Annotated in this window: 106 protein-coding genes and 1 tRNA gene (2 of these 107 only partly in view); 88 read left to right on the forward strand and 19 right to left on the reverse strand. The window is 66.9% G+C overall.

Annotation, left to right across the window (positions count from 1 at the left end):
• The 47 genes from IIE29_RS08450 to IIE29_RS08680 all read left to right on the forward strand — a co-directional run.
• Positions 1 to 580 carry the final stretch of a replication-associated recombination protein A gene (locus IIE29_RS08450; RefSeq protein WP_209324794.1) on the forward strand. Its footprint begins 872 nt before the window's first position, so only the last 580 of its 1,452 coding nucleotides appear in the window; its start codon lies off the left edge, out of view; it ends in the stop codon at positions 578 to 580.
• Positions 581 to 890: 310 nt separating this feature from the next.
• The gene (rpsD, locus tag IIE29_RS08455; protein WP_209324931.1) at positions 891 to 1,490 is read left to right on the forward strand and encodes a 30S ribosomal protein S4; all 600 of its coding nucleotides are present in this window, start codon (positions 891 to 893) and stop codon (positions 1,488 to 1,490) included.
• A gap of 248 nt (positions 1,491 to 1,738) precedes the next feature.
• Complete coding sequence (gene alaS / locus IIE29_RS08460) at positions 1,739 to 4,393, forward strand: alanine--tRNA ligase (protein WP_209324795.1); 2,655 nt, start codon at positions 1,739 to 1,741, stop codon at positions 4,391 to 4,393.
• Complete coding sequence (gene ruvX / locus IIE29_RS08465; protein ID WP_209324796.1) at positions 4,390 to 4,866, forward strand: Holliday junction resolvase RuvX; 477 nt, start codon at positions 4,390 to 4,392, stop codon at positions 4,864 to 4,866. Before alaS ends, ruvX begins: the two co-directional genes overlap by 4 nt.
• Positions 4,863 to 6,005 carry an endolytic transglycosylase MltG gene (gene mltG, locus IIE29_RS08470; RefSeq protein WP_209324797.1) on the forward strand — a complete coding sequence of 381 codons (1,143 nt, stop codon included), beginning with the start codon at positions 4,863 to 4,865 and terminating at the stop codon, positions 6,003 to 6,005. Before ruvX ends, mltG begins: the two co-directional genes overlap by 4 nt.
• On the forward strand, positions 6,002 to 6,931 hold the full coding sequence (locus IIE29_RS08475; protein ID WP_209324798.1) for a shikimate dehydrogenase family protein: 930 nt from the start codon (positions 6,002 to 6,004) through the stop codon (positions 6,929 to 6,931). Before mltG ends, IIE29_RS08475 begins: the two co-directional genes overlap by 4 nt.
• 15 nt (positions 6,932 to 6,946) lie before the next feature.
• Entirely contained in the window at positions 6,947 to 7,717 is a 771-nt protein-coding gene (locus IIE29_RS08480; protein ID WP_209324799.1) for an A24 family peptidase, read from the forward strand.
• Positions 7,718 to 7,727: 10 nt separating this feature from the next.
• Entirely contained in the window at positions 7,728 to 8,927 is a 1,200-nt protein-coding gene (gene aroC, locus IIE29_RS08485) for a chorismate synthase (RefSeq protein ID WP_209324800.1), read from the forward strand.
• Positions 8,924 to 9,562 (forward strand): shikimate kinase, encoded by a 639-nt coding sequence (locus IIE29_RS08490; protein WP_209324801.1) that lies wholly within the window; start codon positions 8,924 to 8,926, stop codon positions 9,560 to 9,562. The genes aroC and IIE29_RS08490 overlap by 4 nt, the downstream gene beginning before the upstream one ends.
• Before the next feature lie 161 nt (positions 9,563 to 9,723).
• Positions 9,724 to 10,839 (forward strand): 3-dehydroquinate synthase, encoded by a 1,116-nt coding sequence (aroB, locus tag IIE29_RS08495; RefSeq protein ID WP_209324802.1) that lies wholly within the window; start codon positions 9,724 to 9,726, stop codon positions 10,837 to 10,839.
• Positions 10,840 to 11,059: 220 nt separating this feature from the next.
• Positions 11,060 to 11,620 (forward strand): elongation factor P, encoded by a 561-nt coding sequence (efp, locus tag IIE29_RS08500; RefSeq protein ID WP_209324803.1) that lies wholly within the window; start codon positions 11,060 to 11,062, stop codon positions 11,618 to 11,620.
• The gene (nusB, locus tag IIE29_RS08505) at positions 11,621 to 12,031 is read left to right on the forward strand and encodes a transcription antitermination factor NusB (RefSeq protein WP_209324804.1); all 411 of its coding nucleotides are present in this window, start codon (positions 11,621 to 11,623) and stop codon (positions 12,029 to 12,031) included.
• Positions 12,032 to 12,141: 110 nt separating this feature from the next.
• Entirely contained in the window at positions 12,142 to 12,693 is a 552-nt protein-coding gene (pyrR, locus tag IIE29_RS08510; protein WP_209324805.1) for a bifunctional pyr operon transcriptional regulator/uracil phosphoribosyltransferase PyrR, read from the forward strand.
• A complete protein-coding gene (locus IIE29_RS08515) occupies positions 12,690 to 13,670 on the forward strand; it encodes an aspartate carbamoyltransferase catalytic subunit (RefSeq protein WP_209324806.1) in 981 nt (326 codons plus the stop codon). The genes pyrR and IIE29_RS08515 overlap by 4 nt, the downstream gene beginning before the upstream one ends.
• The gene (locus IIE29_RS08520) at positions 13,663 to 14,976 is read left to right on the forward strand and encodes a dihydroorotase (RefSeq protein ID WP_209324807.1); all 1,314 of its coding nucleotides are present in this window, start codon (positions 13,663 to 13,665) and stop codon (positions 14,974 to 14,976) included. Before IIE29_RS08515 ends, IIE29_RS08520 begins: the two co-directional genes overlap by 8 nt.
• Positions 14,961 to 15,455, forward strand: coding sequence for a PH-like domain-containing protein (locus IIE29_RS08525; protein ID WP_209324808.1), 495 nt, complete (start codon positions 14,961 to 14,963; stop codon positions 15,453 to 15,455). Before IIE29_RS08520 ends, IIE29_RS08525 begins: the two co-directional genes overlap by 16 nt.
• Positions 15,452 to 16,612: a glutamine-hydrolyzing carbamoyl-phosphate synthase small subunit gene (gene carA, locus IIE29_RS08530; protein WP_209324809.1), complete on the forward strand. Its 1,161-nt coding sequence runs from the start codon at positions 15,452 to 15,454 to the stop codon at positions 16,610 to 16,612. Before IIE29_RS08525 ends, carA begins: the two co-directional genes overlap by 4 nt.
• 11 nt (positions 16,613 to 16,623) lie before the next feature.
• On the forward strand, positions 16,624 to 19,899 hold the full coding sequence (carB, locus tag IIE29_RS08535) for a carbamoyl-phosphate synthase large subunit (RefSeq protein ID WP_209324810.1): 3,276 nt from the start codon (positions 16,624 to 16,626) through the stop codon (positions 19,897 to 19,899).
• Positions 19,896 to 20,753 carry an orotidine-5'-phosphate decarboxylase gene (gene pyrF, locus IIE29_RS08540; protein WP_246475830.1) on the forward strand — a complete coding sequence of 286 codons (858 nt, stop codon included), beginning with the start codon at positions 19,896 to 19,898 and terminating at the stop codon, positions 20,751 to 20,753. Before carB ends, pyrF begins: the two co-directional genes overlap by 4 nt.
• A 206-nt stretch (positions 20,754 to 20,959) precedes the next feature.
• Entirely contained in the window at positions 20,960 to 21,271 is a 312-nt protein-coding gene (gene mihF / locus IIE29_RS08545) for an integration host factor, actinobacterial type (RefSeq protein ID WP_209324811.1), read from the forward strand.
• Between the two features lie 19 nt (positions 21,272 to 21,290).
• Positions 21,291 to 21,854 (forward strand): guanylate kinase, encoded by a 564-nt coding sequence (gmk, locus tag IIE29_RS08550; RefSeq protein ID WP_209324812.1) that lies wholly within the window; start codon positions 21,291 to 21,293, stop codon positions 21,852 to 21,854.
• Positions 21,855 to 22,202, forward strand: a complete 348-nt coding sequence (gene rpoZ / locus IIE29_RS08555; protein ID WP_209324813.1) for a DNA-directed RNA polymerase subunit omega — start codon at positions 21,855 to 21,857, stop codon at positions 22,200 to 22,202.
• Complete coding sequence (coaBC, locus tag IIE29_RS08560) at positions 22,199 to 23,473, forward strand: bifunctional phosphopantothenoylcysteine decarboxylase/phosphopantothenate--cysteine ligase CoaBC (protein ID WP_209324814.1); 1,275 nt, start codon at positions 22,199 to 22,201, stop codon at positions 23,471 to 23,473. Before rpoZ ends, coaBC begins: the two co-directional genes overlap by 4 nt.
• Positions 23,470 to 24,675 carry a methionine adenosyltransferase gene (gene metK, locus IIE29_RS08565; RefSeq protein WP_209324815.1) on the forward strand — a complete coding sequence of 402 codons (1,206 nt, stop codon included), beginning with the start codon at positions 23,470 to 23,472 and terminating at the stop codon, positions 24,673 to 24,675. The genes coaBC and metK overlap by 4 nt, the downstream gene beginning before the upstream one ends.
• Positions 24,676 to 24,689: 14 nt before the next feature.
• On the forward strand, positions 24,690 to 26,774 hold the full coding sequence (locus IIE29_RS08570) for a primosomal protein N' family DNA-binding protein (RefSeq protein WP_209324816.1): 2,085 nt from the start codon (positions 24,690 to 24,692) through the stop codon (positions 26,772 to 26,774).
• Positions 26,775 to 26,803: 29 nt separating this feature from the next.
• The gene (locus IIE29_RS17140; RefSeq protein ID WP_209324817.1) at positions 26,804 to 27,736 is read left to right on the forward strand and encodes a methionyl-tRNA formyltransferase; all 933 of its coding nucleotides are present in this window, start codon (positions 26,804 to 26,806) and stop codon (positions 27,734 to 27,736) included.
• 5 nt (positions 27,737 to 27,741) lie between these two features.
• Positions 27,742 to 29,199 carry an RsmB/NOP family class I SAM-dependent RNA methyltransferase gene (locus tag IIE29_RS08580; protein WP_209324818.1) on the forward strand — a complete coding sequence of 486 codons (1,458 nt, stop codon included), beginning with the start codon at positions 27,742 to 27,744 and terminating at the stop codon, positions 29,197 to 29,199.
• 3 nt (positions 29,200 to 29,202) lie between these two features.
• Entirely contained in the window at positions 29,203 to 29,865 is a 663-nt protein-coding gene (rpe, locus tag IIE29_RS08585) for a ribulose-phosphate 3-epimerase (RefSeq protein ID WP_209324819.1), read from the forward strand.
• A 47-nt stretch (positions 29,866 to 29,912) separates the two neighbouring features.
• Positions 29,913 to 30,578: a nicotinamide mononucleotide transporter family protein gene (locus IIE29_RS08590; protein WP_209324820.1), complete on the forward strand. Its 666-nt coding sequence runs from the start codon at positions 29,913 to 29,915 to the stop codon at positions 30,576 to 30,578.
• Between the two features lie 75 nt (positions 30,579 to 30,653).
• Entirely contained in the window at positions 30,654 to 30,917 is a 264-nt protein-coding gene (locus IIE29_RS08595) for a phosphoribosyl-ATP diphosphatase (RefSeq protein ID WP_209324821.1), read from the forward strand.
• 51 nt (positions 30,918 to 30,968) lie between these two features.
• Positions 30,969 to 31,808, forward strand: coding sequence for an ATP phosphoribosyltransferase (gene hisG, locus IIE29_RS08600; protein ID WP_209324822.1), 840 nt, complete (start codon positions 30,969 to 30,971; stop codon positions 31,806 to 31,808).
• Complete coding sequence (locus IIE29_RS08605) at positions 31,789 to 32,250, forward strand: PH domain-containing protein (RefSeq protein WP_209324823.1); 462 nt, start codon at positions 31,789 to 31,791, stop codon at positions 32,248 to 32,250. The genes hisG and IIE29_RS08605 overlap by 20 nt, the downstream gene beginning before the upstream one ends.
• 2 nt (positions 32,251 to 32,252) lie before the next feature.
• Positions 32,253 to 33,458 carry a CaiB/BaiF CoA transferase family protein gene (locus tag IIE29_RS08610; protein ID WP_209324824.1) on the forward strand — a complete coding sequence of 402 codons (1,206 nt, stop codon included), beginning with the start codon at positions 32,253 to 32,255 and terminating at the stop codon, positions 33,456 to 33,458.
• Positions 33,459 to 33,466: 8 nt separating this feature from the next.
• Positions 33,467 to 34,969: a carboxyl transferase domain-containing protein gene (locus tag IIE29_RS08615; RefSeq protein ID WP_209324825.1), complete on the forward strand. Its 1,503-nt coding sequence runs from the start codon at positions 33,467 to 33,469 to the stop codon at positions 34,967 to 34,969.
• Positions 34,970 to 34,978: 9 nt separating this feature from the next.
• Positions 34,979 to 35,743 (forward strand): imidazole glycerol phosphate synthase subunit HisF, encoded by a 765-nt coding sequence (hisF, locus tag IIE29_RS08620; RefSeq protein ID WP_209324826.1) that lies wholly within the window; start codon positions 34,979 to 34,981, stop codon positions 35,741 to 35,743.
• A complete protein-coding gene (gene hisI, locus IIE29_RS08625) occupies positions 35,740 to 36,102 on the forward strand; it encodes a phosphoribosyl-AMP cyclohydrolase (protein ID WP_209324827.1) in 363 nt (120 codons plus the stop codon). Before hisF ends, hisI begins: the two co-directional genes overlap by 4 nt.
• Positions 36,011 to 37,672, forward strand: coding sequence for an anthranilate synthase component I (trpE, locus tag IIE29_RS08630; RefSeq protein ID WP_209324828.1), 1,662 nt, complete (start codon positions 36,011 to 36,013; stop codon positions 37,670 to 37,672). The genes hisI and trpE overlap by 92 nt, the downstream gene beginning before the upstream one ends.
• Positions 37,673 to 37,678: 6 nt before the next feature.
• Positions 37,679 to 38,287 carry a Trp biosynthesis-associated membrane protein gene (locus tag IIE29_RS08635; RefSeq protein ID WP_209324829.1) on the forward strand — a complete coding sequence of 203 codons (609 nt, stop codon included), beginning with the start codon at positions 37,679 to 37,681 and terminating at the stop codon, positions 38,285 to 38,287.
• 97 nt (positions 38,288 to 38,384) lie between these two features.
• Entirely contained in the window at positions 38,385 to 38,654 is a 270-nt protein-coding gene (locus IIE29_RS08640; RefSeq protein WP_209324830.1) for an HGxxPAAW family protein, read from the forward strand.
• Complete coding sequence (trpC, locus tag IIE29_RS08645; RefSeq protein WP_209324831.1) at positions 38,651 to 39,448, forward strand: indole-3-glycerol phosphate synthase TrpC; 798 nt, start codon at positions 38,651 to 38,653, stop codon at positions 39,446 to 39,448. Before IIE29_RS08640 ends, trpC begins: the two co-directional genes overlap by 4 nt.
• A 120-nt stretch (positions 39,449 to 39,568) precedes the next feature.
• Positions 39,569 to 40,783, forward strand: coding sequence for a tryptophan synthase subunit beta (gene trpB, locus IIE29_RS08650; RefSeq protein ID WP_209324832.1), 1,215 nt, complete (start codon positions 39,569 to 39,571; stop codon positions 40,781 to 40,783).
• Positions 40,780 to 41,571, forward strand: a complete 792-nt coding sequence (gene trpA / locus IIE29_RS08655; RefSeq protein WP_209324833.1) for a tryptophan synthase subunit alpha — start codon at positions 40,780 to 40,782, stop codon at positions 41,569 to 41,571. The genes trpB and trpA overlap by 4 nt, the downstream gene beginning before the upstream one ends.
• Entirely contained in the window at positions 41,568 to 42,674 is a 1,107-nt protein-coding gene (locus IIE29_RS08660; protein WP_209324834.1) for a prolipoprotein diacylglyceryl transferase, read from the forward strand. The genes trpA and IIE29_RS08660 overlap by 4 nt, the downstream gene beginning before the upstream one ends.
• 182 nt (positions 42,675 to 42,856) lie before the next feature.
• Positions 42,857 to 47,557 carry a glutamate synthase large subunit gene (gene gltB / locus IIE29_RS08665; RefSeq protein WP_209324835.1) on the forward strand — a complete coding sequence of 1,567 codons (4,701 nt, stop codon included), beginning with the start codon at positions 42,857 to 42,859 and terminating at the stop codon, positions 47,555 to 47,557.
• Positions 47,550 to 48,992 carry a glutamate synthase subunit beta gene (locus IIE29_RS08670; protein WP_209324836.1) on the forward strand — a complete coding sequence of 481 codons (1,443 nt, stop codon included), beginning with the start codon at positions 47,550 to 47,552 and terminating at the stop codon, positions 48,990 to 48,992. The genes gltB and IIE29_RS08670 overlap by 8 nt, the downstream gene beginning before the upstream one ends.
• A gap of 115 nt (positions 48,993 to 49,107) precedes the next feature.
• A complete protein-coding gene (gene pyk, locus IIE29_RS08675) occupies positions 49,108 to 50,655 on the forward strand; it encodes a pyruvate kinase (RefSeq protein WP_209324837.1) in 1,548 nt (515 codons plus the stop codon).
• Between the two features lie 179 nt (positions 50,656 to 50,834).
• Entirely contained in the window at positions 50,835 to 52,244 is a 1,410-nt protein-coding gene (locus IIE29_RS08680) for a dicarboxylate/amino acid:cation symporter (RefSeq protein ID WP_209324838.1), read from the forward strand.
• 407 nt (positions 52,245 to 52,651) lie between these two features.
• Here IIE29_RS08680 and IIE29_RS08685 read toward each other — a convergent pair.
• Positions 52,652 to 52,733, reverse strand: a tRNA-Leu gene (locus IIE29_RS08685).
• A 189-nt stretch (positions 52,734 to 52,922) separates the two neighbouring features.
• Between IIE29_RS08685 and IIE29_RS08690 the strand changes: the two genes are divergently transcribed.
• Complete coding sequence (locus tag IIE29_RS08690; protein ID WP_425491447.1) at positions 52,923 to 53,543, forward strand: ANTAR domain-containing response regulator; 621 nt, start codon at positions 52,923 to 52,925, stop codon at positions 53,541 to 53,543.
• 154 nt (positions 53,544 to 53,697) lie between these two features.
• Here IIE29_RS08690 and IIE29_RS08695 read toward each other — a convergent pair whose 3' ends face one another.
• Positions 53,698 to 54,156: a PaaI family thioesterase gene (locus IIE29_RS08695; protein WP_209324839.1), complete on the reverse strand. Its 459-nt coding sequence runs from the start codon at positions 54,154 to 54,156 to the stop codon at positions 53,698 to 53,700.
• 42 nt (positions 54,157 to 54,198) lie between these two features.
• On the opposite strand from IIE29_RS08695, the gene polA reads away from it, so the two are divergent.
• Positions 54,199 to 56,859 (forward strand): DNA polymerase I, encoded by a 2,661-nt coding sequence (gene polA, locus IIE29_RS08700; protein ID WP_209324840.1) that lies wholly within the window; start codon positions 54,199 to 54,201, stop codon positions 56,857 to 56,859.
• 19 nt (positions 56,860 to 56,878) lie between these two features.
• Here the strand turns inward: polA and IIE29_RS08705 are convergent, their stop codons facing one another.
• Positions 56,879 to 57,718, reverse strand: a complete 840-nt coding sequence (locus IIE29_RS08705; protein WP_209324841.1) for a class I SAM-dependent methyltransferase — start codon at positions 57,716 to 57,718, stop codon at positions 56,879 to 56,881.
• A 207-nt stretch (positions 57,719 to 57,925) separates the two neighbouring features.
• Between IIE29_RS08705 and rpsA the strand changes: the two genes are divergently transcribed.
• The 5 genes from rpsA (at position 57,926) to IIE29_RS08730 (ending at position 66,052) form a co-directional block, all read left to right on the forward strand.
• Entirely contained in the window at positions 57,926 to 59,410 is a 1,485-nt protein-coding gene (gene rpsA / locus IIE29_RS08710) for a 30S ribosomal protein S1 (RefSeq protein WP_209324842.1), read from the forward strand.
• 46 nt (positions 59,411 to 59,456) lie between these two features.
• Positions 59,457 to 61,355 carry a hypothetical protein gene (locus IIE29_RS08715; RefSeq protein WP_343071852.1) on the forward strand — a complete coding sequence of 633 codons (1,899 nt, stop codon included), beginning with the start codon at positions 59,457 to 59,459 and terminating at the stop codon, positions 61,353 to 61,355.
• A gap of 9 nt (positions 61,356 to 61,364) precedes the next feature.
• The gene (gene coaE / locus IIE29_RS08720; protein WP_209324843.1) at positions 61,365 to 62,540 is read left to right on the forward strand and encodes a dephospho-CoA kinase; all 1,176 of its coding nucleotides are present in this window, start codon (positions 61,365 to 61,367) and stop codon (positions 62,538 to 62,540) included.
• A gap of 55 nt (positions 62,541 to 62,595) precedes the next feature.
• Positions 62,596 to 64,728 carry an excinuclease ABC subunit UvrB gene (gene uvrB / locus IIE29_RS08725; RefSeq protein WP_246475831.1) on the forward strand — a complete coding sequence of 711 codons (2,133 nt, stop codon included), beginning with the start codon at positions 62,596 to 62,598 and terminating at the stop codon, positions 64,726 to 64,728.
• 211 nt (positions 64,729 to 64,939) lie between these two features.
• A complete protein-coding gene (locus IIE29_RS08730; protein WP_209324844.1) occupies positions 64,940 to 66,052 on the forward strand; it encodes a TerC family protein in 1,113 nt (370 codons plus the stop codon).
• A 67-nt stretch (positions 66,053 to 66,119) separates the two neighbouring features.
• Here IIE29_RS08730 and IIE29_RS08735 read toward each other — a convergent pair whose 3' ends face one another.
• Positions 66,120 to 66,410 carry a YciI family protein gene (locus tag IIE29_RS08735; protein ID WP_209324845.1) on the reverse strand — a complete coding sequence of 97 codons (291 nt, stop codon included), beginning with the start codon at positions 66,408 to 66,410 and terminating at the stop codon, positions 66,120 to 66,122.
• A gap of 65 nt (positions 66,411 to 66,475) precedes the next feature.
• Here IIE29_RS08735 and IIE29_RS08740 point away from each other — a divergent pair, with 65 nt between their 5' ends.
• The 10 genes from IIE29_RS08740 to secG all read left to right on the forward strand — a co-directional run bounded on the left by IIE29_RS08740 (position 66,476) and on the right by secG (position 80,094).
• Positions 66,476 to 68,980 carry a DEAD/DEAH box helicase gene (locus IIE29_RS08740; protein ID WP_209324846.1) on the forward strand — a complete coding sequence of 835 codons (2,505 nt, stop codon included), beginning with the start codon at positions 66,476 to 66,478 and terminating at the stop codon, positions 68,978 to 68,980.
• An 81-nt stretch (positions 68,981 to 69,061) separates the two neighbouring features.
• The gene (gene uvrA, locus IIE29_RS08745) at positions 69,062 to 71,932 is read left to right on the forward strand and encodes an excinuclease ABC subunit UvrA (protein WP_209324936.1); all 2,871 of its coding nucleotides are present in this window, start codon (positions 69,062 to 69,064) and stop codon (positions 71,930 to 71,932) included.
• Positions 71,933 to 71,937: 5 nt separating this feature from the next.
• Complete coding sequence (gene uvrC, locus IIE29_RS08750; RefSeq protein ID WP_209324847.1) at positions 71,938 to 73,797, forward strand: excinuclease ABC subunit UvrC; 1,860 nt, start codon at positions 71,938 to 71,940, stop codon at positions 73,795 to 73,797.
• Positions 73,798 to 73,874: 77 nt separating this feature from the next.
• A complete protein-coding gene (gene rapZ / locus IIE29_RS08755) occupies positions 73,875 to 74,771 on the forward strand; it encodes an RNase adapter RapZ (RefSeq protein WP_209324848.1) in 897 nt (298 codons plus the stop codon).
• 1 nt (position 74,772) lies between these two features.
• Entirely contained in the window at positions 74,773 to 75,768 is a 996-nt protein-coding gene (locus tag IIE29_RS08760) for a gluconeogenesis factor YvcK family protein (RefSeq protein ID WP_209324849.1), read from the forward strand.
• A gap of 25 nt (positions 75,769 to 75,793) precedes the next feature.
• On the forward strand, positions 75,794 to 76,777 hold the full coding sequence (gene whiA, locus IIE29_RS08765) for a DNA-binding protein WhiA (protein ID WP_209324850.1): 984 nt from the start codon (positions 75,794 to 75,796) through the stop codon (positions 76,775 to 76,777).
• A 9-nt stretch (positions 76,778 to 76,786) separates the two neighbouring features.
• Positions 76,787 to 77,788, forward strand: a complete 1,002-nt coding sequence (gene gap / locus IIE29_RS08770) for a type I glyceraldehyde-3-phosphate dehydrogenase (protein WP_209324851.1) — start codon at positions 76,787 to 76,789, stop codon at positions 77,786 to 77,788.
• The gene (locus tag IIE29_RS08775) at positions 77,785 to 79,005 is read left to right on the forward strand and encodes a phosphoglycerate kinase (RefSeq protein WP_209324852.1); all 1,221 of its coding nucleotides are present in this window, start codon (positions 77,785 to 77,787) and stop codon (positions 79,003 to 79,005) included. Before gap ends, IIE29_RS08775 begins: the two co-directional genes overlap by 4 nt.
• A 14-nt stretch (positions 79,006 to 79,019) precedes the next feature.
• Entirely contained in the window at positions 79,020 to 79,805 is a 786-nt protein-coding gene (gene tpiA / locus IIE29_RS08780; RefSeq protein WP_209324853.1) for a triose-phosphate isomerase, read from the forward strand.
• 43 nt (positions 79,806 to 79,848) lie between these two features.
• Positions 79,849 to 80,094: a preprotein translocase subunit SecG gene (gene secG / locus IIE29_RS08785; protein ID WP_209324854.1), complete on the forward strand. Its 246-nt coding sequence runs from the start codon at positions 79,849 to 79,851 to the stop codon at positions 80,092 to 80,094.
• A 102-nt stretch (positions 80,095 to 80,196) separates the two neighbouring features.
• Here secG and IIE29_RS08790 read toward each other — a convergent pair whose 3' ends face one another.
• From IIE29_RS08790 to tkt, 3 genes are read right to left on the reverse strand one after another with little or no spacing between them, the layout of a single operon-like run.
• The gene (locus IIE29_RS08790; protein ID WP_209324855.1) at positions 80,197 to 81,828 is read right to left on the reverse strand and encodes a glucose-6-phosphate isomerase; all 1,632 of its coding nucleotides are present in this window, start codon (positions 81,826 to 81,828) and stop codon (positions 80,197 to 80,199) included.
• Positions 81,825 to 82,928 (reverse strand): transaldolase, encoded by a 1,104-nt coding sequence (gene tal / locus IIE29_RS08795; protein WP_209324856.1) that lies wholly within the window; start codon positions 82,926 to 82,928, stop codon positions 81,825 to 81,827. The genes IIE29_RS08790 and tal overlap by 4 nt, the downstream gene beginning before the upstream one ends.
• Positions 82,925 to 85,006 (reverse strand): transketolase, encoded by a 2,082-nt coding sequence (tkt, locus tag IIE29_RS08800; protein WP_209324857.1) that lies wholly within the window; start codon positions 85,004 to 85,006, stop codon positions 82,925 to 82,927. Before tkt ends, tal begins: the two co-directional genes overlap by 4 nt.
• 226 nt (positions 85,007 to 85,232) lie before the next feature.
• On the opposite strand from tkt, the gene IIE29_RS08805 reads away from it, so the two are divergent.
• A complete protein-coding gene (locus IIE29_RS08805) occupies positions 85,233 to 85,760 on the forward strand; it encodes a hypothetical protein (protein WP_209324858.1) in 528 nt (175 codons plus the stop codon).
• Between the two features lie 95 nt (positions 85,761 to 85,855).
• The gene (locus tag IIE29_RS08810; protein WP_209324859.1) at positions 85,856 to 86,842 is read left to right on the forward strand and encodes a heme o synthase; all 987 of its coding nucleotides are present in this window, start codon (positions 85,856 to 85,858) and stop codon (positions 86,840 to 86,842) included.
• 441 nt (positions 86,843 to 87,283) lie between these two features.
• Here IIE29_RS08810 and IIE29_RS08815 read toward each other — a convergent pair whose 3' ends face one another.
• The 3 genes from IIE29_RS08815 to IIE29_RS08825 are packed head-to-tail and all read right to left on the reverse strand — an operon-like array spanning position 87,284 to position 89,840.
• Positions 87,284 to 88,186, reverse strand: a complete 903-nt coding sequence (locus IIE29_RS08815) for a COX15/CtaA family protein (protein ID WP_209324860.1) — start codon at positions 88,184 to 88,186, stop codon at positions 87,284 to 87,286.
• Positions 88,187 to 88,194: 8 nt separating this feature from the next.
• A complete protein-coding gene (locus IIE29_RS08820; RefSeq protein ID WP_209324861.1) occupies positions 88,195 to 88,926 on the reverse strand; it encodes an ABC transporter permease in 732 nt (243 codons plus the stop codon).
• Entirely contained in the window at positions 88,923 to 89,840 is a 918-nt protein-coding gene (locus IIE29_RS08825; RefSeq protein ID WP_209324862.1) for an ABC transporter ATP-binding protein, read from the reverse strand. The genes IIE29_RS08820 and IIE29_RS08825 overlap by 4 nt, the downstream gene beginning before the upstream one ends.
• Before the next feature lie 103 nt (positions 89,841 to 89,943).
• Between IIE29_RS08825 and IIE29_RS08830 the strand changes: the two genes are divergently transcribed.
• The 10 genes from IIE29_RS08830 to IIE29_RS08875 all read left to right on the forward strand — a co-directional run bounded on the left by IIE29_RS08830 (position 89,944) and on the right by IIE29_RS08875 (position 99,006).
• The gene (locus IIE29_RS08830) at positions 89,944 to 90,663 is read left to right on the forward strand and encodes a helix-turn-helix transcriptional regulator (RefSeq protein ID WP_209324863.1); all 720 of its coding nucleotides are present in this window, start codon (positions 89,944 to 89,946) and stop codon (positions 90,661 to 90,663) included.
• Positions 90,660 to 92,090: a Fe-S cluster assembly protein SufB gene (gene sufB / locus IIE29_RS08835; RefSeq protein ID WP_209324864.1), complete on the forward strand. Its 1,431-nt coding sequence runs from the start codon at positions 90,660 to 90,662 to the stop codon at positions 92,088 to 92,090. The genes IIE29_RS08830 and sufB overlap by 4 nt, the downstream gene beginning before the upstream one ends.
• Before the next feature lie 43 nt (positions 92,091 to 92,133).
• Positions 92,134 to 93,309, forward strand: a complete 1,176-nt coding sequence (gene sufD, locus IIE29_RS08840; protein ID WP_209324865.1) for a Fe-S cluster assembly protein SufD — start codon at positions 92,134 to 92,136, stop codon at positions 93,307 to 93,309.
• Positions 93,306 to 93,629, forward strand: coding sequence for a non-heme iron oxygenase ferredoxin subunit (locus tag IIE29_RS08845; protein WP_209324866.1), 324 nt, complete (start codon positions 93,306 to 93,308; stop codon positions 93,627 to 93,629). The genes sufD and IIE29_RS08845 overlap by 4 nt, the downstream gene beginning before the upstream one ends.
• A 27-nt stretch (positions 93,630 to 93,656) precedes the next feature.
• The gene (gene sufC / locus IIE29_RS08850; RefSeq protein ID WP_209324867.1) at positions 93,657 to 94,415 is read left to right on the forward strand and encodes a Fe-S cluster assembly ATPase SufC; all 759 of its coding nucleotides are present in this window, start codon (positions 93,657 to 93,659) and stop codon (positions 94,413 to 94,415) included.
• Positions 94,415 to 95,665: a SufS family cysteine desulfurase gene (locus IIE29_RS08855; RefSeq protein WP_209324868.1), complete on the forward strand. Its 1,251-nt coding sequence runs from the start codon at positions 94,415 to 94,417 to the stop codon at positions 95,663 to 95,665. Before sufC ends, IIE29_RS08855 begins: the two co-directional genes overlap by 1 nt.
• Positions 95,666 to 95,681: 16 nt before the next feature.
• Positions 95,682 to 96,161, forward strand: a complete 480-nt coding sequence (sufU, locus tag IIE29_RS08860) for a Fe-S cluster assembly sulfur transfer protein SufU (RefSeq protein ID WP_209324869.1) — start codon at positions 95,682 to 95,684, stop codon at positions 96,159 to 96,161.
• On the forward strand, positions 96,154 to 96,489 hold the full coding sequence (locus tag IIE29_RS08865) for a metal-sulfur cluster assembly factor (protein WP_209324870.1): 336 nt from the start codon (positions 96,154 to 96,156) through the stop codon (positions 96,487 to 96,489). Before sufU ends, IIE29_RS08865 begins: the two co-directional genes overlap by 8 nt.
• A gap of 229 nt (positions 96,490 to 96,718) precedes the next feature.
• Positions 96,719 to 97,411 carry an RNase H family protein gene (locus IIE29_RS17225; protein ID WP_209324871.1) on the forward strand — a complete coding sequence of 231 codons (693 nt, stop codon included), beginning with the start codon at positions 96,719 to 96,721 and terminating at the stop codon, positions 97,409 to 97,411.
• Entirely contained in the window at positions 97,408 to 99,006 is a 1,599-nt protein-coding gene (locus tag IIE29_RS08875; protein ID WP_209324872.1) for an ABC-F family ATP-binding cassette domain-containing protein, read from the forward strand. Before IIE29_RS17225 ends, IIE29_RS08875 begins: the two co-directional genes overlap by 4 nt.
• Positions 99,007 to 99,022: 16 nt before the next feature.
• On the opposite strand, the gene IIE29_RS08880 is transcribed toward IIE29_RS08875, so the two are convergent.
• From IIE29_RS08880 to IIE29_RS08890, 3 genes are read right to left on the reverse strand one after another with little or no spacing between them, the layout of a single operon-like run.
• Entirely contained in the window at positions 99,023 to 99,925 is a 903-nt protein-coding gene (locus IIE29_RS08880) for an SURF1 family cytochrome oxidase biogenesis protein (protein ID WP_209324873.1), read from the reverse strand.
• Positions 99,922 to 100,134 (reverse strand): hypothetical protein, encoded by a 213-nt coding sequence (locus IIE29_RS08885; RefSeq protein ID WP_209324874.1) that lies wholly within the window; start codon positions 100,132 to 100,134, stop codon positions 99,922 to 99,924. The genes IIE29_RS08880 and IIE29_RS08885 overlap by 4 nt, the downstream gene beginning before the upstream one ends.
• The gene (locus IIE29_RS08890) at positions 100,131 to 100,574 is read right to left on the reverse strand and encodes a DUF3099 domain-containing protein (protein WP_343071853.1); all 444 of its coding nucleotides are present in this window, start codon (positions 100,572 to 100,574) and stop codon (positions 100,131 to 100,133) included. Before IIE29_RS08890 ends, IIE29_RS08885 begins: the two co-directional genes overlap by 4 nt.
• A 99-nt stretch (positions 100,575 to 100,673) precedes the next feature.
• Here IIE29_RS08890 and IIE29_RS08895 point away from each other — a divergent pair, with 99 nt between their 5' ends.
• The 3 genes from IIE29_RS08895 to IIE29_RS08905 all read left to right on the forward strand — a co-directional run bounded on the left by IIE29_RS08895 (position 100,674) and on the right by IIE29_RS08905 (position 102,797).
• Entirely contained in the window at positions 100,674 to 101,384 is a 711-nt protein-coding gene (locus IIE29_RS08895; RefSeq protein WP_209324875.1) for a beta-ketoacyl-ACP reductase, read from the forward strand.
• A 140-nt stretch (positions 101,385 to 101,524) separates the two neighbouring features.
• Complete coding sequence (gene fabI, locus IIE29_RS08900; protein WP_209324876.1) at positions 101,525 to 102,283, forward strand: enoyl-ACP reductase FabI; 759 nt, start codon at positions 101,525 to 101,527, stop codon at positions 102,281 to 102,283.
• Between the two features lie 7 nt (positions 102,284 to 102,290).
• Entirely contained in the window at positions 102,291 to 102,797 is a 507-nt protein-coding gene (locus IIE29_RS08905) for a SixA phosphatase family protein (protein WP_209324877.1), read from the forward strand.
• Positions 102,798 to 102,925: 128 nt separating this feature from the next.
• Here the strand turns inward: IIE29_RS08905 and serB are convergent, their stop codons facing one another.
• The gene (gene serB, locus IIE29_RS08910) at positions 102,926 to 103,612 is read right to left on the reverse strand and encodes a phosphoserine phosphatase SerB (protein ID WP_209324878.1); all 687 of its coding nucleotides are present in this window, start codon (positions 103,610 to 103,612) and stop codon (positions 102,926 to 102,928) included.
• The gene (locus IIE29_RS08915; RefSeq protein ID WP_209324879.1) at positions 103,609 to 104,343 is read right to left on the reverse strand and encodes a hypothetical protein; all 735 of its coding nucleotides are present in this window, start codon (positions 104,341 to 104,343) and stop codon (positions 103,609 to 103,611) included. The genes serB and IIE29_RS08915 overlap by 4 nt, the downstream gene beginning before the upstream one ends.
• A 44-nt stretch (positions 104,344 to 104,387) precedes the next feature.
• Between IIE29_RS08915 and IIE29_RS08920 the strand changes: the two genes are divergently transcribed.
• From IIE29_RS08920 to IIE29_RS08935, 4 genes are all read left to right on the forward strand, one after another.
• The gene (locus IIE29_RS08920; RefSeq protein ID WP_209324880.1) at positions 104,388 to 105,173 is read left to right on the forward strand and encodes an ABC transporter ATP-binding protein; all 786 of its coding nucleotides are present in this window, start codon (positions 104,388 to 104,390) and stop codon (positions 105,171 to 105,173) included.
• A gap of 2 nt (positions 105,174 to 105,175) precedes the next feature.
• Positions 105,176 to 106,012: a sulfite exporter TauE/SafE family protein gene (locus IIE29_RS08925; RefSeq protein ID WP_209324881.1), complete on the forward strand. Its 837-nt coding sequence runs from the start codon at positions 105,176 to 105,178 to the stop codon at positions 106,010 to 106,012.
• Positions 106,009 to 106,923, forward strand: a complete 915-nt coding sequence (locus IIE29_RS08930; RefSeq protein WP_209324882.1) for a TrmH family RNA methyltransferase — start codon at positions 106,009 to 106,011, stop codon at positions 106,921 to 106,923. The genes IIE29_RS08925 and IIE29_RS08930 overlap by 4 nt, the downstream gene beginning before the upstream one ends.
• A 71-nt stretch (positions 106,924 to 106,994) precedes the next feature.
• Complete coding sequence (locus tag IIE29_RS08935; protein WP_343071854.1) at positions 106,995 to 107,765, forward strand: phosphatase; 771 nt, start codon at positions 106,995 to 106,997, stop codon at positions 107,763 to 107,765.
• A 34-nt stretch (positions 107,766 to 107,799) separates the two neighbouring features.
• Here the strand turns inward: IIE29_RS08935 and IIE29_RS08940 are convergent, their stop codons facing one another.
• A complete protein-coding gene (locus IIE29_RS08940) occupies positions 107,800 to 108,351 on the reverse strand; it encodes a YbaK/EbsC family protein (protein ID WP_209324884.1) in 552 nt (183 codons plus the stop codon).
• Between the two features lie 176 nt (positions 108,352 to 108,527).
• Between IIE29_RS08940 and IIE29_RS08945 the strand changes: the two genes are divergently transcribed.
• Positions 108,528 to 108,782, forward strand: coding sequence for a type B 50S ribosomal protein L31 (locus IIE29_RS08945; RefSeq protein WP_209324885.1), 255 nt, complete (start codon positions 108,528 to 108,530; stop codon positions 108,780 to 108,782).
• A gap of 132 nt (positions 108,783 to 108,914) precedes the next feature.
• Here the strand turns inward: IIE29_RS08945 and IIE29_RS08950 are convergent, their stop codons facing one another.
• The 3 genes from IIE29_RS08950 to IIE29_RS08960 all read right to left on the reverse strand — a co-directional run bounded on the left by IIE29_RS08950 (position 108,915) and on the right by IIE29_RS08960 (position 111,038).
• A complete protein-coding gene (locus IIE29_RS08950) occupies positions 108,915 to 109,739 on the reverse strand; it encodes a PfkB family carbohydrate kinase (RefSeq protein WP_209324886.1) in 825 nt (274 codons plus the stop codon).
• Between the two features lie 43 nt (positions 109,740 to 109,782).
• Positions 109,783 to 110,247: a tRNA (cytidine(34)-2'-O)-methyltransferase gene (locus IIE29_RS08955; RefSeq protein WP_209324887.1), complete on the reverse strand. Its 465-nt coding sequence runs from the start codon at positions 110,245 to 110,247 to the stop codon at positions 109,783 to 109,785.
• A gap of 92 nt (positions 110,248 to 110,339) precedes the next feature.
• Entirely contained in the window at positions 110,340 to 111,038 is a 699-nt protein-coding gene (locus IIE29_RS08960) for a class I SAM-dependent methyltransferase (RefSeq protein ID WP_209324888.1), read from the reverse strand.
• Between the two features lie 234 nt (positions 111,039 to 111,272).
• Between IIE29_RS08960 and IIE29_RS08965 the strand changes: the two genes are divergently transcribed.
• The 4 genes in view from IIE29_RS08965 to IIE29_RS08980 are tightly spaced (at most 40 nt apart) and all read left to right on the forward strand, a layout consistent with a single transcriptional unit that may run on beyond the window.
• The gene (locus IIE29_RS08965; RefSeq protein ID WP_209324889.1) at positions 111,273 to 112,769 is read left to right on the forward strand and encodes an HNH endonuclease signature motif containing protein; all 1,497 of its coding nucleotides are present in this window, start codon (positions 111,273 to 111,275) and stop codon (positions 112,767 to 112,769) included.
• A gap of 8 nt (positions 112,770 to 112,777) precedes the next feature.
• Positions 112,778 to 113,530, forward strand: coding sequence for a porin (locus IIE29_RS08970; protein ID WP_246475833.1), 753 nt, complete (start codon positions 112,778 to 112,780; stop codon positions 113,528 to 113,530).
• Positions 113,520 to 115,157 carry a DNA polymerase Y family protein gene (locus IIE29_RS08975; RefSeq protein ID WP_209324890.1) on the forward strand — a complete coding sequence of 546 codons (1,638 nt, stop codon included), beginning with the start codon at positions 113,520 to 113,522 and terminating at the stop codon, positions 115,155 to 115,157. The genes IIE29_RS08970 and IIE29_RS08975 overlap by 11 nt, the downstream gene beginning before the upstream one ends.
• Positions 115,158 to 115,197: 40 nt before the next feature.
• A protein-coding gene (locus tag IIE29_RS08980) for an error-prone DNA polymerase (RefSeq protein ID WP_209324891.1) crosses the window boundary here: on the forward strand, positions 115,198 to 115,343 show its 5' portion. It continues 3,223 nt past the right edge of the window; the window shows 146 of its 3,369 coding nt (coding positions 1-146); it begins with the start codon at positions 115,198 to 115,200; its stop codon lies off the right edge, out of view.

Below are 115,343 nucleotides of genomic sequence, written 5' to 3' on the forward strand. Positions count from 1 at the left end.
CTACGACCGCAACGGCGATCAGCACTACGACGTCGTCTCCGCGTTCATCAAATCCATCCGCGGCTCCGACGTCGACGCGGCGCTGCACTATCTGGCGCGGATGATCGTCGCGGGTGAGGATCCGCGCTTCATCGCCCGCCGGGTCGTCATCTCCGCCGCTGAGGACATCGGCATGGCCGACCCGCAGGCGCTGCCCATCGCCGTCGCGGCATCCACCGCCGTACAGAACATCGGCATGCCCGAAGGTCGGATCCCGCTCGCCGAGGCCGTCACCTACCTGGCTCTGGCACCGAAGTCGAACGCCAGCTACCGCGCACTCGACGCCGCCATCGCCGACGTGAAGAACGGCCTGGCAGGGCAGGTGCCGACCCACCTGCGCGACGCCCATTATCCGGGTGCCAAGGAACTCGGCCACGGTCACGGATACAAGTACTCACACGACTACCCGCACGGGGTGGCCGATCAGGAGTATCTGCCCGAGACGCTGCGGGGCAGGCGCTACTACACGCCGAGCACGAACGGCATGGAACGGTCGATGGCCGAACGGCTGGAGAACCTCAACCGCCTCCTGCGACCCTGACCTTCGAAGACGCCGCCGTCGAAAGCCACGATGGGTGACAGGCCGACCGCTTCGAGTGGGCGGGGAGTCGGGAAGATCACAGTCGCGGACGCGCCGATCGGCTTTGCGGCGGACCGCGCGCACCCGCTAGGATTGACAGCTGTTGTGCCTGCACCCTAAAGGCGGTCGGTGCGAGCGGATCTCGACGCTCAATCCCTCTTTCCCATCCGGGGAAACAACGGTTGCGATCAGGGCGAGAACCTCAGGCCGGTCGTGACGAACCATATTGATGAAAGGTAATACAGTGCCAGCACCAGCACGCAACCGCCGCATGACGCGCCTCTCGCGCGCCCTCGGCATTGCTCTGACACCCAAGGCCGAGAAGTACTTCGAGCGTCGTCCTTACCCTCCGGGCGAGCACGGCCGCGCCCGTCGTCGCAATGACAGCGACTACTCGGTCCGCCTCAAGGAGAAGCAGCGTCTGCGCGCGCAGTACGGCGTCCGTGAGGCTCAGATGCTCAAGACCTACAAAGAAGCCAGCCGCCTCCCCGGTCTGACCGGTGAGACCATGGTCGAGCTCCTCGAATCGCGTCTCGACGCCCTCGTCCTGCGCGCCGGCTTCGCCCGCACCATGGCCCAGGCCCGCCAGTTCGTCGTGCACCGTCACATCACGGTCGACGGACAGCGCGTGGACCGTCCCTCCTTCCGCGTGAAGGAAGGCCAGACCATCCAGGTGCACGAGCGTTCGGCATCGATGGATCCGTTCCAGGTCGCTGCCGCCGGCGGCCACAAGGACGTCCTGCCCGCAGTCCCGGGCTACCTCAACGTCAACCTCGAGGGCCTGCAGGCCACCCTGCTGCGCACCCCGAAGCGCGAAGAGGTGCCGGTCACCTGCGACGTGCAGCTCGTCGTCGAGTTCTACTCGCGCTGATCGGCTGAGCGAAACGCAGAGCGTCACCACGACTGCCCGGGACCGCTGGTTCCGGGCAGTCGTGCATTCACCGCAAGAGCGGCCGCTGGGCCGGAGCACGGTTCACGACGGGCCGGGCACGGCGGGTCGGCGTCGGCACGCCGCGCGGCCTCGCATATTGTGGTTGAGCCATTAAACTAGTCCCTGGTAAGTGCGGGTACGCATGAGTGAGTGCCGGTACGCACGGGCAATTCGTGAAAGGTCTTGGATTGAAGACGGCAGAGATCAAACAACGCTGGTTGGACTACTTCGAAGCGAACGGGCACACCGTGGTCCCCTCAGCGTCGGTGATCAGCTCCGATCCGTCCATCCTGTTCAACATCGCAGGAATGGTTCAGTTCATCCCCTACCTCACCGGCCGTGAACCCGCTCCGTTCAACCGTGCCACGAGCGTGCAGAAGTGCGTGCGCACCGCCGATATCGAAGAGGTCGGAAAGACGACGCGCCACGGCACCTTCTTCCAGATGAACGGCAACTTCTCCTTCGGCGACTACTTCAAACGCGAGGCCATCCGGTTCGCCTGGGGACTGCTGACGAACCCCATCGCCGAGGGCGGACTCGGGTTCGACCCTGAGCTCCTGTGGGCGACCGTGCACGAGGACGATTCGGAGACGATCGACTTGTGGCTCGAGGAGACCTCGATCCCACGCCATCGGATCCAGCTGCGCGACAGCGAGGACAACTTCTGGCACACCGGCCAGCCCGGCCCCGGCGGGTACTGCTCGGAGATCTACTTCGACCGCGGACCCGACTACGGAGTCGAAGGCGGCCCCGTGGCCGACGAAGACCGCTACATCGAGATCTGGAACCTCGTGTTCATGGAGTTCGAGCTCAGCGAGGTCCGCTCGAAGGTCGACTTCGACATCGCAGGCGAGCTGCCGGCGAAGAACATCGACACCGGCATGGGTCTCGAGCGCGTGGCCTTCCTGCTGCAGGGTGTGGAGAACATGTACGAGATCGACGAGGTGTTCCCCGTCATCGAAGCCGCCAGCCGTCTGTCCGGCCGAGCCTACGGCACCGATGAGCAAGCGGACGTGCAGATGCGCGTCGTCGCCGACCACGTCCGCTCGGCGCTGATCATCATCGGCGACGGAGTCCGCCCGGGCAATGAAGGACGCGGCTACATCCTCCGCCGACTGCTCCGCCGTGCTGTGCGCGCAATGCGCCTGCTCGGAGTCAAGGACGAAGTCCTGCCCGAACTGCTGCCCGTGTCGATGCAGGCGATGAAGCTGTCGTACCCGGAACTCGAAACGGAGTTCGACCGGATCTCACGCGTGGCCTATGCCGAGGAGAAGGCGTTCCTGCGCACCCTCGAATCCGGCACCCAGCTGTTCGCGAACGCGGCGGAGTCCCTCGCCGGATCCGAGAAGACCATCAGCGGCGACATCGCCTTCGCCCTCCATGACACGCACGGATTCCCCATCGATCTGACCCTCGAGATGGCCGCCGAGGCCGGACTGAGCGTCGACGAGGCCGGTTTCCGAGAGCTCATGAGCCAGCAGCGCACTCGCGCCAAGGCCGACGCGAAGGCCAAGAAGGGCGGCGGGCACACCGACCTGTCGGCCTATTCGGCCCTCCTCGACGAAGGAACGAGCGAGTTCGTCGGCTACGACCGGCTCGAAACCGACACACGCGTCCGCGGAATCGTCGTCGACGGCGCGGCCGCCGAGGTGCTCACGACCGGGCAGAGCGGCGATGTCGTCCTCGATCTCACCCCCTTCTACGCGGAGTCCGGCGGCCAGCGGGCCGATATCGGCCTGATCTCCGGCCATGGGTTCACCGCCCGCGTCACCGACGTGCAGAACCCGGTCAAGGGCCTGCCCGCCCACCGCGTGGAGATCATCGACGGAGAGCTGCACACCGGCGACGAGGTGCTTGCCGCCGTCGACCACGACCACCGTTTCCAGGGCGCCCAGGCGCACACCGCGACCCACCTCGTCCACGCGGCGCTGCGTGAAATCCTCGGCAACCACGCCGTGCAGGCGGGCTCGCTCAACCAGCCCGGCTATATGCGCTTCGACTACTCGTTCCCCGAAGCCCCGAGCACCCAGATGCGCGCCGAGATCGAAGAGGTCGCCAACCTCGCGGTGCGCTCGAACTACGAGGTCGGCACCGAGTACATGCCCTTCGACGAGGCCCGGAAGTCCGGAGCCATGGCACTGTTCGGCGAGAAGTACCCGAACATCGTGCGCGTCGTCGACATCGGCGGTCCCTTCTCCCGCGAACTGTGCGGCGGCACCCACGTCGGCGCGTCTGCCCAGGTCGGGCCGATCTCCGTGCTCTCCGAAGCCTCCGTCGGCTCCGGCGTGCGGCGCATCGAAGCAGCCGTGGGCATGGACGCCTTCCGGTCCCTGGCCGCGGAGCGGACCATCGTGTCCTCGCTCTCGGAGATGCTCAAGGTCCCCGGCACCGACGTGCCCGGCCGCGTCTCCGATCTGATGAGCCGCCTCAAGGACGCGGAGAAGGAGATCTCGCGCCTGAACTCCCAGCAGCTGCTGGCCTCGGCCGGGAAGTTCCTCGACGACGCCCAGACCGTGGGCGCGACGCTCTTCGTCGTCGCCGATCTCGGTGAGGTCGCAAGCGGCGGAGACGTCCGCACCGTCGTCACCGATCTCCGCGCACGGGTGAGCGACCGTCAGGCCGTGGTGCTGGGACTCGGTGTGAGCAGCGGCAAACCCGTCGTGGTCATCGCGACCACCGAGGCGGCCCGCACAGTCGGACTGCAGGCCGGTCGGCTCGTGTCCCAGGCCTGCGGCGAGCTCGGCGGCGGAGGCGGCGGCAAACCCGACCTCGCCCAGGGCGGCGGCAGCGACCCGGCAGCGATCCCGGCCGCCATCGCGGCCGTCAAGGCGGCCATCCAGTGAGTTTCCGCCGAGGTCGCCGTCTGGGCCTCGACATCGGTGCGGTGCGGATCGGGGTCGCAGCCAGCGACCCCGACGGCATCCTCGCGACCCCGCTGACCGTGGTGCGGCGCAAAGACGAACCGACGGCACTGAAGCAGCTGCGCGAGATCGTCGCGGAGTACGAACCCATCGAGATCCTCGTGGGGGACCCGAAGTCCCTCGACGGGGCCGCCCGGGCCGCGGCCGCCTCGGCGCTGAGTTTCGCGCGCGCGATCGCCGAGGCGACCGGCGCCCCCATCCGACTGATCGACGAACGCTTCACGACCGTCGAAGCCCACCACGCCCTGGCCGCGGCCGGGAAAACGTCGCGCCAGCGCCGAGAGATCGTCGACGCCCAGGCGGCCGTGATCATCCTGCAGAACGCCCTCGAGTTCGAACACAACACCGGTGCCCCCGCCGGACGCGAGATGCCCGACGAGGAGAGTGAGCAATGAGCCCGTTCCCAGGTGAGTTCTCGGCAGACGAGGGCCTGACCCGGTCGGAGATCCGAGAGAAGAAGCGGCGTCGGATGATGCGCAGGCGACGCACCACGACGATCGTGGTCATCTGCGTCCTCGTCTTCGGCATCGGGGGATTCTTCGGTGTCAGGGCCGCCGGCGGCGTGTTCGACGACCTCTTCGGCCCGAAAGGCGACTACGAGGGGAAGGGCACCGATGAGGTGTCGATCGAGATCGCCCCCGGGTCCTCCGCACGCACCGTGGCCAACCAGCTGGTCGAAGAGGGCGTGATCATGAACTCCGAACCCTTCCTCGACGAAGTCGAACGCCGTGACGCGACCATCCAAGCGGGAACCTGGACGATGCGGGAGAAGATGAGCTCGGAGGCCGCGGTCGAAGCGCTCATCAACCCGATCGCGCCGCCGAAGATCACCATCGCCGAGGGCAAACAGGTCGAAGAGATCAAATCGATCATGATCGAATCGGGAATGAACGCCGACGAGGTCGACAAGGCCATCGACGACAAGACGCCGAAGGACTACGGACTCGAGATCGAGGCACCGAGCCTCGAGGGCTATCTCTACCCGGCGACCTACGACCTCGACAAGACGAAGACCGCCGAGCAAGTCGTCCAGGAGATGGTCGACAAGACCGCGAGCGAACTCGACGAGAAGGGCATCGAGGACAAGGACGCCAATCGTGTTCTCACCCTGGCCAGCCTCGTGGAGAAAGAGTCCCCAGGGGACGAAGAGGTGCGCAAGAAGGTCGCCCGGGTCTTCCTCAACCGGATCTCCGACCATTCGAAGACCGGCGGACTGCTGCAGTCCGATGCCACCGTGGCCTATATCCACGGAGCCCGTTCGGATCTGACGACGACGAAGAAAGAACGTCAGTCGGATTCTCCGTACAACACGTACAAGAAGAAGGGACTGCCTCCCGGCCCGATCAACGCCCCGAGCTCCGGTGCCGTGGACGCCGCGCTCGACCCGACGAAGGGCGACTGGCAGTTCTTCGTGGCCACGAACCCCGACACGGGTGAGACGAAGTTCGCGGACACGTACGCCGAGCACAAGAAGAACGTCGAGATCTACCGCAGATGGCTCAAGGAGCACAGCGAGGACAGTGGTGAGGGATGAGGATCCTCGCCGCAGTGCTCGGGCGGCCGATCGCCCATTCGAAGTCACCGCTCCTGCACCGCTGCGCGTTCGCGGCCCTCGGCCTGGACACGAGCGAATACTCCCGCGTCGACCTCGGGGCCGATGAGCTCGAGACCTTCCTCGACGACCACCCCGCACACACCGGTTTCTCGCTGACCATGCCACTGAAGGAACGGTTGGTCGACCTCGCCGACGCACGCGGCTGGACGATCGAGGACACGGCGGAGCTCACCGGCGCCGGCAACACGCTCGTGCGCACGGGGGAGCAGGTGCAGGTCGCGAACACGGACGTGCGCGGGATCGTGCGCGCGATCGCCCCGCACCTGGCGGCCCGCGCTCCCGGAGAGCCGGCGAGTCTGCAGGCCTCACGGGCGACGATCCTCGGCGCCGGAGCCACTGCCGCCTCGGCGCTCGTGGCCTGCCGCGAACTCGGCATCGGCCACGTCGACTTCCTCGTCCGCAGCCCCGACCGTGCCCGTCGGGTCCTCGAACTCGCCGACCGGCTCGGCATCACTGCATCGACGGCACCGCTGGAGAGGATCCCTGAGTCGGCACTCGTCATCTCCACCCTGCCCGCCGGAGCGGCTCCCGAGCTGCGCTGGGACGATTCCTCCACCGCGGGCGACGCCCCCGTCCGGGTCGCCCTCGACGTCGCCTATGCGCAGGACTCGGCGTTCCTCGCCGCAGCCGCCGCGCACGGTCTGCGTCCGGTCGAGGGCACGGCGATGCTCGTCGAGCAGGCCGTCGCCCAATTCGAGATGTTCCTGACCGCCGCGCGGGCAGCGACGGGTTCCCCGAACTCGGAGATGCCGCCTGAGACGATGAGCGGCGATGAGCTGCGCGAGCGGATCAGCACGGCCATGTACGCCGCCCTCGACCACCCCGGCTCCGAGTCCGGCGACTGATCGCAGGACGCGGTGGTGACGGGGATGCTGCACGGGATGGTCATCGTCCTGACGGTGCTCATCGCCCTGGCCACGGGACTCGTCCTCTCCCGCACGTCCCGGACCTGGATCGCCGACGACGGGCAGGCCGCCGCATTCGCTCGCGCATACGCAGCCGGCACAGTCCGGCCCGTGGTCACCGGCATCGTCATCGCCGCGGCGGCGGGACTGCTCTTCCCGGTCGGCACCGTCGGTCCGACCGGCCCGGCGCCGACGGCGTCTCCGGCCGCGGTCGGCATCGTCTCCGGCTCGAGCGGCCCGGTCGACCACATCGGCCTCGCGCTCGTCCTCGGAACGGTCGCCGGAGCGACGCCGTTCCTCATCCGGGCCGATGTGCTTCTGCGCCGGCTGCCCGATCGGATCGTCTGGCCGCTCATCGGAGTCTGCTTCGGCGTCGCAGCTCTCGCCTCCGTCCTCGGCCGCTGGCCCGGCTGGTCCCTTGCGCTCATCGCCGGTACGATCGCTGCCCTCGCTTTCGCCGGGCTGCATCTGCTCGGTCGCGTGCTGGGAGCCCGGACGATGGGCCTCGGCGACGTCAAACTCGCCTTCGTCGTCTTCTCCACGGCTGCGCTCTTCCACCCCTGGGCCGCAGCGCCGGTCCTCGTGGCGATGATGCTCGTCTCCTGCGTATGGGCGCTCATCGAAGCGATCCGGGCCCGTCGCCTGCGCGGGGTGACGATCGCCTTCGGACCGGCGATGCTATCCGGAATGTGGCTCGGGTCCGTGCTCGCCCCATTCGTTTTGTAGAATCGGTGGAATGTTGAGATGGCTGACTGCAGGCGAATCCCACGGCGAGGCGCTGACCGGGATCATTGAGGGGCTTCCCGCCCATGTACCGATCACCAGGGACGACATTCGAGCGAGCCTGGCTCGCCGCCGACTCGGCTACGGGCGTGGGTCGCGGATGAAGTTCGAAGCCGACGAGGTGAGGCTCCTCGGCGGAGTCCGCCACGGCGAGACCCTGGGCTCACCCGTGGCCATCGAGGTCGGCAACACCGAATGGCCGAAATGGGAATCCGTGATGAGCGCGGACCCCGTCGACGAAGGCGAACTCGAGGGCCTGGCGCGCAACGCCCCGCTGACCCGGCCCCGCCCGGGACATGCGGACATCGTCGGCATGCAGAAGTACGGCTTCGACGAGGCCCGGCCCGTGCTCGAACGCGCCTCGGCGCGCGAGACCGCGATGCGCGTGGCTCTGGGCACCGTGGCGGCGAAGTTCCTCGGTGAACTCGGCATTTCGCTCGTCTCTCACACCGTCGCGATCGGCACGGCCGAGCACGGCAGCGAGGCCGAGCCCGAACTGCCCACTGCCGCCGACGTGGCGGCACTCGACGCCGACCCCGTCCGCTGCTTCGACACGGAGCTGTCGGCGGCCATGGTCGCCGAGATCGACACCGCGAAGAAGGCGGGCGACACCCTCGGCGGCGTCGTCGAAGTCCTCGCCTACGGCCTTCCGCCCGGACTCGGCTCGCATGTGCACTGGGACCGTCGCCTAGACTCCCGCCTCGCCGGAGCCCTCATGGGCATCCAGGCGATCAAGGGCGTCGAGGTCGGCGACGGCTTCCTCACCACGAAGCGACCGGGATCCAGAGCCCATGACGAACTCGAAGTCGGGCCCGACGGGTTCCGGCGCACGAGCAATCGCGCCGGCGGCACCGAGGGCGGCATGAGCACCGGGGGACCGCTGCGTGTGCGGGCCGGCATGAAGCCGATCGCCACGGTCCCGCGCGCTCTGTCGACCGTCGATGTGAGCACCGGGGAGTCCGCGAAGGCGAACCACCAGCGCTCCGACGTCTGCGCGGTCCCGGCCGCCGGTGTCGTCGCCGAGGCGATGGTCGGACTCGTCCTCGCCGAGGCCGTGGTCGAGAAGTTCGGCGGTGACTCGGTCGCCGAGACGAAACGGAACCTGGACGCCTATGTCGCGGCCATTCCGGAGAATCTCCGCATCGGACGATGAACCAGCCCCCGATCCCGAAACCGGTTCCGCCACTGGAACCGGTCCCCGCCGCGCTCTCGCGCATCGTGCTGTCCGGCCCGCCTGCGGCCGGGAAGTCGACGATCGGGCGGCTGCTGGCCGACCGCCTCGGGCTGCCGCTGATCGACACCGATGCCAATATCGTGGACCAGTACGGAGTCATCGCCGAGATCTTCGTCGAACGCGGTGAGGACCACTTCCGACGCCTCGAACGCGAAGTCGTGCGCAAGGCGCTGCGGCGCCTCCTCGACCGCCCGGGCATCGTGTCCCTGGGCGGGGGAGCGATCCTCAACCCCGGCACCCGAGCTCAGCTGCGACACCCGGCGATCAAGGTCGTGCACATCGACATCGACGTCGACACCGTCGCCCAGCGGCTCAATGCCCCGCACCGTCCGCTCCTGCGCGGCGCCGGCACCGCGGTGGAGAACTGGCAGGCTCTGGTCCGCGAACGCGAACCGCTCTACCAGCAGGTCGCGACCTTCCGCGTGCAGGCCTCGAATTCGCCGCCGTCGACGGTGGTCAACCGGGTCGTCGACGTCCTCACCGGCCTGCAGCGGGCCGAGGAGTATGCGAAGTACGCCCATCTCGACGAGGACGGCACCGATGGCGGACGGTGAGACGCTCCTGCCCACAGCAGCAGCCGTGTGGCCGCCGCGGACCACTGAGGGCTAGGCTGGGTCGGGGCCGGTGCCGCCTCGGCACCCGCGCCCGGACGGTGCAGCGCCGAGGAGGCTTGCACCGTGCCGATAGGACGATGGACGATCAGGAAGACGGACGAATGAGCTTCACACGCATCAATGTCGACGCCGGCGGGACCTACCCGGTCCTCGTCGGCCAGGGGCTGATGGGCGAACTGCCCGAGCTCCTCGGAAACCGCGTCGAGAAGGTGCTCGTGATCCACCCGCGTGCCCTGCGGACCACCGGCGAAACGGTCCGCGACGACCTCTCGGCGGCGGGGCTCGAGGCTGTTGCCGCCGAGATCCCCGACGCCGAAGAGGCCAAGCACGTCCAGGTGGCCGCCTTCTGCTGGCAGGTCCTCGGCCAGTCCGATTTCACCCGCACCGATGCCATCGTGACTGTGGGCGGAGGCGCCGTGAGCGACCTCGGCGGATTCGTCGCCGCCACCTGGCTGCGCGGCATCCGGGTCATCCACATCCCCACCACCGTCCTCGGCATGGTCGACGCGGCCGTCGGCGGCAAGACCGGCATCAACACCGCCGAAGGCAAGAACCTCGTCGGCTCCTTCCACGCCCCCGCAGGAGTGCTCGTCGATCTCGACACTCTCGCCACCCTGCCGCAGAACGAACTCTTCACCGGCCTCGCCGAGGTGGTCAAGACCGGTTTCATCGCCGATCGCGGCATCCTCGACCTCGTGGCCGCCCATACCAAGGACGAGATCGGAGACGTCCAGGGGCCCGTGCTCCGGGAGCTGATCGAGCGCTCCATCCGGGTCAAGGCCGAAGTCGTTTCCGAGGACTTCGAGGAGTCCGGGCGGCGCGAGATCCTCAACTACGGGCACACGCTGGCCCATGCGATCGAACACAAGGAGCGCTACCAGTGGCGGCATGGAGCCGCGGTCTCCGTGGGCATGGTCTTCGCGGCAGAGGTGGCCTCCATGATCAAGAACCTGCCGTTCGAGACCGTCGACCTGCATCGGGAGCTGCTGAGCAAGCTCGGTCTGCCCACCGGATACCGTTCGGACGTGTGGCCGCAGCTGCTGGAGACGATGAAGCGGGACAAGAAGGCCCGCGGGTCGATGCTGCGGATGGTGCTGCTGTCCGATATCGGCGAACCGTCCACCGTCGAGATCCCCGATGCCTCGATCCTGCACACCGCTTATCAGGAGATCGGTGAGACCTCGCCGACGGTCGCGCTGCGCACCGACCTCGGCTGAGAGCCCATCGGCGAGGTCCGGCCTCGGCTGAGTCCTCGCCGCCGCGCTTCGACCTCGGCTGCGCCCGCCTGCGCGTGACCTCGGATGGAAGCGGAGGTCCGGGCTTGCTAGAATTGCTCAGTGGCGCATTCGTCGACCCATCAGCATGGGTGCCCGGATCGCGCCTGCCGACTGCGATCACCGGTCGGTGCTCAGGACTGAAGCGAAGAAGGACGAATTAGTGGCGACAACCAACGACCTGAAGAACGGCCTCGTGCTCAACCTCGACAACCAGCTGTGGCAGGTGCTGGAGTTCCAGCACGTCAAGCCCGGCAAGGGTCCGGCGTTCGTCCGCACCAAGCTCAAGAGCGTGACCTCCGGCAAGATCATCGACAAGACCTTCAACGCCGGAACCAAGGTCGAGACCGCCAACGTCGATCGTCGCGATATGCAGTACCTCTACCATGACGGCACCGACTACGTCTTCATGGACTCCGAGGACTACGACCAGGTCAACATCTCCGCAGCGCTCGTCGGCGATGCCGCGAACTACATGCTCGAGAACCAGCAGCTGCAGGTCTCCTTCCATGAGGGCACTCCGCTGTCCGTGGAGCTGCCGCCCTCGGTCGAGCTGACCATCGCCCAGACCGATCCCGGCCTCCAAGGCGATCGTTCGACCGGCGGCTCGAAGCCGGCGACGCTCGAGACCGGCTATGAGATCCAGGTTCCCCTGTTCCTCGAAGAGGGCACCAAGGTCAAGGTCGACACTCGCAGCGGCGACTACCTCGGCCGCGTCAAGTAAGTGGCATCCGCACGCACCCGAGCCCGCCGCAGGGCTCTCGAGCTGCTCTTCGAAGCCGGGCAGCGCCGACTCGCGATGGACGAACTCGTCACCATGCGATCGAACGATCCCGACTATCCGATGAAGGAATACGCGGTCGAGATCGTCGAAGGCATCACTCCGAGGCAGGCGGAGATCGACGAGATCATCTCCACCTATGCGCAGGGCTGGACTCTCGATCGGATGCCGGCGGTCGACCGGTCGCTGCTCGAGATCGGCACCTGGGAGATCCTGTTCAACGAGGACGTCCCCGACAAGGTCGCCATCGACGAGGCCGTCTCCCTGGCCCGCAAGTTCTCCACCGACGACTCACCCGGTTTCGTCTCGGGTCTGCTCTCCCGCATCCTCGACGTCAAGCCGACGCTCATCTGAATCGACGGGTCCGCAGTTCGGACCCGTCGACCGGCGCCGTCGACGCCGGGTCTACAATCGAATCGAACCACTCCTTTAACCACCGTCCGGAGAGGCGGAGAAGGGGAAACATGACACAGCGAACAGTGCTGGACGCCCCCGATATCTCGAGGGCGATCACCCGCATCGCGCACGAGATCATCGAATCCAACAAGGGCAGCGAGGATCTCGTTCTGCTCGGCATCCCGCGCCGCGGGGTCCCGCTGGCCCACCGACTCGCCGAGGCGATCGCCGCGATCGAAGGCCGACCCGAGGCAGCGAGCGAACTCGCCGGCAGCCTCGACATCACCATGTACCGCGATGACCTGCGCGGCGGCTCCTATCGGGCACCCGAACCGACGAGCATCCCGTCCTCGGGCATCGATGCGAAGACCGTCGTCCTCGTCGACGATGTGCTCTTCTCCGGCCGCACCATCCGCGCCGGGCTCGACGCCCTGGCAGATTTCGGCCGTCCGGCGAGGGTGCGGCTGGCCGTCCTCGTCGACCGCGGCCACCGCGATCTGCCGATCCGCGCCGATCATGTGGGCAAGAACCTTCCGACCTCGAGCAGCGAACGCGTCAACGTCTCCCTGGCCGAGATCGACGGCAGCGATGCGGTCACCATCTCGGGAGGCCGCGAATGAAGCACCTGCTCGACACCGCATCCCTGAGCCGGAACGACGCCATCGCCATCCTCGACATCGCCGAGGAGATGGCCCTCGTGTCCGAACGCGAGGTCAAGAAGCTCCCGGTGCTGCGCGGCCGCACCGTGGTCAATCTGTTCTTCGAGGACTCCACACGCACACGCCTGTCGTTCGAAGCCGCCGCCAAACGGCTCTCGGCCGATGTGCTCAACTTCTCTGCGAAGGGATCCTCGGTGTCGAAGGGCGAGAGCCTGCAGGACACCATTCAGACGATCTCCGCGATGGGCGCCGATGCGATCGTCGTCCGTCATTCCGGCGCCGGCACCGCGCACCGGCTCGCCCACACCGGCTGGATCGACGTCCCCGTCGTCAATGCCGGCGACGGCACCCACGAACATCCCACCCAGGCGCTTCTCGACGCTTTCACTCTGCGCCGGGCACTCGCCGGGGTGCCCGCCTCGGGGCCGGTGGCCGGCGGCCCGCGCGGGCAGGGACTGGACAAGGCGAAGGTCGCCATCGTCGGAGACGTCCTGCACTCCAGAGTGGCTCGCTCGAATGTGCACCTGCTCTCCGGCCTCGGCGCGGACGTCCACCTCATCGCACCGGCCACCCTGCTGCCCTGGGGAGTGGAGGATTGGCCGGTCACCGTCCATTACGACTTCGACGCCGCACTGAGCGCCGAGGACTTCGCAGCCGTGATGATGCTGCGCGTCCAGCACGAGCGCATGCACGAATCGTTCTTCCCCAACGCCCGCGAATACGCCCGCCTGTGGGGACTGAGCGCCGCACGGCTGGAGAAGCTGCCGGCCGAGACGTTCATCATGCACCCGGGACCCATGAATCGCGGATTCGAGATCTCCGCCGCCGCGGCGGACTCACCCCGCGCCCTCGTCCTCGACCAGGTCGAGAACGGTGTGAGCGTGCGCATGGCGGTCCTCTACCGTCTGCTGACAGGTCAGGAGGAGACCAATGACTGATTACCTCATCCGCGGAGCCGATGTGCTCGGACGCGGTGCCGCCGACATCGCCGTCCGCGACGGGCGCATCGTCGAACCCGAGCTCCTCGACCCCGATGCGACCGAGATCGTCGACGCCGCAGGGCTCGTGGCTCTCCCGGGACTCGTCGACATGCACACCCATCTGCGCGAACCGGGCAAGGAAGATGCAGAGACGGTCCTCACCGGTTCCCGCTCGGCCGCGGCCGGGGGCTTCACCTGCGTGCACGCCATGGCGAACACCGCTCCCGTGGCCGACACCGCCGGAGTCGTCGAACAGGTTCACCGGCTGGGCCGCTCAGCCGGCTTCACCGAGGTCGTGCCCGTCGGTGCGGTCACCATCGGCCTCGAAGGCAGGCAGCTGGCCGAGCTCGGGGCGATGGCCCGGTCGGCGGCACGGGTGCGGATGTTCTCCGACGACGGCATCTGCGTCTCGGATCCCCTGCTCATGCGCCGAGCGCTCGAATACGTCAAGACCTTCGACGGCATCATCGCCCAGCACGCACAGGAACCGCGTCTGACCGAAGGCGCGCAGATGAACGAGAGCGCGGTCTCGGCCGAACTCGGACTGCCCGGTTGGCCGGCGGTGGCCGAGGAGTCGATCATCGCCCGCGACGTGCTGCTGGCCGAACACGTCGGCTCCCGGCTGCACATCTGCCATGTGTCCACGGCCGGCAGCGTCGACCTCATCCGCTGGGCGAAGGCCAGGGGAGTGGCCGTGACCGCCGAGGTGACCCCCCACCACCTCATGCTCACCGACGAACTCGTGCGCACCTTCGACCCCGTGTACAAGGTCAACCCGCCCCTGCGCACCGATGCCGATGTCACCGCCCTGCGCGAGGCACTGGCCGACGGCACGATCGACGTCGTCGGCACCGACCACGCCCCCCACACCGCCGAACACAAGTGCAGCGAGTGGACCGCGGCGGCCATGGGCATGGTCGGCATGGAATCGGCGCTGTCCATCGTCGTCGCAGCGATGGCCGACTACGACTTCGGCTTCGGTGACGTGGCACGGGTGATGTCGACCGCTCCGGCTCGGATCACCGGTGCCTCAGGCCACGGAAGCCTCGAGATCGGAGCGAGCGCGAACATCGTCCTCGTCGATCCCTCGGCTGCGCACACCATCGATCCCGCCGCACACGCCACGAAGGGACGCAACAACCCCTTCGCCGGCGTCGAGGTGACCGCCCAGGTCACCGACACCTTCTTCTACGGCCACCGGGTATTGGCCGCAGGGGCACTGACAACACCCCACCCGGCAGGAGCAACATGGACAGATCACTAGGCACACTCATCGTCGCAGTCGTCATCATCCTCGTGATTCTGGCGATCGCCTGGGGATGGAGCCGACGCAAACGAGACCAAGCGCAAGTCGTCGTCCCTCCGAAGCCGCATCTCGGGATCACCCCCGTGGCCGATCCCGTCGAAGGCTCGTACGTGTCGACGACGAAGGCCGGACATCCGCTCGAACGCGTGGCCGTGCACGGCCTGGGCATCCGCACCACCGCCGAACTCGTCATCACCGACGGCGGAGTGATCATGGACCTGGCCGGACGCGAGGACTTCCTCATCCCGCGCCGGGACATCGTGTCCGTGGACACCACGTCCGGGATGATCGGCAAATTCGTCGAACGCGGCGGCATCGTTCGCATCACCTGGCGCCTGGGAGACACCCTCGTCGACACCGGCTTCCGCGCCCGCTACGCAGCGTCCACCGCTCCCACCGTCGACCGCATCCGCGCAATGATCGAAGAGGCACAATGAGTTTTTCCACCACCCCCGCCGTCCTCGTCCTCGAAGACGGCCGCACCTTCCACGGCTCCGCCTACGGAGCGATCGGCGAGACCACGGGCGAAGCCGTCTTCGTCACCGCGATGTCCGGTTACCAGGAGACGCTGACCGACCCGTCCTACCATCGCCAGATCGTCATCCAGGCCGCGCCGCACATCGGCAACACCGGGATCAACCGCACCGATGACGAATCGGCCCGTATCTGGGCCGCAGGGTACGTCGTCCGCGACGCCTCCCGGATCTCGTCGAGCTGGCGCTCCGAGGGCGACCTCGCCGATTGGCTCGCAGACTCCGGCATCGTCGGCATCAGCGACGTCGACACCCGCGCGCTGACCCGGCATCTGCGCGACAAGGGCGCCATGCGCGTGGGCATCTTCTCCGGACCGTCCGCCGAGATCGCCGAGGCAGAGCTCTTGGCCCGAGTGCAGGCCTCCCCGCAGATGGCCGGGGCCAACCTCGTCGACGAGGTCTCGATCACCGAACCGAAGCTCATCCCGGCCCGCGGCGAGAAGAGGTTCAGCGTCGCCGCCGTCGACCTCGGCATCAAGTCGATGACCCCCGAACGCCTGACCGAACGCGGCATCGACGTCCACCTCGTGCCGTCGTCGGCCACCTTCGACCAGATTCGAGCGCTGAACGTCGACGGAGTGTTCTTCTCCAACGGCCCCGGCGACCCCGCCACTGCCGATGACCAAGTCGAACTGCTCCGGTCCGTCCTCGACGCCGGGATCCCCTTCTTCGGCATCTGCTTCGGCAATCAGCTGCTCGGCCGGGCGCTGGGCTTCGGCACCTATAAGCTGCCCTTCGGCCACCGCGGCATCAACGTGCCCGTGATGGATCGGACGACGAGCAGAGTCGAGATCACTTCGCAGAATCACGGCTTCGCCGTCGACGCCCCGCTCGAGGGTGAGACGACCGCCCCGCACAAGGCCGACTACGGGCGCGTCATCGTCTCGCACGTGTGCCTCAACGACGATGTCGTCGAGGGCTTGGCCTGCCTCGACATCCCTGCCTTCTCCGTCCAGTTCCACCCCGAGGCCGCGGCCGGACCGCACGATTCGAGCTATCTGTTCGATCGCTTCATCGACCTCATGTCCGCTTCCCAGGCCGATACGGCTGCCCAGGCCTAAGGAGACCACCCATGCCACTGAGACAAGACCTCAACTCCGTCCTCGTCATCGGTTCCGGGCCGATCGTCATCGGCCAGGCCTGCGAATTCGACTACTCGGGCACCCAGGCCTGCCGTGTCCTGCGGTCCGAGGGCCTGCGCGTCATCCTCATCAACTCGAACCCGGCGACGATCATGACCGATCCCGACATCGCCGATGCCACCTATGTCGAACCGATCGACGCGCAGGTGATCGAGACGATCATCGAGAAGGAGCGCCCTGATGCGCTCCTGCCCACGCTCGGAGGGCAGACCGCCCTCAACGCCGCGATCGCCCTCTACGAGTCGGGTGTGCTCGAGAAGTACGGCGTCGAACTCATCGGCGCGGATGTCGATGCCATCCAGCGCGGCGAGGACCGGCAGAAGTTCAAGGACATCGCCGTCGAATGCGGCGCCGAAGTGGCTCGTTCGGCCATCTGCCACAGTCTCGACGAGGCCATCGCCGCGGCCGAGGAACTCAACTACCCCGTCGTCGTCCGCCCCTCCTTCACCATGGGCGGTCTCGGCTCGGGCATGGCCTACGACGAATCGGATCTGCGCCGGATCGCCGGAGCCGGACTCGCCGACTCCATCACCCATGAGGTGCTGCTCGAGGAGTCCATCCTCGGGTGGAAGGAGTATGAGCTCGAGCTCATGCGCGACAACAAGGACAACGTCGTCGTGGTGTGCTCGATCGAGAACGTCGACCCCGTGGGCGTGCACACCGGTGATTCGATCACGGTCGCGCCGGCCCTGACGCTGACCGACCGGGAATACCAGGAGATGCGCGATATCGGCATCGCCATCATCCGTGCCGTGGGCGTGGACACCGGCGGATGCAATATCCAGTTCGCCGTCGACCCCAAGACCGGTCGCATCGTCACCATCGAGATGAACCCGCGCGTCTCCCGGTCCTCGGCGCTGGCGTCGAAGGCGACGGGCTTCCCGATCGCGAAGATGGCCGCCAAACTCGCCGTCGGCTATTCGCTCGACGAGATCCCCAACGACATCACGAAGGTCACCCCGGCCAGCTTCGAACCGACCCTGGACTACGTGGTCGTCAAGATCCCGCGCTTCACGTTCGAGAAGTTCCCGGCCGCCGACCCGACCCTGACGACGACCATGAAGTCCGTCGGCGAGGTCATGGCCCTGGGACGCAACTTCACCACCGCCCTGCAGAAGGCTATGCGCTCACTCGAGCAGAAGGACGCCTCCTTCGGCTGGGACGAGCTGCCCGATGTCTCCGACGACGAGGTCCGCGAATCGGTCCTTGAGGCGATCTCGCACGCCACCGCCGACCGCATCCACTCCGTCCAGCGGGGGCTCGCCGCCGGGCTGAGTGCCGCCGAGGTCTTCGACGCCTGTGAGATCGACCCCTGGTACCTCGACCAGATCCAGCTCATCAATGAAGTCGCCGCGCATATCCGCGATGCCGAAGAACTCGATGAGGCGGTGCTGCGGATTGCGAAGAACCACGGGTTCTCCGATGAGCAGATCGCCAGTCTGCGGAGCCTGCAGACCGATGTGGTGACCGGGATCCGCCACGCTCTGCGCGTGCGTCCGGTGTTCAAGACCGTCGACACCTGTGCCGGCGAGTTCGAAGCGCACACTCCGTACCACTACTCGAGCTACGATGCCGAGACCGAGGTCGCACCCCGTGAGCGCTCCGCCGTGATCATCCTCGGCTCGGGACCGAACCGGATCGGGCAGGGCATCGAATTCGACTACTCGTGCGTGCACGCGACCATGGCGATCGCCTCGGCCGGCTACGAGACGATCATGGTCAACTGCAATCCGGAGACCGTGTCGACCGACTACGACACTGCCGATCGCCTCTACTTCGAACCCCTGACCTTCGAAGACGTCATGGAGGTCTACCACGCAGAACTCGCCGCCGGGCCAGTCCTCGGCGTCGTGTGCACCCTCGGCGGACAGACGCCGCTGGGTCTGGCCGATCAGCTCAAAGCCGCAGGCGTGCCCGTGCTCGGCACCCAGCCCGAGGCGATCGACCTGGCCGAGGACCGCGGCGAATTCGGTGCCGTCCTCGACCGGGCGGGGCTGACCGCGCCGAAGCACGGTACGGCCGTGACGTACAAGGAAGCCGCCGACATCGCCGAGGAGATCGGCTACCCGGTGCTCGTGCGCCCCTCCTACGTCCTCGGCGGCCGCGGCATGCAGATCGTCTACGATCGCACCCAGCTGCTCGACTACATGGCCACGGCAACGGAGATCTCCGTCGACCGACCGGTGCTCGTCGACCGCTTCCTCGAAGACGCCATCGAGATCGACGTCGATGCACTCTACGACGGTGAGGAGGTCTTCATCGGCGGCATCATGGAGCACATCGAGGAAGCCGGGATCCACTCGGGGGACTCGGCCTGCGTCCTGCCCTCGCTGACCCTGGGCGATGATGTGCTCGAGCGCGTCCGTCAGGGGACGAAGGCGATCGCCGAGGGAGTCAGCGTGCGCGGACTGCTCAACATCCAGTTCGCCATCGCCGCCGACGTCCTCCACGTCATCGAGGCCAATCCGCGCGCCTCCCGCACGGTGCCCTTCGTCTCGAAGGCGACGTCGACCCAGCTGGCCAAGGCCGCAGCGCTCATCGCGGTGGGCCGAACCATCGACGATATGCGCGGAGGGCTGCTGCCGTCGACCGGCGACGGTTCGAGCCTGCCGTTGGATCACCCGATCGCGGTGAAGGAAGCGGTTCTGCCCTTCCGTCGGTTCCGCACGGTCGAGGGCAAGGTCGTCGATTCGATCCTCGGGCCCGAGATGCGTTCGACGGGTGAGGTCATGGGCATCGACCACGACTTCCCGACCGCCTTCGCCAAAGGCCTGCTCGGAGCGTCGGTGAAGCTGCCGACCTCGGGCACCGTGTTCGTGTCCGTGGCCGATCGGGACAAGCGGGCCATGGTGCTGCCGGTCAAGGAGCTCGTCGACATGGGATTCGACGTCGTCGCCACCACCGGCACAGCCGCCGTCCTCTCGCGCTACGGAATCCGGACCACGCAGGTGCACAAGCACTTCGAGGCCGATGCCGAGGACCGCACGGTGCTCGACTACCTCGCCGCGGGCACCATCGACATGGTCATCAATGTACCCTCCGGCAGGCAGGAGCGCGCCGACGGCTACGAGATCCGCGCCGCAGCGACCGCGAACTCCGTGCCTCTGATCACCACGCTGGCGGAATTCGCAGCGGCCGTGACCTCCCTCGAAGTCGTCCGCGACTCGACTTTCCAGGTGCGCAGCCTGCAGGACTGGAGCGCATGATGTTCGGCACCCGGCTGGCCGCCGCGACGGCCGAGCACGGTCCGCTGTGCGTGGGCATCGACCCGCACGAGCATCTGCTGCAGTCCTGGGGTCTGCCGCTCAGCGCCGAGGGCGTGCGCGAGTTCGCCCTGCGCACGGTCGCCGAGCTCAAGGGCACGGTGGCTGCGGTGAAACCCCAGTCGGCGTTCTTCGAGCAGTACGGTTCGGCCGGTGTCGCCGCCCTCGAAGAGACGCTGGCCGCGGCCGGCGAGGCCGGCATCCTCAGCGTCCTGGACGTCAAGCGCGGCGACATCGGCTCGACCATGGCTGCGTACGCGAGAGCCTATCTCGACCCCGCCTCGGCGTTGGCCGCCGATTCGATCACGGTGTCGCCCTACCTCGGATTCGAGGCGCTGGAGCCGGCGTTCGAACTGGCCGCCGCCCACGGCAAGGGCGTGTTCGTGCTCGCCCTGACCTCGAATCCCGAAGGCGCGCAGGTCCAGCACGCGCAGGGCACAGAGGGCTCGGTGGCCGGCTCCATCGTCGCCCGAGTCGCCGAACGCAACAGCCTCGCCCTCGCCGAGGCTGGGGAACGGGAAGGGCTCGGACCCTTCGGTCTCGTCGTCGGCGCCACCATCGGCACCGCCGCCCACGACCTCGGTGTCGACCCCAGCGGCTGCGGAGGCCCGATCCTGGCACCCGGGGTCGGCGCGCAGGGCGCCGGCATCGCCGAACTGCGCACGGTCTTCGGCGATCGGGCACTGACCTCCGGACAGGTCCTGGCCACCGCCTCGCGAGCGGTGCTGGGAGCAGGTCCGCAGGGTCTGGCCGATGCCGCTCGCCGCCTCAACGCAGCGCTGACCGAGCTCCGCTGACCATCGGTCGCCGCTGAGCCGGGGAGTCCCGGTCCGAGCATCGGACTTCGGTCAGGGGGCTCTGCCCGATGCCAGGAGCGATCGGAAAGGGGCGAAATCGGACTCGTGAGGACTTTTCTTCGGCTCATTGCGCCTCTGCGCAGGGAATGTGTCTTAGACTGAGACAACTTCCCTACCTGCCCGTTCATGGTGACAGAGGAGATAATGTGGCACTCGAACCGTTGACCCCGCAACAGCGTTCCGCTGCTCTGGACAAGGCGTTCAAGGCGCGTCAGGCGCGGGCCGAAGTCAAGTCGGCGCTGAAGAACGGTGAAACCGATCTCGCCGCCGTGCTCAAGAAGGCCGCAGACGACGAGGCACTCGCGAAGATGCGCGTGCTCGATCTGCTGCGGGCACTGCCCGGTGTCGGAGACCGCCGGGCAGAGGCAGCCATGGAAGAGGTCGGCATCGCGACCTCCCGCCGGATCAAGGGACTGGGCGTGCACCAGAAGTCCGCCCTGTTGGAGAAATACTCCTGAGTGTGACAACCTCGGATCTGTGAACACTCGACTCACCGTCCTCGCGGGTCCGACTGCCGTCGGAAAAGGCACCGTCAGCACCTACATCCGGCAGAATCATCCCGAGGTCTGGTTCTCCGTTTCCGCCACCACGCGGCCGAGGCGACCGGGCGAGGTCGATGGTGTCCATTATCACTTCCTGTCCGATGACGACTTCGACGCGCTCATCGCCGACGGACAGCTGCTCGAATACGCCGTGGTCCATGGACGTCACCGCTACGGCACTCCGGCGGCGCCGGTGCGCGAGAGACTCGAGCAGGGCGTCCCGGCCCTGCTCGAGATCGATCTGCAGGGCGCCCGCCAGGTCAAGGAGAAGATGCCCGACGCCCGATTCGTCTTCCTCGCCCCGCCCAGCTGGGACGAGCTCGTCTCCCGGCTGACCGGCCGGGGAACCGAATCGGCCGAGGAGCAGCAGCGGCGTCTGGCCACTGCGAAGCGCGAAATGGCCGCCGAAGCCGAGTTCGACGTGACCATCGTCAACGACCACGTTCGCACTGCGGCCGAAGAACTCCTATCATTGATGGGTATATCCACCTCCGATTAGATGGGAACCCCCTTGCCCGCACAGCCCGAAGGCATCACCAATCCTCCGATCGACGATCTGCTGAGCGTCACCGGTTCGAAGTACGAACTGGTCTCCATCGCGGCCAAGCGCGCCCGTCAGATCAACTCCTACTACGCCCAGCTGCAGGAGGGACTCCTCGAGAACGTCGGTCCGCTCGTCACCCCCGGCACGAACGAGAAGCCGCTGTCGATCGCTCTGCGCGAAGTCAACGAGTCGAAGATCGTCGCCCGTGAGGTCTCCGAGGCCGACTTCCTCCAGACCGCTGCCGAGCCGCAGCAGCCCGCTCCCGTGAGCAACGACGGCGCGATCGACTTCAGCGACCAGTGAGGACCGTACTCGGCGTCGCCGGTGGGATCGCCGCCTACAAGGCCGCGCACATCGTCCGGCGACTCCGGGAACTCGAGCACAGCGTCAAGGTCGTCCCGACGGCCAATGCGCTGAATTTCATCGGTGCCCCCACGTTCGAGGCACTCTCCGGACAGTCCGTGACGACCGACGTCTTCGCCGAGGTCGAAGACGTCAACCATGTCCGCATCGGACAGGAAGCCGAACTCGTCATCATCGCCCCGGCGACGGCGAACCTCATCGCGAAGATCGCCGCCGGAATCGCCGACGACCTGCTCACAGCCACCGTGCTGACCACCACGGCAGAGGTGGTCGTGGCGCCGGCTATGCACACGGAGATGTGGCACAACCCGGCGACCGTGGCCAATATCGCGACCCTGCGCTCCCGCGGCGTCCACGTGCTCGAACCGGCCGTCGGACGACTCACCGGACCTGATTCGGGACCGGGCAGACTGCCCGAACCCGAGGACATCGTCGCCTTCGCCCTGTCCGCGAAGGAAGGCGCACGCGGAGCCGTTGCCGCCGGAGGCGAGGAACCGCCGCCGACAGCCGGGGGACTGGCCGGCCGGCGCATCGTCATCAGCGCCGGTGGGACCCGGGAGGCACTGGACCCGGTGCGCTTCCTCGGCAACCGGTCCTCGGGCAAACAGGGCATCGCCCTGGCCAGAGCCGCCCGGGCCGCCGGCTCGCAGGTCGAACTCGTCGCAGCCAATATCGATTCGGGCCTGCTCAGGACCCTGCCTGCCGACATCGACGTGCAGCACGTCGAATCCACCCTCGAGCTGCAGGCGGCGATGCGCGCGGCCCAGTCGGACGCCGATGCCCTCATCATGGCGGCCGCCGTCGCCGACTACCGACCCGCCGCGACCGCCGAGTCGAAGATGAAGAAATCCGGCGACGACGGGCTGACGCTGCGTCTGGTGCAGAACCCGGACATCCTGCGCGGGCTCGTCGACGATCGGCCCGAGGGACAGATCATCGTCGGCTTCGCCGCCGAGACCGGTGACCCGGACACTGCCGCCGTCGACTACGCGCGGGCGAAGTTCCTGCGCAAGGGCGTGGATCTGCTCGTGTTCAACGACGTCTCCTCCGACCGCGCATTCGGTCACGATCACACGGCAGTGCAGATCATCGGCTCCAGAGCCGGAGAGACCTTCGTCGGTGAGGAATTCCACGGCACCAAGGACGATGTTTCGCAAAAGGTCATCGAGGCAGTGATCGACCAGCTCACCCACGTAGAATCGACAACGTGACTCATTCAAATCTCCGTTTCTTCTCATCCGAGTCCGTCACCGAGGGACACCCCGACAAGATCTGCGACCAGATCAGTGATGCCGTGCTCGACGATCTGCTGCGACAGGACCCCAACGCGAAGGTCGCTGTCGAGACCATGGTCACCACCGGGCTCGTGCACGTGGCCGGTGAGGTCAATACCGCGGCCTATGCCGATGTCGCCGGCATCGTCCGCAGCCTCATCACCGGCATCGGCTACGACTCCTCGGACACCGGATTCGACGGGCATTCCTGCGGAGTCTCCGTCTCGATCGGCAGCCAGTCCACGAACATCCACTCCGGAGTGACGAATCCCCTGGACTTCCGTGAGGCCGTCGCCTCCGACGACCACGGCACCAGCCTCGGTGCCGGTGACCAGGGACTGATGTTCGGCTATGCCGACAATTCGACCGATGTGCTCATGCCGCTGCCGATCCATCTGGCCTCCCGGATGGCCGAGAGGCTGTCCGAAGTCCGCAAGACCGGTCGGCTCGACTATCTGCGCCCTGATGGGAAGACCCAGCTGACGCTCGGCTACGACGGCGACGAAGCCGTGTCCATCGAGAACATCGTCGTCTCCACCCAGCACTCCGCCGATGTCAGCCAGTACCAGCTGCACGCGGAGATCCAGGAAGAGGTCATCGAACCGGTGATCGCCGACTCCGGTCTCGACACCTCCGGAGCGAACATCCACATCAACCCCGCCGGGCCGTTCGTCACCGGCGGTCCCATGGGAGACGCCGGACTGACCGGACGCAAGATCATCGTCGACACCTACGGCGGCTTCTCCCGCCACGGCGGCGGGGCGTTCTCCGGCAAGGATCCCTCGAAGGTCGATCGCTCCGCGGCCTACGCCATGCGCTGGGTGGCGAAGAACGTCGTCGCCGCCGGGCTGGCCGATCGCGCCGAGGTCCAGGTGTCCTACGCGATCGGGCGCGTGGATCCGATGGGCCTCTACGTCGAGACGTTCGGCACCGAGAAGGTCGACCCGAACGCGATCTCGGCAGCCATCCGGGAGGTCTTCGATCTCCGCCCGGCGATGATCATCGCCGAACTCGACCTGCTGCGCCCCATCTACTCACAGACCTCGACCTACGGTCACTTCGGTCGTGAGCTGCCCGATTTCACCTGGGAGGTCACGGACCGCGCCGAGGACCTGCTGCGCGCCGTGTCCACCCACTGAGCCTGCTTCGCGGCGTGGACGAACCCCTCCCGATCGACACCGGCACCTCGGCCGAAGGCCAGGTGCCGTTGGCCTCCGACGATCCGGTCGCCAGAGTGCTCATCGACCACCCGGTACCCCATCTCGCGCGAGTCTTCGACTACGCCGTGCCCGCCAAGCTCGCCGAGGCGGCCCTGCCCGGGGTGCGGGTGCGCGTGAAGTTCGCCGGGAAGCTCCGTGACGGATATCTGCTGGAGCGCGTGAGCTCCTCGGAGCACCTCGGCCCGCTGGCGACGCTCCAGCGCCTGAGCGGGCCCGTGCAGGTGCTCGGCCCGGAGCTCCTGGCTCTGTGTGAGGCCACCGCGAGACGGTACGGCGGCACTCTCGCCGATGTGCTCCGACTGGCCATCCCACCCCGCCATGCCCGCGGCGAGAAGGCCGTGCTCAGAGCCGAGAAGGCGCGCACCGAAGACGCCGACCGCGGCACCCCTGCCCAGCAGGGAGCGGCGACCGACGACACCGGGACGCAAGCGGCGCTGGCGGCCGCGGGGATCGGGGAGCCCGAAGCACAGCTGCTTCGTCGCCTCGCCGGATGGCTCCTCGAGGCGGTGCCCGAGACGACGGCCCCTGACGACGGTCCCGTGCCTCGGCGACGGACGCTGGCCTGCACCCCAGGTCCCACGCCCGGACTGAGCTGGATCCGAGCCGGACTCGCCGCGGCACGGCGGACACTGGCGGCCGGCCGATCAGTGCTGTGGCTCGTCCCCGACCATCGTGAGCTCACAGTCCTGCATACCAGCCTCGTCGCCGCAGGCATCGAGGACGTCTCCGTGCTCAGCGCCGACCAGCCGCCCGAACAGCGCTGGCAGTCATGGCTGCGCGGACTGCTCGGACACACGCGGGTGACGATCGGCACTCGGGCCGCGGCCTTCGCTCCGATGACCGAACTCGGCCTCATCATCTGCACCGATGACGCGAACCGCAACTACCTCGACCAGCACGCTCCCTATCCCCATGCCCGGGAGGTCAGCCTCCTGCGATCGACGATCGAGGACACCGAGCTCCTCTTCGTCTCCACCGAACGCAGCGCCGAGGTGCAGCGGCTCGCCGAGATCGGCTGGCTCGCCGACATCACTCCCACGGGGCCCGCACGCCGGAACGCGGCGCCCGTCGTCCACGTCCCCGACGAAGACCGGGACCCCTTCGCCTGGCAGCGGATCCCCAGTCGCGCCTGGCAGATCATGCGCACCGCTCTGCGGCCGCGGCCCCGTGACGGAGGCGTCCCCGGTCCCGTCCTCGTCCAGGTGCCCCGCTCCGGGTACTATCCAGTCTTCGCCTGCGCCCGGTGCCAGGAGGTCGCTCGCTGTCCCCGCTGCGAAGCCACGCTGACCACTCAGTCCGAGGTGGGCCCCTTCGCCTGCCGCGCCTGCGGGTATCACTCCGAGGAATTCACCTGTTCCCGCTGCCGCTCACATCAGGTGCGCGCCGTCGTGCGGGGGCGAGCGCGGACAGTCGAGGAGCTGCGCCGGGCGATGCCGGACGTCGAGATCATCGAATCCGGCGGCGAGCACATCGTGACCGTCCTCGACGAAGCGCCGCGGCTGATCGTGGCCACCACCGGAGCCGAACCCTATGTGCTCGGCGGCTACTCCGCGGCGATCCTGCTCGACTCCCTCTGGCCGGGGCCGTGGATGCGTTCGATCGACGAGGCCGTGTCCCGCCGCCTCCGCGCGGCCGCGCTCGTGCGCTCACGCGACCAGGGCGGAGTCGTCTACCTCGGCGACGAGGACGAACTGATCAGGAAGACGCTGACCGGGTTCGACCCCATCACGTTCATGTCCCGGCAGCTGGCCGACCGGAAGGCGCTCGGGTTTCCTCCCTACCGGCGGATCCTCGAGCTCACCGGCGCCGGCTCCGACATCGACGCCGTGCTCAGCGAGCTCGGGGAGGTCGACGAGCTGCTGCGTGACGAGGCCGAGGACGGTCAGCGGAGTGTCTTGGCCTACCCGATCTCCGCCGGAGACCGGGTCGGGACCCGAGTGGCGGAGTTGACCGCCTCCCGCTCGGCGAAGAAGCAGCCGCAGGTCCGGGTGCGCATCGACGATCCCCGGTCGCTGTGACCGGCCGGAGAACCAGTAGAATCCATGACGTGGATATCGTCTTCGCCGGAACTCCGGATGTCGCAGTGCCCGCCCTCGAGGCCCTCGCCGAATCCGAGCACCGCATCCGTGCGGTCCTCACCCGCCCCGACGCCCCCGTCGGGCGCAGGCGCGTCCTCACCCCCTCGCCGGTCAAGACCCGCGCCCTCGAACTCGGCCTCGACGTGATCGAGGCCGATCGGCTGCGCGGAGAGGTCATCGCCAGGCTGCGGGAGCTGCAGGTCGACGCCGTCGCCGTCGTCGCATACGGCGCCATCGCCGGGCCCGCCGCACTGGCCACCGCCCGGCTCGGCTGGTTCAACCTCCACTTCTCCCTTCTTCCCGCCTACAGAGGCGCGGCACCCGTGCAGCGGGCCCTCATCGACGGCCTCGACCGCAGCGGAGTGAGTGTCTTCAGAATCGATACGGGCATGGACACCGGCCCCGTGCTGCGTCGGCGCGAACTCGACCTCGGCCACCCCGACGTCAGCTCCGCCTTGGAGGACTACGCACGACGCGGAGCTCACGAACTCGTGGCCGCCTTCGACGACCTCGCCGCGGGCACCGCCCACGAGACCCCGCAGACCGGATCGTCCTCCCATGCGGAGAAGATCACCGCCGCCGACGCCCGGCTCGATCTCACAGCCCCTGTCGGTCGCGTCATCGACCGGGTCCGCGGCACCAGCCCCAGTCCCGGCCCCTGGGTCGAACTCGACGGGAAGCGGACGAAGCTCTTCGGCCTCAGCCGGGCACCGGAGGTGACTGCGAGCGCCGAAGCCGGAACGCTGACGAGCTGGAACGGTGCTCCCGTACTGCGCTGCGGAGACGGCTGGGTCCATATCGCCGAGATCCAGCCCTTCGGCAAACCGCGGATGGCGGCCGCTGACTTCCTCCACGGTCACGGCGACATCCGCTTCGACCACCACACCGACCAGGGAGCATGAGAGCAATGGCCGAATCAGAGCGACGTCGCGGGCAGCGCCGTCGGGGCGCGGCGGGACCGCGACGCAGCGGAGGCGGCGCGTCTCCTCGCCCAGGTGCGGGTGTGAACCTGCCCCGGCGCATCGCCTGGGAGGTCCTCCTCGATGTGGCGACGAAGGACTCCTATGCGAACCTGCTGCTGCCGGCGAAGCTCACCCGCACCCGCATGAACGCTCAGGACGCCGCATTCGCCACCGAATTGACCTACGGGGCCCTGCGCCGACAGAAGTTCTACGACGCCGTCATCGAATCAGCAGCTCGCCGCCGGATCGACGCGATCGACGCAGAGCCCCTGGCGGCGATGCGCCTCGGCGCCCACCAGCTGCTGGCCATGCGCGTGCCCGACCACGCCGCCCTGTCCGAAACCGTCGCCGTGGTCAAACGGAATGCTGCGAAGACCGCCGGCTTCGTCAATGCGGTGCTCCGCCGCATCTCCGAGGCCGACAGCCGGGAATGGCTCGAGCGAGTCACCGCGGGGACCTCGGAGACGACGCGCTTGGCCATCGAACACTCCCATCCGGAATGGATCGTGCGGGCCCTGACCCAAGCGCTCAAGGGCCACGAACGCGATGCCGGGGAGCTCGAGGCGCTGCTGGCGGCCGACAACGCGCCCGCGAAGGTCGGCGTCAGCGCCCTGCCCGGCCTGCTCGACCGTTCCGAACTGCCCGGAGAGGCGACCCCGCTGTCGCCGATCGGAGCGACCCTGGACACGGCGGTGCCGCGCGAGGTCCGAGCCGTCGCCGACGGTCGCGCCCGCGTCCAGGATGAGGGATCGGCGCTCGTCGCACTCGCCCTGGCCGAGGTCGACGCCCCCGCCGGCACGTGGGCCGATCTGTGTGCCGGGCCCGGCGGCAAGGCCGCTGTGCTCGGCGCCGCAGCCGCCCAGCGGGGAGAGGCCCTGGCCGCCTTCGACTCGAGCGAGCACCGGGTAGAGCTCGTCCGCGACTCGACCCAGGCTCTGCACAATGTCACCGCAGAGGTCCGGGACGGACGCGAAGCGAGCGGGCCCTACGTCAGGGTCCTCGTCGACGTGCCCTGCTCCGGGCTCGGAGCCCTGCGTCGGCGTCCCGAAGCCCGCTACCGCAGACAGCCGGAAGACATCACCGCACTGACCGGACTGCAGCGCGAACTCCTCGGCGCCGCCCTCGACGCCTGCGCCCCCGGGGGAGTGGTCGCCTATTCGACCTGCTCGCCGCACTACGCCGAAACCGTGCTCATCGTCGACGAAGTGCTGCGGACCCGCGCACAGAACGGGCACGAGGACGTCGAGGTCCTCGACGCTCCGTCCGTACTCGCGGCGATCACCGGTGCGGCCGCCGACGACTTCGCCTCGGTCTCACGAGGCGAAGGACGCTGCGCTCAGCTGTGGCCCCACCTGCACAACAGTGACGGAATGTTCCTGACACTCCTGCGAAAGGCGGAATGAGACATGGCCATCGACATCAACCCGAGCATCCTGTCCTCGGACTTCTCCGATCTGCGGGGCGAACTCGCGAAGATCGACACCGCCGATATGGCGCATATCGACGTGATGGACAATCACTTCGTCCCCAACCTCACCTTCGGCCCGCCCGTGGTCGAGAGGATCCAAGCGATCTCGCCGATCCCGCTCGACGCGCACCTGATGATCGCGGACGCCGACCGCCACGCCCCGGTGTATGCGGAGATCGGCTGCGCCTCGGTGACCTTCCACGCCGAAGCGGCAGCAGCACCGGTGCGCTTGGCCCGCGAACTCCGCCGACTCGGCGCGAAGGCCAGTCTCGCGCTCAAACCCGCCACCCCCATCGAGCCCTTCGTCGACCTCCTCGGCGAGTTCGACCAGATCCTCATCATGACCGTCGAACCCGGATTCGGCGGACAGAAGTTCCTCGACGTGTGTCTGCCGAAGATCCGCCGCACCCGCGAAGCGATCTCCGCGACCGGTCTCGAGATCCGCCTGCAGGTCGACGGGGGAGTCTCGGCGGCGACGATCGACCGCGTCGTCGACGCCGGTGCCGACGTGCTCGTCGCCGGCTCCGCCGTCTACGGCGCCGCTGACGCCGCTGCGGCGATCAGCGAGCTGCGTTCCCTGGCCGCTGCCCACACCCACTGACCGATCCGGGCCGGCACGACCGACCCACCGTCCGAAGAGAGCCACCGATGGAACTGTTCGACTGGTTGAACACCCCGGCATTCGAGCTGCTGGGTCGACCTGTGCCCTATTCCGACCTGTTCGGCAATATCTGCGCCCTGGCCACGGTCGTCCTCGCTCTGCGACGCAGCATCCTGTCCTGGCCGGTGCAGATCCTCGGCTCGATCCTCCTGTTCTCCGCGAGCGTCTCAGCCGGCCTCGGCGGCAACGCCTCGCGGCAGGTCGTCATCATCGTCGCCGCCGTCTGGGGCTGGTCCCAGTGGAAGAAGTCGAAGGAGGTCTCCGGCGAGGTCATCGTCCGGTGGGCGAGCTGGAAGGAACGCGGTCTGCTGCTGGCGGCCCTGCTCATCGGGACCGCGGCCTTCGGCTGGGTCCTCGCCTTCGGCGGCTGGTCGTGGAACCCGTACCCGGACGCCTATATCTTCATCGGATCGGTCGTGGCCATGTACGCCCAGGGGCGTGCCATCGTCGAATTCTGGTTCGTCTGGCTGGCCGTCGACCTCGTCGGCATCCCGCTGGCCGTGGCCGGCGGGCTGGTATTCTCCGGAGCCGTCTACCTCATCTTCCTCGTCATGGTCGTCCTCGGGCTCATCGACTGGTCGAAGCGCTCGAAGCAGACGATCTCGGCACCGCACCGCTCGGCCACCGATGTCGGCCGCGACCCGGATGACTGAGCCCCACGGGCCGGACCCGCTCGGAACATGAGACCCGTGGTGCTTCGTCCGGAGACGATGCATTAGGCTGGTCGGGTGAAGACCTTTGACTCTCTCTACGCCGAACTCCTGCAGAAATCCCACGATCGGCCGGACGGTTCGAAGACCGTGGCCGAACTCGACGCCGGAGTCCATGCGATCGGCAAGAAGGTCGTCGAAGAGGCCGCCGAGGTGTGGATGGCCGCCGAATACGAAACCAAGGAGGAGCTCGCCGAGGAGATCTCGCAGCTGCTCTACCACGTGCAGGTGATGATGATCGCCAAGGGAGTGACCCTCGACGAGGTCAACACCCACCTCTGAGACCCTCACGAATCCCACCGACCCGATGCCATCGAACTCATAAGGGACCTCATGCTGCGTGTAGCCGTGCCCAACAAGGGCGCACTGTCCGAAGCCGCCTCCGAGATGCTCGGCGAAGCCGGATACTCCACTCGACGCGGAGCCAAGACGCTCGTCCATCAGGACGAGGTGAACGGGGTCGAGTTCTTCTACCTGCGCCCCCGCGACATCGCCATCTACGTCGGTTCGGGCATCCTCGATGCCGGGATCACCGGGCGTGACCTGCTGCTCGAGTCGCAGGCCGAAGCGCAGGAGGTGCTCGGACTCGGATTCGGCGCCTCCCGCTTCTTCTACGCCGGCACCGCCGGATCCTTCACCTCGCCGGAGGAGCTCGCCGGAGCCCGCATCGCGACGAGCTTCCCGAACCTCGTCGCCGCCGACCTCGACGCCCGCGGCATCGACGCGACCACCGTGCAGCTCGACGGCGCCATCGAGGTCTCGATCCAGCTCGGCGTCGCCGAGGCCATCGCCGACGTCGTCGAGACCGGGTCGACCCTGCGAGCCGCGGGGCTGGAGACCTTCGGCGAGCCGCTGCTCGAATCCGAGGGCGTGCTGATCCAGCGCGCCGGAGCCGAAGAGCGCATCGGCGTGCTCAAACGCCGCCTCGAATCCGTCATGGTCGCCCGCCAGTACGTGCTCGTCGACTACAACATCGAACAGCGACTCGTGCCGGAGGCGATCGCGCTCACCCCGGGTCTGGAATCCCCGACCGTCTCGCCCCTGCAGGAGACCGGATGGGTCGCCGTGCGCGTGATGGTCGAGGCGAAAGAGGTCAACAACGTGATGGACCGGCTCTACGGCGCCGGTGCCCGAGCGATCCTGGTGACGAACATTGGCGCCTGCCGAATCTGATCTGCGCATCTTCCGGCCCCGACAGGTGCGAATCATCGGCATCGTCGGCGCCATCGCCGTGACCCTGGGCTTCGCGATCCTGTCCGTGGCTCTGCTCATCGTGGACTGGGAACCATGGACCGTTCTGGACATGGTATGGATGAACCTGCTGGGCATCCTCTTCGGAGCCGCCCTGCTGCGCATCGCCGACATCCAGGCCCGACCGACCGAGACGGGCCTGGTGGTCAAGAACATGGTGCGCACCCGGCGCTTCGAATGGGGGCAGATCCTCGGAGTGTCGTTCTCACCCGAGGGCGACGACCCCTGGCCGCTGCTCGACCTCACTGACGGCACCACATGTGCTGTGATGGCCATCCAGCATGCCGACGGTCCCCGCGCCCATGCGGACGTCGCACGATTGCGTATGCTCATCAGCAGACGCACCCACTTCAAGGAGGATTAGGAATGGCGAACGAGACTCACGAGGCGGGCACGGGACCGCTGACCGGCTACACCGTCGTCGATCTCTCCCGCGCACTCGCCGGTCCCCACGCGGGGATGATGCTCGGCGACCTCGGTGCCCGTGTGATCAAGGTCGAGAACCCCGGCAGGGGCGATGACTCGCGTTCCTGGGGGCCTCCGTTCGTCGGACCCGAGGACGACCCGCAGGCCACGTACTTCTTCTCCTGCAACCGCAACAAGGAATCCATCGCCCTCGATCTCAAGTCGGAGACGGGCAAGGACACGCTGACAGGGCTCATCGCACGGGCCGATGTGCTCGTCGAGAACTTCCGCTCCGGGGTCCTCGACCGGCTCGGCTTCTCCACCGCCAGGTGCATGGAGATCAACCCTCGTCTGGTCATCCTCTCGATCACCGGGTTCGGTCACGACGGCCCTGAGGCCTCTCGCGCCGGCTACGACCAGATCGCCCAGGGCGAGGCCGGGCTGATGTCCCTGACCGGTTCGGGACCCGATGACATGCAGCGCGTGGGTGTGCCGATCGCCGATCTCCTGGCCGGCATCTACGGCTCGTACGGCGTGCTCGCCGCCCTGCTCGAACGCGAACGCACCGGCAGGGGAAAGGTCGTGCGCACCTCTCTCATCGCCGGAATGGTCGGTGTGCACGCCTTCCAGGGGACACGGGCGACCGTGGCCGGACAGGAACCGCAGCCCGGCGGCAACCACCACCCCTCCCTGTCGCCCTACGGACTCTTCGCCTGCCGCGACGGTGCCGTGCAGATCTCCGTGGGCAATGAGAACCTGTGGCAGAAGTTCTGCGCCGCCTTCGATATCGATCCCGCCGCCGCGGGACTGGCCGACAACGCCTCCCGCGTGGCGAACCGGCCGGCGCTCATCGAACTCATCGAGGACCGGTTCTCGGCCTACGACTCCGCCGAGCTGCTGACCAAACTCACCGAGGCGGGCATCCCGTCGGGCACGGTGCGCACCCTGCCCGAGGTCTACCAGTGGGAGCAGGCGCTCAGCCAGGGACTCAAGGTCTCCGTCGACCACCCGGTGCTCGGCGACATCGACCTGCCCGGACCGCCGCTGCGCTTCTTCGACGCCTCCGGAGACGGCGAGGTCGAGACCACCCGCACCGCCCATGACGCCCCGCCGCTGCTCGACGAGGACGCCGAATCGATCGTGGCCTGGCTGGCCGACGGGAACTGAGCGCCGTCATGCCGCGTCTGAACGCACACGAACTCGTCGACATCGTCCTCGACGAGGGCTCCTTCCGGTCCTGGGACACCGCGCCCATCCAGCCGGCCGGCGGGGTCTCCGAGGACTACGCAGCCGAGCTCGCCGCCGCAGCCGAGAAATCCGGGGTCGACGAGGCCATCATCACCGGTGAGGGAACCATCTCCGGACGTCGCGTAGCCGTGGTCGTCGGCGAGTTCCGGTTCCTCGCCGGCTCGATCGGCGTCGCCGCAGCCGAACGCCTCGTCGACGCCATCGAAAGGGCGACGCTCGAGGGGCTGCCGCTGCTGGCCGGGCCCGCCTCGGGGGGAACGCGGATGCAGGAGGGCACGATCGCCTTCCTGTCGATGGTGAAGATCACGAATGCCGTCGTCGCCCACCGCCGGGCCGGCCTGCCCTACCTCGTCTACCTGCGGCATCCCACCACCGGGGGAGTGTTCGCCTCCTGGGGATCCCTGGGACACGTGACCGTGGCCGAACCCGGCTCACTCATCGGCTTCCTCGGCCCCCGGGTCTTCGAGGCCATCTACGGGGAGAAGTTCCCGGACAACGTCCAGACCGGGGAGAACCTGCACAAGAACGGCATCATCGACGCCGTCATCGGCCCCGAACGGATCACGGCCACCGTCTCCCGCGTCCTCGACGTGCTCATGGGAGCCAAAGAGGTGCCCGGCCGCGTTCCCGACCCGGACACGGCTCCCGCCGAGACCGACCCGGCCTCCGACGCCTGGGCGGCGATCACGAGCTCGCGCCGCCCCGAACGTCCAGGGGTCAGAGATCTGCTGCGCACCGCGGCCAACACCGTGCTGCCGCTCAACGGCACCGGCGAAGGTGAGAAAGACCCCGGTCTGCTCCTGGCACTGGCGAAATTCGGCTCCGCCCCCTGCATCGTCCTCGGACAGGACCGGTTCCGCCAGGACTCCCGTGCCCCACTGGGCCCGGCGGCCCTGCGCGAGGCCCGCCGGGGCATGCGCCTGGCGGCCGAACTGCACCTGCCTCTCGTCACCGTCATCGACACGCCCGGAGCGGCCCTGTCTCAGTCCGCGGAGGAGGGCGGGATCGCCGGAGAGATCGCCCGCAGCCTCGCCGAGCTGGCCAACCTCGACGCGCCGTCCGTCTCGCTCATCCTCGGCGAAGGCTCCGGCGGAGGGGCTCTGGCGCTCATCCCGACCGACCGCGTGCTCAGCGCCGAACACGGCTGGCTCTCACCGCTGCCGCCCGAGGGCGCCTCGGCGATCGTCCACCGCACCACCGCTAGGGCCCCGGAGATGGCCCAGAGCCAGGGGGTGCACGCCCCGATGCTCCAAGCCACGGGAGTCGTCGACCGGATCATCGCCGAACACCCCGACGCCAGCGACGAACCTCTCGACTTCGTCGCCCGCGTGGGAGCGACACTCGAATTCGAACTCATCTCGCTCATGCGCGAACCATCGGCCAGACGACTGGCCCGCCGAATGGATCGCTACCGGGGCCTGGGCATCTAGGAGAACTGCATGGTAGCTGTGAGAATCATCCCCTGTCTCGACGTCGACGGCGGACGCGTCGTCAAGGGAGTGAAGTTCGCCGACCTCAAGGACGCCGGCGACCCCGTCGAACTCGCGAAGCGGTACGGAGAGTCCGGCGCCGACGAACTCACCTTCCTCGACGTCACCGCCAGCAGCGGGGACCGCGAGACCGTCCACGATGTCGTCCGCTCCTGCGCCGAACAGGTCTTCATTCCGCTGACGGTCGGCGGCGGCGTGCGCAGCCTCGCCGATGTCGACCGGCTGCTGCGCGACGGGGCCGACAAGGTCTCTGTGAACACCTCGGCGGTGGCCGATCCGGGGCTGATCAGTGAGATCTCCCGGCACTTCGGCAATCAGGTCCTCGTCCTCTCCCTCGACGCCCGCCGGGTGCAGTCGACGGCGACGCCCTCCGGCTTCGAAGTCACCACCCGCGGCGGTCGCGAGGGCACGGGCCGCTGCGCGATCGAGTGGATCCGGGAGGCGGCCGAGCGGGGAGTCGGAGAGATCCTGCTCAACTCCATCGACGCCGACGGCACCCGGGAGGGATTCGACCTCGAACTCATCTCCGCCGCCCGCGCGGCCGTCGACGTGCCGCTCATCGCCTCGGGTGGGGCCGGGAAAGTCGAGCACTTCGCACCGGCCGTGGCCGCCGGAGCCGACGCTCTGCTGGCCGCCAGCGTCTTCCACTTCGGCACGCTGAGCATCGCCGAGGTCAAATCCGCGCTGCGAGCCGAGGGGGTCGGGGTCCGATGAGCGGGGACACCGCGCTCGACGCGACGCCGGAGAACTGGCGCGAACTCATCCGGCCGAACTCCGACGGGCTCGTCCCGGTCATCGTCCAGGAGACGACGAGCCGCGAGGTCCTGATGCTCGCCTGGATGGACATCGAAGCCGTGGAGCGCACTCTGGACACCCGCCGCGCCACCTATTGGTCGCGCTCACGACGGGAATACTGGGTGAAGGGCGAGACCTCGGGGCATGTCCAGCACGTGCGCTCTCTCAGCCTCGACTGCGACGCTGATGCTCTGCTCCTCCTCGTCGACCAGACCGGTCCCGCCTGCCACACGAACACACCGACCTGCTTCACCGGAAGGACCATCAGTGCCGACTGACTCAGCGGCGAACCCGAGCGACCTGCCGATCCGTCCCAGCCTCGAGGAGTTCCGCTCGCTCGGGGCCGAGCACAGGCTCGTGCCCGTCCACACTCAGGTCCTCGCCGACTCCGAGACCCCGTTGAGCCTCTACCGCAAACTCACCGACGGCGGTCCGGGCAGCTTCCTCTTCGAGTCCGCCGTCGCCGGCTCCTGGGCCCGGTACTCCTTCATCGGCTCGGCGCCCGTGGCCACCCTCGTCTCGACGGCGGACGGCTTCCGGTGGTCGGGGACCCCGCCCGTGGGCATCCCCACCGACGGGGACGTCCTCGACGCGATCACCGCCGCACTCGACCTGCTCGCCGTGGACGCAGGCGAGTCGGTTCTGCCGCCGATGGTCTCGAGCCTCGTCGGCTACTTCGGCTGGGACATCATCCGCCGCTTCGAGCGCCTCGGCCCACCCCTGCCCGATGAACACCACCTGCCCACCGTGCAGCTGATGATCCCCGGCGACATCGCCGTCTACGACCACTATTCGGGCACGGTCACCCTCGTGGCCAACGTATTCAACGTCAACGGGGCCGACACCGGGATCGACGAAGCCCACGCCGCGGGAGTCGAGCGCATCACCGCCATGCTCGAACGCCTCCGGCGGCCCAGTCCGTCCGACATCCTGCGCGTGCAGAGGACCGACCCCGAGGTGGCCACCCGGACCCCCTCGCAGATCTACCTCGACGGCGTCCGGCAGGCGAAGCAGGAGATCATCGACGGGGAGATCTTCCAGGTCGTCCTCGGACAGCGCTTCGACACCCCGTGCGCGGCGGACGCGCTGAGCGTCTATCGGATGCTGCGGCACTCGAACCCGAGCCCTTTCATGTATCTGCTCAACCTCCATGACGACGCAGGAGAGCCGGCAAGCATCATCGGCTCCTCGCCCGAGGCCCTCGTCACCGTCCGCTCCGGCGACGTCGTGACCCATCCGATCGCCGGTTCTCGTCCCCGCGGGGCGACCCCGGAGGCCGATGACACCCTGGCCAGGGAGCTGCTGGCCGATGAGAAGGAGCGGGCCGAACACCTCATGCTCGTCGACCTGGCCCGCAACGATCTCGCGAAGGTGTGCTCTGCCGGAACCATCGACGTCAGCGAATTCATGGACATCGTCCGCTACAGCCACATCATGCACATCACCTCGACCGTCCGCGGCGAACTCGAACCGGGAACCACCGCCATCGACGTCCTGCGCGCGACGTTCCCCGCCGGAACGCTGTCCGGTGCGCCCAAACCACGCGCCCTGCAGATCATCGACGAACTCGAACCGATCGGTCGGGGCATCTACGGGGGAGTCGTCGGCTATATGTCCTTCACCGGTGACCTCGACCTGGCCATCGCCATACGCACCGGCGTGCTGCGCCGGGGCACCATGAGCGTGTATGCCGGCGGAGGCATCGTGGCCGATTCGGTCCCGGAGACCGAGTACCAGGAATCCGAGAACAAGGCCGCCGCCGTGCTGCGCGCCGCTGCCGCAGCGAACACCCTGTCTGCGGAGTCATCGGCGCAGGGCCGGCACACGACGGACGGAAGTCAGGAGTGATCTGAGATGTCGAAGTCACGCGGAGTCCTCATCGTCCTCGTCATCGCCGCCGGCCTGTGGGCGCTGACGATCTCGTCCTGGCAGGCCGGTGCCGTGGGAGACACCCTCGGGCCCAGCGGTGTGGCCACCGTCGCCGAGGACCCGAGCTCGCAGGCCTCTCCCGTCGCCACCGCCTGCGTGGCCATCATCGCGGTGACCGGCCTGCTGGCCGCAATGCTCGGCCGGGCCGGACGCTTCGTCGTGCTCGGACTCGCGGGGATCGCAGCCGTCGGCTACGGCATCACCGCGCTCTTCGCCGCCTCGGCCCCCGGAGCGACCGCCTGGCCGATCATCGCGGCCGTCGCCGCAGGCATCGGAACCATCGGAATCGTCTGGGTCGCGACCGCCTCGGCGGGGTGGACGAACTCGAACCGGTACGCTCGCAGCGCCGAAGCCGCCGAAGGAGAGTTCGATTCGGCTGCGACCTGGGACGCGCTCTCCCGCGGCGAGGAGATCGCCGACGGTCCCGGCTCTGAGACGGAGACCGGCCATGTGACGGGGTCCGGCGGACAGTCGCACGTCGACGCGGACGACGCCGAGACCGGCATCGATGCGGACGACCCGGATTCGAAATGACCTTGTGACCGGGTCGGTGTCCGGTCAGCCCACGAAGCGTGACACAATGGAGGAAAGTTTCCACACGCGTGCCACGCCTGTCACTCTAAGGAGCGCCATGTCGCAGTCCCTCGCCCGCAACGGGGCCACAGATCTCGACAAATCCACGATCGACTACGCAGCGATCGCCGATCCCGGCCACGGCAACTCGGTGGCGGGGTGGACCGGTGTCATCATCATGCTCATCGGCGTCTCCGTCGGCTGTGTCGGCTTCACGATCCACAATGCGATGATCACCTACATCTCCATCGGCATCGTCGCTCTCGGCGTCGTCGTCGGCCTCATCCTGCGCGCAGTCGGACTGGGCAACAAGCCGAAGACCAAATGACGGTACTGGCCGAGATCATCTCCGGCGTGCGTGAGGATCTGCAGGCACGCCGGAGGGACCTTCCGCTCCCGGAGATCATCGCCCGAGCCGAGGCGGCCGAACCCGTCCGCCCCTTCGCTCTCCACGCCGACTTCGGAGTCATCGCCGAGGTCAAACGGAAGTCGCCGTCTCGCGGCGACCTTGCCCACATCCCCGATCCGGGCACACTGGCCGGCCTCTACGCCGCCGGCGGTGCTCACGCCATCAGCGTCCTCACCGAGTCCCGCCGCTTCTCCGGCAGCCTCGACGACTTCGATGCGGTCCGGGCCGCCGTCGACGTCCCGGTCCTGCGCAAGGACTTCATGGTCGACGAATACCAGTTCCATGAGGCTCGTGCCCACGGCGCCGACATCGTCCTGCTCATCGTGGCCGCCCTCGATCCCGTGCAGCTGGGTGAGTTCCACGCTCTGGCGAAGGAACTGGGCATGACCGCGCTCGTCGAGACCCACAGCCGTGAAGAGCTGGAGATCGCCGCCGACCTCGGCGCCGAACTCATCGGAGTCAACACGCGCAATCTCAAGGACCTCAGCGTCGACACCGACCGATTCGCGCCGCTGGCCGATCTGGCCCCGCAGGGATGCACCCTCGTCGCCGAATCGGGCGTCGCCGGTGCGGCGGAGGTCGCGAAGTACGCGGATGCCGGAGCCGACCTCGTGCTGGTCGGCGAGGCCCTCGTCACCGGGGGCCGACCGCGGGCCGCGGTCGAGGAATACACGGCCATCGGCCGGGAGCGCCGCCGGCTGTCCGCATCCTGAACCCTGACCCCGCCCCTCGCCCGAGGTGACCGACCATGGGCGAGGAGTGCACCCATCCGGCCGTCTGACGGGAGCGAGGTCGCACCTCACCCGACGACGATGAGATCGAGAAGGACCGCAATGAACGATGTGAGCCAGGAGACCGGGCCGTACTTCGGCGAGTTCGGAGGCAGATTCATCCCCGAAGCGCTGATCCCGGCGCTCGACGAGATCGAGGAGACCTGGCGCAAATCCCAGGTCGATCCCGCCTTCACCGACGAACTCCTCGAGCTGCAGCGCAGCTACATCGGCAGGCCCTCGCTGCTCACCGAGGCCACTCGCTTCGCCGAGCACTGCGGCGGCGCTCGTGTGTTCCTCAAGCGCGAGGACCTCAACCACACGGGCAGCCACAAGATCAACAACGCCGTGGCCCAGGCACTGCTGGCCAAGCGCATGGGCAAGTCCCGTCTGATCGCCGAGACCGGCGCCGGTCAGCACGGGGTCGCCACCGCGACGGCTGCGGCTCTGCTGGACATGGAGTGCGTCGTCTACATGGGCGAGGAGGACACTCAGCGTCAGGCTCTCAACGTCGCGCGCATGCGTCTGCTCGGCGCCACGGTCAATGCGGTGACCAATGGCACCCGCACGCTCAAGGATGCGATGAACGAAGCCATGCGGGATTGGGTGGCCAACGTCGACGCCACCCACTACGTCATCGGCACCGTCGCCGGACCGCACCCGTTCCCGGCGATGGTCCGCTCCTTCCAGAACGTCATCGGAATCGAGGCCCGCGAACAGATCATCGAGGCGGCCGGGCGTCTGCCCGACGCCGTCTGCGCCTGCGTCGGAGGAGGATCGAACGCGATGGGCATCTTCGCCGCTTTCCTCGCCGATGCCGACGTCAGGATCTTCGGCTTCGAGGCCGGGGGAGAGGGAATCGACTCCGGCCGTCACGCGGCCCGCTTCTCCGGCGGGCGGCCCGGCGTCCTCCACGGGTCCGCCACGTACATCCTGCAGGACGAGGACGGCCAGACTCGCGGCTCGCACTCGGTTTCGGCCGGTCTCGACTACCCGTCGGTGGGTCCCGAGCACTCCCACCTCCACGACATCGAACGGGTCACCTACGAACCCGTCGTCGACGAGGACGCGATGGAGGCCATGCGCCTGCTCTCGCGCACCGAAGGGATCATTCCCGCGATCGAATCGGCACATGCTCTGGCCGGTGCCATGCGCGTCGGCCGCGAACTCGGTCCCGACGCAGTTCTGCTCGTCAATCTCTCCGGCCGCGGCGACAAGGACATGACGACCGCCGCCAAATGGTTCGACTACCTCGACGAAGGAGCTGTGCAGGTATGACAGCAGCAGGTCCCCGCACGGGCACGACTCTCACCGCCGTCGCCGAGGCCGGTCGCAAGGCCGCCCTCATCGGCTACCTTCCCGTCGGCTTCCCCTCGGTCGAGGGATCGATCGAGGCCATGGTCGAACTCGTGAAGTCCGGCGTCGACATCGTCGAGGTCGGAATGCCCTATTCCGACCCGGGCATGGACGGCCCGGTCATCCAGCGGGCCGCGGAACGGGCGCTCGTGGGCGGAGTCCGGACCAAGGACGTGCTCACCGCCGTCTCCGCCATCGCCGAGGCTGGCGGCACGGCCGTGGTCATGAGCTACTGGAACCTCATCGTCCAATACGGCATCGCCGACTTCGCCCGCGATCTCGACTCCGCCGGCGGGGCCGGGATCATCACCCCCGACCTCATCCCGGACGAAGCCGATCCCTGGTTGGCCGCCTCGGACGACTACGACCTCGACAGGATCTTCCTGGCCGCACCCTCGTCCACACCCGAGCGCATCGCACGCATCGTCGCCCAGACGCGCGGATTCGTCTATGCCGCGTCCACCATGGGCGTGACCGGAGTCCGGGCCGAGGTCGACAACCACGCACGTGACCTCGTCTCCCGACTCAGAGAGGCCGGCGCTCAGCGGGCCTGTGTCGGACTCGGAGTCTCCACGCGCGCCCAGGCCGCAGAGGTCGCCGACTACGCCGACGGCGTCATCGTCGGATCCGCGCTGGTCAAGTCCCTCGACACCGATGGGGTGCGCGGGCTCGGCGAACTCGCTGCCGAACTCGCAGAAGGATGTGCATGAGCTTCAGCCCGGCATGGGCCCTGTTCGTCATCCTCGGCATCGGCCTAGCCCTGTGGATGACGGCGATCCAATGGCGAGCACGCGGTGGTCACAAGGGCGACCTGTGGGCGATCACGGTGGTCACAGTCCCAGCAGCCGTGGTCGGGGGTCGTCTCGGTCATGTGCTGCTGTCGCTGGACACCTATTTCGGACCCGGCATCAGCCCGCTGCGGGCGCTGGCCGTCTGGGACGGCGGATTCAGCTTCTGGGGCGCGCTGCTCGTCGGGTTGGTCACCGCCGTGCTGCTCACGCGATATCAGGGAATCCGCATCCTGCCCTTCCTCGATGCGGTCGCTCCCGGCCTCATCCTCGGTCAGGTGGCCGGAGCCTGGGGCGACTGGTTCGACGGCAGGGTCAACCTGCCGTCCATTATCGTCGAATCGGCATGGAACCTGTTCGGCTGCATCGCCCTCATCATCATCTCGAAGCGGCTGCGTCTGGGCTACGGGCAGGTCTTCGCCCTCTACCTGTGCCTCTTCGGGCTCGGCCGAGTCATGCTGGAGGCGCTGCGCATCGGCACCCCGGCGGCGGCACACGCTCGTGAGGTGCTGGGCCTCTCGCTCAATGTGTGGACCGCTGCACTGACCCTGTTCGTCGGGTTCGTCTGGCTGATCGTCTCGCGGCTGCGTCACCGGACGCAGGAGCGCGGCGTCTACGTCCATCAGGCCCGCACCCTGATCCGACGTCGCGATCGCGGCAAGCACACATACGAAGTCAACGCGCCGATGACGGGATCCATACCGTATGTCGTCGAGACGGGGACCGGCACGAACGTTCGGCGGCCGGCAGATCGGTCCACGCAGGACCCGGCCGCGGACGCCGGTGCCGGCCATCCGTCCATCGCGCGTCAGGAAGCCGCACGAGCGGCCGGGGCGGCGCAGCCGCCCGCTCCCGACGACGAGGAAGCGATCGCCCTCCGAGGTGCGCACAGCTTCGGATTCTTCGGTGCGGTGACCTCCGCGATCTCCATCGTGCCCGATGTCCGCGGCCGGACGGGTGTCCAGCCCGGAGCCCGGATGGAGGCGCCGTCTTCGGGACAGGAGCCCTCAAGTCCCGAGCGCTGAGACGAATAGGTTCACAGTTCGAGCCTTTCCGATCGTTCAGCGCAGGCAGCGGTTCGTGTAGATTGAGATTCCGCCTGTGAGGGACGTCTCACAGGTGGGTCCTCGGAACTCTTCCGATGACACGTCCGAACCGCAGAGGACAGCGCCGTCTTTTCGGAAGCACCGCACCGGGAAGGCAGCTGATGGCACAGAAGAATCGCACGACTCCGAAGTCCTCGTCCCCGCCCGGCCGCGCAGGCCTCTACGATCCGGCCCTCGAACACGATGCGTGCGGTCTCGCCCTCATCGTCCGCTATCGCGGACCGGCCGACCACGAGGTCGTCGACCAGGCTCTGACCGCTCTGCGCAGGCTCGAGCACCGAGGCGGCATCGGCTCGGACGAAGGCACCGGCGACGGAGCGGGCATCACGCTCCAGATCCCCCACGACTACTTCTGCCGAGTGCTGAGCGAACAGGGAGTCGAACTCCCGGCTGTCGGCGAGTACGCGACAGGGATCGGCTTCTTCTCCCAGGACTATCGTCGTGACCTCATCGGCACAACCGCGGCCGTGACCGCCGATGCCGCCTGCGGACTGCCCGAACCGGGCACCGACGATGGGAACGCCGAAGAGGACACCGTCCGCCGGATCGCCGCCGAAGAGGGGCTGAACGTGCTCGCCGTGCGCGATGTGCCGCACGACGAGAGCGTGCTCGGCGAGACCGCGCGCTCGACGCAGCCCCGGATGCGCCAGGTCTTCTTCGTCCTCGACGCCGACTATCCGGCCGAAGACGCCGAGGACCTCCGTCGCCGCGCCTACATCATCCGGAAGCGGCTCGATGCCGAGGGCACCTACTTCCCCTCGCTGTCACCGGCGACGATCACCTACAAAGGCATGCTCTCGACCGGGCAGCTGTCCGGCTTCTACACCGAACTGAACGACGAACGCCTGACCTCGCGGATCGCGCTCGTCCACTCGCGGTTCTCGACGAACACCTTCCCCTCCTGGCAGCTCGCGCAGCCCTTCGGCACGATCGCCCACAACGGTGAGATCAACACCGTGCGCGGCAACCGGAACTGGATGCAGGCCCGCGAGTCCCAACTCGACTCCGAGCTGCTCTCCTCACCGGTGCCGACGACCTCGAACAGCCTCGAGCGGGTGTGCCCTATCGTGCCTCCGGGTGCGTCCGACTCGGCCTCCTTCAACGCCGTACTCGAACTCTTAGTCGCCGCCGGCCGCTCGCTGCCGCAGGCGATGCTCATGATGATCCCCGAAGCCTGGGAGAACAATCCGGGCATGGGCGAATCCCGCAGAGCATTCTACGAATACCACTCCCTGCTCATGGAGCCCTGGGACGGACCCGCCTGCGTGGCCTTCACCGACGGGCGCCTGGCCGGTGCCGTGCTCGACCGCAACGGTCTGCGCCCCGCCCGCTATGTGATGACGAACGACACGGTCGTGCTCGCCAGCGAGGTCGGCGTGGTCGACGTCGACGAAGCCGAGATCGTCGCCCGAGGACGCCTGACCCCGGGACGGATGTTCCTCGTCGACACCGAGACCGAGCGGATCATCTCCGACACCGAGATCAAGAATCGGCTCTCCGCTCAACACCCCTACGCGGACTGGGTGAAGCAGAGCTCGAAGCGCCTCGAGGAGCTGCCCACCCGCGTGCACGTCAGCCACCCGCAGGCCTCGGTGCGCCGCCGGCAGCGGACATTCGGCTACACCGAGGAGGAGCTGCGCCTCCTCATCGCCCCGATGGCCGAGACAGGCGCCGAACCCCTCGGGGCGATGGGCACCGACACCGCGATCGCAGGCCTGTCCGCACGGCCCCGTCTGCTCTTCGACTACTTCCACCAGAATTTCGCGCAGGTGACGAATCCGCCGCTCGACTCGCTCCGCGAACACATCGTGACCAGTATGGCCGCCGGACTCGGACGGGAGGGCAACCTCCTCGAACACGGCCGGACCGACTCCGCGCACATCATTCTGGACCGCCCGGTCATCGACAACGACGAACTCGCCGCCATCGCCCACATCCGCGGCGACCACCTCGGCACGGCGGCCCCGCGAGCGACGGTGACCCTGTCCGGGCTCTACTCCGTCAACGCCGGAGCCGATGCCATGGAGGAACGGATCGAGGCGCTGTGCGCCGAGGCGAGCGCCGCCGTCGCCGCAGGCGTCGTGTTCATCGTGGTCAGCGACCGTGAGTCCACAGCCGATCTCGCGCCGATCCCCTCCCTCCTGCTCACCTCCGCCCTCCACCACCATCTCGTGCGTCAGCGCACGCGGACCCGGGTGAGCATCGTCGTCGAGGCCGGAGACGTCCGCGAGGTCCACCATGCGGCCACGCTCGTGGCGTTCGGCGCCTCCGCGGTCAACCCCTATCTGCTCATGGAGTCCGCCGAAGAGCTCGTGCGGGCCGACCGGATCCGCGGGATCACCGAGACCGCGGCGGTTGCGAACGTGCTCACCGCGCTCAACAAAGGCATGCTCAAGATCATGTCGAAGATGGGCATCTCGACAGTGCGGTCCTACCACGGAGCGCAGACCTTCGAGGCGGTCGGACTGGCCGCCGAACTCGTCGACCGCCACTTCACCTCGACGCCGCATCAGCTCGGCGGCAAGACCATCGCAGACATCGCCGCGGACAACTCGGCCAGGCACGCCGATGCCTACCGCGACGACCATCCGAAGCCGGCCCACCGGCCGCTGCGCGGCGGCGGGGAATACCAGTGGCGCCGGGAGGGCCCGGGCCACCTGTTCAGCCCGGAGACGATCTTCAAGCTCCAGCACGCGACGGCGACGAAGCGCTTCGACATCTTCTCCGAGTACACGGCGGCGATCGACGAGCAGTCGCGGGAGCTGATGACCCTGCGCGGTCTGTTCGAACTCGTGCCCGGAGACTCGGGTCCGATCGACATCTCCGAGGTCGAACCGGCCGAAGCGATCATGCGCCGTTTCTCGACCGGGGCGATGAGCTACGGCTCGATCTCACGCGAGGCTCACGAGACGCTGGCGATCGCGATGAATCGGATCGGCGGGAAGTCGAACACCGGCGAGGGCGGGGAAGACGCCGACCGGCTGGTCGACCCCGAGCGGCGTTCGGCGATCAAGCAGATCGCCTCCGGACGCTTCGGGGTGACCAGCCACTACCTCACCGAAGCCGACGATCTGCAGATCAAGATGGCGCAGGGAGCAAAACCCGGGGAAGGCGGACAGCTTCCGGGGGAGAAGGTCTACCCCTGGATCGCGAAGACCCGTCACGCGACCCCCGGAGTGGGCCTGATCTCTCCGCCGCCGCACCACGACATCTACTCGATCGAGGATCTCGCCCAGCTGATCCACGACCTCGGCCGGGCCAACGCCCGAGCCCGGGTCCACGTCAAACTCGTCTCCGCGATCGGTGTGGGCACCGTCGCGGCGGGGGTGGCGAAGGCCGGAGCCGACGTCGTCCTCATCTCCGGTCATGACGGCGGCACGGGAGCGAGCCCGCTCGGCTCGCTCAAGCATGCCGGAACCCCATGGGAGCTGGGCTTGGCCGAGGCGCAGCAGACGCTCGTGCTCAACGGTCTCCGCGATCGAGTGAGCGTCCAGGTCGACGGTCAGCTCAAGACCGGTCGCGACGTCATTATCGCCGCTCTGCTCGGCGCCGAGGAATTCGGGTTCGCGACCACCGCGCTCGTCGTCTCCGGCTGCATCATGATGCGCGTCTGCCACAAGGACACCTGTCCCGTCGGGATCGCCACCCAGAACCCGGTGCTGCGCGAGCGCTACCGAGGCCAGGCCGATCACGTCGTGAACTTCTTCACCTTCATCGCCGAGGAAGTGCGCGGCCACCTCGCACAACTGGGCTTCCGCACCCTCGACGAGGCGATCGGGGCCGTGGAGCGTCTGCGCATCGATGAGGAACGGGCCGCCGCCACCGGCCTCCACCTCGATCTCCAGTCGATCCTCACCGTCCCCGCCGACCCCTCGGGGTCGACGACCGGAGCGCGCAAAGGCTCCGGTCCGGTGACCCGCGACTTCGCCGGAGAGCTCGATCCCCGGCTGCTCGAACAGGCCGCCGAGGCGATCGCCACCGGCAGGCCGGTGACGATCAGTTCGAGGATCGAGAACACCGACCGATCGGTCGGCACGCTGCTCGGCCATCACGTCACCCGGTCGCACGCCGCACGCGGACTGTCCGAGGACACGATCCGCCTCGAACTGGGCGGCACGGCCGGCCAGTCGCTCGGCGCCTACCTGCCCAAGGGTGTGAGCATCTGCCTGTCCGGAGACGCCAATGACTACGTCGGCAAGGGCCTGTCCGGCGGCATCATCAGCGTCCGTCCCGGCGAGCTCAGCCGGACCCGACCCGAACACGACGTGATCGCCGGCAATGTGCTCGGCTACGGAGCCACCTCGGGCAGGCTCTTCGTCTGCGGCCAGGTGGGGGAGCGGTTCCTGGTCCGCAACTCGGGTGCCGAGGCCGTCGTCGAAGGGATCGGCGACCACGGCCTGGAGTACATGACCGGGGGCGTGGCCGTCATCCTCGGCGCAACCGGACGGAACTTCGCAGCCGGCATGTCCGGCGGAACCGCCTACGTCCTCGACTTCAATCCTGCCCGGCTCAATCCCGACGAGCGCGCGGCAGGCGTGTTCCGGTTCACCGGAGTCGGCGTCGACGACATGACGGTCCTCGAGCGCCTCCTCGGCGAACACCTCGACCGGACGGGCTCGCCTCTGGCGGACGAACTCCTCGAGGGGCTCCGCCGCGGCGAGGACGTCCTCTCCCGCTTCACGAAGATCATTCCCGTCGCCTACCAAGCCGTCCGCGACATCCAGGCCGATCTCGCCGCCGCCGGGCACGAGCCCGACTCCGAGGCCGTCTGGAACACCATTCTGGAGGTCACCCATGGCTGATCCGCACGGATTCCTCACCGTCACCGACCGTGAGCTGCCGAAGCGGCGACCCGTTCCGATCCGGCTGATGGACTTTCGTGAGGTCCACGAAGAAGGCGACCCCGAGCAGCTGCGCCGCCAGGCGTCTCGCTGCATGGACTGCGGTGTGCCCTTCTGCCATCAGGGGTGCCCCCTGGGCAATCTCATCCCGGAATTCAACGACGCGATGCACCGCGGCGAGCTCTCGCGCGCCGTGGAACTCCTGCACGCGACGAACAACTTCCCGGAATTCACCGGCCGGGCCTGTCCGGCCCCGTGTGAGAGCGCTTGTGTGCTCGGCATCAACCAACCGCCGGTGACGATCAAACAGGTCGAGGTCAGCATCGTCGACCAGGGTTTCGCCGCGGGCCTCATCGCCCCGGAGATCCCTGACCGGATCTCCGGGCATACCGTGGCCGTCATCGGCTCCGGACCTGCGGGACTCGCCTGCGCCCAGCAGCTGACTCGGGCCGGACACACGGTCGTCGTCTACGAACGCGACGAGCGCCTGGGCGGGCTCCTGCGCTACGGGATCCCCGATTTCAAACTCGAGAAGCACCACATCGACCGCCGGCTCGAACAGATGCGGGCCGAGGGCACACGCTTCGAGACCGCGGTCGAGATCGGCGCGGAACTCACGCTCGAGGACGTCCGAGCTCGCTTCGACGCCGTCGTCGTGTGCACCGGTGCGACGGTGCCGCGGGACATGCCCGTGCCCGGACGGGAACTCGCAGGCGTCGAATTCGCCATGGACTACCTCGTGCCCTCGAACAGGGCGCAGGCAGGTGAGGACTCCGTTCCGGGTATCGACGCGGCGGGCAGACATGTCATCATCATCGGCGGCGGCGACACGGGCGCCGACTGCCTCGGCACGGCCCTGCGACAGAAGGCCGCCTCGGTGACGACCCTGGCGATCGGGGACAAGCCTCCCACCGAACGCAGCGAGAGCGATCCCTGGCCGACGGTTCCGCGGATCTTCGAGGTCCAGACCTCGCACGAGGAGGGAGGCGTCCGGCGCTACCTGGCCTCGACCACGGGTTTCGTCGGCGACCGGAACTCAGCGGTCCGCGGCATCGAGGTATCCGAGACGCAGTTCCTCGACGGACGCCGGATCCCGACCCCGGGCACAGAACACGTGCTCAAAGCCGATCTCGTCCTGCTGGCCCTCGGCTTCTCCGGCCCCGAATCCGAAGCGCTCGGCCTCGACCTCGATGAGTCAGGAGCCTTCTGCCGCGACGACTCCTTTCAGACCGCGACCGCCGGTGTCTTCGTCGCCGGAGACGCCGGCCGCGGCCAGTCGCTCATCGTCTGGGGGATCGCGGAGGGACGTGCCGCGGCCGCCGAGGTCGACCGGTACCTCACCGGATCGACGCGGCTGCCTGCCCCCGTCACCCCGCGTGACATCGGGTTCAAGTAAGATGAAAAATGTCGAACATTGAGACGCTGGCACACTGAGGTGCCGGCAGCCGAACGAGAACGCATCCCGGCGGACGAGTCGAAGCCGTCGTCGCGATGCAGGTAGGGTGGAGTGCATGAGGCGTGCAAAGATAGTCGCAACTTTAGGTCCGAACCAGAATTCCTACGAAGAGATCCGCGCACTCGTCGATGAAGGAGTCGACGTCGCGCGATTCAACCTCAGCCACGGAACCCGAGACGAACACGAGGAGAAGTTCGCATGGGTCCGACAGGCGGCCCTCGACACCGGACGGGCGGTCGCCGTGCTGCTCGACCTGCAGGGGCCGAAGATCCGCGTGGGCACCTTCGCCAACGGCAAGGAGGAGCTCACCGAAGGATCCGCCTTCACGATCACCAGCCGTGATGTGTCCGGCACCGCCGAAATCGTGAGCACGACGCTTCCGACCCTGGCCGAGGACGTCTCCGTCGGCGATCCGCTGCTCATCGACGACGGGCGCCTGCGCCTGCGCGCCACCGAGGTCACCGACACCGAGGTGGTCACCGAGGTGGAGATCGGCGGAACCATCTCCAACCACAAGGGCATCAACCTGCCCGGCGTGCCGGTGTCCGTCCCGGCCCTGTCGGAGAAGGACATCGACGACCTCAAGTGGGGGCTGCAGCTCGGCTTCGACTGGGTCGCGCTGTCCTTCGTCCGCAGCCCGGAGGACATGGACGATGTGCGCGCCGTCATGGACGAGGTCGGGATCACCGCGCCCGTCATCGCCAAGCTCGAGAAGCCTCAGGCCGTCGACCGGCTCGATGAGGTCATCGACGCATTCGACGGCATCATGGTCGCCCGGGGAGACCTCGGAGTCGAGCTGCCGCTCGAGCAGGTCCCGATCGTGCAGAAGCGCGCTGTCGAGATCGCGCGTCAGCAGGCGAAGCCGGTCATCGTGGCCACGCAGATGCTCGAGACCATGATCGAAGCCTCGCGCCCCACCCGGGCCGAGGCCAGTGACTGCGCGAACGCCGTCCTCGACGGCGCCGATGCGCTCATGCTCTCCGGGGAGACGTCGGTCGGCGCCCACTGGGTCGAGGCGATCCGGACGATGAGTCGGATCATCGGCTCCACCGAGGAGCACGGTCTCGACCGGATTCCGCCGCTGGGCACTGTGCCGCATACGAAGGGCGGAGCGGTGACCGCGGCGGCCGTACAGATTGCTCAGCAACTCGACATCGACTTGCTGTGCACGTTCTCACAGACCGGTGATTCGGTGCGCCGGATGTCGCGTCTGCGCCCGGCCTGGCCGATCCTCGGCTTCACCCCCGACGCGCAGGTCCGCCATCAGCTGGCCCTGACCTGGGGAGTGCGGCCGTATCTCGTCAAGCCGGTGCGGCACACCGACCAGATGGCCAGGCAGGTCGACGCGGTCCTGCTCGCCGACGGCACCGCTCGCGAAGGGGACCAGAGCATCCTCGTGGCCGGTTCTCCTCCTGGGATCCCCGGCTCGACGAACGCCCTGCGCATCCATTCCATCGGCGATGCCGCCAAGGGCGTCACGGCCGCCTACCAGGACGCCTCGGACTCCGAGGAGGACCCGCTGGCCGGATACGGGGTCGTTCCCGAATCCCCGATCACCCGTGAGGTCCCGATCGTCCGGGAGGGCGGCTCGCCCCGGCACTGAGCCCGCGAGAGTCGACGACGCCGGCGGCGTCCGATCCGAATCAGGGTCGGGCGCCGCCGGTTTGCGCATGCGGCGCAGCTCACACGGATTTGCGGAATTTCCAGAATTGCTCAACAGTTGTTCCTGTCGAACACTCCCCGCAGCAGAACGCGGGAAGGAACAGCTAGGAGAGTTATCACATGAGACTGCCCGCATGGAGCAAGTCATTCGGAGTGCAGGTGACCATCGCACTCATCGCCGGTGTCATCCTCGGGCTCATCGCGCGGTCATGGGGTCCGGTCAGCGGAACCGAAGACAACTGGCTCGGGCAGACGCTCGACACCATCGGATCGTCCTATGTGACTCTCCTCAAGGCCGCTGTGGTCCCACTGGTCATCACCGCGATCATCGCGAGCATCGGCAATCTGCGCAAGGTCACCAATGCCGCCCGACTCGCCGTGTCGACCCTGCTGTGGTTCGCGCTCACCGCCCTCATTGCCGTGCTCATCGGCCTCATCCTCGGCGTCGTCATCCAACCGGGCGCGCACGCCGATGCCACCTCACTGAGCGGATCCGCTCCGGATTCGCAGGGCAGCTGGATCGGTTTCCTCACCGGGCTGGTGCCGGTGAACTTCCTCGGACTCGAAGTGGCCACCTCGGCCGATGAAGCCGGAGGCCTGAGCTCCGAAGTCGACTTCAACATCCTCCAGCTCATCATCGTCTCGGGTGCCATCGGCATCGCCGCCGTCAAGGTCGGCAAGGCCGCGGAACCGTTCCTCGAGTTCACCGAGGCGGCCCTGGCCGTGGTGCAGAAGGTCGTGTGGTGGATCGTGCGCATCGCCCCGATCGGCACCCTGGGCCTGATCGGCAATGCGGTGAACTCCTACGGCTGGTCGACGATGGGTTCGCTGCTGTGGTTCGTCGTGGCCGTCTACATGGGACTGGCCATCGTGTTCTTCGGCGTCTATCCGGCACTGGCCAAGGCCAATGGTCTCTCGGTCCGGCAGTACTTCTCCGGTGTGTGGCCCGCCACTCAGATGGGATTCGTCTCCCGGTCCTCGATCGGGACGATGCCCGTGACGCAGAAGGTCGCGACCGACAACTTCGGTGTGCCGCAGAGCTATGCGGCCTTCGCCGTGCCCTTCGGCTCGACGACGAAGATGGACGGCTGCGCCGCGATCTATCCGGCCATCGCCGCGGTGTTCGTCGCGCAGTTCTTCGGCGTCGACCTTTCACTCATCCAGTACCTGCTCATCATCTTCGTCGCGGTCATCGGATCGGCGGCGACGGCGGGCACCACCGGCGCCACCGTGATGCTCACGCTCACGCTGTCGACTCTGGGCCTGCCTCTCGAGGGCGTCGGCCTGCTGCTGGCGATCGAGCCGATCGTCGACATGGGCCGGACAGCGCTCAACGTCTCCGGTCAGGCGCTCATCCCGGCCATCGTGGCCAAGCGGCATGAGATCCTGGATGTCGAACGCTTTGATGCGCAGCGCATCAACGGCTACGTTCCGGTCGAGGAGGAGGCCGAGACCGAGGAGGCGATCGCCGCAGAAGGCGCCGCACGCGAACCCGTCGGCGAAGCCGCCGTCGGCCGGATGCGCGACTGAGTCGGAGCCCGGGTCGAACGCGACCCGGTGACAGCCGGGCCGGCATGAGCGTCTCGTTCATGCCGGTCAGCGTGTCTGACACCCGCGGTCTGCGCGGTGAGGACGACCGGACTGTCGGGATCTGCGGCTCCCTCGCCTGTGCTCCTGCGAGCCGCCGCCCAGTCGAGCACTGTTTGTGGTCAGCGCACCGAGGAAATGGCCGCGATTCGGCGGATTCTCCTCGGTTCCGTGACCACAGACGGCGCAGGGAGCGTGCAGGAACCCCCGCGGGCGCGAGGGGCGGAGGAGTGCTGAGTGCTGCGGGCGCGAGAAACGGGGGAAGTGCTGAGTGCTGCGGGAAAGCGGCGCAGAACTCGCGCGAAGACGACTGAGCCGCGACCTGGTCGAGGCCGCGGCTCAGGGGTCCGTACCGGATGCGGGACTCGAACCCGCACGTCTTTCGACAATGCATTTTGAGTGCACCGCGTCTACCGATTCCGCCAATCCGGCTCGCACCGGCGCCCGCTCGAAGGCCGCCACGCGACGAGGATGATTCTACTGCCAGGCGCCTGGGATTGCACAATCCGGCCGGCTGCAGCAGTGCGCCGGTGGCCGTGGTCACCGGTGGTGGCCACCCTCACAGAAGAAACTTTCCCGCCCGCTGGTCAGGAGGAGCCGGGCCTGGTCTAGACTGGTGCCGTGCTTTCAAACAGCGAACAGTCAACTGCAGATGAGTCCGTGCCGGTCCGCCGCGTCGTCGTGGCCGAAGACGAGGCAGTGATTCGTCTCGATATCGTAGAAATGCTGCGCGAGGTCGGCTACGACGTCGTCGGCGAGGCCGCCGACGGCGAGTCCGCCATCCGCCTGGCCGAGGAGCTCCGTCCCGATCTCGTCGTCATGGACATCAAGATGCCCATTCTCGACGGCATCTCCGCGGCCGAGCGCATCGCCCGCGCCCGCATCGCCCCGGTCGTGCTGCTCACCGCGTTCTCGCAGAAGGAACTCGTCGAGCGCGCCCGTGACGCCGGCGCGATGGCCTATGTGGTCAAGCCGTTCACCTCGGCCGATCTCATTCCGGCGCTCGAGATCGCGCTCTCGCGCCATGCGGAGATCAGCTCCCTCGAATCCGAGATCTCCGATCTCACCGAGCGCTTCGAGACCCGCAAGCTCGTCGAACGGGCCAAGAGCCTGCTTCAGACCTCTATGGGTCTGAGCGAGCCCGAGGCCTTCCGCTGGATCCAGAAGACCTCCATGGATCGGCGACTGACCATGCGCGAGGTCGCGGAGACCGTTCTCAATCAGATCGGCTCGAAGAAGTAGCCCGCCCTACGTCCGTCGAGGGCCCTGACTGCTCAGCAGTCGGGGCCCTCCTTCATCGGCTGGCGCCGCGCGTCCACCATCGTGGTCGGTCGGCCGCCGCAGCCGTCGCCGGTGCCTCGGCCGCCGCAGCCGTCGCCGGTGCCTCGGCCGCCGGCTACTTCGCTTCGGTCCTGAGGATCATATTCGTGATCCGCACGATCGAGAGCAGGCGCTCCGACGCGTCCGTCATCCTCACTTCGTGCGAGACGATCGTGCGTCCCTGGTGGAGCACCTCGGCGCGGCCGGTGACGACGCCCTCACGAGTCGCACGCAGATGCGTGGCGTTGAGGTCGACGCCGACGACGCCCTTCCCGCCCGAGAGCAGGTAGGAGTGCATCGAGGCCAACGACTCGGCGAGCACGACATGAGCCCCGCCGTGGAAGAGTCCCATCGGCTGAGTATTGCCCTGCACAGGAGCGGTGGCGGTGAGATGACCGTGACCGAGCTCGACGAACTCGATGCCCATCTTCCCCGCCAGGTCACCACCCGCTCCCGGTGAGCGCAGCTGCTCGAGCAGCCGCTCGATCTGGTCGGCGGGTGTGTGCGAGGTCAGGGAAACTTCGGGACGCAGCATCGGTTCTCCTTCGAGTCAGGTTCGAACGCTAGGCTATGCCATGTGAGTCACTCAAACGAATCCCTCCTGCTCATCGACGGACACTCCCTTGCCTACCGGGCCTTCCACGCCCTCCCGGTGGAGAACTTCTCCACCAGCACGGGGCAGACGACGAATGCCATCTACGGCTTCATCTCGATGCTCATCAACGTCCTCCGCGACGAAGCACCGAGCCATGTCGCGGTCGCCTTCGACCTCGGACGGCAGACGTTCCGCCTCGAGGAGTATGCCGAATACAAGGCCGGTCGGGCCAAGACGCCGCCGGAGTTCCACTCCCAGATCGACCTCATCAAGGACATCGTGCTCGCCATGGGCATCACGGTCGTGACGAAGGAGGGGTTCGAAGCCGATGACGCATTGGCGACCATGACGCGCATCGGCACCGAAGCCGGCGCAGCCGTGGCAGTGATGAGCGGGGACAAGGACTCCTTCCAACTCGCATCCGAAACGGTGACGATCCTCTATCCCAAGCGCGGAGTCAGCGACCTCAACCGGATGACGCCCGCGGCCATCGAGGAGAAGTACGGCGTCAGTCCCGCGAACTACCGGGGGCTGGCAGCGCTCGTCGGTGAGAAGGCCGACAACCTGCCCGGAGTCCCCGGCGTGGGGGACAAGACCGCGGCGAAGTGGATCGCCGCTCACGGGGACCTGCGCGGGGTCCTCGACAACGCCGATTCGATCGGCGGGAAGGTCGGGCAGAAGCTGCGCGACCACCTCGCCGAGGTGGAGCGGAACTTCCGTCTCAACCGTCTCCTCGACGACGTCGACCTCGGGCTGAGCTTCGACGATCTCGGCTGGGGCGAGGGCGATCCCGCAGAACTGTCCAGCCTGTTCGACCAGCTCGAGTTCCAAGCCCTGGGCAAGCGACTGGCCGCCGTCTTCCCGGACGCCGCCGAGACCGAAGACACGCCGGCCCGCGAAACCGCTGTCGAGTCCGTCAGCGTCGACACATTGCTGGCGAACATCGCCGACCACGACGTGCTGGCGCTCGACTCCGACGCGCGGTTCGAGCTCGGCCACGGCGACGCGCGTGTCCTCGCGGTCTCCGCCGAACCCGCTCAGGCCTGGGTCGTCGACCTCGCCGAGGCGAGCGAAGCATCGATCATCGAGCTCGGCGCCGCCCTGGCCCGACGCTCGCTGATCCTCCACAGTGCGAAGCTGCAGATCAAGGCCTGGGAGTCGATCGGCCTCTCAGTGACCGACATCGGCGGGGACACAGCACTCGCCGCCTACCTCCTCGTTCCCGACGCCCGCTCCTACGAACTCGGACAGATCGCCTCCGAGCGCGCCGGAATCGACCTCAGCGAACCCGCGGCCGATTCGGGGCAGCTCGCGCTCGACCTCGACTCCGATGCGGCTGTGAGCACGCACGGGCAGCGCGCCGCAGCGCTGCTCGAAGTCCACGATGTGCTGGCGAAGGCCGTCGAGGATGCGAACATGACCCGGGTCTACCGCGAGATCGAACTGCCGCTCGTGCCGGTGCTCGCTCGAATGGAGCTCAGAGGCATCGCCGTCGACGAGGACGGCCTGTCCGGCCTGATCGGGGAATTCACCCGGCAGGCCGAGGCCAGCGCACAGCAGGCTTACGAGGCGATCGGCCATGAGGTCAACCTCGGATCGCCGAAACAGCTGCAGGCCGTGCTCTTCGACGAACTCGATATGCCCAAGACGAAGCGCACGAAGACGGGTTACACGACCGACGCCGATGCGCTGGCCGAACTCTTCGTCAAGACCGAGCACCCCTTCCTCCAGCACCTCCTGGCGTACCGGGACTCTACGAAGCTCAAGCAGACCGTCGTCGGACTGCTCAAGACCGTCGCCGACGACGGCCGCATCCACACGACCTACCAGCAGACGGTCGCCGCCACCGGTCGGCTGTCCTCGCTCGACCCGAACCTGCAGAACATCCCCGTCCGCACCGAATCCGGTCGTCGCATCCGAGAGATCTTCATCGCCGATCCCGGCGTCACAGGAGGTCGCCTGCTCACAGCCGACTACTCGCAGATCGAGATGCGCATCATGGCGCATCTGTCAGGCGACGCCGCACTCATCCAGGCATTCAAGGACGGCGAGGACCTGCACTCCTACGTCGGGTCGAAGGTGTTCGGCGTCGGCATCGACGAGGTGGACTCCGAGATGCGTTCGAAGGTCAAGGCGATGTCGTATGGCCTCGTCTACGGCCTCTCCGCCTACGGGCTCTCCAGACAGCTGGCGATCGGCGTCGACGAGGCCAAGGGTCTCATGGAGCAGTACTTCGAACGCTTCGGTGCGGTCAAGGACTATCTCGACGAGATCGTCGAGCAGGCCCGGGCGAACGGATACACGGAGACCATCATGGGACGTCGGCGCTACCTGCCGGCTCTGCACAGCGATCGACGACAGCTGCGGGACATGGCCGAGCGGGCGGCGCTCAACGCTCCGATCCAGGGTTCGGCCGCGGACATCATGAAGATCGCCATGCTCAAGGTCGCCGACCGGCTCGAGAGTCTGCGCTCCCCGATGCTCCTGCAGGTCCATGACGAGATCATCGTCGACCTCCACCCGGAGGAAGTCGACGAGGTGACGGCGATCGTCACCGAGGAGATGGGGACGGCCTTCGAACTCGACGTGCCGCTCGACGTCAACGTCGGCACCGGAATCTCCTGGCACGCCGCCGCCCACTGAGCCCAGCGCCGGCGAGTCCTCAGTCCTTGTGCAGCGTGGTCGAGAAGATCACAGTGCCCGGCATGAGGGCTCCGCGCAGCGGCGACCACCCGCCCCAGGCGGTGTGGTTGCCCTCGGGCCATTCGGGTTCGGTCACCGAGTCGATGGTGAATCCGGCGCTCACGAGCAGGCGGACCCAGTCGCTCATCGTCCGATGGTGTTCGGCGTAGACGGGCTGACCGGCCGATGACAGTTCGACGTACGGGGTGCGGTCGAAGTACGAGTACTCCACCGTCAGGCCGGCCTCGCCGGGCACATCCGGGAACATCCAGCGCATCGGATGCGTGGTCGAGAAGACCCAGTGCCCGCCGGGACGCACGACACGGGCGACCTCCGCGAACACCACCTCGGCGTCCTTGACGAAGGGAAGCGCGCCGTAGGAGGAGAAGGCGACATCGAAGCTGTTCGACGCGAACGGCAGCTGGCGGGCATCGGCGAGGAGGAACGTCGGGGGAGTGGCCGCGGAGCTCAGGGGATGCTCCCGCTGCAGGCGTGATGCCTGTTCGAGCATGCCGGCCGAGACATCGACGCCGGTGGTGATGGCGCCCTGCTCGGCGAGCCACCGGGAGCACTGGCCGGCACCGCAGCCGACCTCCAGGACCTGCCGGCGGTCGACATCGCCGAGGAGGCGGACGTCGGACTCGTGAATTCCCTCCGGACACCAGATGAAATCCGAGGCTCCGAGGAACGTGCCGTGCTCGGCCAGGTACTCCTCTGCGGAATTGTCCCAATAGCTGCGATTGGCCCGGACAGAGGCCTCTTCGTCGATCGGCAGATACCCGCCGCTGATGACCTCGGCTCCGTCGGTTCCCTCGCTCATCGTTCCTCCGTAGCCGCGGGTGCTGAAAAATCGGATCCTCGGCGTGCATTCACGCCCGTGTTGGTGCTAGCATTGACAACCGTATGCGCCTGTGCATGCAAGTCCAAATTCGCAATCGAGACCGGATCCGTCAACTGCGGCAAGACTTACTGACCTGCCGACAGAGTACCGGATCTGGACCAATATTCCATCGGAGTCCCTACCTATATGACCACCACCACGCCGGAATCGGTGCAACCGAAGCAGGTCGCTGTCAACGACATCGGAACCGCTGAGGATTTTCTCGCCGCCGTCGACGAGACCATCAAGTACTTCAACGATGGTGACATCGTCGAAGGAACCGTCGTCAAGGTTGACCGCGACGAGGTCCTCGTTGACATCGGATACAAGACGGAAGGCGTCATCCTCGCACGCGAGCTTTCCATCAAGCACGATGTCGATCCCGGCGAAGTCGTCGAGGTCGGGGACGAGATCGAAGCCCTCGTGCTCCAGAAGGAGGACAAAGAGGGTCGTCTCATGCTGTCGAAGAAGCGTGCTCAGTACGAGCGCGCCTGGGGCGACATCGAGAAGATCAAGGAAGATGACGGCGTCGTCACCGGCACCGTCATCGAGGTCGTCAAGGGCGGCCTGATCGTCGACATCGGACTGCGCGGCTTCCTGCCCGCTTCCCTGGTCGAGATGCGTCGCGTCCGCGACCTCGCTCCCTACATCGGCCAGCAGGTCGAGGCCAAGATCATCGAGCTCGACAAGAACCGCAACAATGTGGTCCTCTCGCGTCGTGCCTGGCTCGAGCAGACCCAGTCGGCCGTCCGCCACGACTTCCTGCAGACCCTGCAGAAGGGCCAGGTCCGTCCCGGTGTCGTGTCCTCCATCGTCAACTTCGGTGCCTTCGTCGACCTCGGTGGTGTCGACGGACTCGTCCACGTCTCCGAACTGTCGTGGAAGCACATCGATCACCCGGGTGAGGTCGTCACCGTGGGCGACGAGGTCACCGTCGAGGTCCTCGACGTCGACATGGACCGCGAGCGCGTCTCGCTCTCGCTCAAGGCCACCCAGGAAGATCCCTGGCAGCACTTCGCCCGCACCCACGTCATCGGACAGATCGTGCCCGGCAAGGTCACCAAGCTCGTTCCCTTCGGCGCATTCGTGCGCGTCGAGGACGGCATCGAAGGCCTCGTCCACATCTCCGAGCTGGCTGTGCGCCACGTGGATCTGCCCGAGCAGGTCGTCTCGGTCGACGAGACCATCTACGTCAAGGTCATTGACATCGACCTCGAACGCCGCCGCATCTCGCTGTCGCTGAAGCAGGCCAACGAGGGCGTCGATCCCGAGGCCGAGGAGTTCCTCGACCCCGCTCTCTACGGCATGCCGCAGGAGTACGACGAGGACGGCAACTACAAGTACCCCGAGGGCTTCGACCCCGAGACCAACGAATGGGTCGAGGGCTACGAGGCTCAGCGCGAGGCCTGGGAGCAGCAGTACGCCGCCGCTCAGGAACGCTGGGAAGAGCACAAGAAGCAGGTCGCCAAGGCCATCGCAGCGGACGCCGAGGCCTCCGCAGCCGATGCCGTCGGTTCTGCCGATGCCGCTCCGGCCACCGGTTCGTACTCCTCGGAAGAGGCGGGCGACGAAGGTACGCTGGCCAGCGACGAAGCTCTCGCAGCCCTGCGTGAGAAGCTTGCAGGCAGCTGATAGCAGCCATCACAGGGGCTCCCGGTCGGAAGGCCGGGAGCCCTTTGTGTATGCCCCCACGTCCGGCACGCCGCTGCAGAGGCTGCGCCCCTGGCTGTGGTTCACGGTGCTGCTGTCCCTGGTCAGCCTCACCGTGTTCGGCTCCGTCGCGGCACGCCCCGGCGAGGTGGTCGTCGCCGACAACGATGACACCTCCCTCTTCGTGTGGTGGCTCGGACACGGTGCTCAGGTGCTTGCCGACCGCCTCGGCTTCGGACACGGCGAAACCGGCGGTCTCCTATTCACGGACTCGATGAATGCGCTCGGCGGAGGAGTCAACGGCGCGTGGAACACCTCGATGGTCGGCATCGCCCTTCTCCTCGCCCCTCTCACCTGGCTGGCGGGTCCGATCGTCAGCTACAACCTGCTCATCCTCACGATCCCGGTCCTGAACAGCCTGGCCGTCGCGGTGCTCTTCCGCCGCTTCCTCCACCGGCTTCCGGCCTTCATCGCCGCCGGCGGAGTCGGCTTCTCGAGCTACGTCATCGCACAGCTCGGCGGCCACCCGAATCTCGCGTTCGCCGTCACACCGCCCCTGACCGCCGCGGCGATCCTCGCCCTCCTCGGCCTCGGCGGCTCCGGTCGCGGGCAGGCCGACACCCGGTTCGATTCCGCCCGCGGGGCCGGGCAGTCGGCGAGCACCTCCCGTTCCTTCGCATCGTCCGTGCTCTGGCGCAGTCGCCGTGTGTGGTCGATCGGCCTCAGCTTCGGCCTGCTGCTCGGCTTCCAGTTCTATGTCTCCACCGAGGTGCTGGCCGGGACCTTCCTCGCGGCTCTCTGCTTCCTCCTCTGCCTCGCAGCATTCGCCCGCCGAACGCTGACCATGCACTCGTGGATGAAGCTGGGATCGGGCTCGCTCATCGCCGGAGCGGTGGCACTGCTCTGCGCGGCGCCGCTGCTCAAGACCATGACCGGGGCGAACGCGCCCGCGGGGACGCTGCGTCCCCACGGCGTCTGGAACACCGATCTGCTCGACCCCGTCCTGCCCGCGGCCCCCGCCTGGCTGAGTGCAGGGGTCTCCCCGCTGCCGCGCGTGATGGACATCGACCCCGCCGAACTCGGCGCATACGTCGGCGTGCCCGCACTGCTGGCCGCGGTCGTCATCCTCATCGGCCTCGGCCGCCGCTCCCGGCACCGCTCGGCCCTGCGCATCGCGGCCGCGACAGGCCTCCTCGTCTTCTCCCTCGCCTTGGGCTCGCCGATCCTCCTCGGCGGGCGCGTGATCGCCGGGACCGGGCCCTTCGCCCTCATCGAAGCCGTCCCCGTGCTCAACAACATCCTGCCCATGAGACTGGTCCTCCACTCGACCATCGCCCTCTTCGCCGTCCTCGGCATCGGGCTCGACTGGGCGTGGGCCCACCGTCGGCTGCTGCGTGCCCGACTGCTGATCGGGCTGCTCGTGCTCGCCGCCGTATGCGTCGTCCCCGGTCCCCAGACCGCGCGCGGGGTGACGGTGCCCGAGTTCTACACAGAATCCGTCGCCGAGGTGATCCCGCCCGGATCCACCGTCAAGACCCTGCCCCGTCCGCTGGCCTGGGCCGAACCGCATGCCGACGAGGCGATGGTGTGGCAGGCGGTGAGCGGCTTCCGCTACCGGGAGACCGGCGGCTACTTCATCGGTTCCGGCGCGGACGCCCCCGTGATCTATTCCGCCCCCGAGGACAGCCTCGACGCTTTGCTCCACGCGTCCGTCTTCGACGGCGCGGATCTGCCCGACCCGAAGAGCCCCGAGACCGCCGCGGCGATCGCGGACCTGCGCGCGGCGGGAGTCGACTTCATCGTGCTGGTGCCCGAGGCCCCGCTTCTGCCCGGCGGGGAGGGAGCCTACGCGCAATTCCTCGATGAGGCAGTCGGAGATCCGGAATTCGCCGACGAGGGCGTGCTGGTCTACCGGCTCGGTCAGTAGGATGAGCCCATGCTGAGAATCGGTCTCACCGGCGGAATCGGCGCCGGCAAGTCAACCGTGTCCGAGATGCTCGTCGAACACGGGGCAGTGCTCATCGACGCCGACAGGATCGCGCGCGAAGTCGTCGCTCCCGGCGAGCCGCTGCTGCCCCGACTGGCCGAGGCCTTCGGCCCGGAGATCATCGACGCCGAGGGAGGACTCGATCGGGTCCGACTCGCAGCAGCGGCCTTCGCCGACGCCGCGAGCACGGCCAGGCTCAACGGGCTCATGCACCCGGCGATCAGGGACCGCACGGCCGCACACTTCGCCCGACATGCCGAGGCTGCGATCGTCGTCCACGACGTCCCGCTGCTCGTCGAGAACTCGATGACGCCCGCCTACCATCTCAACCTCCTCGTCGACGTGCCCGCCGAAGTGCGGCTGCGCAGGCTGATGGACTCCCGCGGCATGGATCGCGATGATGCGGAAGCGCGGATCACCCGCCAAGCCGAAGACTGGCAACGACGAGCGGCATGCGATGTCATCATCGACAATTCGGGTCCGATCGAGTCCACCCGCGACAGAGTCCGCGAGCTCATCGACGACCGGATCGGGCCCTTCGCCGCGAACCTGTCCCAGCGGCGTCCGGCTCCGCGCGGCCGGCTCGAGCTCACTGACCCCGCGGACAAGGACTGGGCTGGTGAGGCCGAGCGGGTGATGGCGAAGCTGAGGCACGGAACCGACGCGGAGTTCGCCGTCGAGCACATCGGCTCGACCTCGGTGCCGGGCCTTCCGGCCAAGGACGTCGTGGACCTCCAGCTCCTCGTGCCTGATCTCGCGACTGCAGAACGGCTTGCGCCCCGCCTGGCAGAGCTCGGGTACCCGGGTGGGGAACTGGCCGACCACCTCGGCGAGGGCGGGTCCGAGGGCAAATGGTTCCACAAGAATTCGGACCCGGGCCGCGCAGTCAACCTCCACGTGCGCACCGAGGGCTCCGTCGGTGCCCGCTTCGCCCGAGCCTTCCGGAGCCTGCTGCGCACCGATGCAGGGGAGAGGGAGCGCTACCTCGAGCTCAAACGCGAGCTCATCGAACGGATCGGCGAAGCGACGGACACGGAGGCGGAGACGACGAATGCCTATGCCGACGCGAAGGAGCCGTACTTCCTCCGGATGCGTCAGCGGCTGGTGCCGGAGAGCTTCGCCTGACCGAGTCCGGAGATCGCGACTGCCCAATGTCAGGGCCGAGGGTTAGTGTGGGGATATGAGCTCAGCACGCCCCCTGCCCGCGATCGGCCACCGTCCCGACGTCACCCGAGAGGTGGCGCCCTTCGAGGTCGTCTCCGAATACTCGCCCTCCGGCGACCAGCCGACTGCGATCCAGGAGATCTCCGAACGGCTCGACGCGGGGGAGAGAGACATCGTGCTGCTCGGCGCCACCGGCACGGGCAAGTCCGCGACGACCGCGTGGCTGATCGAGCAGGTCCAACGTCCCACCCTCATCATGGCTCCGAACAAGACATTGGCCGCGCAGCTGGCCAATGAGTTCCGTCAGCTGCTGCCGCACAACGCGGTCGAGTACTTCGTCTCCTACTACGACTACTACCAGCCCGAAGCGTATGTGCCGCAGACGGACACCTTCATCGAGAAGGACTCCTCGATCAACGACGAGGTCGAGCGGCTCCGCCACTCGGCGACGAACTCGCTGCTGACGAGGCGCGATGTCGTCGTCGTCTCGACGGTCTCATGCATCTACGGCCTCGGCACCCCCGAGGAGTACGTCGACCGGATGGTCACCCTGCACAAGGGCGACGAGTGCGACCGCGACGAGCTCCTCAAACGCTTCGTGTCCATGCAGTACGCCCGCAACGACATGGCCTTCACCCGCGGCACCTTCCGCGTCCGCGGAGATACCGTCGAGATCATCCCGCAGTACGAGGAGCTGGCCCTGCGGATCGAGTTCTTCGGCGACGAGATCGAAAGTCTGCAGACGCTGCACCCGCTGACCGGTGAGATCGTGCGCGACGAGGACACCATCCATGTGTTCCCGGCCAGCCACTACGTCGCCGGTGAGAACCGGATGGCCACGGCCATCAGCGGCATCGAAGAGGAACTCCAGCACAGGCTGAGCGAATTCGAGTCGCAGAACAAGCTCCTCGAGGCCCAGCGGCTGAAGATGCGCACGAGCTACGACCTCGAGATGATGGAGTCGATGGGCTTCACCTCCGGCATCGAGAATTACTCACGTCACATCGACGGCCGTGACCCCGGATCGGCGCCGAACTGTCTGCTCGACTACTTCCCGGAAGACTTCCTGCTCGTCGTCGACGAGTCCCATGTCACCGTCCCGCAGATCGGCGGCATGTACGAGGGCGACATGTCTCGCAAACGCACACTCGTCGAACACGGATTCCGTCTGCCCAGCGCCATGGACAACAGGCCCCTGAAGTTCGACGAGTTCCGCGAACGCGTCGGCCAGACCGTCTACCTGTCGGCCACGCCCGGCAACTTCGAGCTCGGAAACTCCAACGGCTACGTCCAGCAGATCATTCGGCCCACCGGACTCGTCGATCCGGAGATCAAGGTCAAACCGACGAAGGGACAGATCGACGACCTGCTCGACGAGATCAGAACCAGGGTCGATGCGAACGAACGTGTGCTCGTGACCACCCTGACGAAGAAGATGGCCGAGGATCTCACCGACTATCTGCTCGAACACGAGATCCGCGTCCAGTACCTCCACTCGGACGTCGACACCCTCCGTCGCGTCGAACTGCTCACGGAACTGCGCGCCGGCGAGTTCGACGTCCTCGTCGGGATCAACCTGCTGCGCGAGGGCCTCGACCTGCCCGAAGTGTCCCTCGTGGCCATCCTCGACGCCGACAAGGAGGGCTTCCTCCGGTCCTCGACCTCGCTCATCCAGACGATCGGGCGTGCCGCCCGCAACCTGCACGGACAGGTGCACATGTACGCCGATACGATCACCGACTCGATGCGCACGGCTATCGACGAGACCGATCGCAGGCGCGCGATCCAGATCGCCTACAACGAGGAACACGGCATCGATCCGACGCCGCTGGTCAAACGGATCGCCGACATCACCGAACGGCTGCAGCGCGAGGACGAGGACACCCGCGAGCTGCTCACCGAGTTCGACTACGGAAAGGGCAAGCGCGGCTACAATTCGACGCTGAGCGACGAACAGCGAGAAGCCGCGAACAAGTCGGGATCGCTGCGGCCGCCGGCAGCCGATCTCACCGAGCTCATCGAATCGCTGACCTCGCAGATGCACTCGGCGGCCGCCGAACTGCAGTTCGAGCTCGCCGCGCGGCTGCGCGATGAACTCTCCGAGCTCAAACAGGAACTGCGGCAGATGAAGGAAGCCGGCCACGCCTGAGCGGGGAGCCGCCCGCGGGCGGCAGCGAGCATCGGGCCGCGGGGCGCCCGTGTAGACTGGAGCGCCGGAGGGGAGTATCCCAAAAGCTCCGAGCCCGTCATCACGATCTTGTCTTGGATCCGGGTTCGGGCGCGGTCGAATCACGCCGCGGGAGAGACTTTCGAATTGCCCAGCCGTGCTCGACACGCACGGACAACAGCGAAAGGCTTCCATGACAACCGAATTGCCATTGTGGTTCGAGACCGGTTCACTCATCGTTCTCGTCCTGATCCTCGTGGCCGATCTCCTGCTGGTGATCAAGCGACCGCACATCCCATCGATGCGCGAAGCCACACTCTGGGTGAGCTTCTACGTCACGCTCGCTCTTCTCTTCGCCGTAGCCATGTACTTCTTCGCGGACGGGGAGCACGCAGGCCAGTTCCTCGCCGGCTGGCTCACCGAATACAGCCTGAGCATCGACAACCTCTTCGTCTTCGTCATCATCATGACCCGGTTCAAGGTGCCTCGCCAGTATCAGCAGGAAGTGCTGATGGTGGGCATCATCATCGCCCTGGTCTTCCGCGGTGTGTTCATCCTCGCCGGATCTGTCGTCATCAACCTCTTCATCTCCGTGTTCTACCTCTTCGGCATCTTCCTGCTGTGGACGGCATGGAACCAGGCTTTCGGCAGCGAAGAGGACAACGATGAGGACAACCGCTTCGTCAGATGGCTCAAGGGGCGGGTGAACATCTCCGATGACTTCGACGGCAACAAGCTCAAGACGACGATCGACGGGCAGAAGCACTTCACCCCGATGCTGCTGGTCTTCATCGCCATCGGCACCACCGATGTGATGTTCGCCCTCGACTCCATTCCGGCGATCTTCGGCATCACCCAGAGCCCCTTCATCGTGTTCACCGCGAACATCTTCGCCCTGATGGGTCTGCGTCAGCTCTACTTCCTCCTCGGCGGCCTCCTCGACCGTCTCATCTACCTCAAGTACGGCATCGCCGCGATCCTGGCGTTCATCGGAGTCAAGCTCATCCTCCACGCCGCGCACGAGAACAACCTTCCGTTCATCAACGGCGGGGAGAAGCTCGAATGGGTCCCCGACGTCAGCACCGGCATGTCTCTGGCCGTCATCGTCGGGTGCATGGCGGTGGCGACGGTCGCCAGCCTCATCGCCATGAAGCGCGGTCACCAGGAGGTCCACTTCGGTCAGGTGGAACACGAGCAGCACCACTCGGTGCCGGGCGCGATGGAGGAAAGCCCCGACCACGACGACCCGGACCTGGGCCGGACGACGAAGGAGCCCGGCTCCCCACAGGAACCGGACTCCGAGTAGCTCCGTCCGCGCGCACCGGAGCAGCCGGTGTGCGCGATTCGCGGCCGATCTGCGGATCGGCCGCGAGTCAGTCTGTCGAGAAGGGTCCGAAGACGGGAGTCCACTCCCGGATCGCCGTCTCCTCGATGACACCGAGCGAGGCGTAGGGGTCGCCGGTGAGCAGCCGCTCGATCTCGTCCCGGTCACCCGCCCGCATGAGCAGCAGACCGCCCGGCTGCGGATCCGAGTCCAGGGGGCCCGAAGCCAGGATGGTCCCGGCCTCGTTCATCTCCGACTGCCAGCGGCGATGCGCGGGCCGGTGCTCCATTCGCGTTTCGGTATCGGGACCATAGACATAGGTGACGGCGAAGACCGGCATATGTGACTCCTCGGGGTCGAGCAATAGGATGGAACCAGTCTAATCGGAAAGGTCTGTGCATCAGCGTGGCCAGATTGCAGGAGATCCCAGCGGAATTCGCGGACGACGACTCCATCTACGAGTCCTTCGGCGAGTACTGCGCAGAGATCGGCGTCGAACCCTACCCGGCCCAGGACGAGGCCTTCCTCACCATCCTCGCCGGCGACAACACGATCATGGCCACCCCGACCGGGTCGGGGAAATCCCTCGTCGCCCTGTTCGCCCTCTACCAGTCGTACACCCGCGGCATCCGGGCCTACTACACCGCCCCGCTGAAAGCCCTGGTGAGCGAGAAGTTCTTCTCACTCATCGATGCGTTCGGCGCTGAGAACGTCGGTATGATCACCGGCGACTCGACTGTCAACGGCGATGCGCCCGTCATCTGCGCCACCGCCGAGATCCTGGCGAACCAGGCGCTTCGCGAAGGCGGGCTCCTCGACGCCGGGATGGTCGTCATGGACGAATTCCACTATGTCGCCGACCCCGCACGCGGTTGGGCCTGGCAGGTCCCGCTGCTCGAGATGCCGCAGTCGCAGTTCGTCCTCATGTCCGCGACTCTCGGCGACACCACCGAGATCTGCCGCACGATGGAGGAGACGACCGGGCGCGATTCCTCGGTGGTCACCTCGGCGACACGGCCGGTCCCGCTCGAATACGAGTACTCGACCGAGACGCTCTCGGACACGCTGCGCGGCCTCGTCCGCAATGACAAGGCGCCGGTCTACGTCGTCTCCTACTCGCAGAACGGAGCGATCGATCTCGCCACGAATCTGCTGTCGGTCGACCTCGCCTCCAAGGAGCAGAAGGCCGCCGTCGCCGAGGCGATCAAGGGCTTCGCCTTCGGCAAGGGCTTCGGACAGAGCCTGCGCAGACTGCTCCTCCACGGCGTCGGAGTCCACCACGCCGGAATGCTCCCGAAGTACCGGCGGCTCGTCGAACAGCTTGCGCTCAAGGGAGTGCTGCTCGTCATCTCCGGCACCGATACTCTGGGGGTCGGCATCAATGTGCCCATCCGCTCCGTGCTGCTGACGGGTCTGACGAAGTTCGACGGCCGCCGGATGCGCAGGCTCAGCATCCGCGAATTCCAACAGCTGGCCGGACGTGCCGGCCGGGCCGGATTCGACACCCGGGGCTATGTCATCGCCCAGGCGCCCGAACACGTCATCGACAACCTGAAGGCCGAGGCGAAGGCCGCGAACGACGACAAGAAGAAAAAGAAGAAGGTCAAGAAGAAGGCCGCTCCGGCCGGATTCGTCGGCTGGTCGTCCGAGACCTTCGCCAAACTCATCGAAGGCGACTCCGAGACGCTGCGTCCGCGGATGAAGATCGATCATTCGACGATCCTCAATCTCATCGCCCGTCCCGGCTCCGATGTGTCCACCATCAGCGACTTCATCGACAAGACCCATGAGAGCAGAGACCGCAGGCTCGACCTCAAGCTCACAGCCCTGAGCATCGGACGCTCGCTCATCGACGCAGGGCTCATCGAGGTCAGGGGAGACGAACTCGTCCCCACCGAGGACCTCGGTCCCCAGTTCGCACTCAACCAGCCGCTGGCGCCGTTCGTGCTCGCGGGGCTCGAACTCCTCGACGCAGACGACGAGACCTACGCCCTCGACGTGGTCTCCCTCGTGGAATCGACCACCTCGGTGCCGTACCAGATCCTCAAGGGACAGCTCGATCGGATCAAGGCGGACACGCTGGCCGAGCTCAAGGCCGAAGGCGTCGACTACGCCGAGCGCATGGCCGTCCTCGACGAGATCGAAGGCCCCGCACCGTTGGCCGATGTGCTCGAACCGGCCTTCGAGCATTTCGTCGAGACCCACCCATGGCTGCGCGGAGGCAGCTTCGAACCGAAGTCCGTCGTCCGCGACATGTGTGAGCAGGCCATGGGCTTCACCCAGTTCGTGGGATATTATTCCCTGACCCGAGCCGAGGGCGGCCTGCTGCGCTACCTCACCGACGTCTACCGGGCCCTGCTGCACAATGTGCCGGCCGAGAACCGGACCGAGGAGCTGTCGACGATCATCGAATGGCTGGGAGAGACCATCGCGCGCACGGATTCCTCCCTGCTCGACGAATGGCGGACCCTGCAGGGACTCGACCCGACGGAGTTCTCCGGCGAGGAGCTGCCCGATCTCGACCGGCGCTTCTCCGAGAACACGAAGGTCTTCACGGCGGAGATCCGCAACGCTCTGTTCCACCGGGTGCTTCTGGCCGAACGAGCCGACTACGCCGAGCTCGGCCGGCTCGACTCCGAATCCGGCTTCGACGCCCGAGCCTGGGAGGACGCGATCGAGGACTTCTACGACGAATACGGAGACCTGCTCATCGACCAGAAGGCCCGCGGACGGGAATATATCGACATCGAACCCGGTTCCCAGACATGGAGCGTCCGCCAGATCCTGGCCGACCCCGAGGGGAACCGGGACTGGGCCATCGACGCCGAGGTGGACGTGGCCGCCAGCGACGAAGCCGGAGACATCGTGCTCCGGATCGTCTCCGTCGGAGAGATCGGCAGCGGTCGGTGAACACCGAACCCGAATCGGTCGGCGTCGGAACGGCGCCTGAGAATCCGCAATGTCAGTGCCGAGTAATACAGTGGTCAGGTGATGAAAACCAATAACGGTGAGCAAGTGACAGGCGTCTCCCATCTCGACACCCTGTGGGTCAAGGGTGCGCGGGCACACAATCTCAAGAACGTCGAGATCGCCCTGCCGCGCGACTCCATGGTCGTGTTCACCGGCCTGTCCGGATCCGGCAAGTCCTCGCTGGCGTTCGACACGATCTTCGCCGAGGGGCAGCGGCGCTACGTCGAATCCCTGTCCTCCTACGCCCGCATGTTCCTCGGACAGATGGACAAACCCGATGTCGACTTCATCGAAGGGCTGTCCCCGGCTGTGTCGATCGACCAGAAGTCGACGTCTCGCAACCCGCGTTCGACCGTGGGCACGATCACCGAGGTCTATGACTTCCTGCGTCTGCTGTGGGCGCGCATCGGGGTGCCGCACTGTCCCGTGTGCGGTGAGGTGATCACGAAGCAGACGCCGCAGCAGATCGTCGACCAGCTGCTCGAACTCGAGGAGCGCACGAAGTTCCTCGTGCTCGCACCCGTCGTGCGTTCGCGCAAGGGGGAGTTCGTCGACCTCTTCACCGACCTCCAGACCAAGGGCTTCTCCCGCGCCATCGTCGACGGCGAGCAGATCAGCCTGAGCGAGCCCCCCACGCTGGAGAAGCAGTACAAGCACACGATCTCCGTGGTCGTCGACCGACTCGTAGCCAAACCGGGCATGCGTCCCCGACTGACCGACTCCGTCGAGACCGCCCTGGGACTGGCCGACGGCCGCATCGACATCGACCTCGTCGACGAGGGCACGATCCGCACCTTCTCCGAGCACATGTCGTGTCCGAACGAGCACCCGCTGACGATCGACGAGATCGAACCGCGCTCGTTCTCCTTCAACTCTCCCTTCGGCGCCTGCCCCACCTGCGACGGCATCGGCACCCGCCTCCAGGTCGATGAGAACCTCGTCGTGCCCGACGACGATCTCAGCCTCGGCGCCGGTGCGATCGCCCCCTGGTCGGGCGGCAAACAGGTCTCGAAGTACTTCAACCGTCTCCTCAAGGGACTCGGAGACGAACTCGGCTTCGACATGAAGACGCCGTGGAAGAAGCTGCCGAAGGCGGCGAAGACGGCGATCCTCACCGGCAAGGACTACAAGGTCCATGTGAAGTACAAGAACCGCTTCGGTCGTGAACGCACCTATTCGACCGGGTTCGAAGGCGTGTACCAGTACATCCAGCGCAAGCACGAGGAGACCGAGTCGGACTGGTCGCGGGAGCGCTATGAGTCCTATATGCGCGAAATCCCCTGCGCCAGCTGTCAGGGCAGCCGCCTCAAACCCGAGATCCTCGCCGTCAAGGTCGGCGACCGCTCCATCGCCGAAGTCTCCGAGCTCGCCCTCGACGAGGCCGCTGAATTCCTCGGCTCCCTCGAACTCAGCGACCGTGACGCCGCCGTGGCGGCGCAGGTGATGAAGGAGATCAACGCCCGGCTCGGATTCCTCCTCGACGTCGGACTCGACTATCTCAGCCTCAACCGGGCCGCCGGCACGCTCTCCGGCGGCGAGGCCCAGCGCATCCGCCTGGCCACCCAGATCGGTTCGGGACTCGTCGGGGTCCTCTACGTTCTCGACGAACCCTCGATCGGTCTGCACCAGCGCGACAACCGCCGGCTCATCGAGACCCTCAACAAGCTCAAGGACCTCGGCAACACCCTCATCGTCGTCGAACACGACGAAGACACCATCGAATCCGCCGACTGGATCGTCGACATCGGTCCGGGAGCCGGCGAACACGGGGGAGAGGTCGTCTACGTCGGTCCCGTGCCCGGACTCAAGGATGCCGAGGGATCGATCACCGGCGACTACCTGTCCGGTCGTCGCGAGATCCAGATCCCCGCCGCCCGCCGACCCGTGGACAAGGACCGGATGGTCACCGTGGAGAAGGCGGTGGAGAACAACCTGCGCAACGTCACCGTGTCCTTCCCCCTCGGAGTGCTCACCGCCGTCACCGGGGTCTCCGGTTCGGGCAAGTCCACCCTGGTCAACGAGATCCTGTACACCCAGATGGCCAACGTCCTCAACGGGGCCTCACGGGTGCCGGGACGCCACAAGCGGGTGACCGGTCTGGAGAACCTCGACAAGGTCGTCCACGTCGATCAGTCGCCGATCGGTCGCACTCCCCGTTCGAATCCGGCCACGTACACGGGAGTCTTCGATCATGTGCGCCGGCTGTTCGCGGAGACCGAGTCGGCGAAGGTCCGCGGCTATCTGCCCGGACGGTTCTCCTTCAACGTCAAGGGCGGGCGCTGCGAGAACTGCAGCGGCGACGGCACGATCAAGATCGAGATGAACTTCCTGCCCGATGTCTACGTCCCCTGCGAAGTCTGCCAGGGAGCCCGGTACAACCGGGAGACCCTCGAAGTGACCTTCAAGGGAAAGAACATCGCCGAAGTCCTCGACATGCCCATCGAGGAGGCCAATGACTTCTTCGCCGCGATCCCCGCGATCTCGAGGCATCTGAAGACCCTCGTCGAAGTCGGGCTCGGCTACGTCCGCCTCGGCCAGCCGGCGACGACTCTCTCCGGCGGTGAGGCACAGCGGGTGAAACTCGCTGCCGAACTGCAGAAGCGCTCCCGTGGACGCACCGTCTACGTGCTCGACGAACCGACGACGGGTCTTCACTTCGAGGACATCTCGAAGCTGCTCATGGTCCTCCAGGGTCTCGTCGACAAGGGCAACACGGTCATCGTCATCGAGCACAACCTCGATGTCATCGGCAACGCCGATCACGTCATCGACCTCGGTCCCGAGGGCGGACGCGGCGGCGGGCAGGTCATCGCCCAAGGCACACCGGAAGAAGTCGCCGAGGTGTCCGCATCGCACACCGGTCGATTCCTCAAACCGATGCTCGACGCCTGATCCGAATGCCCGAACCCTCCAGCTACCGTCCGGCCACAGGGACGATCCCCACCTCGGCCGGGGTCTACAAGTTCCGCGACCCCGACCGACGGGTCATCTACGTCGGGAAGGCGAAGAATCTCCGGAATCGGCTGAACTCGTACTTCTCCAATCCCGCCCAGCTGCATCCGCGGACCTCGACGATGGTCCATACCGCGAACTCCGTGGAATGGACCGTCGTCGACACCGAGGTCGAAGCACTCCAGCTCGAGTGGACGTGGATCAACGAATACAATCCGCGGTTCAACGTCATGTTCCGCGACGACAAGTCCTACCCCTACCTCGCGATCACCATGAATGAGGAGGTGCCGCGGGCCTACATCACCCGCGGGAAGCGTCGCAAGGGGATCAAGTACTTCGGTCCCTTCGCGCAGGTGTGGGCGATCAAGGACACGCTCGACCTGCTGCTCAGAGCCTTCCCGATGCGCACCTGCACTCCCGGCGTCTACCGTCGCGCCGAACGCAGCGGTCGGCCCTGCCTGCTCGGCTACATCGACAAATGCTCCGCGCCCTGCGTCGGACAGATCGGCAAGGACGAACACCGGGAGCTCGCCCGCAGCATCACCGACTTCATGTCCGGCAACACCGGTCGGTTCATCAGCTACCGCCAGAAGGAGATGGCGGCGGCCGCGGCCGAGCTCGACTATGAACGCGCTGCGCGGCTGCGCGATGAGATCACGGCCCTGCAGAAGGTCCTCGACAAATCCGCGGTCGTTCTGTCGGTGAGCGCCGACTGCGATGTCTTCGCCCTCGTGACCGAAGAGCTCGAAGCCTCCGTGCAGGTCTTCCACGTCCGGCAGGGACGCATCCGCGGCCAACGCGGATGGATCATCGAACGCTCCGACGACCACACCCCGGCCGAACTCACGACCGACTACCTGCGCCAGGCATACTCCGGCGTCGACGCCGAGGCGATCCCGAAGGAGATCCTCGTCGACACGCTTCCGGCCGATCTCGAGTCCCTGGAGAGCTGGCTGAGCGAACAGCGCGGTTCGCGAGTGACGGTGCGCGTACCCGAGCGGGGGGAGAAGAGAGCTGCCCTGGAGACCGTTGCGAAGAACGCCAAGGAAGCGCTCGTCCAGCACAAGCTCAAACGCTCCTCAGACCTGACCACCCGCAGCCAGGCGCTGAAGGAGATCCAGGAGCACCTCGGACTGCCCGAGGCCCCGCTGCGGATCGAATGCATCGACATCTCCCACACCCAGGGCTCGAACGTCGTCGCCTCCCTCGTCGTGTTCGAGGACGGGATGGCCAAGAAGCGCGACTACCGGCACTTCGCCATTCACGGGGAAGCGGCAGCCGACGACACGGCGTCGATGTACGACGTGGTGTCCCGCCGCTTCAGTCGCTACCTCGAACAGATGGGCGCCGACGAACCCGATGAGCGCTTCGGCTACCGGCCCAGCCTCCTCGTCGTCGACGGCGCCGGACCCCAGGTCTCTGCCGCCACCAAGGCCCTGCTCGACCTCGGGATCGTCGACATCTCCGTGGTCGGCTTGGCGAAGAGACTTGAGGAGATCTGGGTTCCCGAAGATCCCTTCCCGGTCATCCTGCCGCGCAACTCCGAGGGCCTCTTCCTCATGCAGCGGCTGCGAGATGAGGCCCACCGCTTCGCCATCACCTACCATCGCTCCAAACGGGCGAAGGCGATGACGAGTTCCGTCCTCGACGACATCTCCGGGCTGGGGGAGTCCAAGCGCACCGCTCTGCTGCGGCACTTCGGCTCCGTGAAGAAGGTCCGCGCCGCCACTGCCGAGGAGATCTGCGAGGTCAAGGGAATCGGTCCCTCCCTCGCTGCGAAGATCGTCGATGCGATGGCCGACTGAGCGGTTCGGATCTGGCTTAGAGTAGTGCCCAGAGACGCAGTGCCACGCACCGATCGGGCACAGACAGAGGAGGACGTGTGAGTACACAGGCCATAGCGGACGGTTCCGACCACCCCATCGAGGTCGTGCTCGTCACCGGCATGTCCGGAGCTGGCCGGACAACCGTGGCCAATGTGCTCGAGGACATGGACTGGTACGTCGTGGACAACCTGCCGCCGCAGATGATGCGGCCGTTGGTCGAGCTCGTCGCCCGCGCCGACGGCGCCCTGCCGAAGATCGCCATCGTCATCGACGCGAAGGGGCGAACGAAGTACACGGAGCTGCAGGAGACGATCGGGGACTTCCTCGACCAGGGACTGTCTCTGCGCATCCTCTACCTCGAAGCCTCCGACGAGGTCCTCGTCCGCCGGTTCGAGTCGACCAGACGACCCCATCCGCTGCAGGGCGAGGGCACTCTCCTCGACGGCATCGAGGCAGAGAAGGCCCAACTCGAGACGCTCAAACACCGAGCCGATATGATCGTCGACACCTCGGATCTCAACGTCCACCAGCTCTCGGCCGAGATCCGCAAACGCTTCAGCGACGACGACACACCGCCCCTGCGGCTGACTGTGATGAGCTTCGGCTTCAAATACGGTCTGCCCAAGGACGCCGACCACATCGCCGATGTCCGCTTCCTGCCCAACCCGTACTGGATTCCGCACCTGCGCGGACACAACGGCCTCGACTCCGATGTCGCGAGCTTCGTCCTCGAACAGAACGGCGCCGAGGAATTCATCTCGCGTTATGCGGCGACGCTGTCGACCGTGGCCGAAGGGTATCTGCACGAGGGGCGCGGCTATGCGATGATCGGCATCGGCTGCACCGGCGGCAAACACCGTTCGGTGGCGATCAGCGAACGCGTGGGCAAGCTCCTGTCGGCGCAGACGGGCATCCCCGTGACCGTGCGCCACCGTGATCTGGGAAGAGAATGATATGGAGACCGAAGATCTTCCCGTCATCACACCGGGTGCCCAGAATGAGGGTCCGAACATCGTCTCCTTCGGCGGCGGACACGGCCTGTACGCCGCACTGCGGGCGTTCCGCCTGCTCACCGAGGAACTCACAGCCGTCGTCACCGTCGCCGATGACGGCGGATCCTCCGGCCGCCTGCGCGACGAGCTCGGCGGGCTGCCTCCCGGAGACCTGCGGATGGCGCTGGCCGCTCTGTGCGACGACGGGACCTGGGGACAGACCTGGCGAGATGTCATCCAGCACCGCTTCGAGTCCGAGGGCGAGCTCTCCGGACATGCGGTGGGCAATCTGCTCATTGCGGCCCTGTGGCAGATCCACGGTGACCATGTGGCCGGACTCGACTGGATGGCTCGGCTGCTGCGCGCCCACGGCCGCGTGCTGCCCATGTCCTCGGTGCCGCTGACGATCGAAGCCGATGTGAAGTTCCCCGGCTCGTTCCAGGTCGTGCGCGGACAGTCCGTGCTCGCCTCCACCCGCGGGCACGTCGAGACCGTGCGGCTCGATCCGGCCGATCCGCCCGCTCGCTTCGAAACCGTCGAGGCGGTGCAGGAGGCCGATGTCCTCAACCTCGGTCCCGGTTCCTGGTACACCTCGGTGATGCCGCATCTGCTCGTGCCCTCGCTCGCCGAGGCGATCGTCGCCTCGAAGGCGGTGAAATCACTCACGCTCAACCTCAGCTCGACCGACGGCGAGACCAGGGATCTCAGCCTCGGCGAGCACCTCGTCTCCCTGCACCGCCACGCCCCGTCCCTGACCTTGGACTACGTCCTCGTCGACGAGGCGGCCACGGAGCTCGAGCCGGATCTGGCACAGCGGGCGCGGGACATGTTCGATGCCAAACTCTGGCAGCGACCGCTGCGCTCCCGCAGGCAGGGTCAGCATGACAGCCTCAAACTCGCGGCATGCTACCGTGACATGTTGTTGGACGCCGGGATCGGTGTCGCCGAGCAGTGGTAGGACATCAGGTGCAGGAGGACGAGCAATGGCACTGACCGCTCAGGTCAAGGACGAGTTGGCGCGAGTGAAGATCACTCGCACCTCCGCGCGCAAGGCCGAAGTGTCGTCGATCTTCCGGTTCTCCTCGGCGCTGCATCTGGTCAACGGCTCGATCGTGCTCGAAGCCGAACTCGACACCGCGCAGGCGGCGAAGCGCCTCCGGGCCGAGATCAAGGACCTCTATGGCCAGCACGCCGATATCGTCGTCATCAATGCCGCCGGGATCCGCCGCTCCAACCGCTACCTGCTGCGCGTGACCCGCGACGGCGGCGCGCTGGCCCGGCAGACCGGCCTCGTCGACAACCGAGGACGGCCCGTGCGGGGTCTGCCCTCGGCCATCGTCAACGGCTCCGTGGCTGACGCCGAGGCCGCCTGGAGAGGTGCCTTCCTCGCCCACGGCTCCCTGACCGAACCCGGACGCTCCTCCGCCCTCGAAGTCACCTGCCCCGGCCCCGAGGCGGGCCTGGCCCTCGTCGGAGCCGCCCGTCGCCTGGGACTGAGTGCGAAGGCCCGCGAGGTCCGCGGCGTCGACCGCGTGGTCATCCGCGACGGCGATGACATCGCTGCACTGCTCACCCGGATGGGCTCCCACAGTGCGGTGCTGGTCTGGGAGGAGCGCCGGATGCGGCGCGAGGTCCGCGCCACGGCCAACCGGCTGGCGAACTTCGACGATGCGAACCTGCGCCGGTCGGCGCGTGCCGCTGTGGCCGCAGGTGCCCGCGTCGAACGGGCCCTGGAGATCCTCGGCGACGAGGTCCCCGAACATCTGCGATATGCCGGTCAGCTGCGCGTCACCCACAAACAGGCCTCGCTCGAGGAGCTCGGCCAGCTCGCGGACCCGCCGATGACCAAGGACGCGGTGGCCGGGCGGATCCGCCGGCTGCTGTCGACGGCGGACAAACATGCTGAGGAACTGGGAATTCCCGGCACAGAAGCCAGCCTGACCCCGGAAATGCTCGAGGATCGCTAAGATCGAGGCATGAGACGAATCGCCATCAACGGCTTCGGCCGCATCGGCCGCGCCCTGTTCCGCCTGTCCCTCGAACCCGGCAGCGACTTCGACGTCGTCGCCATCAACGACCTCACTGACACCACCACTCTGGCCCATCTGCTCACGCACGACTCCGTGTGGCCGCGCTTCGACCACGAGGTCGAGACCACCGAGGACTCCCTGTCCGTCGACGGTCGTACGGTGACCGTATTCAGCCAGGCCGATCCCGGGAGCATCGACTGGTCCTCCCACGGCGTCGAACTCGTCGTCGAGTCCACCGGCCGGTTCACCCGCCGCGATCAGGCCGAGGCCCACCTCGGCGGATCCGTGAAGACGGTCCTTCTCTCGGCCCCGGGCAAGGACGTCGACGCGACCTTCGTCATGGGCGTCAACGAAGCCGATTACGATCCGGACCGGCACACCGTGGTCTCGAACGCCTCGTGCACGACGAACTGCATGGCCACAATCGTCAAGGCCATGGACGACGGCCTCGGCGTCGAATCCGGGCTGCTCAACACCGTCCACGCCTACACCGGTGACCAGATGCTCGTCGACGGTCCGCACCGCGACCTGCGCCGTGCCCGTGCCGCGGCCGTCAACATCGTGCCGACCACGACCGGAGCCGCACGCACCGTCGGCAAGGTCATGCCGCACCTGGCCGGCAAGCTCGACGGGCTCGCCGTCCGCGTGCCCGTGCCGGCGGGCTCGATCATCGACTTCACGTTCACGCCCAGCCGTGAGACGAGCCTCGAGGAAGTCAACGACATCCTGGCCCGGGCTTCCGAGGACTCGCCGTATCTCGACTATTCCGACGATGAGCTCGTCTCGACCGACATCGTGGGCACAACGGCCTCGGCGATCGTCGATTCGAAGCTGACGATGGTCCTCGGCGATCAGGTCAAGGTCGTGGCCTGGTATGACAACGAATGGGGTTACACGAACCGCCTCAAAGACATGGTCAGCTTCATTCTCGGGGAAAGGGACTCATGAGGACATTCGACGACGCGGGGATCTTCGCCGGGCATACGGTGCTCGTCCGCAGCGATCTCAATGTGCCGATGGACGAGGGCACGATCACCGATCGCGGCCGCATCGACGCGTCGGCGCGAACGATCCGGCAGCTCGCGGAGGCGGGAGCCAAGGTCATCGTCATGTCTCACCTCGGGCGTCCGAAGGGGGAGCCGGATCCCCAGTTCTCCCTGCTGCCGATCGCGGCGGAACTCGGCGAGGCCATCGGCCGTGAGGTGTTCTTCGCCGCCGACACCGTCGGGGAGGAAGCGCAGTCCAAGGCCGCCGCGCTCGAGCCGGGCCAGGTGCTGCTGCTCGAGAACCTGCGCTTCAACCCCGGGGAGACGTCGAAAGACGAGGACGAACGTCGGGCCTTCGCCGAGCAGCTGGCCGCACTCGCCGACGATTTCGTCTCCGACGGCTTCGGCGTGGTCCATCGCAGGCAGGCCTCGGTGTATGAGATCGCCGGCCTTCTGCCGCACTTTGCCGGTTCGCTCGTGCGCTCCGAGGTCGAGGTCAGCGACCGGCTGCTCAACGACCCCGCGTCGCCTTTCACTGTGGTTCTGGGCGGATCCAAGGTCTCGGACAAGCTCGGTGTCATCGACAACCTCATCGAGCGGGCGGACAATCTGCTCATCGGCGGCGGCATGGTATTCACCTTCCTCGCCGCACGCGGCCACAGCATCGGTGCGAGCCTCGTCGAGACCGAGCGGATCGACGACGTCAGGGGCTACCTCGAACGCGCGGAGGCCGGAGGAGCCAAGATCGTGCTGCCGACCGATATCGTCATGGCGGCCTCCTTCGCCGCCGATGCCGACAACTGGGTTCGCGAGGTCTCGGAACTCGAATCCACTCCCGCCGGCGCAGAAGGGATCGGCCTCGACATCGGGCCCGAGTCCGCGAGGGCCTACGCGAAGATCATCGAGGACTCGACGACCGTGTTCTGGAACGGCCCCATGGGCGTCTTCGAATTCCCGGCCTTCGCTTCCGGCACCAAGGCCGTCGCCGCGGCTCTGACGGACACGGCGGACACCACCGGGCGAGAGCGCCTGACCGTCGTCGGCGGCGGAGACTCGGCCGCGGCCGTGCGCAGCCTCGGCTTCTCCGACGACGACTTCGGCCATATCTCCACGGGCGGAGGCGCCAGCCTCGAATACCTCGAAGGCAAGACGCTGCCCGGACTCGAAGCACTCGCGTGAGGAAGAGGACAACCATGAGCGATCGCACCCTGCTGCTGGCAGGCAACTGGAAGATGAACCACGACCACCTCGAGGCGATCTCCAGCGTCCAGAAACTGGCCTGGGCACTGGAGGACGCGAAGCTCGACGAGAGCAGCTGCGAGGTCGTCGTCATCCCGCCGTTCACCGACATCCGCTCCGTGCAGACCCTCGTCCAGGGGGACAAACTGTGGCTGAAGTACGGCGCTCAGGACGTCTCGCAGCACGCGCCCGGCGCACACACCGGTGAGGTCGCCGCGCCTTTCCTGGCCCGACTCGGCTGCACCTATGTCGTCATCGGGCACAGCGAGCGGCGGGCCGACAACCACGAGACGAACGAGGTCGTGGCGGCGAAGATCCGTGCCGCGCTCTCGGCCGAGCTGACCCCGATCGTCTGTGTGGGAGAGTCACTGCAGCAGCGGCAGGAGAAGACGCACATCGACTTCACTCTGCGCCAGCTCGAGGAGTCCCTGGCCGGATTCGCGGCGGACGAGCTCGAGGGCCTCGTCATCGCCTATGAACCCGTGTGGGCGATCGGCACCGGTGAGACCGCCACCGCGGCCGATGCCGCCGAGATGGCCACAGCCATCCGGGCGCGGATCGAGGAGACCTACGGAAGCGGATTGGCAGGATCCACCCGCATCCTCTACGGAGGTTCGGTCAAAGCCGACAATGTGTCCGAGATCGTATCCTCCGCAGACGTCGACGGGGCTCTGGTCGGCGGTGCGAGCCTCAGCGGCCCGGACTTCGCCGCTTTGTGCAAGGCCGCGGTCGCCAAGTAGACTGACAGACGAATCACTCGACGAAACATAGGTTGAATCCGACGTGGAAATCCTCAACATCATCCTCATCGCTCTGCTCGTGATTACGAGCATCTTCCTCACCCTGCTGATCCTCATGCACAAGGGCAAGGGCGGTGGCATGTCCGACATGTTCGGCGGCGGAATGTCCTCTTCTCTCGGGTCGTCGGGAGTCGCCGAGCGCAACCTCAACCGTTTCACCACGCTGATGGCGATCGTGTGGGCGGCCTGCATCATCCTGCTCGGCATCCTCACTCGCTTCAACGCCTGACGACGGGCGCCGAGGCGATTCCGCCTCGTGAGCAGAAGGACCCCGACCGATACGGTCGGGGTCCTTGTCGTATGTGGGGTCGAGGCGCCTCGGCAGGGACAGTCAGTCGATGCCGAAATGGTGGCGGGGACTGACTGCAGCGACCGCTTCCCGCAGCTGCTCGAGCCCGCGTGCACGATCGAGCAGATGCACCCGCAGAACGGGTCGGCCCTTGGAACGCAGCGCAGCCGCGTCACCGGCAGCCTGCGCGCGCTGCAGCTGAGCGAAGCTGTAGCCGAGTCCGGGCACGAGGATGTCCGTGCGCGCTTCGCCCGTGATCTGGAGGAACACGCCGTTCGGGCGTCCGCCCTTGTGGTACTGGCCGGTCGAGTGCAGATAGCGGGGCCCGAAGCCGAACGTGGTCTGGACACCCGCATGAGCGGACACCAGCGGACGCAGCCCGGCTGCATCGGCATCGGCGAGACGATCGAGATATGCCTGGACCGCGACGTACCCGTATTCGTCGACCTGCCCGAACAGCTCCTGCAGAGCGGCGACGAGATCCGTGGCCTCTCCGACGGTCTCGATGACGTCGATGGAACCTTCCCGGAAGACGGGTTCGGCCGACTGCGCCGTGACCGGCTGGTCGAGCAGCTGCCTCGCCTGCGCCTTCGCCTCTTCGACGTCCGGTTGGTCGAAGGGATTCACGCCGATGCTGTAGCCGGTGAACGCCGTCGCATGCTCCCAGAACAGGAACAGTTCGCCGAGGTCGCCCGTGACGGTGGCCTCGAAACCGGACGGGGCACCGAGCTCCGCGTCTTCATCGGCGGAGCCGAGCAGGCACAGAAGCGCATCGGCGCGCGCATCGGAGAAGCCGACGTCGGTGGGGGAGTCCACGACGACGGGGAGGATGCCCTGCTCGTCCTTGCCCAGGGATTCGGCGATGAGCTGTTCGATCCATGCCGCGAGTCCGCGCGGACTCGGATCGGCCTCGGCGAGGACGAGCTTCTCCGTCGCCCGCGCATGAGCGATGCTCAACCACGTGCCGAAGCGAAGCGCCGGATTGTCGAGGCTGTCCGCGGCGAAGAGTTCTGCCGCAGCGGCGGCGTCGGCGACGACTGCGCGGACATCGGCGCCGGCGAGACCAGCGGGGACGAGCCCGAAGGCCGACAGTGCGCTGTAGCGTCCGCCGACGGTCTCATCAGCGTGGAAGACAGCGAGGAACCCCTCATCGGCAGCCAGCCTGTCGAGTTCGGTGCCGGGATCGGTGATGGCGACCATCCGGGAGGCCGGATCGATTCCCACGGATTCGAATGCCGCGGCGAAGCTGCGACGGATCGCATCGGTCTCCACGGTCGTTCCCGACTTCGACGCGACGATGAGCACCGTGTTCGACAGATCGGTCCCGACCGCCTCGACGATCTGGTCCGGGTCCGTCGAATCGACGACTTCGAGCTGCACTCCGGCGGTCGCGGCCATCACCTCGGGTGCCAGCGAGGAACCGCCCATACCGGCGAGGCTGATGGTCCGCAGACCGCGTTCGACGAGTTCGACTCGCAGGGCTTCGATCCGGGTGAGCAGTTCCTCGGCCCGGTGCGGCAGCTCCACCCAGCCCATACGCTGGTGGGCACCTTCGGCACCGGAGAACAGTTCGGGGTCCTGCCGACTCAGGCGCGAGGCCAGACGAGAGTCGACGAGACGCGCTGCCTCGGCGTCGAACTCGGCGCTGACCGGAACTTCGAGTGAGAGTCTCATGATCGGTCCAGTGCCGTTCGGATCGTCTCCTGCAGTTCGGTCCAGCTGACGTCGAACTTCTCCAGACCCTGCTCTTCGAGCACAGTCATCACCTCCGCATAGTCGATGCCGAGCCGAGCCAGGGCGTCGAAGACCTCATCGGCGGCCCGGTAGTCCTCGGCAGTGATCTCCCGCGTGACCTCACCGTGGTCGGCGAAGGCCTGCAGGGTGGGTTCGGGCATCGTGTTCACGGTGTTCGGAGCCACGAGCTCCGAGACGTACATCGTGTCCGCGTAGTCGGGATTCTTCACCCCTGTCGAGGCCCACAGCAGACGCTGCGGGCGAGCCCCTGCGAGTTCGAGGACCTTGAACCGCTCCGAGGCGAACAGCTGGGAGTGGATCTCATGGGCGAGCACGCAGTTCGCGATCCCGGCACGCCCCTTGAGGTCGGCGGCCGCCGGGTCGTCGAGCGCATCGAGGCGCGCATCGATCTCGGTGTCGACACGGGAGACGAAGATCGAGGCCACCGACCGGATCGTCGAGAGGTCGTGACCGGCAGCTCGGGCCTTCTCCAGCCCCTGGAGGAACGCTTCGACCACGTGACGGTATCGGGTGAGGGAGAACACGAGGGTGACGTTGACGCTGATCCCGGCGGCGATGGTCTCCGCGATCGCCCGCAGTCCCGCCTCGGTGGCGGGGATCTTGATCATCGCATTCGGTTCGCCGACCCGCTCCCACAGGGCCTTCGCCGATTCCACGGTGGCTTCGGCGTCATGGGCCAGCGGGGGAGCGACCTCGATCGACACGCGCCCGTCGTCGCCGTCGGTGGCGTCGAAGACGGGACGGAAGACACGCGCGGCTTCGGCGACGTCGGCCGTGGTCAGAGCCTCGATGGCGGCGTCCACATCGGCGCCTTGCCGACCGAGCTCAGCGACCGCGGAATCGTAGTCCGCGGCTGCGGAGATCGCATTCGCGAAGATCGTCGGATTCGTCGTCACACCGGTGACCGAGGACTCGTCGATGAGCCGGGCGAGATCCCCGGACTCGAGACGGGTCCGGGACAGGTCGTCGAGCCAGATGGAGACACCGGCGCGACTCAGCCGATTCAAACGCTCACTCATGCTTCCGCCTTCGCTGCCGTGATGGACTCTTCGGCGGCGTCGACGACGGCCGCCGGGGTGATGCCGAACTTCTCATACAGCGTCGCATAGTCCCCCGAGGCTCCGAAATGCTCGAGGGACACGGCACGCCCGGCATCGCCGAGGTACCGGTGCCAGCTCATCGCCGAGGCCGCCTCGATGCTCACCCGCGCCTTGAGGGAGCGCGGCAGAACCGTGTTCCGGTATTCCTCGGGCTGAGCGTCGAACCATTCCTGGCAGGGCATGGAGATCACGCGTGCCGCGGTTCCCGACGCCTGCAGGGTGCGTGCGGCTTCGAGAGCGATGGCGACCTCGGACCCGCTGGCGATGATCGCGACATCGGGGTGGTCGCCGGTGTCGGTGAGCACATAGCCGCCGCGGGCCGCCTCGGAGGCCGGCGCGTATTCGTCCCGGTCGAGGACGGGCACGGCCTGGCGAGTGAGGACGAGGCCGCTCGGGCCGTCCGTGCGGTCGAGGATCTTCCGCCACACGACCGCCGTCTCGTTCGCATCGGCCGGGCGGACGACGTCGAGTCCGGGGATAGCACGCAGGGCGGAGAGGTGTTCGATCGGCTGGTGCGTCGGACCGTCCTCGCCGAGGCCGATGGAGTCGTGCGTCCAGACGAATACGTTCGGGATCTGCTGCAGGGCCGCCAGCCGGACGGCAGGACGCTGGTAGTCGCTGAAGACGAGGAACGTGCCGTTGTAGGGCCGTGTGCCTCCGTGGAGCGCGATGCCGTTGCCGATGAGGCCGGCGGAGAACTCGCGGACGCCGAAGTGGATGTTGCGACCGTACTCGTGGCCGGAGAAAGCCTCGGTCGAACGGTGCGCGGGCAGGAAGCTCGGCTCACCCTTGATCAGCGTGTTGTTCGAGCCGGCGAGATCGGCCGAACCTCCCCACAGCTCCGGCATCGTCTCCGCGATCGCGTTGAGCACCTGCCCGGAGGCCGCGCGCGTGGCGATGCCCTTCTCACTGGCGTCGAAGACCGGGAAGGCCGCATCGAGACCAGCCGGCAGCTCGCGCTTGGCCAGGCGATCGAAGAGCGCCGCGTTGTCCGGATTGGCGCTGCGCCAGGCGGCGAAGGAATCGTCCCACTTCAGGTGGGCCTCGCGGCCGCGGTCGAGGGCCTTGCGGGTATGGGCGAGCACCTCGTCATCGACGGCGAAGCTCGCGTCCGGATCGAAGCCGAGGAGCTCCTTGGTCGCGCGGATCTCGTCGTCACCGAGTGCGGCACCGTGCGAGCCGCCGGTGTTCTGGGCGTTCGGAGCCGGCCAGGCGATGATCGTCGACAGGCGGATGAACGACGGCCGGGAATCCGCACGCGCCGCCTCGACAGCGGCGTGGAAGGCCTGGATGTCCTCGCTGTAGCCGTCTCCGGCGGTGAAGTCGACATGCTGAACGTGCCAGCCGTAGGCGGCGTAGCGGGCGGCGGTGTCCTCGCCGAAGGCGATGGCGGTGTCATCCTCGATGGAGATCCGGTTGTCGTCCCAGATCACCAGCAGGTTCGACAGCTCCTGGGTGCCGGCCAGCGATGAAGCCTCACCGGACACACCTTCCTCGAGGTCCCCATCGGAGGCGAGGACGATGACGGAGTGATCGAACGGGGAGGCCCCGGGAGCCGCCTCGGGGTCGAAGAGACCGCGTTCACGGCGAGCCGCCATGGCCATGCCGACAGCTGAGGCGAGGCCGGAGCCCAACGGGCCGGTGGTGATCTCGACGCCGGCGGTGTGGCCGACTTCGGGATGGCCCGGAGTCAGGGATCCCCAGGTGCGCAGCGCCTTGAGGTCATCGAGTTCGAGTCCGAATCCGGCCAGGTAGAGCTGGATGTACTGGGTGAGCGAACTGTGACCGCAGGAGAGGACGAAACGATCACGGCCGACCCAGGTCGGGTCGGCCGGGTCGTGGGTGAGTCCGTGCTGATAGAGGTAGTGGGCGATGGGAGCGAGGCTCATCGCGGTGCCCGGGTGACCGTTCCCCGTCTTCTGGACCGCATCGGCGGCGAGGAGGCGGGCGGTGTCGACTGCGCGGTTGTCGAGTTCAGTCCAGGACAGGGAATTCATGTCTTCGAGCGATCCTTCGTTCGGCTGAGAGCGTGCAATCAAACTCTACCGCGCCGGGCGCCTGATTCGCTGAGCGTCATCACAGGCTGATCAGAGCAGCTGCGGGACTTTCCGGCTACCGACGGGTAGAGTGTGGTCGCGCGCACAGTCGCGGACCGCGCAGGAGCGGGTCCTGATGCGAAGGCGACATGCGCGAGACGACGACCGCGAGCGTGAAGGGAAAACGGTGAGCGAAGGAGCGAAACCGGTCAGCGATGCCGCTGCCGTCCGCGGCGCGGACGAACAGCCGAAGTGGAGAGCGGCCAAGAGGCCGGACCTCGCCGAGGCGGCCGCTCTGACATTCGGCGCACGTCGATTCGTCTCCCGTATCGGTCTGGGCATCCCCTTCCTGTTCATCCTCACCACGATCGCGGTCTCCTCCTCGTTGGGGCAGCCTCTGCGCGGCGGCTGGGACACCGGCGAGCTGGTCCTCTGGGCACTGGGGACGCTGCTCCTGCTGACTCCCTTCATCGCTGCGTTCGTCGTCATGCTCACCGCCCGGCGCGGCGGATTGGTCTGGACGACGGCGCTGATCTATGCCGTGGTCACCGGTCTGCTCGGAGTCGGCGTCGACATCACAGTCCTCGGCACAGATGCCTCGAGCGCCTCGCTGACACTCGTCTCCGCACTCATCGTGCAAGTCGTCCTCCTCGCCCCCGTCTGTGCCGCAGTGGCCTTCCTCGTCCACATCGTCCGCGAATCCGCTCGCCGTTGACTGCCGAGGGGAGACGCTCGGCGACGACCTCATCGGCTTCGCAACACGAGCCCGCGCGACTGGCAAAAAATTCGACAGCAGGTAGAATCGGGGCCGTGAGCAAACTTCGTCAGCACCGGGAAGAGCAGAGTGAACGTCCTCTGCAGAGGGTCATCGACGAGCGGGATCTCTCCGCCCGACCGCGATCGATCATCAGCGCCTATATCGCGCTGACGAAGCCGCGCGTCATCGAGCTGCTCCTGGTCACCACCGCGCCCGTGATGTTCCTGGCCGCTCACGGCATGCCGAACATCTGGCTTGTCATCAATACGCTCATCGGCGGTGCCGCCGCTGCGGCCTCGGCCTCTGTCTTCAACTGCTACGTCGATCGCGACATCGATGCGAAGATGGAGCGGACGAAGGACCGTCCTCTCGTCACGGGTGAGATCAGCCCTCGTGCCGCACTGATCTTCGCGATCGTGCTCGGCCTCGGCTCGATCTTCTGGCTCGGCGGGTTCACGAACTGGGTCACGGCCGGTCTCACCGCCTGTGCGATCCTGCTCTACGCCGTCTTCTACACCCTCATCCTCAAGCGCCGCACCTCGCAGAACATCGTATGGGGCGGAGCGGCCGGCTGCATGCCGGTGCTCATCGGCTGGTCTGCTGTGACCGGGGGAGTGGCCTGGGAGCCGGTGCTGCTCTTCCTCGTCGTGTTCTTCTGGACACCCCCGCACTACTGGCCGCTGGCGATCAAGTACAAGGCCGACTACGACGCGGCCGACGTGCCCATGCTGCCTTCGAAGGTTCCGCCGACCTCCGTCGGTCGGCAGATGATCCTTTACACGTGGGCGATGATCGCCTGTTCTCTGGCGCTCATTCCCGTCGCCCCGATGGGTCCGGTCTACACGATCGTGGCCGTCGGCGCCGGAGCCTGGTTCCTGTTCTCGTGCTACTCACTGGTCTCAAGGGCCAAGAAGGGCAAGGACGGCACATCGCTGCGGGCCATGAAGGTCTTCCACGGTTCGATCACGTACCTCTCGCTGCTCTTCCTCGCCGTGGCCGTCGACCCCTTCGTCGAAACGCTCATCCCCGGCATCTGGTGACAACCCGGGGCTGCCCCTGAGCTGTCTGCGCACCTGCGTTCTCGCAGCGTGTGAATCGAGGCCGGTTCCGGTCGAACCGCACAGCGGTATCGACAGGGACCGGCCTCGACTCGTATCACCATCGCGAACCTGGGAACCTCCACTGCGGACTCAGGCTTCCCGCCGCTGATTCCGGCAGCTCGACCGCGAACTCAGGGCCGCTGCGCCGCGAACTCAGACAGTTCCCCCGCGGACTCCTGAGGATCCAGGTCGTATCCCGCCGTTCCCACCGCGGGCGTCAGGGCCGGTCGAGGGCCGATGAAGTCCGTGCCGTTCGAGATCAGAAGGCCCCGACGTGTGCTCCCGGGTGCGATGAGGCAGCCCCGGTCCGTGGCATCAGGGCTGCTTCTCCGCGTGATGGAGACGTGGGTGTGATGATCAGGAGATGGACGTGACGCGAGCTCAGGCGACCGCAGTCAGGGAGCGTCCGCTCTCGGCGTCCGTGCTCCTCGGGTAGGCGCTGTCGAGGACGGCGACGCTTGCCGCGATGGTCGCGGAGAGGCCGACCATATGGAGGGCGACGAGCAGTTCGGGGACTCCGAGGAAGTACTGCACATATCCGATGAGTCCCTGCGCGATCTCGACGCCGAGGAGCACACCCAGCGGGGCGACCATCGCCGACTGGGCCTTGCGCTTCGCGATCACCAGGGAAGCGACGGTCGCGATGACGAGCAGCCAGACGGGGAAGGCGTGGGCACGGGTGATCCAGATGTTGTCGAGGCCGTTGCGGGTCGACATCGTCGAACCCGAGTGCGGGCCGGCGCCGGTGGTGAGCACGCCGAAGATGACGACGACAGCCGTCAGAGCGAGGATGATCCAGCCCAGCGCCGGCAGAGGGGCGGATGCCTTGGTCGTGAGTCTGACACCGCTGTCGTAGGTGCGGCGGACGAAGTATGTGGCGACGCCGACGGCGATCGCGGAGGGGACGAAGTGTCCGGCGACCACCCAGGGATTGAGCTTCGTCCACACGGTGATGCCGCCGACGACGGCCTGGACGGGGACGATGGCGAGCAGGCCGATGTTGAGCCAGAACAGATCGGGACGCTTCTTCCGATGCCTCCACAGCATGAGGGCGATGCCGACGCCGAGGATGGCCAGGACCACCGCGATGAGCCGGTTGCCGAACTCGATGTAGCTGTGGATGCCCATCTCACGAGTGGCCACGAGCGAATCCGGGGTGCATTTGGGCCAATCCGAGCAGCCCAGCCCGGAACCCGTGAGTCGGACGATGCCGCCGCTCAGGATGATTCCGCCCTGGGCGATGAGCATGGCCCAGGCGGCGATGCGGATCTTCTTCGTGACCACTTCACTCCTCATTCGAAACGGAACCACCTGCGCGCTGCAAGCGTTCCCACCAGCCCCCATACGAGGAGGACGATGACTGCCTTGATATCGATCCCGCCGTCTCCGATGGCGGCGCGCATGACGTCGCCGAGCGCTCCGGACGGCAGATAGCCCACGACCGTTCCCCATTCTCCCGGATGTGCGACGACGAGACCACCGACTCCGGCCATGAGAACCCAGATGAGGTTCGTCGCCGCCAGGGTCGCCTCGGCGCGGACCGTTCCGGCCATGAGCAGTCCGAGCGAGAGCAGGGACGCGGTGCCCAATACGGTGGCGAGGACGAGTCCGAGGACATCGATCGGACCGCGGAAGCCGAGCCCGAAGGCCACGGAGAAGACCAGTGCGAACTGGATGAGCACGACCATGATGACGGCCCCGAGCTTGCCGAGGATGAGCCCGTTCGTGCCCAACGGGGTTGTGGCCAGCTGCCGCAGCACCCCGTAGCGGCGGTCGAAGGCTGTGGCGATCGCCTGCCCGGTGAAGGCGCTCGAGGCCAGACTCAGGCTGAGCGCTCCCGGTACGGCGATGATCAGCGGATCGGTCGTGGAGTCGATGATGTCGAGACCCGCCAGCAGCGGAGTCTTCGCGAGGAAGACCAGCAGGCCGAGGGGGAAGACGAGGGAGAGCAGGAGCTGCTCGCCGTTGCGGAGCACGGAGACGGTCTCGAACCTCGTCTGGGAGGCGATTCGCCGCATTCTCATCGCAGCGGCCTCCCGGTCAGTTCGAAGAACACCCCGGCCAGGGACTGCGCGTGCATGTCCATGTCCGTGATCTGCAGTCCCGCCTCGGCGATCGCGGCACACACGGCCGCGATCTGGGCCGTGTTCGGTGCCTCCTCGACGGCGACGGCCGATCCGCGCGCCGAGGCGGGGGCGATGTCGTTGATCCGCGAGACCAGTTCCGGCGGGGCCGGTCGGTCGAGCCTGATGTCGAGGGTGCGGGAATCCGCCGAGGCGTTGCGCAGCTCCTCGGGGGCGCCCTGGGCGATGATGCGGCCGCGGTCGATGACGACGACCTCATCGGAGAGCTCTTCGGCCTCGGCGAGGTCATGGGTGGTGAGGACGACCGCGACTCCGCGATCGGCGAGGTCGCGGACGAACGTGTGGACGACCTCCCGCGCCTGCGGGTCGAGGCCCGCGCTCGGCTCGTCGAGGAAGACCAGGCGCGGCCGGCCGATGAGTGCGGCGGCGAGGGCCACCCGCTGCTTCTGACCGCCGGAGAGCCGGCGCATGGTGCGGCCGGAGAATTCGTGGAGGCCCAGCGGTTCGGCCAGCTCTGCTATCGGCAGAGGATCCTCGTAGAGCGAGGAGAGGTGCCGCAGCACCTGGAGAGGCTTCGCGCTCATCGGCAGCCCGCCGTCCTGAAGCATCACACCGGCCAGCTGTGAGGTCGTGGCATGCTCGCGGACCGGATCGTGTCCGAAGATCTCGACCGTGCCGGCGTCGGGGCGGCGCGTGCCCACAGCCAGGGAGATCGTCGTGGACTTGCCGGCTCCATTGGGCCCGAGGACGCCGAGGACGGAGCCGGAGCGCGCGGTGAGGTCGATACCGTCGACGACGCGGTGGGCGCCGTAGGAGTACTGGAGACCGCGAATGGTCAGGGCCGAAGATGACACCCATCCATTCTACGACGCGTCGAAAGCACCGGTGGTTAGGCTCACCTAGTTTTACGAAACAAATTACGCAACAATAGTGTTGTGTTAGTCAAGGAGGTGGATTATGGCTGCAAACGACACGGAGGATCGCCGAACCCGGCAGAAGGTCTTCCAGTCGGTGCTCGACGAAGGTCCGATCACCGCTTCGTCATTGGCCAAAGCCCTCGACCTGACCCCGGCGGCGATCCGTCGTCACCTGGATGCGCTGGAGACCGAGGGCCTCATCGAGGTTCGAGAGCTCGCCGGCAAGCAGGCGGGCAGAGGACGACCGGCCAGACACTATGTGGTCACGGCGGCCGGACACGACTCGGTCAGCCATTCCTATGACGAGCTGGCCGTGAACATCCTCCGCTACATGGAGGACCGGCACGGCAAGTCAGCGGTCGAGGGATTCACCGAGGACCTCGTGGCTCGTCTGCGGGATCGACTCGGACCCGAACTCGACAAGCGCGGTGGAACCACCGTGGCATCGCGTTCCCGAGCGCTGGCGACCGCTCTGACACGGGAAGGGTACGCCGCCTCGGCGACCCCGGTCGCGGCCGGGACCCCTCTCGAAGCGATGCAGCTGTGTCAGGGGCACTGTCCGATCCAGGCCGTGGCCGCGGAGTTCCCGGAGATCTGCGAAGCAGAGCTCGCGATGTTCTCCGACTACCTCGGCGTGGACGTCAGACGGCTGTCCTCGCTGGCACAGGGAGACCATGTGTGCACCACCCACATTCCGACATCGGAACTGACCAGACCACTCATCCACAGCAATGATCGACCTCAAGGAGGTTCACGATGACTGACACAGGCAATCGGATCATCGATGCGAATCCCGAGCTCAAAGACCTCGGGCAGTACGCATACGGTTGGCGTGACGAAGACGACAAGGGGCTGACCGCCGAGCGCGGCCTGAACGAGGACGTCGTCCGCAACATCTCGAAGCTCAAGGACGAACCGGAGTGGATGCTCAAGCGTCGGCTCAAGGCTCTGCGCCTCTACGACAAGAAGCCGCTGCCCAGCTGGGGCGCGGATCTGTCGACGCTGCCCTTCGACGACATCAAGTACTTCGTGCGCTCGACCGAGGGCCAGGCCCAGACGTGGGAAGATCTGCCCGAGGACATCCGCAACACCTATGACCGTCTGGGCATCCCCGAGGCCGAGAAGCAGCGCCTCGTCGCCGGCGTCGCCGCCCAGTACGAGTCCGAGGTCGTCTACCACAAGATCAACGAGGAACTCGAGTCGCAGGGCGTCATCTTCCTCGACACGGACACCGGTCTGCGTGAGCACCCCGAGCTGTTCGAAGAGTACTTCGGTTCGGTCATCCCGGCCGGTGACAACAAGTTCGCTGCGCTCAACACCGCTGTGTGGTCCGGCGGATCCTTCATCTATGTGCCCAAGGGCGTTCATGTCGAGATCCCGCTGCAGGCCTACTTCCGCATCAACACGGAGAACATGGGCCAGTTCGAGCGCACGCTCATCATCGCCGACGAAGGCTCCCACGTGCACTACGTCGAGGGCTGCACCGCTCCGATCTACAACACCGACTCCCTGCACTCGGCCGTCGTCGAGATCATCGTGAAGAAGGACGCCCATGTCCGCTACACGACGATCCAGAACTGGTCGAACAACGTCTACAACCTCGTCACCCAGCGGGCCATCGCCGAGGAGGGCGCACAGATGGAGTGGGTCGATGGCAACATCGGCTCGAAGGTGACCATGAAGTACCCCGGCGTGTGGATGACCGGCGAGCACGCTCGCGGTGAGACCCTGGCCGTGGCCTTCGCGGGCGAGGGACAGCACCAGGACACCGGTGCGAAGATGGTCCACGCCGCACCGAACACGCATTCGTCGATCGTGTCGAAGTCCGTCGCCCGCAGCGGCGGCCGCGCCGGATACCGCGGTCTCGTGCACGTGCATCCGGGAGCCGAGGGCTCGTCGAACAACGTCCTCTGCGATGCTCTGCTCGTCGACAACATCTCCCGCTCGGACACATACCCCTACATCGACATCCGTGAAGACGATGTCACTCTCGGTCACGAGGCGACCGTATCGAAGGTCAGTGAGGACCAGCTGTTCTACCTCATGTCCCGCGGTATGGAGGAGACCGAGGCGATGGCGATGATCGTGCGCGGCTTCGTCGAGCCGATCGCGCGTGAGCTGCCGATGGAGTACGCGCTCGAACTCAACCGCCTCATCGAACTGCAGATGGAAGGTGCAGTGGGCTGATCCTCTCCGCCCACCACCGACCTGCCTGACAAGGAGTTTTCACGTGACAGATACCACCAACCCACTCGGAGTCTCGGAGCATTCGCACGGCGGGGACGTCCACGTTCCGCTGTCCAAGCGCGACGACCGCACCCGCAGCTTCGATCCTGCCGACTTCCCCGTTCCGACCGGACGCGAAGAGGAATGGCGCTTCTCGCCGGTGCGCAAGATCAGCGACTTCTTCGCCGATGAGGCCACCGATGCACGACTGAAGATCGACTCCGATCTGCCCACAGGGCTCTCGGTCGAGGAGATCTCCCTCGAGGCCGCTCAGGAACTCGGCATCCTCGAGCCGGAGGACCGTCCCTCGGTCGTGGCCGCCAAGCGCGCCCCCGTCGTCACCCACTACTCGGTGCCGGCGAACACGGAGCTGGAGAAGGCCGCGATCATCCATGCCGATGGTCAGGGCGACCGGATCACCCATGGCCACATCGTCGTCTCCGTCGGGGCCAACGCGAAGGCGACCATCGTCGTCGAGCATGAGGGACTGAGCCGCTATTCGGAGCTCGTCTCCCTCGTCGTCGGCGACGGCGCGGATGTCACCTTCGTGTCCCTGCAGCTGTGGGACGACGGTTCCCAGCACATGGGCCAGCACGACGCGATCGTGGGCAAGGATGCGAAGTTCAAGCACATCCACATCACCCTCGGCGGTGACATCGTGCGTCTGAACACGAATGTGCGCTATTCGGCGCCCGGCGGAGAGGCCGAACTGCTCGGTCTCTACTTCGCCGATGCCGGTCAGCACCTCGAGCACCGGACCTACATCGACCACAATTCTGCGAAGGCGACCTCGAACGTCCACTACAAGGGCGCTCTGCAGGGCAAGGACGCACGCAGCGTCTGGATCGGCGATGTGCTCATCCGTCCCGAGGCTCTGGGCATCGACACCTACGAACTCAACCGCAACCTCATCCTCACCGACGGGGCGCGGGCGGACTCGGTGCCGAACCTCGAGATCGAGACCGGCGACATCGAAGGCGCCGGGCATGCCTCCTCGACGGGACGCTTCGACGAGGAGCACCTGTTCTATCTCATGAGCCGCGGCATTCCCGAAGAGGTCGCCCGTCAGCTCGTGGTGCGCGGGTTCTTCAACGAGGTGATCCAGAAGATCCAGGTGCCCGAGATCGAGGATGTGCTCAACGAGCGCATCGAGGACGAACTGTCCCGGAGCGTTCTGTGACCATGATCGACGTGGCCGCCACCGATGAGGTGGGCCCCGGCGGAACCATGCGCATCGAAGTCGGCGAGTTCGAGATCTGCATCGCCCGCGACTCCGATGGCACGATCCATGCGATCGACGACCTGTGCACCCATGGTGAGGTGTCGCTGGCCGAAGGCGATGTCGAAGACTGCACGATCGAGTGCTGGCTGCATGGATCGCAGTTCGACCTCAACTCGGGCAAGCCGGTGAACCCGCCGGCCTTCGAGCCCGTTGCGGTCTATGACTGCAAGGAGATCGCCGGCCGCATCCTCGTCGACCCGAACACCATTCTCAACTGACCTCACGAACGAAGAAAAAGGATGAATATGTCCACTCTCAAGATCGAAGACCTGCACGTCGGTGTCACCACCGAGACCGGCCTCAAGCCGATCCTCAACGGCATCAACCTCGAGATCAGCTCGAACGAGACCCATGCGATCATGGGCCCCAACGGCTCCGGCAAGTCGACTCTGGCCTACGCTCTGGCCGGTCACCCGAAGTACGAGGTGACCTCCGGTTCGGTCACCCTCGACGGTGAGGACGTGCTCGACATGTCCGTCGACGAGCGCGCCAAGGCCGGCCTGTTCCTGGCCATGCAGTACCCCGTCGAGGTTCCCGGCGTGACCGTGACGAACTTCCTCCGTTCGGCCAAGACCGCGATCGACGGAGAGGCACCGAAGCTGCGCAACTGGACGAAGGACCTCAAGCAGGCCATGGAGAACCTGCGCGTGGATCCCGCATTCGCCAGCCGCAATGTCAACGAAGGATTCTCCGGCGGCGAGAAGAAGCGCCACGAGATCCTCCAGCTCGAGATGCTCAAGCCGAAGTTCGCCGTCCTCGACGAGACCGACTCCGGCCTCGACGTCGATGCCCTGCGGATCGTGTCCGAAGGCGTCAACCGCGTCAAGGGCGTCACCGACGTCGGCGTCATGCTCATCACGCACTACACCCGCATCCTCAACTACATCACGCCCGATCACGTCCACGTGATCATCAACGGCAAGGTGGCCGAGGAAGGCGGACCGGAACTGGCCGAACGTCTCGAGAACGAAGGCTACGACCGCTTCTTCGCTGCCGGCGTCTGATGTTCGCACGTCTGAGGGGCGACTTCCCGATCCTCGATGCGAGGGTCGGGAAGTCGCCGCTGTCGTATCTCGACTCCGGCGCGACTTCGCAGAAGCCGCAGTGTGTCATCGACACATTCATCGAGTACTTCCAGCAGCGCAATGCCGCCGTCCATCGGGGCGCACATTCTCTGGCAGTCGATGCCACCGAAGCCTTCGAGAACGGGCGCATCGCCGTCGCGGAGCTCGTCGGAGGCGCCCCCGAACAGGTGTGCTGGACGAAGAACGCCACGGAGGCTCTCAACATCGTCGCCATGGGCATCGATCGGGCCAGCCGGGGGTTCGGGGGACAGGCGGCCGAACGCTTCGTCCTGGGTCCCGAGGACTCGATCGTGGTCACCGAGATGGAGCATCACGCGAACCTCGTGCCCTGGCAGCAGCTGGCCGCATCCACCGGTGCGCAGCTGCGTTGGCTGCCGGTCACCGAGACCGGTGAACTCGACCTGAGCAGCCTCGAGACCATCGTCGACGACTCGACTAAGGTGCTGGCCTTCACGCATGTGTCGAACGTGCTCGGCACCATCAATCCCGTCAAGCGGCTCGTGGCCCGAGCCCGCGAGGTCGGGGCGTACATCGTCCTCGACGCCTGCCAGTCCGTGCCGCATATGCCGGTGGACTTCACCGACCTCGACATCGACTTCGCCGCGTTCTCCGCTCACAAAGCGCTCGGTCCCACGGGCCTGGGCGTGCTGTGGGGCCGGACCGAACTGCTCGACGCGCTGCCTCCGGTGCTCACCGGAGGGTCGATGATCACCACGGTGACCATGGAGGCAGCGCAGTTCATGCCGGCCCCGCAGCGCTTCGAAGCCGGCACCCAGCCGGTGGCCGAGGTCGCGGCCTTCGCCACCGCTGTCGGCTATCTCGCCGAGGTGGGGCTCGAGCAGATCTTCGACCACGAGCGCGAGCTCGCCGGCATCCTGCTCGACGGCATCGCCGAGATCCCCGGCATCCGGGTGCTCGGAACGGCGGAGAACCGGATCGGGACCGTGGCCTTCGACGTCGACGGCGTCCATGCCCACGACGTCGGACAGTACCTCGACGGGCAGGGGGTCGCCGTGCGCGTCGGCCACCACTGCGCCCAGCCGCTGCACCGCAGATTCGGAGCCACCGCCTCGACCCGGGCGAGCACCTACCTGTACAACAACGCCGAGGACTGCCAGCGGTTCCTGACCGCACTGGCAGAGGTCCGTCCCTTCTTCGGGGTCCAGTGAGAGAGGGAGTGCAGCGATGAGCACACCGATGGAGCAGCTCTACCAACAGGTCATCCTCGACCAGTCGCGAGCACGGATCGGCAACACCGATCTGCTCCGCGACTCCGCCCAGGCACCGCACGGCAGTTCGCATCAGGTGAATCCCACGTGCGGTGATGAGATCGAACTCGAGACCGAGCTGCTCGATGACGATCATCTCGCCGTGCGCTGGACAGGCGACGGCTGTTCGATCTCGATGGCCTCGGCCTCGGTGCTCTCCGAGCTGGCCGCGGAGAACTCGGTCGCTGAGATGCTGCAGATCGAATCGGCTTTCCACGAACTCATGCATTCTCGTGGGACAATGGAGGCGGATGAGGGCATTCTCGGGGACGCCGCGGCGTTCACGGGGGTGTCGAAGTTCCCGGCCAGGATCAAATGCGCTCTCCTGTCCTGGATGGCGTTCAAGGACGCACTCAACCAAGCACAAGCAGCTCGTGAGGAGAAACACCATGCCTGAAGTCATAGACGCACCGCAGAATGCGAGCGTCGACGAAGTGCGCGAAGCGATGATGGACGTCGTCGATCCCGAGCTCGGTGTCAACATCGTCGATCTCGGTCTCGTCTACGGAATCTCGGTCGAGGACGACGGCACCGCCGTGATTGAGATGACGCTGACCTCGGCGGCCTGCCCGCTGACCGACGTCATCGAGGATCAGACGGCACAGTCCCTCGAGGGGATCGTGCCCGCCTACCGCATCAACTGGGTCTGGATGCCGCCATGGGGCCCGGAGAAGATCACCGAGGACGGCCGCGAGCAGATGCGGGCACTGGGGTTCAACATCTGAGCAGTCCGCTGCGAGATTCGCCAGCGAGACGACCCACCAGGGCCAACACCGACACCGTCGCCGAGGCGGGGCACCCGATCCGGGTCCCCGCCTCGGCGTGCGTCGTGCGACCGTGAGCAGTCGGCCAGATCGTGTCCCGGACGGCCGGGGTCGCAGACATCACCGCCCCGGAGCGGCGGTCAGGGCGATGGACGTGAAAGAATGGAATCCGACTTTCCAAGGAGAACCATTGACGATCATCGCTGCCGCGGACGGCTCCGCGCTCGGAAACCCGGGTCCGGCCGGGTGGGCCTGGTATATCGACGAGGGCTGCTGGCACGCCGGCGGCTGGAAGAACGCGACGAACAACCGCGGTGAGCTCATGGCCGTACTCGACCTGCTGCGGTCGACAGCGGACAGCGGGGAGGACCTCAAGGTCTTCTGCGATTCCCAATACGTCATCAACGCTCTGACGAAGTGGATGCCCGGCTGGAAGCGGAAGGGCTGGAAGAAGGCCGACGGGAAAGAGGTGCTCAATCGGGACCTTCTCGAACTCCTCGACTCCGCGCTCACAGGCCGCGAGGTCGAATTCGAGTGGGTCAAGGGGCACAGCAACCACGCGATGAACGAGGCGGCCGACGAACGTGCCAGGGCCGCAGCCACGGCCTATCAGAAGGGCACGGAGGTCCCCGAAGGCCCCGGATATGTCCCCGCGGGGGCACCGACGTCACGGTCGGCGCCCGCCACGGACACGATGCCCACGGAAGACCCAGCGCCGGTATCGACAACGGCATCCGCCCCGGCGGGGGAGACCACGACCGTCATCTCCTGTCGCGTATCCGCAGCCGTCGCAGACGAACTCGTCGCACGGGCGAAGGCCCGCGGCATCCACCCCCAAGAATTCCTGGCCGAACTCATCGGCCGCAGTTTGGAGACAGAATGATTCAGGCCTCCGGCCTCGAAGTCGCCGTCGGCGCCCGCACCCTCATGTCCGAGGTGTCCTTCCGCGTGGACAAGGGAGACCGTGTCGGTCTCGTCGGCCGCAACGGTGCAGGCAAGACCACCCTGACCAAGGTCATCATGGGCAGACATCCGTCCGCCGCCGGCTCCGTTTCGGTCTCCGGAACCGTCGGCTACCTGCCGCAGGACCCCCGCAGCGGAGACCTCGAGGCCACCGGACTCGAACGCATCCTCTCGGCCCGCGAACTCGACGTGCTCGTCAAACGCCTGCGCAAGGCCGAACGGCAGATGGCCTCGCCGGATGAGAAGGTGGCGACGAAGGCCATCGACCGCTACCCGCGCATCGAAGCCGAGTTCATCGCCGCCGGCGGCTACGCGGCCGAATCCGAGGCCTTCGCGATCGCGGCGAACCTCGGTCTCGACGAAGCGCTGATCAACCAGGAGATCGGAACGCTCTCAGGAGGTCAGCGACGCCGAGTCGAACTCGCCCGGATCCTGTTCTCGGCTCCGGACACAATGATCCTCGATGAGCCGACGAACCACCTCGACGCCGAGTCCGTGCTGTGGCTGCGCGACCACCTCAAGACCTATTCGGGAGGGCTGGTCATCATCAGCCACGACCTCGACCTCATCGACGAGGTGGTCAACAAGGTATTCTTCCTCGACGCCACGAGGCAGACCATCGACATCTACTCGATGGGCTACCGGCTCTATCTCAAACAGCGTGAGGACGATGAGAGGCGCCGCCGTCGGGAGCGGGCGAACGCGGAGAAGAAGGCCGCGGCACTCAATGCCCAGGCCGACAAGATGATGGCGAAGGCGACGAAGACCGTTGCCGCCCAGCAGATGGCCAAACGCGCCGAACGGCTGCTGGCCGGCCTCGAGGACGAACGCACCACCGAGAAGGTCGCGAACCTCAGATTCCCTGCCCCCGCTGACTGCGGGCGCGTTCCGCTGACAGCCGAGGGACTGTCCCGCAGCTTCGGATCGACCGAGGTGTTCACCGGCGTCGATCTCGCCGTCGACAAGGGCACGCGTGTCGTCGTGCTCGGCTACAACGGTGCCGGAAAGACGACGCTGCTGCGTCTTCTGGCAGACCTCGACGAACCGGATTCGGGGAAGGTCGTGCCCGGTCACGGGCTCAAGCTCGGCTACTATGCGCAGGAGCACGAGACCCTCGACCTCGAGCGCACGGTGCTGGAGAACATGACCCGCAGCTCCCCGCATCTCGACGACACCGCAGTGCGCAATGTGCTCGGTTCGTTCCTCTTCAGCGGCGACGATGTGCACAAACCCGCTGGAGTGCTCTCCGGCGGAGAGAAGACGCGTCTGGCGCTGGCCACTCTTGTGGTCTCGAGCGCAAATGTGCTGCTGCTCGACGAGCCGACGAACAACCTCGATCCTGCCTCTCGTGAGGAGATCCTCTCAGCGATCCGCCGCTACGAGGGCGCGATCGTGCTCGTCACCCACGACGAGGGGGCTGTGTCCGCCCTCGACCCGGATCGGGTGCTGCTTCTGCCCGACGGAGATGAGGATCTGTGGAACGACAGCTACCTCGATCTGGTCACCCTGGCCTGAGACGCGGCGGACCGGGTCATTTCGACCGGAAGCGCTCCTCAAGCATGGCGTCCTCCTCGGCCTCGGCCTGCCCGTGGACACCGGGGGAGCTGAAGCGGTTTCGACCGTAGCGGCTGCCCGGCTGACTGACTTTCGCCCCGGCGTCGAGCGCAGCTTTGTCGATGACGACGAATTCGTTGTCGCTGCCTCCGCGCGCGCCCGCCTCGGCGGCGGCCTTGCGTTCCCGGCGGGCCGAGATCGTGACGGCGATGATGATCATGATCCCGAAGGCGAACCACTGGAGCATATAGGACAGATGGTTGCCCGGATCGAGATCCGGCATCGGCAAGGCGGTCAGCCCCTCCTCCGCGGGGCCGTCGCCCGATTCGGCCGAGGTCTCCGCATACACGTGGGAATAGGAGTCCTCCATGCCGGGGATGCGGGCCGGGTCGATGGCCTTGATCATTCCCCGGGGATTGTCATCCTCGGAACCGTCCTGGGCCGGTCGCAGGTGTGCGATCACGGTCTGCTCCCCGCGGGGAGCCGGGGGAACCGAGTCCTCTTCGGCAGTGAAGCCCCTGACCACGGCGATCGTCGACCCATCCTTCAGCTCGAAGGGGGTCACCACGTAGAATCCCGGTCTGTCGTTCACGGTGCGGTTGCGGGCGAGCACCGTGTCCGCATCGGAGAACTGCCCCGTCAGCGACACCTGCGTCCACTCATCGGTGGTGGCGAGGGTGGAATCGGTGCTCGAGAGCACCGTGTCGATGGCGACGGGGTCGGCCGAGTAGTTCGCGGTGATCGTGTCGATCTCCTGCTCCCGCTGTTCCCTGCGGTCCTTCTGCCACAGGGCGAGGAACACGCAGGCGATGACGACGACGATCGCCATGGCGATGTACTTGAGCCAGCGTGCGCTGAGAAGGAAGGAATAGCGACTCAACCGGCGTCCTCCGGAATGTCGTCGATGGATACATCACCGATGTAGAAATCGCGGAGGGTCAGGAAGCTGCTCAGATGCTCGAGATGTTCATCGCAGGCCAGCCAGGTCTTCTTGCGTTCAGGAGTGTGCAGGCGGGGGTTGTTCCACAGGATCGCCCGGGTCGCAGGCGCCCGGCATCCCTTGGCCGAACACTGAAGCTCCTCGCTCACGTGCCTTCACCCCTGTTCCTGTCGTCGTCTTCCGTGCCGCCGTCATCCTTCGTGCCGTCGTCGGTCTCCGTCGCATCGACGGCTTCTCCGGAGATCGTGTCCCCTTGGACAGTCTCGCCGCGGGCCGGCGGCAGCTCCGCCAGCGGAGCCTCGTCGATCAGCGCAGTCTGGTCGTCGCGCGTGCGTTCACGACCGGCATTGGCGAAGATCACGGCCGGATAGGGCAGCACCACGGCTCCGGCGACGCAGATCCACATGAGCACATGCAGATCGGCCCTGAAAGTGACATAGGCGGCGACGAAGCAGACCGTCCTGATGCCCATGGTGATCGAATACTTGATGATCCGAGACCTCATATCATCGTCAAGGGCGGTGTCTGCCGTTGTGATCTGCTGCGAGTGCCTGACCATATCCTTCTTCGATCGATGACTGCCAAACATGATACTCGTCCTTTGTGAGAGTCATATCCATTGACCGGGGGACAGGATAGGTTTGTCCACGATAGATTTGCACACACAGTCGATCAACAGGAGTCATCAGTGTCAGAACCACGCACCGTCCTCGTCACCGGCGGCAACCGCGGCATCGGCCGCACCATCGCCGAGGAGTTCCTCGCGCAGGGAGACAGGGTGGCCGTCACCTCCCGCAACGGGCAGGCCCCTGAGGGCGCTCTGGCCGTCGCCGCCGATGTCACCGACACCGAATCCATCGATCGGGCTTTCTCCGAGATCGAGGAGAAGCTCGGACCCGTCGAGGTGGTCGTGGCCAACGCCGGCATCACCGCCGACAATCTGCTCATGCGGATGAACGACGACGAATTCGAATCCGTGGTCGACACGAACCTCACGGGAGCGTTCCGGACCGTCAAACGTGCCATCACCGGAATGATCCGTGCCAAGCGGGGCCGCATCGTCCTCATCTCCTCGGTGTCGGGGCTCTACGGCGTGCCGGGACAGGCGAACTACTCGGCGTCGAAGGCCGGTCTCGTCGGCCTCGCCCGCTCGATCACGCGGGAGCTCGGTTCCCGCGGGATCACCGCCAATGTCGTGGCCCCGGGCTTCATCCGCACCGATATGACCGACGAGCTCAGCGAGAAGCAGCGCTCGGAGTACCTTTCCACGATCCCGGCCAAGCGCTTCGCCGAGGCCGAGGAGGTCGCCAAGGTCGTCCGCTGGGTGGCCTCCGACGAAGCCGCATACATCTCCGGCGCCGTCCTCCCCGTCGACGGCGGCCTGGGCATGGGCCACTGAGGCCGGACCCACCAGTCCGATCGGCACCGGCCGAAATCTCCTGCGATGCGGCCGAGGCTGTCCATTGCCCGTAGACTTCACCCCAGAGACGCCGCCTTCCGCGGCGCCGACAGATCACCATCCCTGAAGAAAGGACCACCATGGGAATCCTCGACGGAAAGCGCATTCTCGTCACCGGCGTGCTCACAGAGGCATCGATCGCCTTCGCCGCCGCCCGCATCGCACAGGAGCAGGGAGCCGAGGTCATCCTCTCGAGCTTCGGCCGTCAGATGAAGATCACTCAGGTGATCGCCGAGCGTTTGCCGCAGACTCCGAAGGTCATCGAGCTCGACGCCACGAACGAAGAGGATCTCGCGGCCCTGCCCGAACGCCTCGAGGGCAATATCGACGGCATCGTCCACGCGATCGCCTTCGCCCCGAAGGACGCTCTCGGCGGCGTCTTCCTCGACACCCCGTGGGAGTCGGTCTCCGGCGCGATCCACGTCTCCGCCTACTCGCTCAAGGCGATCGCCGTGGCCGCCAAGCCCGTGCTCAACAAGGGCGCCGGAATCGTCGGCCTGACCTTCGATGCGACGATCTCCTGGCCCGTCTACGACTGGATGGGTGTGGCCAAGGCCGCCTTCGAGTCCACCGCCCGCTACCTCGCCAAGTACGTCGGCGAAGACGGTGTGCGCGTCAACCTCGTCTCGGCCGGTCCGCTCAAGACGACCGCAGCCACCTCGATCCCCGGCTTCGGCACCCTCGAGGACATGTGGGGCGACCGGGCGCCGCTGGGCTGGGACCAGACGGACACCACTCCCGCCGGCAAGGCGATCGTCGCCCTGCTCTCGGACTGGTTCCCCGCCACCACCGGCGAAATGGTCCACGTCGACGGCGGCTTCCACTCCACCGGAGCCTGAGACTCCCATGCCTGTGCTCATCCTCGCCCGCCACGCCAAGGCGGAGGCGGAAGGTCCCACCGACTTCGAACGGTCCTTGGATTCCAAAGGTCTGGCCCAGGCCGTCGAAGCCGGCGCCGAGATCGCCGAACGGTGGCCGCCCGATGTCGCCATCGCATCGGCGGCCCGCCGGACGGTCCAGACCGGGCAGGCCGTCGTCGAAGCGGTCAACCGGGCCCACGGCGGGTCCCTCGACGATCCGGGCAGCCTCGCGCTGCGCGAGGACGCCTCGCTCTACGCCGGAGCGATCGACGACTGGCTGGATGCGATCAATTCGATCCCGGCGGACTCGCAGTGTGCCTATATCGTCGGCCACCAGCCGGCCGTCTCCGAGGTGATCGGCCATCTCAATCCGGCCGGCGGGGTTCCGGCCGCGTTCCGTCCCTCCTCGATCGCGGTCTTCGACCTCGAGAGCTGGGACCTGGAGCCCGGGGAGTATCCGGCACCGCAGATCCGGGTCTTCCACGGAGTCTGAGCTGCGCACTCCCGCGAGGTGTGCTGCCCGATGAGTGAGGCCCTCCGAACCGAACGGTTCGGAGGGCCTCAGTCGTCTCCGGTCGCTTCCGAGGGCCGCGGTCGTCTCCGATGCGGTTCACGGACGAATCATGTGCCGGCCGTGGACCGGGCGTCTTCGCGGACGGCGATGAGGTCGAGCACCTTGCGCAGATCCCGGGTGGTCACCGAGGCATCGGCGGCTTCGACGAGGGCGGGTTTCGCGCAGAATGCGACCCCGAGCCCGGCCGCGCGGATCATGCCGATGTCATTGGCTCCATCGCCGACGGCCACGGTCGCCTCCCGCGCATAGCCGCCCGCGGTCACGAGGTCCGCGAAGATCTCCGCCTTCGCGCTCGGGTCGATGACCCGTCCGGCCGTGCGCCCGGTGAGAGTCCCGTTCTCGACCTCGAGATGATTGGCGAAGACGTCGGTGATGCCCAGCCGTGCGGCCACGGGAGCGATGATCGGGGCGAAGCCTCCGGAGACGAGCGCCACCTGCCCTCCGCCTGTCTGCACCGCAGCGACGAGCTCGGCTGCCCCTGGGGTGAGGGTGATCTGCGATCGCACATCGTCGAGCACGGTCTCCGGCAGCCCCGCCAGCAGCGCCACCCGTTCGGCCAGGGACGCTGCGAAGTCGAGCTGACCGGCCATCGCGCGCTCGGTGATGGCGGCGACCTGATCTCCGAGGCCGGCGTGGGCGGCGATGAGGTCGATGACCTCCTCATTGATGAACGTCGAGTCGACGTCCATGACAAGCAGCTGGACGGGAATCTGGGCGGTCGAAGTCTCATTCACCCCTTCATCGTAGCCACTGCCATGATGTAGTCCGCGGCGGCGGGGTGCAGCTGAGACAGCAGGGCGCCGAACTGCGGCGGGGAGACGGTTGCCGGGGCGAGCACGGTGCGCATCCGGTGGTGGATGTCGAGTGCGGCGTAGATCGCTCGGGAATCGGCCTCGGTGGGGATGAGGCGAGAGATCGGATGTGACGTCGACAGCTCCTCCTGCCAATCCCGCCACGGTCCTTGCCGCCATTCCTCCGGCACCTCGAGGGATTCGATGAGACCGAGTCCCTCCATCACGAGCAGCCGCAGCCGGCGCAGGGCCTCGGCGGAGGTGCCCACGGTGACCGGACGGTAGAGAGTCGGCCGGCAGGCGATGATCTCGACGTTCGCCTCGGCGCCGATGAGCGCGACTGCAGCCTGCTCGGATCCGCGATGGAGGACGACCGGGGCGCTGTGCCGACCGACTTTCGTGCGCGCGGCCCGGTCGACCGGGGGAGTGGTGTGCGGCAGTGAGGGGTGGTGCAGCGCGAGGCGGGCGTGGGTGATCCCGGCAGCGGCCGCGGCGGCTGCGAACATCAGCAGGCCGGTCGGAGAGGCGGTGGCGAACACCTCGTCGGAGACGATGAGAGGAACATCACGGTCGTCGTCGAGGAACGCGGCACTGACCTCGTCAGGGGCGAGGGTCGAGCGCAGGCGGTGGTTGATCGCCAGGGTCAGCAGAAGTGAGTCGGTCGTCTGGTCCATGTCGAACCAGAATAGACCGCCCGCCTGCGATAGAGTCTGAGGATATGAGTGATGTCCTGACTTTGGATTCCGTGTCCGTGCGCCGGGGGGCCGATTTCCTCCTCGAAGATTTCTCGCTGACCGTCGCCGAGGGCGAGCACTGGGCGGTGCTCGGACCCAATGGTGCGGGCAAGACCACCCTGCTCGAGCTCGCCGCCGGACGCATGCACCCGACGACGGGCACGGTCGGCATTCTCGAAGAGCGTCTGGGGCGTGTCGATGTGTTCGAACTGCGTCCGCGCATCGGCTACGCATCGACTGCGCTGGCCAGCCGCATTCCGAACTCCGAGGCGGTGCTGGACACCGTGCTCACCGCCGCCTACGGAGTCACAGGACGGTGGGTCGAGGAGTACGAGCAGGACGACATCGACCGTGCGCACGACCTGCTGTCCGCGTTCAACATCACACATCTTGCCGAGCGCACCTTCGGCACTCTGTCCGAGGGCGAACGCAAACGAGTCCAGATCGCCCGCGCGCTCATGACCGACCCGGAGCTGCTGCTGCTCGACGAGCCGGCCTCGGGCCTCGACCTCGGCGGCCGTGAGGAGCTGCTGGGCGCTCTGTCGGAGATCCTGTCCTCGAAATGGGCACCGGCGACCATCATGGTCACCCACCACGTCGAAGAGATCCCGGCGGGGATCACACATGTGCTTCTGCTCTCGGAGGGCACGGATCTGGCTGCCGGTCCGATCGAGGAGACGCTCACCGCGGACAATCTCGCCGCAACCTTCGGCGTCGACGTCAAGCTCACCCGCGACGGTCAGCGCTACCACGCTCGTTCCGCGCGCTGAGCATGGAGCTGTGGCAGAGTCTCAGCCTCGAACCGTGGCAGATCGCGCTGATCGTCCTCGCCGGCATCGCCGCCGGCGGCATCAACGCCGTCGTCGGATCGGGCACACTCATCACCTTCCCTGCGCTCGTGGCCTTCGGGGTCGCGCCCGTCGTGTCGACGATGAGCAACGCGGTGGGCCTCATCCCGGGCAACATCGCTTCGTCGTTCGGCTATCGTGAGGAGCTGCGCGGCCAGTGGAAGCGGATCCTCGGATTCGTCCCGGCCTCCCTGCTGGGATCCCTGACCGGCGCGTATCTGCTGCTGCACCTGCCCGAGGACGCCTTCGAGACGATCGTGCCGGTCCTCCTCGTCGTGGCCCTGGTCATGGTCGTCGGCCAGCCCTACCTGTCGCGCTATCTCAAAGAACGCTCCCTGCGCCGGGCTCACAGGGCCGGCATCGAGCACACCACGGCCTCCGTCGGCGACCGCCTGTCGACCGGCCGGTACCTGGCCGTCCTGCTCGTCGTCTTCCTCACCGCGATCTACGGCGGCTACTTCGCTGCAGCCCAGGGCATCATCCTCATCGCCCTGCTCGGTCTTCTGCTGCCCGACGATCTGCAGCGGCTGAACGGCCTGAAGAACGTCCTCGTCCTCGTCGTCAACACGGTCTCGGCGAGCACCTACATCATCGTCGGCCACGACCGGATCAACTGGGTCGCAGTGGTCTGCATCGCGGTCGGCTCCCTCATCGGCGGCTACTTCGGAGCCCGGATCGGCCGGAGGTTCTCGCCGGTGCTGCTGCGCTCGGTCATCGTCGTCCTCGGCATCGTCGCGATCTGGAGGATCCTCACGCTGTGAACACACCGGCCAAGGCGCCGCTGACCCGGCAGCAGGTCATCGACCGGGCGGGCGAACTCGGGATCGCCGCCGAACGGCTGCGGTTCTTCGATGAGGATGCGCTGACCGGCGAAGCAGCGGCAGCCGGCCGCACGAGCGCATCCGAACTCTCCGATTACACGCAGCTGACCGACGTCGGGCTGCGCAGCGTACGCGAACCCGTCGAGGGACTGTTCATCGCCGAATCCTCGAAGATCATCCGCCGGGCCCATGCCGCCGGAATGGTGCCGCGGTCCTACCTGACCAGTCCGAAGTGGCTGTTCGACCTCGCCGACGTCATCGCCGGCAACGATGTCCCGATCCATATCGGCACGGACTCGGCGGTCGAATCGCTCACCGGCTTCCACCTGCACCGAGGAGCGCTGGCAGCCATGCACCGGCCGCAGCTTCCCGATCCCGCTTCGTTGGTGGAGACAGCCCGACGCATCGTCGTCATCGAGGACATCGTCGACCACACGAACGTGGGCGCGATCTTCCGTTCGGCAGCGGCCTTCGGCGTCGACGCCGTGCTCGTCACCCCTCGCTGCGCCGACCCGCTCTACCGACGTTCGATCAGAGTCTCCATGGGCACGGTGTTCCAGGTTCCCTGGGCTCGGATCGAATCTTGGCCGGCCGACATCCGCACGTTGCAGGAAAGCGGCTTCCACGTGGCCGCACTGGCTCTGGACGATGACTCCGTGGCGCTGCGGGATTTCGCGGCGACCGCACCCGAACGCACCGCAGTCGTCTTCGGAACCGAGGGCGAGGGCCTGCGCAGGTCGACGATTCGAGCCTGCGATTCGACCGTGATGATTCCCATGAGCGGGGGAGTCGACTCCCTCAACGTCGCTGCCGCCTCGGCGGTGGCCTGCTTCGCGCTGCAGAAGGACTGACCTCGTCTCGGGTCCGATAGGCACCGGGAATGCGCACAACGAGACGAACCGCCGCAACAGAGAGGATTCCAGTGGACAGAAGCACCCTTGCCCGAGCCCTTGAAGCCGGACGCATCACCGGAGAGGTCGCGACCCCGCGAGAGAACAACCTCTCCCACATCCACCGCTTCCTCCACCAGGAACGGCAGTTCGACTTCGGCGTCGAGCTGACCCGCGAATGGGACTATGACGCCGTGTTCGCGCTCATGGTCGACCGCGCCGGACTGCGTCCCGACCCCGAATTCGTCGAAGGCGTCGACACGATCTCCACCGACCGGTGCATCACGGCGCTGGAGAAGCTCGCCGAGGCGGTCGGTCGGGTGAGTCGGGACGGCGGTCGGATCCTCTTCGCCACCGGCCATCCGGCAGGACTGCTTCCCGTCCACATGGCGATCGCAGCAGCCGCGAAGTCTGCAGGCGCCGTTGTCGACACCTGCGACCACCTCATCCCCGTGCCCGAGGTCGGCGGCGACGTCCGCCAGATCGACGATGTGTGGACCTGGCACCTCCACGGAGGCAGCCCGCACACGCACCTGGCCGAACCGATGCATGCCCTCCTCGACGATATCGCCGCGCGCGGCGGATCGGCCCCGGATCTCGTCGTCGCCGACCACGGGTGGGCCGGCGCGGCTGCGAGCAGAGGACTGCGCACCATCGGATATGCGGACTGCAACGACCCGGCCCTGTTCGTCGCGGAAGCACAGGGCCAGATCGAGGTCACCGTCCCCCTGGACGACGACGTGGTGCCGAACCTCTACGCACCGCTCATCGCCTTCGTCATCGACCGGGCGGGCCTGATCTGAGCGGATCGGTCGATCGCTCTCGGTGCCTCGGGACTCAGACGATCTCGTTGGCCAGACCGTCGACGACCTCCGCGCCGGGCAGGGACGCGAGTGCTGCACCGGACAGCAGCAGCTTCGAACCGCGGATCCCGGATCCGATGATGAGCTCCTTCGCCTCGGCGACGCGGGAGTCGATGAGCACCCGATAGCTGCCGGGCAGTCCGATCGGACCGATGCCGCCGTACTCCATCCCGGATTCGGCGACCGCCCGCTCGAGCGGGAGGAACGAGGCCTTGCGGACGTCGAGGAGCTTCTTGACCCGTCTGTTGACATCGGCGCGGGTGTTCGCGAGCACCATGCACGCCGCGATGCGCTCCTCACCGGACCGGGAACCGGCCACGAGGACGCAGTTCGCCGAGGTGGCGGGACTCAGATCGGTGGCGTCGAGCAGGGCGGCGGTGTCGGCGATCTCGGGATCGATGGCGAAGACCTCGACGTCGCCGATGATCGTCGGCAGCGCCTCGGCGGTCGCAGCGGCCAGGAGCTCGGAGGACGCTGCCGCCGGGTGGAGAGTGAACTGGGTGGAGATGCGTTCCTTCGTGGTCATGGCCACAGTGTAGGAGATGAGTGTCGAATCGCTTTGTCCCCTCCCATCGGTTAGACTTGACTGTCGCTTCGTGTCCGGTTCCTACGGTGCGGGGCGTGTCCAGCAGACGAATTCGGGCACTGGCGGATGGGCCGGCCCATACCAGGCGCCTGAGAGGATTCAGCAGAGGTAAGAATATGAAGAAGGACATCCACCCGGAATACGGACCGATCGTGTTCAACGATCTCGCTTCCGGAACCAAGTTCCTCACCCGCTCCACCGCCAAGAGCGACAAGACGATCGAGTGGGAAGACGGCAACACCTACCCCGTGATCGACGTTGAGATCTCGAGCGCTTCGCACCCGTTCTACACCGGCAAGCAGCGCATCCTCGACTCCGCCGGCCGCGTGGAGAAGTTCAAGGACCGCTACAAGAGCTTCGGCAAGCGCTGAGTCCGCATCGGCTCCGGCCGAGAGGAAAGCGTTCCTTCGGACGCTCTCAGCACTGCGCGAACTGCCCCGCACACCATCCGGTGTGCGGGGCAGTCTGCTTCCCGGACGTCCCCGCGGGGACATCGGAGGATCTCAGTCGACGGTGACCGAGACCTCGGGCGAGGGCTGTGTGCGAGCCGCCGGGTGAAGCAGCGAGGCGACTCCGGTGGCGTTGTCGAGGCAATTGGCGATTCCGTGGGCGACCTTCTCCTTCGCAGCGATCACAGCCTCACGGATGTTCAGACCCGTGGCGATTCCCGCCGCGATCGAGGACGCGAACGAGCATCCTGCCCCGTTGACGAGCTTGTCGTTGACCTTGCGCGAACGCAGCGTCGTGACGGTCTCACCGTCGAAGAGGATGTCGACGGCGTCCTCACCGGCCAGGCGGGCACCGCCCTTGACGACGACGTTCTCCGCGCCCTGGGCGTGGATGATCCTCGCGGCTTCGATCATGCCCTCGACGGAATCGATGGGATCGAGATCGGCCAGCGTGGCGGCCTCTTCGAGGTTCGGGGTGATGACGGTGGCCAAGGGCACGAGATTGTCGACGAAGAGGTCCTTGAGATCGACCATGGTGCCCACGCCCTTGCACACGAGCACCGGATCGAAGACATAGGGCAGCTCGTTGGTCCGCAGCTCCTCGGCGAGGACCAGCGCGGAGTCGACGGATCCGAGCATGCCGGACTTGATCGTGTCGAAGGTGTGCACGGCCAGCGTCGATTCGAGCTGACGATTGACGACTTCGGGGTCGATGAACTCGACGACGTGGGCGAAGCGATCATTCGGGTCGAAGGTGACGATGCAGGTGACGACGGCGGTGCCGAAGGCACCGTACTCCTCGAACATCTTGAGATCGGCTTCCAGCCCCGCGCCTCCCGAGACGTCGGAGCCGGCAACGGTGAGCACTTTGGCGGTCATAGCGGTCCTTTCGTAAAGCTGTCGCGAAGAAGTCTACGCGGGTTCAGGTCCCTGCGTATCCCTGCTGCCGCCAGGCCTCGTAGATGGCGATCGATGCCGAGTTCGCGAGATTGAGCGAGCGGCGGGCCGGCAGCATGGGGATGCGCACCGACATGTCGACGTGTTCGTCCTCGATGACCGAGTCGGGCAGACCGGTCGATTCCCGACCGAACAGGAGGACGTCCCCGTCGCGGTAGTCCACCTCGGCGAAGGAACCTGTCGTATGCGTGCTGAAGGCGATCACCCGACGGTCTCCGAGGTGGTCCCACAGGGCCGCCAGCGACTCGTGGACCGTGACATGGGCGAGGTCATGGTAGTCGAGTCCGGCTCTGCGCAGCTTCGCATCGGAGAGGTCGAAACCGAGCGGTTCGACGAGGTGGAGGTGAGCCCCCGTGACCGCGGCGAGCCGAATGGCGTTGCCGGTGTTGCCGGGGATCTCGGGGGTGTGGAAGACGATGTCGATGTTCATAGCCCTCTCATCTTCTCACCCCTCGCCGTGATCTCCTGTCGCCGCGGTCGTCGCCGGCGCTGGCGGCCCGGGCGACGGGGACGAGCCCACCGTCACCGGCTGGTCTTACGCACGAGGAGATAGCCCTGTCCGCTAGCCTCGGGATACCGGCCGCGGCGATCCGGCTCGCGTTCGAGTCGGGTGACCGGGAGGAGGCCGTGCGGTTCGAGGGCGGAGGCCACCTGTTCGATCGAGCGCCGGTGGAAGTCGAGGTCGATCGCGGTCCCGGCCAGATCCGAATGATGGTCCACTCGGTCGCCGAGCTGGAAGGCGAGCTGGAACCATCCGCCCGGGCGGAGGACACGTGCCGCCTCGGCGAAGACGACGGGGAGTCCGTCATCGGGGACATGGATGATCGAGTACCACGCCACAAGACCGCCGAAGGATGCGTCCGCATGGGGGAGGGCGGACATCGTTCCGAGGTCGAAGTCGAGGTTCGGGTAGAGGCCCTGGGCGAGCTCGATCATCGCGGGGGAGAGGTCGAGACCGCTCGGGGTCAGCCCGAGGGCGGCGAGGAACGAGGTGATGCGCCCGGGGCCGCAGCCGATGTCGAGGACCTCGGCCGACCCGGTGGCGAGCACGAGTTCGGAGAACGCTCCGAGCACGGCCCGATCATGAGGTTTGGCGGTGAGTTCGTCGGCGACCCAGTCCGTATACGCCTCCGCGATCGCGTCATAGGAATCGCGAGTGGGCCGCTCGCGGGCAGTGCCGATGCTGTCAGTTCTGCTGCTGTCAGTGCTCCCGTCGGTCATGACCTCACCCTACCGGTGCGCGTCGGCCCGAACCGCAGCGCTGTGGCTTCTTCGCAGCTCTCCGGCGGGCTCATCTGGAAAACGAAGAAGAATCGAATCTCAACAGATGAAGATTCCTGGAGACTGCTGTCGATTCGATTCTCGTGTCAGTGCCGAGTTCTACAGTGATGGCACGGTCAGCGGTCATGGAGTCTGCCGGACCGGAAAGGCCGAGGGGCCACGGGAGGGGAAGCCATGCAGGACGAGAAAACGGTCGAGGCGGCGGAGCCCGATGCTGTGCAGCACGGGAACATCGAGCAGCTGAGCATCGACCCGCAGGACTACGGAGGCGCTGAGGTCGAAGCCGATCTCAGCCGACTCAGCTGTGCGGAGATCGTCACCGACATCCGCCGCAACACCTCGTGCATCGCCTTCTGCCACGCTCGGGTCATCGCCCTCATCGACGAGGTGGAGCGACGGGAGCTGTGGGCGGAGTGGGTCGGGGTGAGGACCCTGTCCGAATGGGTGATGCATGTGGCCTCGGTGAGCATGCACACGGCACGCGAATACGTCAGGGTGATGATGGCGCTGCGGGCGATGCCGAAAGTGCAGAAGAGTCTGGCCGCCGGCGAGGTCAGCTTCTCCAAGGTGCGGGAAGTGACCCGGCTGGGCGAGCGGATCGGCGACGACGAGGCGCTGCGCTTGGCCACCATCGCCACGGGCAGCCAGATCAGCCGGATCTCCCGGGACTATCAACAGCTGGCTGCCGCGATCGAGCCCGGACCGCTGCCGGTCCGCCTGCCGCAGGACAGCGTCACCATGCGCCAGGTCGCGCCCGGCCGGACCCGCATCACGATCGATCTCGAGGAGGACGAGGCCGCGGAGCTCTTCACGATGCTCGATGCCGCCCGTCACCTTCTCGAACGCCGCGCGGAGGAGGAATCCGCAGAGCAGCGGACCTCCGATGCAGGGAACGGCACCGACGACCCGGATGGCGAGGAAGAAGCACCCCATGAGCCGATCTCCCAGGTGATGTGCCTGATGGAGCTCGTCCGCGCCTTCCCTCGCTCCGCACCCGCCGGTGCGATGGATGCCGACCGCGCCAGGATGCTCGTCCACGCCTCCGCCGAAGTGGTCACTCGCGCAGGTGCCGCTTTGGAGGCCAGCACGACCCTGGAGGCCGGCGCCGAAGCCAGTATCGAGGCCGGCGCCGACGTCCCCGCGGGGACGCTTTCCTCCGCCGGCGTCCTCGCAGGGGCGAAGGAGAGAAGAGCGGATACGACCTGCAGGATCGAGGGGTTCGGCGGCATCACCGCCGCGACTGCGGAGCGGCTGAGCTGTGAGGCATTGATCAGCGGAGCGATCAAAGGCGGCGATGGCGACGTCCTCATGCTCGGACGCTCGAAGCGTCTGGTGAGCAGGCGCCAGAGGCTGGCCTTGAGTGTGCGCGATGTCTGCTGCCAGTTCCCCGGATGCCGAGTCCGTCGGCGATGCGACGCCCACCATATCCGGCCCTGGTCCCAGGGCGGGACGACGGATATGGACAATCTCATCCTGCTCTGCCGACGCCACCACACCGTGGTGCACAAGTACCAGCTGCGCATCGAACGCACCGGGGCCGACTTCGCCGGAGCGATGCGCGGCCCCGCGGCTTTCGCCTTCTACCTGCCCGAGGGCTCACAGCTGCTGCCGCTGGAGAGCCGTGTGAGGGGACGTGCGATGGCTTGCCAATTTAGAACACCAGTTCGATAATGGATGTCATGTCAGCCACACCAGTCGTCGAACAGCTCAGCCGGGAGACAGGGATCTCCACGGCCACGGCCCTGTTCGACAGGACCCCGCCCCATCCGGTGGATCCTGTGCTCTCTCCGCTGTTCCGTCGCGGTGGCCTGCCTCGGGGAGAGCTCGTCACCGTCACCGGGGAACTCTCTGTCAGCTGCGCACTGGCGACGCTCGCCGCTGCGACCCGGGAGCAGAAGTGGTGTGCCGGCATCGGGCTCGGCGAACCGGCGGTCTCCTCCATCGCCGATCTGGGTGTCGACCTCGATCATTTCGTCAACCTGGCCACCCCCCGCGAGGACTGGCTGCGCGTGGCGTCGATCCTCATCGAATCCTTCGACATCATCCTCGTCGATCCGGGGTTCTCGCCGAGTGCTTCGGAGCGTGCTCGGCTCCTGGCCAAGGTCCGCGAACGGCGGATGAGCGTCATCGGTCTTCGGCCCATGCCCGGCAGCACGGAGCAGATCGAGATCACGGACACGCGATGGTCGGGCACCGAACGCGGTCGAGGCCGTCTGCAGTCCTGCCTCGTCCGTGCCCGCTCGCAGACGGGGATCCACCGTTTCCTGCTGCCCGGCCCGACCGGAACTCCCGTCGCAGTCCCCGCGGGGACGTCGGAAGCTCCCGCAGCGGTCTCCGAGGCGGCTTCTGAGCCGACCTCTGCCGCCGGCTCCGAGGACCCGAGGTGGACGACGATCACGCATCTGCGGCAGGTGATCGATCATGTCGGGTGAGGCTCAGCGCACTCTCGTCCTCACGGTGCCCGACTGGCCGGCCGTGGCCGCAGCGGCCGAACACGAGATCGGCCCGGGCCGCCCGGTCGCGGTGCTCCACGGAGGAAAGGTCATCGCCGCCAATACCCCCGCCCGCGCCTCCGGCGTCGCCGTCGGCAACAACAAGCGAGCCGTCGGGTTCCGCTGCCCGGAGGCCCGTGTCGTGGTCTGGGACGAAGACGTGGACAATCGGCACTTCAGCGCCGGAGTCGGAGCTCTCGAGGACCTCGTCGCTCGATTCACCCTGCTCAGCCCGGGCACGCTGGCGATTCCGCTCGACTCACTCCGACACGGCTACCCTGACGAGTCCAGCGCCGTCGAGGCCCTGGTCTCCGCGCTCGTGGCCGAGACCGGGTGGGAATTCTTCCCCGGCATCGCCGACACCGTCTTCGCCGCGGTGCTGGCCTCCGGGCAGGCTCGCCGGGTCGAACCCGGACGGACCGTGGACTTCCTGGCCGAGCAGCCGATCACGACCCTGGAATATGCCGGGGCCGGGGCGACCGCGCTGATCGAGGTCTTCCTGCAGCTGGGCCTGCGCCGCCTCGGCGACCTGGCCCGGCTGGAGGCCAAGGACGTGAACTCACGGTTCGGTGCCTTCGGTCGGCATGTGCACGAGCTGGCCTCCGGCGTAGAGGGCAGACCTCTGGCCGATCACGTCCGCGGAGAGCCCCTCGATGCCGAACTCGACCTCGACGCACCGACGACCCGCAGCGACACCCTCGGCTTCCTCGCCCGCCAGCTCGGTGCCGAGCTGCTGACCAAGGTGCGCAGGCAGGGGCTGGTCTGCACCCAGATCACGATCGAACTGGACGCAGCGGCCGGACAGTCCTCGTCCCGGACCTGGCGGATCGAGGACATGCAGGAGAACGCGATCGCGGATCGGCTGCGCTGGCAGGCCGAGGGCTGGCTGGCCGGAGCGAGCACCGGAGCGAGCACCGGCCCGACCACCGGGTCAGGGCCCCGGCGCGAGGACACGGACCCGCAGGCTCTCGACTTCGGTGACGAGCCGGCTCCCGATGCAGAGGACTTCTCCGCGGACGGCATCATCGCGCTGCGTCTCATCGCGGCGGAGCTGACCACTCCGATCGGAGCCACGAAGAGCCTGTTCGAGGAGAACACCGGTCAGATCACCCATACCCTCGAACGCCTGCAGGGTCTGTTCGGCCCGGATGCGGTGCTCGTGCCGGGCATCCAGGGCGGGTGGGACCCGGCCGAGACGAACCTGTGGACCCCATGGCAGCAGGCGGCCGTCCCCGAACGCAGTCCCGGAGCCCCCTGGCCCGGTGCCCTGCACGCGCCCCGACCGACCATCGTCGAGCACTCGGCCGTCGATGTGCTCGCCGCGGACGGTTCGCCGGTGCAGGCGCGCCCCTCGGGTCTGGAGGCCGCACCGACGACGATCAGATTCCCCACCGGGGAGACCGCGGCCATCATCGACTACTCCGGTTCCTGGCCCATCGAATCCGGGTGGTGGGATCCCGAACGGACCGTCTACCGAACCCGGCTGCAGGTGGTGACCGATGCGGGACGGGCCCTCCTGCTGAGCAAGGAACGCGGCCAGTGGTACCTCACCGGTCGCTACCGCTGAACCGGGTCAACGAGACACAGGCAGGAGAGAGGAGGCACCGATGGGTTTCTCGAACCCGCGCACTCCCTGGTCGAAGCTGGCCCGCAGACTCGAAGGCAAGGACACTCCGGACGCACACGGGGCGGACGCTCCCGCCGACAAGCATGCGGACGGTTCCGACGCCCCGGCGTTCTCCCGTCCCGACCG

This window comes from Brevibacterium renqingii (assembly GCF_017808095.1).
GTDB lineage: Bacteria > Actinomycetota > Actinomycetes > Actinomycetales > Brevibacteriaceae > Brevibacterium > Brevibacterium renqingii.

Coding starts and splice junctions, on each gene's coding strand:
- tal (WP_209324856.1), bottom strand. CDS start 82,928: ATGAGTGAGCGTTTGAATCGGCTGAGTCGCGCCGGTGTCTCCATCTGG.
- aroB (WP_209324802.1), top strand. CDS start 9,724: ATGAGCTTCACACGCATCAATGTCGACGCCGGCGGGACCTACCCGGTC.
- IIE29_RS08775 (WP_209324852.1), top strand. CDS start 77,785: ATGAGGACATTCGACGACGCGGGGATCTTCGCCGGGCATACGGTGCTC.
- gap (WP_209324851.1), top strand. CDS start 76,787: ATGAGACGAATCGCCATCAACGGCTTCGGCCGCATCGGCCGCGCCCTG.
- IIE29_RS08915 (WP_209324879.1), bottom strand. CDS start 104,343: ATGGACCAGACGACCGACTCACTTCTGCTGACCCTGGCGATCAACCAC.
- IIE29_RS08695 (WP_209324839.1), bottom strand. CDS start 54,156: ATGCTGCGTCCCGAAGTTTCCCTGACCTCGCACACACCCGCCGACCAG.
- IIE29_RS08960 (WP_209324888.1), bottom strand. CDS start 111,038: ATGACCGACGGGAGCACTGACAGCAGCAGAACTGACAGCATCGGCACT.
- IIE29_RS08590 (WP_209324820.1), top strand. CDS start 29,913: ATGGAACTGTTCGACTGGTTGAACACCCCGGCATTCGAGCTGCTGGGT.
- hisF (WP_209324826.1), top strand. CDS start 34,979: ATGGTAGCTGTGAGAATCATCCCCTGTCTCGACGTCGACGGCGGACGC.
- IIE29_RS08945 (WP_209324885.1), top strand. CDS start 108,528: ATGAAGAAGGACATCCACCCGGAATACGGACCGATCGTGTTCAACGAT.
- uvrC (WP_209324847.1), top strand. CDS start 71,938: ATGCCCGAACCCTCCAGCTACCGTCCGGCCACAGGGACGATCCCCACC.
- IIE29_RS08670 (WP_209324836.1), top strand. CDS start 47,550: ATGGCTGATCCGCACGGATTCCTCACCGTCACCGACCGTGAGCTGCCG.
- IIE29_RS08730 (WP_209324844.1), top strand. CDS start 64,940: ATGACAACCGAATTGCCATTGTGGTTCGAGACCGGTTCACTCATCGTT.
- IIE29_RS08965 (WP_209324889.1), top strand. CDS start 111,273: ATGCAGGACGAGAAAACGGTCGAGGCGGCGGAGCCCGATGCTGTGCAG.
- IIE29_RS08790 (WP_209324855.1), bottom strand. CDS start 81,828: ATGAGACTCTCACTCGAAGTTCCGGTCAGCGCCGAGTTCGACGCCGAG.
- IIE29_RS08875 (WP_209324872.1), top strand. CDS start 97,408: ATGATTCAGGCCTCCGGCCTCGAAGTCGCCGTCGGCGCCCGCACCCTC.
- trpA (WP_209324833.1), top strand. CDS start 40,780: ATGACAGCAGCAGGTCCCCGCACGGGCACGACTCTCACCGCCGTCGCC.
- IIE29_RS08640 (WP_209324830.1), top strand. CDS start 38,385: ATGTCGCAGTCCCTCGCCCGCAACGGGGCCACAGATCTCGACAAATCC.
- IIE29_RS08610 (WP_209324824.1), top strand. CDS start 32,253: ATGGCGAACGAGACTCACGAGGCGGGCACGGGACCGCTGACCGGCTAC.
- sufB (WP_209324864.1), top strand. CDS start 90,660: ATGACTGACACAGGCAATCGGATCATCGATGCGAATCCCGAGCTCAAA.
- IIE29_RS08515 (WP_209324806.1), top strand. CDS start 12,690: ATGAAGCACCTGCTCGACACCGCATCCCTGAGCCGGAACGACGCCATC.
- IIE29_RS08635 (WP_209324829.1), top strand. CDS start 37,679: ATGTCGAAGTCACGCGGAGTCCTCATCGTCCTCGTCATCGCCGCCGGC.
- IIE29_RS08520 (WP_209324807.1), top strand. CDS start 13,663: ATGACTGATTACCTCATCCGCGGAGCCGATGTGCTCGGACGCGGTGCC.
- sufC (WP_209324867.1), top strand. CDS start 93,657: ATGTCCACTCTCAAGATCGAAGACCTGCACGTCGGTGTCACCACCGAG.
- IIE29_RS08865 (WP_209324870.1), top strand. CDS start 96,154: ATGCCTGAAGTCATAGACGCACCGCAGAATGCGAGCGTCGACGAAGTG.
- rpe (WP_209324819.1), top strand. CDS start 29,203: ATGGCCATCGACATCAACCCGAGCATCCTGTCCTCGGACTTCTCCGAT.
- IIE29_RS08680 (WP_209324838.1), top strand. CDS start 50,835: ATGAGACTGCCCGCATGGAGCAAGTCATTCGGAGTGCAGGTGACCATC.
- pyk (WP_209324837.1), top strand. CDS start 49,108: ATGAGGCGTGCAAAGATAGTCGCAACTTTAGGTCCGAACCAGAATTCC.
- trpC (WP_209324831.1), top strand. CDS start 38,651: ATGACGGTACTGGCCGAGATCATCTCCGGCGTGCGTGAGGATCTGCAG.
- IIE29_RS08580 (WP_209324818.1), top strand. CDS start 27,742: ATGGCCGAATCAGAGCGACGTCGCGGGCAGCGCCGTCGGGGCGCGGCG.
- IIE29_RS08925 (WP_209324881.1), top strand. CDS start 105,176: ATGGAGCTGTGGCAGAGTCTCAGCCTCGAACCGTGGCAGATCGCGCTG.
- IIE29_RS08920 (WP_209324880.1), top strand. CDS start 104,388: ATGAGTGATGTCCTGACTTTGGATTCCGTGTCCGTGCGCCGGGGGGCC.
- IIE29_RS08615 (WP_209324825.1), top strand. CDS start 33,467: ATGCCGCGTCTGAACGCACACGAACTCGTCGACATCGTCCTCGACGAG.
- fabI (WP_209324876.1), top strand. CDS start 101,525: ATGGGAATCCTCGACGGAAAGCGCATTCTCGTCACCGGCGTGCTCACA.
- rpsD (WP_209324931.1), top strand. CDS start 891: ATGACGCGCCTCTCGCGCGCCCTCGGCATTGCTCTGACACCCAAGGCC.
- uvrA (WP_209324936.1), top strand. CDS start 69,062: ATGAAAACCAATAACGGTGAGCAAGTGACAGGCGTCTCCCATCTCGAC.
- IIE29_RS08660 (WP_209324834.1), top strand. CDS start 41,568: ATGAGCTTCAGCCCGGCATGGGCCCTGTTCGTCATCCTCGGCATCGGC.
- aroC (WP_209324800.1), top strand. CDS start 7,728: ATGTTGAGATGGCTGACTGCAGGCGAATCCCACGGCGAGGCGCTGACC.
- mltG (WP_209324797.1), top strand. CDS start 4,863: ATGAGCCCGTTCCCAGGTGAGTTCTCGGCAGACGAGGGCCTGACCCGG.
- IIE29_RS08905 (WP_209324877.1), top strand. CDS start 102,291: ATGCCTGTGCTCATCCTCGCCCGCCACGCCAAGGCGGAGGCGGAAGGT.
- IIE29_RS08705 (WP_209324841.1), bottom strand. CDS start 57,718: ATGAGCGAGGGAACCGACGGAGCCGAGGTCATCAGCGGCGGGTATCTG.
- trpE (WP_209324828.1), top strand. CDS start 36,011: ATGCTCTGCTCCTCCTCGTCGACCAGACCGGTCCCGCCTGCCACACGA.
- IIE29_RS08525 (WP_209324808.1), top strand. CDS start 14,961: ATGGACAGATCACTAGGCACACTCATCGTCGCAGTCGTCATCATCCTC.
- rpsA (WP_209324842.1), top strand. CDS start 57,926: ATGACCACCACCACGCCGGAATCGGTGCAACCGAAGCAGGTCGCTGTC.
- coaE (WP_209324843.1), top strand. CDS start 61,365: ATGCTGAGAATCGGTCTCACCGGCGGAATCGGCGCCGGCAAGTCAACC.
- IIE29_RS08955 (WP_209324887.1), bottom strand. CDS start 110,247: ATGAACATCGACATCGTCTTCCACACCCCCGAGATCCCCGGCAACACC.
- pyrF (WP_246475830.1), top strand. CDS start 19,896: ATGATGTTCGGCACCCGGCTGGCCGCCGCGACGGCCGAGCACGGTCCG.
- IIE29_RS08820 (WP_209324861.1), bottom strand. CDS start 88,926: ATGAGAATGCGGCGAATCGCCTCCCAGACGAGGTTCGAGACCGTCTCC.
- trpB (WP_209324832.1), top strand. CDS start 39,569: ATGAACGATGTGAGCCAGGAGACCGGGCCGTACTTCGGCGAGTTCGGA.
- IIE29_RS08970 (WP_246475833.1), top strand. CDS start 112,778: ATGTCAGCCACACCAGTCGTCGAACAGCTCAGCCGGGAGACAGGGATC.
- carA (WP_209324809.1), top strand. CDS start 15,452: ATGAGTTTTTCCACCACCCCCGCCGTCCTCGTCCTCGAAGACGGCCGC.
- rpoZ (WP_209324813.1), top strand. CDS start 21,855: ATGGGAACCCCCTTGCCCGCACAGCCCGAAGGCATCACCAATCCTCCG.
- sufU (WP_209324869.1), top strand. CDS start 95,682: ATGAGCACACCGATGGAGCAGCTCTACCAACAGGTCATCCTCGACCAG.
- uvrB (WP_246475831.1), top strand. CDS start 62,596: ATGAGCTCAGCACGCCCCCTGCCCGCGATCGGCCACCGTCCCGACGTC.
- IIE29_RS08975 (WP_209324890.1), top strand. CDS start 113,520: ATGTCGGGTGAGGCTCAGCGCACTCTCGTCCTCACGGTGCCCGACTGG.
- IIE29_RS08950 (WP_209324886.1), bottom strand. CDS start 109,739: ATGACCGCCAAAGTGCTCACCGTTGCCGGCTCCGACGTCTCGGGAGGC.
- IIE29_RS08890 (WP_343071853.1), bottom strand. CDS start 100,574: ATGTTTGGCAGTCATCGATCGAAGAAGGATATGGTCAGGCACTCGCAG.
- hisG (WP_209324822.1), top strand. CDS start 30,969: ATGCTGCGTGTAGCCGTGCCCAACAAGGGCGCACTGTCCGAAGCCGCC.
- tkt (WP_209324857.1), bottom strand. CDS start 85,006: ATGAATTCCCTGTCCTGGACTGAACTCGACAACCGCGCAGTCGACACC.
- hisI (WP_209324827.1), top strand. CDS start 35,740: ATGAGCGGGGACACCGCGCTCGACGCGACGCCGGAGAACTGGCGCGAA.
- whiA (WP_209324850.1), top strand. CDS start 75,794: ATGGCACTGACCGCTCAGGTCAAGGACGAGTTGGCGCGAGTGAAGATC.
- IIE29_RS08855 (WP_209324868.1), top strand. CDS start 94,415: ATGTTCGCACGTCTGAGGGGCGACTTCCCGATCCTCGATGCGAGGGTC.
- IIE29_RS08940 (WP_209324884.1), bottom strand. CDS start 108,351: ATGACCACGAAGGAACGCATCTCCACCCAGTTCACTCTCCACCCGGCG.
- IIE29_RS08735 (WP_209324845.1), bottom strand. CDS start 66,410: ATGCCGGTCTTCGCCGTCACCTATGTCTATGGTCCCGATACCGAAACG.
- tpiA (WP_209324853.1), top strand. CDS start 79,020: ATGAGCGATCGCACCCTGCTGCTGGCAGGCAACTGGAAGATGAACCAC.
- gltB (WP_209324835.1), top strand. CDS start 42,857: ATGGCACAGAAGAATCGCACGACTCCGAAGTCCTCGTCCCCGCCCGGC.
- IIE29_RS08760 (WP_209324849.1), top strand. CDS start 74,773: ATGGAGACCGAAGATCTTCCCGTCATCACACCGGGTGCCCAGAATGAG.
- carB (WP_209324810.1), top strand. CDS start 16,624: ATGCCACTGAGACAAGACCTCAACTCCGTCCTCGTCATCGGTTCCGGG.
- IIE29_RS08490 (WP_209324801.1), top strand. CDS start 8,924: ATGAACCAGCCCCCGATCCCGAAACCGGTTCCGCCACTGGAACCGGTC.
- IIE29_RS08475 (WP_209324798.1), top strand. CDS start 6,002: ATGAGGATCCTCGCCGCAGTGCTCGGGCGGCCGATCGCCCATTCGAAG.
- pyrR (WP_209324805.1), top strand. CDS start 12,142: ATGACACAGCGAACAGTGCTGGACGCCCCCGATATCTCGAGGGCGATC.
- IIE29_RS08830 (WP_209324863.1), top strand. CDS start 89,944: ATGGCTGCAAACGACACGGAGGATCGCCGAACCCGGCAGAAGGTCTTC.